This is a genomic window from Bacillus yapensis (assembly GCF_005280205.1).
Taxonomy (GTDB): domain Bacteria; phylum Bacillota; class Bacilli; order Bacillales; family Cytobacillaceae; genus Robertmurraya; species Robertmurraya yapensis.
Genome location: NZ_SUND01000005.1, coordinates 57,672 through 173,014, shown reverse-complemented (window position 1 = coordinate 173,014; position 115,343 = coordinate 57,672). Strand labels below are relative to the sequence as shown.

Annotated in this window: 113 protein-coding genes and 4 pseudogenes (1 of these 117 only partly in view); 97 read left to right on the top strand and 20 right to left on the bottom strand. The window is 40.9% G+C overall.

Annotation, left to right across the window (positions count from 1 at the left end):
- Together FAR12_RS08540 and FAR12_RS08535 are read right to left on the bottom strand one after the other, a co-directional pair.
- Positions 1 to 373, bottom strand: a pseudogene (locus FAR12_RS08540) (LytR/AlgR family response regulator transcription factor) (it extends 358 nt beyond the left edge of the window).
- On the bottom strand, positions 370 to 2,112 hold the full coding sequence (locus tag FAR12_RS08535; RefSeq protein ID WP_126408272.1) for a sensor histidine kinase: 1,743 nt from the start codon (positions 2,110 to 2,112) through the stop codon (positions 370 to 372). The pseudogene FAR12_RS08540 and the gene FAR12_RS08535 overlap by 4 nt, the downstream one beginning before the upstream one ends.
- A gap of 183 nt (positions 2,113 to 2,295) precedes the next feature.
- Here FAR12_RS08535 and FAR12_RS08530 point away from each other — a divergent pair, with 183 nt between their 5' ends.
- Positions 2,296 to 4,026: a methyl-accepting chemotaxis protein gene (locus FAR12_RS08530; protein WP_126408271.1), complete on the top strand. Its 1,731-nt coding sequence runs from the start codon at positions 2,296 to 2,298 to the stop codon at positions 4,024 to 4,026.
- A 94-nt stretch (positions 4,027 to 4,120) separates the two neighbouring features.
- On the opposite strand, the gene FAR12_RS08525 is transcribed toward FAR12_RS08530, so the two are convergent.
- Positions 4,121 to 5,041 (bottom strand): proline dehydrogenase family protein, encoded by a 921-nt coding sequence (locus FAR12_RS08525; RefSeq protein WP_126408270.1) that lies wholly within the window; start codon positions 5,039 to 5,041, stop codon positions 4,121 to 4,123.
- A 258-nt stretch (positions 5,042 to 5,299) separates the two neighbouring features.
- Here FAR12_RS08525 and FAR12_RS08520 point away from each other — a divergent pair, with 258 nt between their 5' ends.
- From FAR12_RS08520 to FAR12_RS08505, 4 genes are read left to right on the top strand one after another with little or no spacing between them, the layout of a single operon-like run.
- Positions 5,300 to 6,673, top strand: coding sequence for a sigma-54 interaction domain-containing protein (locus FAR12_RS08520; protein ID WP_126408269.1), 1,374 nt, complete (start codon positions 5,300 to 5,302; stop codon positions 6,671 to 6,673).
- A gap of 5 nt (positions 6,674 to 6,678) precedes the next feature.
- A complete protein-coding gene (locus FAR12_RS08515; RefSeq protein WP_126408268.1) occupies positions 6,679 to 7,581 on the top strand; it encodes an aminoglycoside phosphotransferase family protein in 903 nt (300 codons plus the stop codon).
- Complete coding sequence (gene msrA / locus FAR12_RS08510; RefSeq protein ID WP_126408267.1) at positions 7,578 to 8,525, top strand: peptide-methionine (S)-S-oxide reductase MsrA; 948 nt, start codon at positions 7,578 to 7,580, stop codon at positions 8,523 to 8,525. The genes FAR12_RS08515 and msrA overlap by 4 nt, the downstream gene beginning before the upstream one ends.
- A 14-nt stretch (positions 8,526 to 8,539) precedes the next feature.
- Positions 8,540 to 9,559: a DUF2804 domain-containing protein gene (locus FAR12_RS08505; RefSeq protein ID WP_126408266.1), complete on the top strand. Its 1,020-nt coding sequence runs from the start codon at positions 8,540 to 8,542 to the stop codon at positions 9,557 to 9,559.
- A 20-nt stretch (positions 9,560 to 9,579) separates the two neighbouring features.
- Here FAR12_RS08505 and FAR12_RS08500 read toward each other — a convergent pair whose 3' ends face one another.
- Entirely contained in the window at positions 9,580 to 10,749 is a 1,170-nt protein-coding gene (locus FAR12_RS08500; protein WP_126408265.1) for an MFS transporter, read from the bottom strand.
- Between the two features lie 323 nt (positions 10,750 to 11,072).
- On the opposite strand from FAR12_RS08500, the pseudogene FAR12_RS23790 reads away from it, so the two are divergent.
- A pseudogene (locus FAR12_RS23790) lies at positions 11,073 to 12,387 on the top strand (RNA-guided endonuclease InsQ/TnpB family protein); the annotation flags it as partial.
- 250 nt (positions 12,388 to 12,637) lie between these two features.
- Here FAR12_RS23790 and FAR12_RS23375 read toward each other — a convergent pair.
- Positions 12,638 to 12,787: a hypothetical protein gene (locus tag FAR12_RS23375; RefSeq protein ID WP_170972137.1), complete on the bottom strand. Its 150-nt coding sequence runs from the start codon at positions 12,785 to 12,787 to the stop codon at positions 12,638 to 12,640.
- Entirely contained in the window at positions 12,777 to 12,959 is a 183-nt protein-coding gene (fbpA, locus tag FAR12_RS08480; RefSeq protein ID WP_126408264.1) for a Fur-regulated basic protein FbpA, read from the bottom strand. Before fbpA ends, FAR12_RS23375 begins: the two co-directional genes overlap by 11 nt.
- 179 nt (positions 12,960 to 13,138) lie before the next feature.
- Between fbpA and FAR12_RS08475 the strand changes: the two genes are divergently transcribed.
- On the top strand, positions 13,139 to 13,471 hold the full coding sequence (locus FAR12_RS08475) for a MerR family transcriptional regulator (protein WP_126408263.1): 333 nt from the start codon (positions 13,139 to 13,141) through the stop codon (positions 13,469 to 13,471).
- A gap of 48 nt (positions 13,472 to 13,519) precedes the next feature.
- On the opposite strand, the gene FAR12_RS08470 is transcribed toward FAR12_RS08475, so the two are convergent.
- The gene (locus FAR12_RS08470) at positions 13,520 to 13,978 is read right to left on the bottom strand and encodes a GNAT family N-acetyltransferase (RefSeq protein WP_126408262.1); all 459 of its coding nucleotides are present in this window, start codon (positions 13,976 to 13,978) and stop codon (positions 13,520 to 13,522) included.
- Between the two features lie 175 nt (positions 13,979 to 14,153).
- On the opposite strand from FAR12_RS08470, the gene FAR12_RS08465 reads away from it, so the two are divergent.
- The 14 genes and pseudogenes from FAR12_RS08465 to FAR12_RS08400 all read left to right on the top strand — a co-directional run bounded on the left by FAR12_RS08465 (position 14,154) and on the right by FAR12_RS08400 (position 27,401).
- The gene (locus FAR12_RS08465; RefSeq protein WP_126408261.1) at positions 14,154 to 15,878 is read left to right on the top strand and encodes an ABC transporter ATP-binding protein; all 1,725 of its coding nucleotides are present in this window, start codon (positions 14,154 to 14,156) and stop codon (positions 15,876 to 15,878) included.
- Positions 15,832 to 17,625 (top strand): ABC transporter ATP-binding protein, encoded by a 1,794-nt coding sequence (locus tag FAR12_RS08460; protein ID WP_126408260.1) that lies wholly within the window; start codon positions 15,832 to 15,834, stop codon positions 17,623 to 17,625. The genes FAR12_RS08465 and FAR12_RS08460 overlap by 47 nt, the downstream gene beginning before the upstream one ends.
- Before the next feature lie 101 nt (positions 17,626 to 17,726).
- Positions 17,727 to 18,623 (top strand): NAD(P)/FAD-dependent oxidoreductase, encoded by an 897-nt coding sequence (locus FAR12_RS08455; protein ID WP_126408259.1) that lies wholly within the window; start codon positions 17,727 to 17,729, stop codon positions 18,621 to 18,623.
- A 59-nt stretch (positions 18,624 to 18,682) separates the two neighbouring features.
- Positions 18,683 to 19,159 carry a Cys-tRNA(Pro) deacylase gene (gene ybaK, locus FAR12_RS08450; protein ID WP_126408258.1) on the top strand — a complete coding sequence of 159 codons (477 nt, stop codon included), beginning with the start codon at positions 18,683 to 18,685 and terminating at the stop codon, positions 19,157 to 19,159.
- Positions 19,160 to 19,264: 105 nt separating this feature from the next.
- A pseudogene (locus FAR12_RS08445) lies at positions 19,265 to 20,354 on the top strand (PRK06851 family protein).
- A 211-nt stretch (positions 20,355 to 20,565) separates the two neighbouring features.
- Positions 20,566 to 21,258: an ABC transporter permease gene (locus tag FAR12_RS08440; RefSeq protein WP_246010347.1), complete on the top strand. Its 693-nt coding sequence runs from the start codon at positions 20,566 to 20,568 to the stop codon at positions 21,256 to 21,258.
- Positions 21,259 to 21,261: 3 nt separating this feature from the next.
- Positions 21,262 to 22,068, top strand: coding sequence for an ABC transporter permease (locus FAR12_RS08435; RefSeq protein ID WP_126408256.1), 807 nt, complete (start codon positions 21,262 to 21,264; stop codon positions 22,066 to 22,068).
- A 13-nt stretch (positions 22,069 to 22,081) separates the two neighbouring features.
- Positions 22,082 to 23,089: an ABC transporter ATP-binding protein gene (locus FAR12_RS08430; RefSeq protein ID WP_126408255.1), complete on the top strand. Its 1,008-nt coding sequence runs from the start codon at positions 22,082 to 22,084 to the stop codon at positions 23,087 to 23,089.
- Positions 23,090 to 23,111: 22 nt separating this feature from the next.
- Entirely contained in the window at positions 23,112 to 23,768 is a 657-nt protein-coding gene (locus FAR12_RS08425; RefSeq protein ID WP_126408254.1) for a DNA alkylation repair protein, read from the top strand.
- A gap of 19 nt (positions 23,769 to 23,787) precedes the next feature.
- On the top strand, positions 23,788 to 24,639 hold the full coding sequence (locus tag FAR12_RS08420; protein ID WP_126408253.1) for a Cof-type HAD-IIB family hydrolase: 852 nt from the start codon (positions 23,788 to 23,790) through the stop codon (positions 24,637 to 24,639).
- 11 nt (positions 24,640 to 24,650) lie between these two features.
- Entirely contained in the window at positions 24,651 to 25,718 is a 1,068-nt protein-coding gene (locus FAR12_RS08415; protein ID WP_126408252.1) for a PQQ-dependent sugar dehydrogenase, read from the top strand.
- 188 nt (positions 25,719 to 25,906) lie between these two features.
- The gene (locus FAR12_RS08410) at positions 25,907 to 26,170 is read left to right on the top strand and encodes a CD3324 family protein (protein WP_126408251.1); all 264 of its coding nucleotides are present in this window, start codon (positions 25,907 to 25,909) and stop codon (positions 26,168 to 26,170) included.
- Between the two features lie 133 nt (positions 26,171 to 26,303).
- The gene (locus tag FAR12_RS08405; protein ID WP_126408250.1) at positions 26,304 to 26,954 is read left to right on the top strand and encodes a FusB/FusC family EF-G-binding protein; all 651 of its coding nucleotides are present in this window, start codon (positions 26,304 to 26,306) and stop codon (positions 26,952 to 26,954) included.
- Between the two features lie 132 nt (positions 26,955 to 27,086).
- On the top strand, positions 27,087 to 27,401 hold the full coding sequence (locus FAR12_RS08400; RefSeq protein WP_126408249.1) for a hypothetical protein: 315 nt from the start codon (positions 27,087 to 27,089) through the stop codon (positions 27,399 to 27,401).
- A 71-nt stretch (positions 27,402 to 27,472) separates the two neighbouring features.
- On the opposite strand, the gene FAR12_RS08395 is transcribed toward FAR12_RS08400, so the two are convergent.
- The 3 genes from FAR12_RS08395 to FAR12_RS08385 are packed head-to-tail and all read right to left on the bottom strand — an operon-like array spanning position 27,473 to position 29,931.
- Positions 27,473 to 28,117: a TetR/AcrR family transcriptional regulator gene (locus FAR12_RS08395; protein WP_126408248.1), complete on the bottom strand. Its 645-nt coding sequence runs from the start codon at positions 28,115 to 28,117 to the stop codon at positions 27,473 to 27,475.
- A 57-nt stretch (positions 28,118 to 28,174) separates the two neighbouring features.
- Complete coding sequence (locus tag FAR12_RS08390; RefSeq protein WP_126408247.1) at positions 28,175 to 29,203, bottom strand: ABC transporter permease; 1,029 nt, start codon at positions 29,201 to 29,203, stop codon at positions 28,175 to 28,177.
- Positions 29,200 to 29,931 carry an ABC transporter ATP-binding protein gene (locus FAR12_RS08385; RefSeq protein ID WP_126408246.1) on the bottom strand — a complete coding sequence of 244 codons (732 nt, stop codon included), beginning with the start codon at positions 29,929 to 29,931 and terminating at the stop codon, positions 29,200 to 29,202. The genes FAR12_RS08390 and FAR12_RS08385 overlap by 4 nt, the downstream gene beginning before the upstream one ends.
- A gap of 162 nt (positions 29,932 to 30,093) precedes the next feature.
- Here FAR12_RS08385 and FAR12_RS08380 point away from each other — a divergent pair, with 162 nt between their 5' ends.
- On the top strand, positions 30,094 to 30,801 hold the full coding sequence (locus FAR12_RS08380) for a Crp/Fnr family transcriptional regulator (RefSeq protein WP_126408245.1): 708 nt from the start codon (positions 30,094 to 30,096) through the stop codon (positions 30,799 to 30,801).
- 84 nt (positions 30,802 to 30,885) lie between these two features.
- A complete protein-coding gene (locus FAR12_RS08375; protein ID WP_126408244.1) occupies positions 30,886 to 31,341 on the top strand; it encodes an SRPBCC family protein in 456 nt (151 codons plus the stop codon).
- A 71-nt stretch (positions 31,342 to 31,412) separates the two neighbouring features.
- Here the strand turns inward: FAR12_RS08375 and bshB2 are convergent, their stop codons facing one another.
- The 3 genes from bshB2 to pdxK all read right to left on the bottom strand — a co-directional run bounded on the left by bshB2 (position 31,413) and on the right by pdxK (position 33,393).
- A complete protein-coding gene (bshB2, locus tag FAR12_RS08370) occupies positions 31,413 to 32,084 on the bottom strand; it encodes a bacillithiol biosynthesis deacetylase BshB2 (RefSeq protein ID WP_126408243.1) in 672 nt (223 codons plus the stop codon).
- A gap of 21 nt (positions 32,085 to 32,105) precedes the next feature.
- The gene (locus tag FAR12_RS08365) at positions 32,106 to 32,453 is read right to left on the bottom strand and encodes a YojF family protein (RefSeq protein WP_126408242.1); all 348 of its coding nucleotides are present in this window, start codon (positions 32,451 to 32,453) and stop codon (positions 32,106 to 32,108) included.
- Positions 32,454 to 32,574: 121 nt separating this feature from the next.
- The gene (gene pdxK / locus FAR12_RS08360) at positions 32,575 to 33,393 is read right to left on the bottom strand and encodes a pyridoxine/pyridoxal/pyridoxamine kinase (protein WP_126408241.1); all 819 of its coding nucleotides are present in this window, start codon (positions 33,391 to 33,393) and stop codon (positions 32,575 to 32,577) included.
- 345 nt (positions 33,394 to 33,738) lie between these two features.
- Between pdxK and fdhD the strand changes: the two genes are divergently transcribed.
- The 16 genes and pseudogenes from fdhD (at position 33,739) to FAR12_RS08280 (ending at position 47,958) form a co-directional block, all read left to right on the top strand.
- Positions 33,739 to 34,503 carry a formate dehydrogenase accessory sulfurtransferase FdhD gene (fdhD, locus tag FAR12_RS08355; RefSeq protein WP_126408240.1) on the top strand — a complete coding sequence of 255 codons (765 nt, stop codon included), beginning with the start codon at positions 33,739 to 33,741 and terminating at the stop codon, positions 34,501 to 34,503.
- Positions 34,504 to 34,579: 76 nt separating this feature from the next.
- Positions 34,580 to 35,146 (top strand): twin-arginine translocation signal domain-containing protein, encoded by a 567-nt coding sequence (locus FAR12_RS24225; protein WP_246010354.1) that lies wholly within the window; start codon positions 34,580 to 34,582, stop codon positions 35,144 to 35,146.
- Between the two features lie 12 nt (positions 35,147 to 35,158).
- Positions 35,159 to 37,558, top strand: a pseudogene (fdnG, locus tag FAR12_RS08350) (formate dehydrogenase-N subunit alpha); the annotation flags it as partial.
- Between the two features lie 2 nt (positions 37,559 to 37,560).
- On the top strand, positions 37,561 to 38,379 hold the full coding sequence (locus FAR12_RS08345; protein ID WP_126408239.1) for a 4Fe-4S dicluster domain-containing protein: 819 nt from the start codon (positions 37,561 to 37,563) through the stop codon (positions 38,377 to 38,379).
- Complete coding sequence (locus FAR12_RS08340) at positions 38,372 to 39,049, top strand: formate dehydrogenase subunit gamma (protein ID WP_126408238.1); 678 nt, start codon at positions 38,372 to 38,374, stop codon at positions 39,047 to 39,049. The genes FAR12_RS08345 and FAR12_RS08340 overlap by 8 nt, the downstream gene beginning before the upstream one ends.
- A 106-nt stretch (positions 39,050 to 39,155) precedes the next feature.
- Positions 39,156 to 39,947, top strand: coding sequence for a formate dehydrogenase accessory protein FdhE (locus tag FAR12_RS08335; protein WP_212734383.1), 792 nt, complete (start codon positions 39,156 to 39,158; stop codon positions 39,945 to 39,947).
- 22 nt (positions 39,948 to 39,969) lie between these two features.
- Positions 39,970 to 40,572, top strand: coding sequence for a molybdenum cofactor guanylyltransferase (mobA, locus tag FAR12_RS08330; protein ID WP_126408236.1), 603 nt, complete (start codon positions 39,970 to 39,972; stop codon positions 40,570 to 40,572).
- A 1-nt stretch (position 40,573) separates the two neighbouring features.
- The gene (locus tag FAR12_RS08325) at positions 40,574 to 41,803 is read left to right on the top strand and encodes a molybdopterin molybdotransferase MoeA (protein ID WP_126408235.1); all 1,230 of its coding nucleotides are present in this window, start codon (positions 40,574 to 40,576) and stop codon (positions 41,801 to 41,803) included.
- A gap of 10 nt (positions 41,804 to 41,813) precedes the next feature.
- Positions 41,814 to 43,724 carry a molybdopterin biosynthesis protein gene (locus FAR12_RS08320; RefSeq protein WP_126408234.1) on the top strand — a complete coding sequence of 637 codons (1,911 nt, stop codon included), beginning with the start codon at positions 41,814 to 41,816 and terminating at the stop codon, positions 43,722 to 43,724.
- Positions 43,725 to 43,742: 18 nt separating this feature from the next.
- A complete protein-coding gene (locus tag FAR12_RS08315) occupies positions 43,743 to 44,210 on the top strand; it encodes a molybdenum cofactor biosynthesis protein MoaE (RefSeq protein WP_126408233.1) in 468 nt (155 codons plus the stop codon).
- Positions 44,203 to 44,436 carry a molybdopterin converting factor subunit 1 gene (moaD, locus tag FAR12_RS08310; RefSeq protein ID WP_126408232.1) on the top strand — a complete coding sequence of 78 codons (234 nt, stop codon included), beginning with the start codon at positions 44,203 to 44,205 and terminating at the stop codon, positions 44,434 to 44,436. Before FAR12_RS08315 ends, moaD begins: the two co-directional genes overlap by 8 nt.
- 56 nt (positions 44,437 to 44,492) lie before the next feature.
- Positions 44,493 to 45,512 carry a thiazole biosynthesis adenylyltransferase ThiF gene (locus FAR12_RS08305; protein ID WP_126408231.1) on the top strand — a complete coding sequence of 340 codons (1,020 nt, stop codon included), beginning with the start codon at positions 44,493 to 44,495 and terminating at the stop codon, positions 45,510 to 45,512.
- A 138-nt stretch (positions 45,513 to 45,650) separates the two neighbouring features.
- Positions 45,651 to 46,391, top strand: coding sequence for a DUF4230 domain-containing protein (locus tag FAR12_RS08300; protein WP_246010345.1), 741 nt, complete (start codon positions 45,651 to 45,653; stop codon positions 46,389 to 46,391).
- On the top strand, positions 46,381 to 47,055 hold the full coding sequence (locus FAR12_RS08295) for a uracil-DNA glycosylase (RefSeq protein ID WP_126408229.1): 675 nt from the start codon (positions 46,381 to 46,383) through the stop codon (positions 47,053 to 47,055). The genes FAR12_RS08300 and FAR12_RS08295 overlap by 11 nt, the downstream gene beginning before the upstream one ends.
- 222 nt (positions 47,056 to 47,277) lie before the next feature.
- The gene (locus FAR12_RS08285) at positions 47,278 to 47,538 is read left to right on the top strand and encodes a YwdI family protein (RefSeq protein WP_246010344.1); all 261 of its coding nucleotides are present in this window, start codon (positions 47,278 to 47,280) and stop codon (positions 47,536 to 47,538) included.
- Between the two features lie 48 nt (positions 47,539 to 47,586).
- Positions 47,587 to 47,958, top strand: coding sequence for a DUF423 domain-containing protein (locus FAR12_RS08280; RefSeq protein ID WP_126408226.1), 372 nt, complete (start codon positions 47,587 to 47,589; stop codon positions 47,956 to 47,958).
- Positions 47,959 to 48,001: 43 nt separating this feature from the next.
- Here the strand turns inward: FAR12_RS08280 and gerQ are convergent, their stop codons facing one another.
- Positions 48,002 to 48,436, bottom strand: coding sequence for a spore coat protein GerQ (gene gerQ / locus FAR12_RS08275; RefSeq protein WP_126408225.1), 435 nt, complete (start codon positions 48,434 to 48,436; stop codon positions 48,002 to 48,004).
- Positions 48,437 to 48,653: 217 nt separating this feature from the next.
- Positions 48,654 to 49,397: a hydrogen peroxide-dependent heme synthase gene (gene hemQ, locus FAR12_RS08270; protein WP_126408224.1), complete on the bottom strand. Its 744-nt coding sequence runs from the start codon at positions 49,395 to 49,397 to the stop codon at positions 48,654 to 48,656.
- A gap of 231 nt (positions 49,398 to 49,628) precedes the next feature.
- Here hemQ and pta point away from each other — a divergent pair, with 231 nt between their 5' ends.
- Positions 49,629 to 50,603 carry a phosphate acetyltransferase gene (pta, locus tag FAR12_RS08265; protein ID WP_126408223.1) on the top strand — a complete coding sequence of 325 codons (975 nt, stop codon included), beginning with the start codon at positions 49,629 to 49,631 and terminating at the stop codon, positions 50,601 to 50,603.
- An 89-nt stretch (positions 50,604 to 50,692) separates the two neighbouring features.
- On the top strand, positions 50,693 to 51,538 hold the full coding sequence (lipL, locus tag FAR12_RS08260) for an octanoyl-[GcvH]:protein N-octanoyltransferase (protein ID WP_126408222.1): 846 nt from the start codon (positions 50,693 to 50,695) through the stop codon (positions 51,536 to 51,538).
- Positions 51,539 to 51,842: 304 nt separating this feature from the next.
- Here lipL and FAR12_RS08255 read toward each other — a convergent pair whose 3' ends face one another.
- The gene (locus FAR12_RS08255; protein WP_126408221.1) at positions 51,843 to 52,565 is read right to left on the bottom strand and encodes an RsfA family transcriptional regulator; all 723 of its coding nucleotides are present in this window, start codon (positions 52,563 to 52,565) and stop codon (positions 51,843 to 51,845) included.
- Between the two features lie 381 nt (positions 52,566 to 52,946).
- Here FAR12_RS08255 and FAR12_RS08250 point away from each other — a divergent pair, with 381 nt between their 5' ends.
- From FAR12_RS08250 to FAR12_RS08235, 4 genes are all read left to right on the top strand, one after another.
- Complete coding sequence (locus FAR12_RS08250) at positions 52,947 to 53,174, top strand: YuzB family protein (RefSeq protein WP_126408220.1); 228 nt, start codon at positions 52,947 to 52,949, stop codon at positions 53,172 to 53,174.
- 288 nt (positions 53,175 to 53,462) lie between these two features.
- A complete protein-coding gene (locus tag FAR12_RS08245; protein ID WP_126408219.1) occupies positions 53,463 to 54,767 on the top strand; it encodes an HD domain-containing protein in 1,305 nt (434 codons plus the stop codon).
- A gap of 7 nt (positions 54,768 to 54,774) precedes the next feature.
- Positions 54,775 to 55,284, top strand: coding sequence for a YwgA family protein (locus FAR12_RS08240; protein WP_126408218.1), 510 nt, complete (start codon positions 54,775 to 54,777; stop codon positions 55,282 to 55,284).
- Between the two features lie 126 nt (positions 55,285 to 55,410).
- Positions 55,411 to 55,914 carry a DoxX family protein gene (locus tag FAR12_RS08235; RefSeq protein WP_126408217.1) on the top strand — a complete coding sequence of 168 codons (504 nt, stop codon included), beginning with the start codon at positions 55,411 to 55,413 and terminating at the stop codon, positions 55,912 to 55,914.
- 49 nt (positions 55,915 to 55,963) lie between these two features.
- Here the strand turns inward: FAR12_RS08235 and thmT are convergent, their stop codons facing one another.
- Positions 55,964 to 56,149, bottom strand: a complete 186-nt coding sequence (gene thmT, locus FAR12_RS08230) for a 2-hydroxymuconate tautomerase (RefSeq protein ID WP_126408216.1) — start codon at positions 56,147 to 56,149, stop codon at positions 55,964 to 55,966.
- A 189-nt stretch (positions 56,150 to 56,338) separates the two neighbouring features.
- On the opposite strand from thmT, the gene FAR12_RS08225 reads away from it, so the two are divergent.
- Complete coding sequence (locus tag FAR12_RS08225; RefSeq protein ID WP_126408215.1) at positions 56,339 to 57,004, top strand: site-2 protease family protein; 666 nt, start codon at positions 56,339 to 56,341, stop codon at positions 57,002 to 57,004.
- Positions 57,005 to 57,024: 20 nt separating this feature from the next.
- On the top strand, positions 57,025 to 57,531 hold the full coding sequence (locus FAR12_RS08220; RefSeq protein WP_126408214.1) for a YwhD family protein: 507 nt from the start codon (positions 57,025 to 57,027) through the stop codon (positions 57,529 to 57,531).
- A 151-nt stretch (positions 57,532 to 57,682) separates the two neighbouring features.
- Here FAR12_RS08220 and FAR12_RS08215 read toward each other — a convergent pair whose 3' ends face one another.
- The gene (locus FAR12_RS08215) at positions 57,683 to 59,755 is read right to left on the bottom strand and encodes a transglycosylase domain-containing protein (protein ID WP_126408213.1); all 2,073 of its coding nucleotides are present in this window, start codon (positions 59,753 to 59,755) and stop codon (positions 57,683 to 57,685) included.
- Positions 59,756 to 59,948: 193 nt separating this feature from the next.
- On the opposite strand from FAR12_RS08215, the gene speE reads away from it, so the two are divergent.
- From speE to FAR12_RS08185, 6 genes are all read left to right on the top strand, one after another.
- Positions 59,949 to 60,776 (top strand): spermidine synthase, encoded by an 828-nt coding sequence (speE, locus tag FAR12_RS08210; RefSeq protein WP_126408212.1) that lies wholly within the window; start codon positions 59,949 to 59,951, stop codon positions 60,774 to 60,776.
- A 70-nt stretch (positions 60,777 to 60,846) separates the two neighbouring features.
- The gene (gene speB / locus FAR12_RS08205; protein WP_126408211.1) at positions 60,847 to 61,719 is read left to right on the top strand and encodes an agmatinase; all 873 of its coding nucleotides are present in this window, start codon (positions 60,847 to 60,849) and stop codon (positions 61,717 to 61,719) included.
- A 304-nt stretch (positions 61,720 to 62,023) separates the two neighbouring features.
- On the top strand, positions 62,024 to 62,497 hold the full coding sequence (locus FAR12_RS08200; RefSeq protein WP_342772297.1) for a YwiB family protein: 474 nt from the start codon (positions 62,024 to 62,026) through the stop codon (positions 62,495 to 62,497).
- Positions 62,494 to 64,164 carry an arginine--tRNA ligase gene (gene argS, locus FAR12_RS08195; protein ID WP_126408210.1) on the top strand — a complete coding sequence of 557 codons (1,671 nt, stop codon included), beginning with the start codon at positions 62,494 to 62,496 and terminating at the stop codon, positions 64,162 to 64,164. The genes FAR12_RS08200 and argS overlap by 4 nt, the downstream gene beginning before the upstream one ends.
- Positions 64,165 to 64,317: 153 nt before the next feature.
- Entirely contained in the window at positions 64,318 to 65,382 is a 1,065-nt protein-coding gene (gene mnmH / locus FAR12_RS08190; protein ID WP_126408209.1) for a tRNA 2-selenouridine(34) synthase MnmH, read from the top strand.
- Positions 65,383 to 65,442: 60 nt separating this feature from the next.
- Positions 65,443 to 65,622 (top strand): XapX domain-containing protein, encoded by a 180-nt coding sequence (locus FAR12_RS08185; RefSeq protein ID WP_126408208.1) that lies wholly within the window; start codon positions 65,443 to 65,445, stop codon positions 65,620 to 65,622.
- 477 nt (positions 65,623 to 66,099) lie between these two features.
- Here the strand turns inward: FAR12_RS08185 and cls are convergent, their stop codons facing one another.
- A complete protein-coding gene (gene cls / locus FAR12_RS08180) occupies positions 66,100 to 67,281 on the bottom strand; it encodes a cardiolipin synthase (protein WP_246010343.1) in 1,182 nt (393 codons plus the stop codon).
- A 212-nt stretch (positions 67,282 to 67,493) separates the two neighbouring features.
- Between cls and FAR12_RS08175 the strand changes: the two genes are divergently transcribed.
- The 9 genes from FAR12_RS08175 (at position 67,494) to pyrG (ending at position 81,466) form a co-directional block, all read left to right on the top strand.
- Positions 67,494 to 69,605, top strand: a complete 2,112-nt coding sequence (locus tag FAR12_RS08175) for a (Fe-S)-binding protein (RefSeq protein WP_126408206.1) — start codon at positions 67,494 to 67,496, stop codon at positions 69,603 to 69,605.
- A gap of 322 nt (positions 69,606 to 69,927) precedes the next feature.
- Positions 69,928 to 71,115, top strand: coding sequence for an acetyl-CoA C-acetyltransferase (locus FAR12_RS08170; RefSeq protein ID WP_126408333.1), 1,188 nt, complete (start codon positions 69,928 to 69,930; stop codon positions 71,113 to 71,115).
- Positions 71,116 to 71,133: 18 nt separating this feature from the next.
- Positions 71,134 to 71,985: a 3-hydroxybutyryl-CoA dehydrogenase gene (locus tag FAR12_RS08165; protein ID WP_126408205.1), complete on the top strand. Its 852-nt coding sequence runs from the start codon at positions 71,134 to 71,136 to the stop codon at positions 71,983 to 71,985.
- 79 nt (positions 71,986 to 72,064) lie between these two features.
- Positions 72,065 to 73,195, top strand: coding sequence for an acyl-CoA dehydrogenase (locus FAR12_RS08160; RefSeq protein WP_126408204.1), 1,131 nt, complete (start codon positions 72,065 to 72,067; stop codon positions 73,193 to 73,195).
- A gap of 46 nt (positions 73,196 to 73,241) precedes the next feature.
- Positions 73,242 to 74,381 carry an acyl-CoA dehydrogenase gene (locus tag FAR12_RS08155; RefSeq protein ID WP_126408203.1) on the top strand — a complete coding sequence of 380 codons (1,140 nt, stop codon included), beginning with the start codon at positions 73,242 to 73,244 and terminating at the stop codon, positions 74,379 to 74,381.
- A gap of 68 nt (positions 74,382 to 74,449) precedes the next feature.
- Positions 74,450 to 75,088 carry a TetR/AcrR family transcriptional regulator gene (locus tag FAR12_RS08150; RefSeq protein ID WP_126408202.1) on the top strand — a complete coding sequence of 213 codons (639 nt, stop codon included), beginning with the start codon at positions 74,450 to 74,452 and terminating at the stop codon, positions 75,086 to 75,088.
- Between the two features lie 18 nt (positions 75,089 to 75,106).
- Entirely contained in the window at positions 75,107 to 78,355 is a 3,249-nt protein-coding gene (gene icmF / locus FAR12_RS08145; RefSeq protein ID WP_126408201.1) for a fused isobutyryl-CoA mutase/GTPase IcmF, read from the top strand.
- 515 nt (positions 78,356 to 78,870) lie between these two features.
- The gene (gene rpoE / locus FAR12_RS08135; RefSeq protein WP_126408199.1) at positions 78,871 to 79,422 is read left to right on the top strand and encodes a DNA-directed RNA polymerase subunit delta; all 552 of its coding nucleotides are present in this window, start codon (positions 78,871 to 78,873) and stop codon (positions 79,420 to 79,422) included.
- 442 nt (positions 79,423 to 79,864) lie between these two features.
- Entirely contained in the window at positions 79,865 to 81,466 is a 1,602-nt protein-coding gene (gene pyrG / locus FAR12_RS08130) for a CTP synthase (protein ID WP_126408198.1), read from the top strand.
- A gap of 167 nt (positions 81,467 to 81,633) precedes the next feature.
- On the opposite strand, the gene FAR12_RS08125 is transcribed toward pyrG, so the two are convergent.
- Positions 81,634 to 82,155 carry a DUF2529 domain-containing protein gene (locus FAR12_RS08125; protein WP_126408197.1) on the bottom strand — a complete coding sequence of 174 codons (522 nt, stop codon included), beginning with the start codon at positions 82,153 to 82,155 and terminating at the stop codon, positions 81,634 to 81,636.
- 255 nt (positions 82,156 to 82,410) lie between these two features.
- On the opposite strand from FAR12_RS08125, the gene FAR12_RS08120 reads away from it, so the two are divergent.
- The 35 genes from FAR12_RS08120 to FAR12_RS07955 all read left to right on the top strand — a co-directional run bounded on the left by FAR12_RS08120 (position 82,411) and on the right by FAR12_RS07955 (position 115,097).
- A complete protein-coding gene (locus FAR12_RS08120) occupies positions 82,411 to 82,785 on the top strand; it encodes a response regulator (protein ID WP_170972136.1) in 375 nt (124 codons plus the stop codon).
- Between the two features lie 225 nt (positions 82,786 to 83,010).
- Entirely contained in the window at positions 83,011 to 83,868 is an 858-nt protein-coding gene (locus FAR12_RS08115) for a class II fructose-bisphosphate aldolase (RefSeq protein WP_126408195.1), read from the top strand.
- Positions 83,869 to 84,019: 151 nt separating this feature from the next.
- Complete coding sequence (fsa, locus tag FAR12_RS08110) at positions 84,020 to 84,664, top strand: fructose-6-phosphate aldolase (protein WP_126408194.1); 645 nt, start codon at positions 84,020 to 84,022, stop codon at positions 84,662 to 84,664.
- A 199-nt stretch (positions 84,665 to 84,863) separates the two neighbouring features.
- Complete coding sequence (gene murA / locus FAR12_RS08105; protein ID WP_126408193.1) at positions 84,864 to 86,150, top strand: UDP-N-acetylglucosamine 1-carboxyvinyltransferase; 1,287 nt, start codon at positions 84,864 to 84,866, stop codon at positions 86,148 to 86,150.
- A 99-nt stretch (positions 86,151 to 86,249) separates the two neighbouring features.
- On the top strand, positions 86,250 to 87,212 hold the full coding sequence (gene glpX / locus FAR12_RS08100) for a class II fructose-bisphosphatase (RefSeq protein WP_126408192.1): 963 nt from the start codon (positions 86,250 to 86,252) through the stop codon (positions 87,210 to 87,212).
- 364 nt (positions 87,213 to 87,576) lie between these two features.
- Positions 87,577 to 88,845 carry a transcription termination factor Rho gene (rho, locus tag FAR12_RS08095; RefSeq protein ID WP_170972145.1) on the top strand — a complete coding sequence of 423 codons (1,269 nt, stop codon included), beginning with the start codon at positions 87,577 to 87,579 and terminating at the stop codon, positions 88,843 to 88,845.
- Positions 88,846 to 89,025: 180 nt separating this feature from the next.
- On the top strand, positions 89,026 to 89,238 hold the full coding sequence (rpmE, locus tag FAR12_RS08090; RefSeq protein ID WP_126408188.1) for a 50S ribosomal protein L31: 213 nt from the start codon (positions 89,026 to 89,028) through the stop codon (positions 89,236 to 89,238).
- Between the two features lie 213 nt (positions 89,239 to 89,451).
- Complete coding sequence (locus FAR12_RS08085; protein WP_126408186.1) at positions 89,452 to 90,069, top strand: thymidine kinase; 618 nt, start codon at positions 89,452 to 89,454, stop codon at positions 90,067 to 90,069.
- A gap of 80 nt (positions 90,070 to 90,149) precedes the next feature.
- Positions 90,150 to 90,554: a hypothetical protein gene (locus FAR12_RS08080; RefSeq protein ID WP_126408184.1), complete on the top strand. Its 405-nt coding sequence runs from the start codon at positions 90,150 to 90,152 to the stop codon at positions 90,552 to 90,554.
- A 444-nt stretch (positions 90,555 to 90,998) separates the two neighbouring features.
- Entirely contained in the window at positions 90,999 to 92,072 is a 1,074-nt protein-coding gene (gene prfA / locus FAR12_RS08075; RefSeq protein ID WP_126408182.1) for a peptide chain release factor 1, read from the top strand.
- Positions 92,065 to 92,925, top strand: a complete 861-nt coding sequence (prmC, locus tag FAR12_RS08070) for a peptide chain release factor N(5)-glutamine methyltransferase (protein WP_126408180.1) — start codon at positions 92,065 to 92,067, stop codon at positions 92,923 to 92,925. Before prfA ends, prmC begins: the two co-directional genes overlap by 8 nt.
- A 616-nt stretch (positions 92,926 to 93,541) precedes the next feature.
- A complete protein-coding gene (spoIIR, locus tag FAR12_RS08065; RefSeq protein ID WP_246010342.1) occupies positions 93,542 to 94,210 on the top strand; it encodes a stage II sporulation protein R in 669 nt (222 codons plus the stop codon).
- Between the two features lie 114 nt (positions 94,211 to 94,324).
- Complete coding sequence (locus tag FAR12_RS08060; protein WP_126408178.1) at positions 94,325 to 94,771, top strand: GNAT family N-acetyltransferase; 447 nt, start codon at positions 94,325 to 94,327, stop codon at positions 94,769 to 94,771.
- Between the two features lie 145 nt (positions 94,772 to 94,916).
- Positions 94,917 to 95,963, top strand: a complete 1,047-nt coding sequence (locus tag FAR12_RS08055; protein ID WP_126408176.1) for an L-threonylcarbamoyladenylate synthase — start codon at positions 94,917 to 94,919, stop codon at positions 95,961 to 95,963.
- Between the two features lie 77 nt (positions 95,964 to 96,040).
- On the top strand, positions 96,041 to 96,592 hold the full coding sequence (locus tag FAR12_RS08050) for a manganese efflux pump MntP (protein ID WP_126408174.1): 552 nt from the start codon (positions 96,041 to 96,043) through the stop codon (positions 96,590 to 96,592).
- Between the two features lie 218 nt (positions 96,593 to 96,810).
- Positions 96,811 to 97,251 (top strand): low molecular weight protein arginine phosphatase, encoded by a 441-nt coding sequence (locus tag FAR12_RS08045; protein WP_126408172.1) that lies wholly within the window; start codon positions 96,811 to 96,813, stop codon positions 97,249 to 97,251.
- A 23-nt stretch (positions 97,252 to 97,274) separates the two neighbouring features.
- Positions 97,275 to 98,570 (top strand): methyl-accepting chemotaxis protein, encoded by a 1,296-nt coding sequence (locus FAR12_RS08040; RefSeq protein WP_126408170.1) that lies wholly within the window; start codon positions 97,275 to 97,277, stop codon positions 98,568 to 98,570.
- A gap of 181 nt (positions 98,571 to 98,751) precedes the next feature.
- A complete protein-coding gene (gene rpiB / locus FAR12_RS08035; protein WP_126408168.1) occupies positions 98,752 to 99,195 on the top strand; it encodes a ribose 5-phosphate isomerase B in 444 nt (147 codons plus the stop codon).
- Positions 99,196 to 99,211: 16 nt separating this feature from the next.
- Complete coding sequence (locus tag FAR12_RS08030) at positions 99,212 to 99,784, top strand: TIGR01440 family protein (protein WP_126408166.1); 573 nt, start codon at positions 99,212 to 99,214, stop codon at positions 99,782 to 99,784.
- Positions 99,785 to 100,224: 440 nt separating this feature from the next.
- Positions 100,225 to 101,466, top strand: a complete 1,242-nt coding sequence (gene glyA, locus FAR12_RS08025; RefSeq protein ID WP_126408164.1) for a serine hydroxymethyltransferase — start codon at positions 100,225 to 100,227, stop codon at positions 101,464 to 101,466.
- 159 nt (positions 101,467 to 101,625) lie between these two features.
- Positions 101,626 to 102,255: a uracil phosphoribosyltransferase gene (upp, locus tag FAR12_RS08020; protein WP_126408162.1), complete on the top strand. Its 630-nt coding sequence runs from the start codon at positions 101,626 to 101,628 to the stop codon at positions 102,253 to 102,255.
- Positions 102,256 to 102,278: 23 nt separating this feature from the next.
- Positions 102,279 to 103,433 carry a non-hydrolyzing UDP-N-acetylglucosamine 2-epimerase gene (gene wecB, locus FAR12_RS08015; protein ID WP_126408160.1) on the top strand — a complete coding sequence of 385 codons (1,155 nt, stop codon included), beginning with the start codon at positions 102,279 to 102,281 and terminating at the stop codon, positions 103,431 to 103,433.
- A 361-nt stretch (positions 103,434 to 103,794) separates the two neighbouring features.
- A complete protein-coding gene (locus FAR12_RS23370) occupies positions 103,795 to 103,953 on the top strand; it encodes a hypothetical protein (RefSeq protein ID WP_170972135.1) in 159 nt (52 codons plus the stop codon).
- A gap of 26 nt (positions 103,954 to 103,979) precedes the next feature.
- Positions 103,980 to 104,741, top strand: coding sequence for a nuclease-related domain-containing protein (locus tag FAR12_RS08010; protein ID WP_342772301.1), 762 nt, complete (start codon positions 103,980 to 103,982; stop codon positions 104,739 to 104,741).
- 485 nt (positions 104,742 to 105,226) lie between these two features.
- Complete coding sequence (locus FAR12_RS08005; protein ID WP_126408156.1) at positions 105,227 to 107,476, top strand: S8 family serine peptidase; 2,250 nt, start codon at positions 105,227 to 105,229, stop codon at positions 107,474 to 107,476.
- Positions 107,477 to 107,702: 226 nt separating this feature from the next.
- Complete coding sequence (locus FAR12_RS08000) at positions 107,703 to 107,924, top strand: AtpZ/AtpI family protein (RefSeq protein ID WP_126408154.1); 222 nt, start codon at positions 107,703 to 107,705, stop codon at positions 107,922 to 107,924.
- 6 nt (positions 107,925 to 107,930) lie between these two features.
- Positions 107,931 to 108,305, top strand: a complete 375-nt coding sequence (locus FAR12_RS07995; RefSeq protein ID WP_126408152.1) for an ATP synthase subunit I — start codon at positions 107,931 to 107,933, stop codon at positions 108,303 to 108,305.
- Between the two features lie 21 nt (positions 108,306 to 108,326).
- Positions 108,327 to 109,052 carry a F0F1 ATP synthase subunit A gene (atpB, locus tag FAR12_RS07990; protein WP_126408331.1) on the top strand — a complete coding sequence of 242 codons (726 nt, stop codon included), beginning with the start codon at positions 108,327 to 108,329 and terminating at the stop codon, positions 109,050 to 109,052.
- Between the two features lie 64 nt (positions 109,053 to 109,116).
- Positions 109,117 to 109,329, top strand: a complete 213-nt coding sequence (atpE, locus tag FAR12_RS07985) for a F0F1 ATP synthase subunit C (RefSeq protein ID WP_126408150.1) — start codon at positions 109,117 to 109,119, stop codon at positions 109,327 to 109,329.
- Between the two features lie 118 nt (positions 109,330 to 109,447).
- The gene (atpF, locus tag FAR12_RS07980; protein WP_126408148.1) at positions 109,448 to 109,972 is read left to right on the top strand and encodes a F0F1 ATP synthase subunit B; all 525 of its coding nucleotides are present in this window, start codon (positions 109,448 to 109,450) and stop codon (positions 109,970 to 109,972) included.
- Between the two features lie 2 nt (positions 109,973 to 109,974).
- Positions 109,975 to 110,511: a F0F1 ATP synthase subunit delta gene (locus FAR12_RS07975; protein WP_126408146.1), complete on the top strand. Its 537-nt coding sequence runs from the start codon at positions 109,975 to 109,977 to the stop codon at positions 110,509 to 110,511.
- A 53-nt stretch (positions 110,512 to 110,564) separates the two neighbouring features.
- Positions 110,565 to 112,073, top strand: coding sequence for a F0F1 ATP synthase subunit alpha (gene atpA, locus FAR12_RS07970; protein ID WP_126408144.1), 1,509 nt, complete (start codon positions 110,565 to 110,567; stop codon positions 112,071 to 112,073).
- 76 nt (positions 112,074 to 112,149) lie between these two features.
- The gene (gene atpG, locus FAR12_RS07965) at positions 112,150 to 113,007 is read left to right on the top strand and encodes an ATP synthase F1 subunit gamma (protein WP_126408142.1); all 858 of its coding nucleotides are present in this window, start codon (positions 112,150 to 112,152) and stop codon (positions 113,005 to 113,007) included.
- A gap of 244 nt (positions 113,008 to 113,251) precedes the next feature.
- Complete coding sequence (atpD, locus tag FAR12_RS07960; RefSeq protein WP_126408140.1) at positions 113,252 to 114,673, top strand: F0F1 ATP synthase subunit beta; 1,422 nt, start codon at positions 113,252 to 113,254, stop codon at positions 114,671 to 114,673.
- A 22-nt stretch (positions 114,674 to 114,695) separates the two neighbouring features.
- Positions 114,696 to 115,097 carry a F0F1 ATP synthase subunit epsilon gene (locus tag FAR12_RS07955; protein ID WP_126408138.1) on the top strand — a complete coding sequence of 134 codons (402 nt, stop codon included), beginning with the start codon at positions 114,696 to 114,698 and terminating at the stop codon, positions 115,095 to 115,097.
- Positions 115,098 to 115,343: the final 246 nt, after the last annotated feature.

Here is a 115,343-nt window from a genome sequence, read left to right as displayed (position 1 = left end):
TCATGATAAAAGATTTTCTCGATACGCTCGATCGTTTCCTGCAGCTGTTCGTCGTCATAAGGCTTTAATAGATAATCCACTGCGTTCAAACGAAAAGCCTCTGCAGCAAATTGCGGATAGGCTGTTGCAAACACAATGAGAGGCACTTTTTTTAGCTCCAACAAAGCTTTTGCGGTTGCCATTCCTGAGGTCTTCGGCATTTCCACATCTAAAAAAACGACATCTGGTGCAAGTTCGATTGTCTTCATAATGGTAGCTTCCCCAGACTCAGCCTCTCCGACAATTTGGATAAAAGGATAGGAGCTTAATGCTTCAACTCCTCGCGACTATACAATTCATCATCAACGATAAGGGCCTTGATATTCCTTGTCATACTGGATTCACCTCCACAGTAGGAATAGAGAAACTTACTGCTGTTCCTACATTTACTTTACTTTTAATTTTTAAAGAAGAAGTCTGGCCAAACTTCATCGTCAGTCTTCGGTTCACATTGTAAAGGGCGAGTCCGTTCCCTGTTTCAGAATCAATTGGAGCAATACTGATCTGCTCAGCTCGCTCATTACTCATGCCGCAGCCATTGTCTTCGATTACAACTTGGACCAACTCGTTTTCCATCTTGATACAAATCTTCAGAATAAAATTGCTTTCTTTGTTCATCATTCCATGTTTTATTGCATTCTCCACAATCGGTTGCAATGTGAGTGGGGGGATTTCTTGATAAAGCGCAGCTTCATCAACTTCATATTGGATTTTTAATTTATTGACGAAACGAGCTTCTTCAATGGCAAGATAGGCCTCTACATGTTTGAGTTCCTGCTCAAGTGTTGTAACACTTTCGGTTGTGCTTTGTAAATTTTGGCGCAAAAATTTTGAGAGAAACACAAGTAGTTTCCTAGCTTTATTCGGATCGATGCGGATGAGAGACAGAATCGTATTTAGAGAATTAAAGAGAAAGTGCGGGCTAATTTGTGCCTGGAGTACCTTAATTTCCGCTTCCTTCGCCAGCTGATAAGCCTTGTCCACATCAGCCAATTCAAGCTGATTGCTGAGTAGAGAGCTGATTCCTGAAATGAGTTCCATCGCGACAGGAGTGATTTCTTTTTCCGAATTAAAGTAAAATTTCAGCGTACCAATCGTATTGCTGCGCTGTTTAAGAGGAGCAATAACGACGGTATCTAACGGGCAACCCTTTTTCCGACACTGAATTAATTCCCGATTGGCAATGATAATCTCACCTTTTTGAATCGCGTCTATCGTAATCTGTGTCTGAATAGGGCTATCCGCACGATGATGGTCCGCGCCTTTTCCGACATGAGCCAATATATCGGTTAAATTGGTAATCGCCACTGCGCTTGTGTGTATTTCTCTATGTAAAATCTGACAGACCTCGTTCGCTGTCTTCAAGGATAGTCCGTTTCTAAGATGAGAGAGGGTCTTGTCTGCAATCCTCAATGTTTTTTGAGCAATGAGGGAACCGGCCTTTTCTTCTTCATTAATGACATTTTTTATGATTAAGAGAAATAGTGCACAGCCTAAACCATTTGCCAATATCATCGGAATCCCAATGACTTCAACCAACGCGACCGCTTTTTCAAAGGGACGAGAGAGAAGGAGAATGATCAGCATTTGGATGGATTCGGATAAGAAACCAATTAAGAAGGCTGTTTTTAGTTTTACGTGCTTATTCTTTTTGTGAAACATGCCAGAAATGACACCGGAAACGATGGCTGCAAGTCCACAAGCAATAGCCGTAAATCCGCCTAAGGTAAAACGGTGAAGTCCGGCTATAATTCCTGCGCCAATGCCTACTTTATAACCCCCAAGCAACCCAGCAACGACCACACCGATGACACGGGAATTGGCAATCGCTTCATTTGAACTTAAGCCCGTTGTCCAAAGGTCAAACTGCAGGCTATCCGTACTAAGCGTGAGTCCAGAATAAGTACCGATGATCCCGAATGCTCCGAAAAAGATGATGGCAGTAAATTGCTGCTTTCGATTGAGTGCATCTTGATAAATCATATCTCGAAAAAAACGAAATCTCGTAAAAATAAAGGCGATCATGACTAAGATTCCGAGACGTTCGAGCATCGTAATTAATAGAACAAACATGAAAATACCCCTTTTTCATTCCCCTATTTACAATGATTATAACAGTATTCACTTAATTAATTACACAATTTAGAAGAATGATAGCTGGGTAATCTTTACATTCACTTAACGTAACATCCGCATTCTTTACATTATATTTACATAGCAACTGTATAATTTTTCATATAGTCTGATCGTAGGATGATGGAGGGTGGCAGCTTGAAGAAAACTAGGTCAAAATCATTAGCGAGATTAAAAGAATCTTTTCTACAGAAGCTTACATTAGGGAAAAGATTGTTCATTTTATTCGTATCATTACTTGTTATTTCCGTTGTGGGAGTGGGAGCTAGCGCCTATGTAATTGCCAAAGATACAACGATGGAAACGATCGAAAAAAGGTTGATTCGAGAAACGGAAATCATGAGCAGCACTGCTGAAAATTTAAAATTTGTTTATGTCAGTGACGAGGAATACTTTAAGCAACAGCTTGAGTCAAGTGTCCGCTCGCAACAGGAACTATTGAAAAAAGATGGAGTTTCCTCAGAGATGTTGTACATAACAGATGGGAAAGTCACTCCTTTTAAGGTGAGTCAAAAAACAATTCCTACTCTTTCAAAAGAATTGGTCTCGGAGCTTACGTCTTCTAAAAACGGATTAATTCATGAAAAGGTAGGGAATGTTGATTATACGATTACGTACCGTGAAATAAAAGAGCTTAGCGGGACGTATGTGATGCTGATTCCAACGAGTTCTTATATGGGACCAGTCAATCAGATGGTTTATTTTATTCTAGCGGGGATTGCCCTTAGTATCTTGATCGCAACGGTGATTGTTCTTCTTTTGGTCAGAACGGTTACGAAGCCTCTGAATGCCCTGCAAGATACGATGAGAGCAGTTCGTGATGGTAAGCTACAAGCAGCTAGTGAGATGAGGACAACCGTACCAGAAATCACATCCCTTCATAAAAGCTATCAATCGATGATTTCGCATATGAGTCAAATTTTACAGGAGCTGAAGGGGACGACGAAGGATCTAGAGGACACTGGGGAAGAGCTTATGCAGTCTTCTCAAAATACCCTCGATTTTAGTCATCATTTGGTTTCGGCAATTAATGTAGTGAAAATGGGTGCCGAACAAACGGCAAGTAGCTCGGGTGAAAATGCTGAGAGTTTTAAAGACATGAAGAGATTGATTGAAGAAATGATGCTGAAGATGGAGGATGTTTTTACAAGTTCTCAAAAAATGAATCTAACAGCGAAGCATGGAGAAACCCATATTCGTGAGTTAATTACGAGTAATTTTCAGTTTGAGGAAGACTTTGGCCAGTTAACTCGAACGATTAATGAAGTAAGAGAATTCTCTAGTTCGATTACCAAGCTAGTTGGCTTAGTAAGTGGAATTGCTGAACAAACGAAGCTACTCGCACTGAATGCATCGATCGAAGCCGTCCGGGCAGGGGAAGCTGGAAAAGGGTTTGCTGTTGTTGCGCAAGAAGTTCGAAAGCTAGCTGAGCAATCTGGTAAAGCAACGGTGGAAATGTCTTTAGCCATTGGGAACATGGAAAAAATCGCGGTCGGTGCGACTGAGGAATTTGCTAACATGCATGGGAAAATTAAGACGAATTTAACGATGGCGAATGAATCGAGATCATCCTTTGATGAATTAATGGCTGAAATAAAAGAAGAAAGCGGTCGTCTCAAAGGAATTCAAGAGGAGTTAGGGCAATTGGCGACGATTTTACCAACGCTAGAACAAGCGACCGTTAACTTTGCCTCGATCTCCCAGGAGACATTGGCAAGCTCTGAGGAAATGCTATCATTAAGCGAAAATCAAATCGAACAAATGGAAGGAACCAATCAGATTGGTGTGAAGCTACATCAATTGTCCCAATCCCTTTCAGAGCTATCTGAACGCTTTGAATTTGAAAATAAGTAAGGTTTTGTATTTTCCGTGTGTTGCAACTCTACTAAAACACCAAAAAAGTCACCTAAAAACAGCGAAGCTATCCCAAAGGATAGCTTCTTCATTATTATTTCGAGAAAAACCCTTTTACCGCAAATGAGACGTTTTGTGGTCTTTCCGCCAGGCGGCGCATGAAATAGCCGAACCAATCGTCACCGAATGGGACATAGACGCGCATTTTGTAGCCTTCTTTTACAAGACTCTGCTGTAATTCAGTACGAAAACCGTACAGCATTTGAAACTCAAATTGGTTATTCGGAATATTGTTCTTTTTAACAAAATCCTTAACTTTGGCAATGATATGGTGATCATGGGAAGCGATCGCTGTATAGCTTCCGCTCAATAAATGCTCTTCAATCAGCCTCATATAGTTTTTATCAATAACCGGCTTATCTTGATAGGCAACAGATGGGTCCTCTTTATAAGCTCCTTTTACTAATCGAAGAGGAATGCCTTTTAAGTCTTTCACATCATCAAGAGAACGATGTAAATAGGCTTGAATCACGGTACCGACATTATCAAAACCATACACCTCACGAAGCTCTCTCAAAATATCGAGCGTCACCTGGCAATGGGAATAATCCTCCATATCGATGCGTACGAAATTATTTGTTCGCTTGGCAGCATCGAGAATTTGGCACATATTTTTAATGCAAAAATCCTTATCAATATCGAGCCCAAGCTGCGTCATTTTCACGGATAAATTACTATTCACACCTGTTTTGCCGATGGCTTCTAAAGTTCGTACATTGTATTCGGTTGCTTGGATTGCTTCCTCTCTACTAGATACAAACTCTCCTAAATGGTCCAGTGTACATACGATTCCTTTTTCGTTCAGGTCCTTAACTGTTTGCATCGCATGTTCAATCGTGACTCCAGCGACAACCTGTGCAGCACCAAATTTCAGTCCCCATTTTTTAGCGGCCTGGTTTAAGCCTTTATTTTGAGAAAGATAGAGAAAAAAATTTTTGGATACAGTTGCGATCATCTTAATTCCCCCGTAACTCTTTATTTATTAATCAAGCAACCGCTTACTTTTAGAGTATGTCTAAGTGTAATCATTGGTTTTCTTGTTTCAATATATTTGCAAAAAACGTGCCAAAAGTTCAAAAAGAAAAAAATGTTAGGGAATTTGTAACTTTCTAATAAATAGTCTTTACTTCCCATATATAAAATTGTATGGTTTTATCAACAAAAGTGTTTAATGGTGTATAGTTTTTATACAATTTATAGGTTGGTGATATACATGGATCATGAATTTGCACTTCAAACCTTATATGCTGTTTTATCTTCCTCAGAAGAAGCTATTTCTGTTGTCAATACAAAAGGAGAGCTTGTCTATTGGAATGAAGCAGCGGAAAACACGTACCAAATCAAGAAAGAAGAGATATTAGGAAAAAATATTCGAGATTTTTTTGTGCAAGAGGATGTTATGCATCTGAAGGTATTGGAAACGGGAATCCCGGTGCGAGATGTTTATCATATTCCGCGGCCCGATAAGCATGTCCTCATTAGTACAAGTCTGATCCACAATGAACATAATGAGGTGATTGGGAGCCTTTCGTTGGAAAAGGATATTTCCTCTACAATACAGCTAAATGAGAGACTAACTTCAGCTTCAAAGGAATTGCAACAGCTTAGGCAGCATATCAAGCTTCAGCATGATGATCCTTTTTCAAAAATCAAAGGGATCAATACAACCATTCAACAAATCATCCATCAAGCGAAAAAAATGGCCAAAACCGATGCAACGATCCTAATTACGGGTGAAAGTGGGGTTGGGAAAGAATTATTTGCCCATGCCATTCATGAGAAAAGTCTGCGAAATGGCAAACCGTTTATCCCTATTAACTGTGGGGCGATCCCAAATGCCCTCTTTGAAAGTGAGCTCTTTGGATATGAAGGGGGAGCGTATACTGGTGCGACCAAAGGAGGAAAGCCAGGAAAGCTGGAGTTGGCGAGCGGCGGAACATTATTCTTAGATGAGGTCGGGGAGCTTCCACTCGAAATGCAGGTGAAGCTTTTAAGAGCGCTTCAAGACAAGGAAATGTACCGAATAGGTGGGTTAGTTCCGAAAAAAGTCGATGTTCGAATTGTGGCAGCGACTAATCGGCAATTAGACAAAATGGTTGCTGAAGGAACTTTTCGTTCAGATTTGTATTATCGCTTAAATGTTTTTTCAATCGATATTCCATCACTACGAGAAAGAAGAGACGATATTCCGTATCTTATTTATGATTTTTTAGAAGAATTCACGTACAAGTATCAAAAACAAGATTACGCGATTGAGCCACATGCATTAGCTTTGCTTTGTGAATACGATTGGCCAGGGAACATTCGCGAACTTCGCAATATGATCGAAAGGCTCGTTGTTTTAAGTGACAATGGACAGATTATGGAAGCAGATGTTTCATCGCTCTTTCATTTTGGAGCAAGGACAACGGAGGTGAAGTCATTTTCCCTCACTGCGGAAAAAGCGCAACTTGAAAAGGAACGAATTATCGAAGCGCTTCAAAGTACCTATGGAAATAAGAGCATCACTGCGAAAAAGCTCGGCATGTCTCGTGCCACGTTGTATGCAAAAATGAGGAAATATGGGATTACTTTTGAGAAGGAGTGAATCAAATGGAAATTCCGAGTACGTTTCGGGACAAAATAATAGGGGCTTTTCGTGAAGAAGGTTCTAGCTGGTTAGCTGGGCTTGAACAACTTGTTGCCACATATTTAGATAAATGGGGGCTGACTTCTCTAGGGCCTGTTTCAAACTTGTCCTATAATTATGTCCTGAAGGTGGTTGATGAGGACGGTAATCCTGGCATTTTAAAGTTTGGACTTGCTGGTCGAGATTTCTCGAATGAGGTTCGAGCGATTGAAGCGTATGGAGGGACCGGTTGTGCGAGAATATTGAAGACGGATATCGACAATGGTGTCATGCTTCTTGAACAATTGATTCCAGGGACGATGCTTTCTCAGCTAGAGGATGAGGAGCAGATTATTGAAAAATATATAAAAGTATGGAAGGCTATTCGCCGACCACGGCCAAGTGATGGTGAATTTCCTTCTTTGGGGCATTGGATGGAAGGTCTTTCGCGCTATCAAAATAGCAAGGCGCATCTAGACGGATTAATTTCAGAAGAGCTGGTTTTGAAAGCTCAGTCTTATTTTCGCGAAAGTTCTTCGGAGAATGAAGAGCTTTTACATGGGGATTTGCATCATGAAAATATTCTATACTCGGATGTCCATGGTTGGTTTGCGATTGATCCAAAGGGTGTAGTCGGTAATCCTTATTTTGATTTGGTCTCATTTTTAACAAATCAGCTTAAGGATAATCCTCAAGAAATTTTGGAACTACGCATCAACAGGCTCTGCGACGGATTAAGCTTAGAACGGTTGAAACTATTGAAAGCGGCTTTGGCTTTGTCGACACTGTACGCTTTCTGGGCGGTAGAAGACGGAGATCCAGACTGGTTACGTCCTTATCAATGTGCCGAATGGTTTTTAAAATGGATAGAGGAGGACAGGGAATGACTGTTCAATTTGAAAAAGCGACCTTTGCAGGTGGTTGCTTTTGGTGCATGGTGTCTCCATTTGATGAGCAACCTGGGATCAAGGAAGTGATCTCGGGTTACACAGGTGGTCATACGGAAAATCCAACCTATGAAGAGGTGTGTTCGGATACAACGGGTCATTATGAAGCGGTTCAGATTACCTTTGATCCTGCTGTATTTCCATATGAAAAGATGCTTGAATTGTATTGGCAGCAAGTTGATCCGACGGATGCAGGCGGTCAATTTAATGATCGGGGATCCTCATATCGAACAGCGATTTTTTATCATAACGAGGGACAGCGTCTAGCGGCGAAAGGTTCGAAGGAGGCAATTGGTAGTCATTTTCAAAAGCCAATTGTGACTGAAATTCTTCCTGCAGGCCCTTTTTACAAGGCAGAAGAAAAGCATCAGGATTATTATAAAAAGAATCCCTTTCACTACAATTTGTATAAGGAAGGATCAGGGAGAGCGAAGTTTATTCGGGAGAACTGGAGTAAAGTCAAAAGTGATGGAGAGCTTCGAGAAATATTGACTCCTCTTCAATATGAGGTGACGAGGAAGAATGCAACCGAACCTCCTTTTCAAAACGAGTATTGGGATGAGTTTGGTGATGGAATTTATGTAGATATTATCTCGGGGGAGCCATTGTTTAGCTCCTTGGATAAATACGATGCTGGCTGTGGTTGGCCGAGCTTTACAAAGCCAATTCGACGAACCGAATTAGAAGAGAAGTTTGATACATCCCATGGCATGAGAAGAATTGAAGTACGAGCAAAGACTTCAGATTCTCACCTTGGTCATGTCTTTGATGATGGTCCAGGACCAGATCGAGCACGTTATTGTATTAATTCAGCAGCGTTACGGTTTGTACCCAAAGACAAGCTTTTAGAAGAGGGATATGGGCAGTATTTGAAATTATTTTAAAAGGGGAAACAAATATGATTATGAAAGAAATAACAAGCCCGACTAATCTATGTGATAAGACGGGGCAACTATCACTTGCAAGTGTTGGATGGGGAAGACAACCGTACATAAGATCCAATCTTTCCGGGAGTTTCTTGAGAAAGAAAAAATGGAACTACTGGTGTGTCACGAGTCCTGACATGCTTTTTTCTGCGACAATCTCACACCTTGATTATGCAGCTGTCCTATTTGTGTATGTGCTCGACTTAAAGACACTGAAATTTCATGAGAAAACAACTTTGATTCCTTTAGGAATAGGTTGTCGGATGCCGGAAGAGGTGGCTGCAACTGTCCGAGTCGATACGAAGGAAATGAAGATTCACTTTGAAGAAGAGGGAGATGCGACACTCATCAAAGTCGACTGTCCAAATTTTAGCGGGGAAAATCAGCCTCTTTCAGCAGAAATAAAGGTTCACCGACCAAATGGACATGAGACATTGAATGTCGTTGTTCCGTGGAGCAAATCGCGTTTCCAATACACGTCTAAGCAAACGGCATTACCAGCTGAAGGTGTTGTGAAATGGGAGGGTGGCGAGTACACGTTGCAATCGCATGAAACCTTTGGGTGCTTAGATTATGGTCGTGGGATTTGGCCATATCAGTCGACTTGGAACTGGGCTGCTGCCTCTGGAGCAGTCAGTGGAAAAACGGTTGGTCTTAATTTTGGAGGACAATGGACGGATGGAACAGGTCAGACGGAAAATGGAATTGTTGTAGACGGAAAGCTAAGTAAAATCAACGAAAAAATTCAATGGGAATACGATTCAAACGATTATATGAAACCGTGGAAATTGACGACAGAGGAGTCGAATCAAGTTTCCTTAACTTTCATTCCGCTGTTTGAAAGAGTTGCGGCAACAAAAGCTGTCATCATTGAGTCCGAGGTGCATCAAATGATTGGAACCTTTAGTGGCACGATTCGAACGGATACGGGAGAAGAAATTAGGATCGAGAATCTTCTTGGTTGGGCAGAGGATCACGCGGCAAAATGGTAAAAAGGAGGCACTGTTGCCTCCTAGTTTTTTTCGAACGCCAATTTTCGTGCACGACTTGAATACGATTGGAATAAGATTATCGCAACAACGGATAAGACAATTCCTGAAAGATAAGGAAGGCCGAGCGAAACAGAAAAGAGCCAGCCACCTAATGGAGGGCCAATAATTCTCCCAAGTGAATCAAATGAGGACAACAATCCCGTTGTACTTCCGTGCCCTGCGGTTGATTTTTTTGTCAATAACGACGAGACGCCAGGTCGAATAAGTCCATTTCCGATACCGAAGATCGTTAAATAAATCGCAGCTGTGACAAAATTATCGGTTAGTAAAATTAGACCAAAGCCTACCGCTGAAATCACAATCCCAATTTGGATAACCGTTCCCTCTCCCCATTTCTTTGTGAGCTTCCCAATTAATCCACCTTGAACATACGCTTGCGCCAAGCCCATAATCATGAAGATATAGCCTAGCTTAACAGCATCTAAGTCCGCCTTTTCAGCAGCAAAGTAGGCAAAGGTTGCTTCTAAGCCAGCTAACGAAATGGAGACAAAGAATTGTAGAAAAAATAAGAACGAAGTAGGTCCGTTCAAAGCTTGTTTGAATGGATTTTTGCGTTCGGATCGCTTGCGATTTTCAGGTGCCAACGATTCTTTTAGCACAATCATGACGATAAAAAAGGTAACAAATGATGTTCCGCCAGCAATGTAAAAGGGTAATCCTAAAGCTGTTTCTGAAAAAACACCACCGATAGCTGGTCCGAAAATAAAGCCAAGACCAGTGGCGGCACCAATCACACCCATTCCTTTTCCTCTGTTTTCCTCAGATGTGATATCCGCAACATACGCCATTACAGTTGGCATGTTGGCAGAAGAAAGGAATCCGCCAAGGATCCGTGCGAGAAACAGCATCCACAGTTGGGTTGAAATGGCCATGAGGAAAAAGGATAAAGATAGTCCTAGGATTCCAATCATAATGACCGGCTTACGCCCAATGCGATCAGAAATTCGTCCCCATATCGGAGCAAAAATAAGTTGCATAAATGAGTAAACGGCCATCAGTAAGCCAAGTTCAGTAGGAGATGCCCCGATTTCCTCCGCATAAAAGGGTAGCACGGGAATAATGATGCCAAATCCAACCATCACAAGAAACATGATGGCGAACAAAATAGGCAAAGATTTTTTAGCTTCCAAATTGTCCACTCCAAGCGATTAATATCAAGGAAAATTATATCACTGTTCTGGTGGAAAATAGAAATTCACTTAAAAAAAGCGCCTCAATCAGAGACACTTCATTTTCTATCAAAATTGTCAAGAGTACCCCTTCTTCAAATTTAAGTTCCAAAAATTAAGGAGGGGGTGAATTGGCGTTTTTTAATAAATTTCATATTAAGGATGGATTTATAGAACGTGTGTTTGGTATAATGGTATTAAGGGAGGTGTTATAAGTGACCGAGGGGATTAGTGAGAGTAAAAATTACAGTACTCATCAGATTAGGGTAAAAAAAGGGCATAAAATGTATCCATATTTTCAACAGATGACCCAAAATGCTAAGAATTTATACAACACCACTAACTTTTATATCCGCCAAGTCTTTACTTCATTCACCCAAGAAAAGAAACTCCAACCTCTACAACAAGAAGTCGTTCGTACGATCCAACAAAACCTCCAACCTATGAATGACATTCAAATAGTAGCCTATCAAAAAAACTAAAAATCCAACAAAAGAAACCAATCGAAAAACAAAAAGAAGTGAAATTAAACGAATTTGTAATGCCGACAAAAGATAAGCCGTATGTAGACTACAATTTTCTGGACGCATTATTCAAACGTATTGGACAACCTGATTACCGTTCACTCCCCACCCAATCAAGCCAAGGAGTGATGAAAGTTGTATTCCAAAATTGGAAATCCTTTTATGCTAGTTTAGCAGACTACAAACTAAATCCAACAAAATATAAGGGAAGACCTAAAATCCCAAAATATTGTCGTTCAGAAGAAAAAGAGATACTCTTTACCAATCAGGATTGTGTCATTAAAAACAACAAACATCTAAAATTTCCTAAAACGAAAGAACGATTGAATATCGGGAAATTGGCTCTTTCAGAAGGAAAGTTAAAACAGGTTCGAGTGATTCCAAAACACCATGAATATATGGTGGAGTTAGTCATGGAAGTCCAATCGGAACAGGAAATATTAGTTGATAACGGAAGATACATGAGTATTGATCTTGGGATTGATAATTTGGCAACCATCGTGACAAATACAGGTAGAAATCCTGTATTAATCAAGGGCCAAAATATCAAATCGATCAATCAATACTATAATAAAAGAAAGGCCCACTATCTCGGGATATTAAGACACGGAAAACAACCTAGTGAAGGAATATTTACATCGAAACGATTAGAAAAATTGCATCAAACAAGGTCATTCAAAATAAAGGATATTTTTCATAAAGCAACTATCGAATTGTTCAGATTGCTTTAAATGAGAATATTAACACCATCATCATCGGTCAAAATAAAGAGTGGAAACAACAAATACACATCGGAAAACGAAGTAATCAATCTTTTGTCCATATTCCTCATTCTTTACTAATCAAGATGATTGAATATAAAGCAGCTCGTAATGGAATTAATGTCATTGTCACGGAAGAATCCTACACCTCTAAGGCGAGTTTTCTAGATGATGATGTACCGACATATGGCGAATGTAGTCAAAACATCCAGTTCTCAGGTAAACGGATTAAGCGTGGTTTATATCGCACTGAACGTGGTCTACTGATTAATGCGGACGTGAACGGTGCAGCCAATATATTAAAAAAGGTACTTGTAAAATTGAAAGACAAGCAGGAATTCAAGGTAGAAACGGTTCAAATATGGGAACCACAGAAAATGATCATATAAAAAGAAGTCCCAAAGGCATGACCGATGGGATAGAGGGTCTGGGTGTGAATACACCAATGTGACAGGTCCACTGCTTGTTAAACGTTCGGATTACTTAGAAGCTTGAAGTGAATTCGATCGATACAGCAGAAACCCCTTCCTCAAAAATGCGTAGACATTTTAGGTGGGGGAGTATTCATACGACTCTTTGGCTGTTTTGAACTCTTCTAAGAAGTTCATCCGCTCGCTCTCCTGCTGCCTCCGCGAAGCTTTCGTAAATTTGATCTCGCAATAGATCGAGCTCTACAATTTTTTTTGCTAAATCGATAACATCTTTATTTGCCATGATTGCGAACTCCCTTCTTACCTTTGTTGGTCTTTGCGACTTTTTTATATTCTACTTCAAGCTCGGAGAGTGTTAATGATTGAATATCTTCCCGCTTAAAAGTACCTGACTTGACTAAAAATGTGATGACCTGATCCCGCCTTTTCTCCACAGCATTTCTTAGATATGGCATGCGTTCTCACCCTTTGTTTTTGACTATACAGACATTGTATGGAGAAATGCCATTAAATTCACTTGTTTTGTGAGGAAATATTACCATCTTTTTATTTTTGTGTAAGATAATCTGACAAAATGCTAATGCTTTCATTCAATCCATTATATAATTGAAAAAACAACTCGAGGGGTGAAGTGATGAAAGAGGACCCTTTATATAAGAGTCGAAAGGTAATTACAATAGGTGTCGTTAGTGAATTAACGGGTCTTTCTGAGAGGCAAATCAGGTATTACGAAGAAAGAAAGCTTATTTTTCCAGAACGAACAGAAAGAGGAAATAGAAAGTACTCCTTTTCCGATGTAGAACGACTTATTGATATTGCGAATAAACGGGATGAAGGGGTCCGCACCTACGAGATTAGACAGGAAATGTTAAAGGACAAAAAGCGAGAGGATGATGCAAAAATTCGTAATCAAATGCTGCGTGGGCAACTGAACGCACGCTTTGGTATCCCAAAGGGAAAGAACTAAAGGTGATGAAAGAAACCAGATCCATAGTGATCTGGTTTTTTATCAATTTCACAATCTATGTCCGTCTCTTTTAGCTTGTATGTACCCATAATAGGAACAGGTTCCATGCTGTGTAATATTATCTACCTCGAAGCCGCACTTGAGATAGAATGGAAAATTATTTGAAGAGGTATGAGCGAACCAATCACCATGTGGAAGCTTCTGAACACAAAGCTCTACAAGTTTTTTCCCGACACCCTTTCCGTGATAATCGGAATGCACAATTAAGTCCATGATATTGGCAGCCATGATTTGATCAGAGATGACTCGGGCCATGCCGATCATTCGATTTTGATCCCAAACGGTAAAGGCCCACGTGGAATTCTTGAATATTAAAGAGAATTTTTCTTTCTGCCAATCCGGTGTATTTCTTGCCCAACCGGCATCTTCAAAAAGTGCTTCTACATACTTCGCAGGAATTCCTTCTGTTCCCTCTCGAATCACGAGCCCATTAAAGTATTGATACATGTTCGTTCCCTCCCTCGATTATATAAAAATATTATTCTTTATATAATTGGAAAAACCTTCAAAAAATCAAAAGGGTATCGAAAAGATTGAATTTTTGGTAAAATTTATGATTATCTACGAAATTATTTTGGGTTGCGAAATAACGGAACGTGGAGAACAGCATGGGGGAAAGATGATGAAACGATTACTAAAGTTTGCGAAACCATATAAGCTAGCCATGTGGATTGCTGTGTTTTTTACGATTTTAGAGCTAGCGGTGGAATTATATCAGCCCGTTATTATGTCGATTATTATTGACGAGGGGATTGTCAAAGGGAATCTTTCCGTCGTCTATACATGGGGAGGAATATTGTTAGGACTTTCATTTATCGCTTTCGCTGGTGGAATTATCAATTCCTTTTATGCGGCAAGAGCAGGTCAAGGAATGGGAGCTGATATTCGAAGTAGCTTGTTTCATAAGATTCAAGAATTTGCTATTTACCAGTTTCAAAAGTATCCTACCTCCTCTTTGATCACTAGATTGACCAATGATATTACGCAAATTCAAAACTTTATTTTTATGATTCTAAGGATTGCCCTAAGATCACCCTTATTTATCATTTTCGGGATTGTTATGGCCTATACAATCCATGTGAGACTTGCTCACATTCTTCTAATCTCTGTTCCTGTTCTTTTACTCATCACGATTTGGATTTTGAAAAAGGGTGTATTTCTATTTCAGCAAGTGCAAAGAAAGCTTGACGGGGTGAATCGTGTCATTCGCGAAAATTTATTAGGCATGCGTCTTGTTAAAGCCTATGCACGTGAACCATTTGAAGAGGAACGTTTTGTCAAAGTAAATACGACTTTAATGGATGATAACAAAAAGGCATTGAGATTAATGGAACTTTCCATGCCAATTTTAATGCTGGGCATGAATGTGGCGATCATTATTATCTTGTGGTTTGGTCATGTTGAGTTAAGCCTAGGAGGAGCACAGCCTGGAGAAGTTGTTGCGGTCCTCAACTATGCATCACGAATCATGTTTGCCTTTACGATCTTTTCATTCTTCATGATGAATTTCTCGAGAGCAAAGGCCTCTTCTGAGAGAATCTCTGAGGTTTTGGACGAGCAGATGGCTGAATTGCCACAAAAAGAAACAACTGAAAGAACGTTCAAGGGGAGTATTGATTTCTCCCATGTGTTCTTTCGTTATCTAGAAGATGAAGTGCTTGAAGACATCCATTTTTCGATCAAGGCTGGAGAAACCATTGGCATTCTTGGTGAAACAGGATCGGGAAAATCAACGCTATTCCAATTGATTCCGCGTTTGTACGAAATAAGTGAAGGTGAGATTTTTATCGATGGTGAAAATATCGCCTCGATGGATTTGAAAAACTTACGTAGTCAGATTGGATTGGTACCACAGGAGGCGCATCTTTTTTCTGGAACCATTAAAGAAAATCTGCGATGGGGTAAAGATGATGCGTCTTTAGAGGAGATCATGGAAGCAGCGAAGCAAGCGGAAATCCATGATTTCATCATGAAGTTACCAGACGGCTATGATACCCATATTGGGCAAAGAGGGGTCAATTTTTCCGGTGGGCAAAAACAGCGTCTGTCCATTGCCCGAGCCCTTGTCCGAAAGCCTAGCATTCTATTATTAGACGATAGCACGAGTGCTCTCGATGCACGCACAGAGGCGAATATTCTTGAAACACTGAAAGAACAAGCGTGTACAATTTTGTTAATTGCGCAAAAAATTAGTTCGGTGAAGGAAGCAGACCGGATTCTTTTGCTTCATAATGGCAAAATTGTCGCGTTTGGTAATCATGCCAAGCTTTTAAAAGAAAGCAGCTACTATCAAAGAATCTATGCTTCACAGGCTGAAGGAAGGGAGGCGGGCAACATTGTCTACTAAAAAAGCAAAGGATATGAAAGGAACAATGCGACGAATCTGGCAGTACATGGCCAAGGAAAAGGGGCTATTTTTCCTCGTGATGGTCATGATTCTGATCAGTTCAGCGCTCGCATTAATCGGGCCGTATTTATTGGGTGTGGCAGTAGACGGAGTGATTTCGGGTTGGGGTGGAGAACAGCTCTTCCCAATGCTCGCTTGGCTTGTGCTCATTTTTACCCTCCAGTCTGGGGCAATCTTTTTCCAAAACTATTGGATGATTGGCATTGCACAAAACGTCGTTTTTTTCATGAGAAATCATTTATTCTCACATCTACAAAGACTGCCAGTGGCCTTTTTTCAAAAACGTCAGCATGGCGAACTGATGAGCCGCTTAACAAATGATATGGAAAATGTCAGCCGAACGTTAAATGCAGCAGTTATTCAGGTGATTACGAGTACGCTGACGCTGATTGGGACCATAATCGTGATGCTGTTTCTCAGCCCATTGTTAACTTTTTTAACATTGCTCATCGTTCCGGTCTTGTTCGCGGGGATGAAATGGATTACGAATCGGACAGGAGCTTATTTTAAGGAACAGCAAAGAGAATTGGGAGACATGAATGGTTACATTGAAGAAACCATTTCTGGTCAAAAAATCATCAAAATGTATTCGCAAGAGAGTCGTGTGATCGAAGAGTTTGAGGAGAAAAATGAAGCACTAAGAGTATCGAGCTATTGGGCGCAAACGTATTCAGGTTTTATCCCGAAATTGATGAATATGCTAAACAATGTCAGCTTCACCATCATTGTTGGAGTCGGCGGAATTTTAGCCTTAAAAGGGGCCGTTTCGATCGGGGTAATTGTGACCTTCACGACGTATTCTCGTCAATTTACTCGTCCTTTGAACGACTTAGCAAACCAATTTAACATGATTTTATCCGCAATTGCAGGAGCAGAGCGTGTATTTCAAATCATGGATGAGGAAAAGGAAGCCGTGGATGAAACGGAGGCTGTTGATATTTCCTCATTGGATGGAGACATTGTCTTTGAGCACGTTTCTTTTTCCTATGAGGAAGACGTCGCGACTTTAAAAAATGTGAGCTTCCATGCTGCTCCAGGTCAAACCGTCGCACTTGTTGGGCCAACAGGCGCTGGAAAAACGACGGTCATTTCGTTATTGTCGCGTTTTTACGATTCGGATGAAGGAACGATCTTCGTGGACGGAGAGGATATCAAAAATATTACGCGACGGAGCTTACGAAAGCAGACTGCCTTTGTTTTGCAGGATTCGGTCCTTTTTCGAACATCGGTAAGAGAAAATATTCGCTACGGGAACTTGATTGCTACGGATGAAGAAGTCGTGGAAGCGGCGAAGAAAGCAAATGCGCATGATTTCATTATTAAGCTTCCAGACGGTTATGACACGGTCTTGAGCTCAGAAGGAAGCGACTTAAGCCATGGACAGCGCCAGCTTCTTTCGATTGCCCGTGCGCTGCTCGCGGACCCATCGCTCCTTATTTTAGATGAGGCGACGAGCAGTATTGATACGATTACGGAAATGAAGATAACAGATGCTTTGACCAAGTTGATGGAAGGCAGGACCTCGTTCGTCATTGCCCACCGCTTAAATACGATTCAAAATGCTGATTTGATTATCGTTTTGAAGGATGGGCAGGTAATTGAGCAAGGAACGGATCGGAGTTTGCTAGAAAAGAACGGATTTTATGCTGATCTGGTTCGATCCCAGCGGCAAAAAGGAATTAGTTGACCCTCTACTTTTTTTAGTGGAGGGTTTTTTATTCTGAAATGAGTAACAAAATTCTTCGTCGGGAAAATTAAGAGATAACCGTTTTGAAGGGAGTCTTTAAATTGATTTACGATTGCATCATTATTGGCGGTGGGATTGCTGGATTGCAGGCAGCAATTCAGCTAGGAAGATACATGCATAAGGTTCTCGTTATTGATGCAGGGGATGGGCGTTCAACGATATGCCAAAGTTACCACAACATCTTGGGCTATCCAGATGGGGTAAGTGGGGAGCATTTGCGAACTGTTGGGCAAAGCCAGGCAGAGAAATTAGGGGTACAATTTTTGCTCGCAAAAGTAGAGGGAATCGAGCGGGCAGAGGAGTTTATTGTGACCGTCCATAATGGTACCAGGTACCACGGGAAACGAATATTAATCGCTACAGGAGTGATGGATCGCTTGCCAGAACTTCCAGAACTATTCCCATGCTTAGGGCAGAGTGTATACGTCTGTCCAGATTGTGATGGTTATGAAATCAAAGATAAACCCACGATTGTGCTCGGTTCTGGGAATGTGGGAGCGAATATGGCCTTAACGCTTACTTATTGGACGGACAACCTGATTTACATAAATCATGAACTTCAAAAAATAGATGCTGATCTCCTACAACGTTTAAATGAAAAACAAATCACTTATTATGAGGTTGCAATTAAATCCGTACTCGCACAAGGACATCATTTTCAAGGAGTCATTCTCGAAAATAAGGAAAAGCTCGAAGCGGACCGGGGTTTTGTTGCTTTTGGCTCCAATGAAGTGAAATCGCAATTAGCTAAGCAACTAGGCGTTGAGCTGTTGGAAAACAAACATATCGTCGTGGATCCACGGACGAAAATGACGATTGTCAAAAATGTTTGGGCAGCAGGGGATATTGTGGCCCATTCCGAGCAAGTGACGATCGCTATGGGGGATGGTGCTCAGGCCGCAATTTGGATTCATAAGTCGTTATTGGAAAGTAAATGATTGGAAGCACCTTCCACTTCTTGATAAGATGGAGGAAAAAGAAAAAGAGGGTATGCGTCGTGAAGGTCAGTAAGACAAATGCCATGCGGATTTTGGATGCGAAAAAAATCGCCTACGAGCTTATTATATATGAGAGCAAGGATGGAAAAATTGATGGCGTTTCCGTCGCAGGAAAAATCAATAAAGATCCGAAAATCGTTTTTAAAACTTTGGTCGTCCAAGGGACAAGCAAAAATCTCTACGTGTTTATCGTCCCCGTAGAGGATGAGCTTGATTTGAAGAAGGCGGCAAAAGCTGCAAATGAGAAAAAGATCGAAATGATTCCCGTCAAGGATATTCAGAAATGGACGGGCTATATTAGGGGTGGTTGTTCGCCCATTGGGATGAAGAAGGCATATCCAACCTTTATCGATGAAAGTGCACAGAACTCGGAAACGATAATTGTCAGTGGTGGGAAAATTGGTCTTCAAATGGAACTGAAGGTGATGGACTTACAATCAGCCACCGATTCAAAGATAGTAGACCTCATCAAATAGAACATTTGTCATGATTTTTAACAAAATATTGTTAGGTCATTAACCCAGCCGCCCATTTTTGCATATGAATAAAAGGAAGAAAATCCTTTAAAGGATGTGTTAATTTTGGCTGGGAAGATTATAAATTACTATGCAGGTGGAAATACGGCTCGAGGATTTTACAGCTTATACGAAGAATGTCTCGAAGGACTTGACCGAATCTTTATTTTAAAAGGTGGTCCTGGAACAGGGAAATCTACTGTAATGAAAGACATCGGCATAAAAATGGGTGGAAAAAGGATTTGATATTGAGTTTTTACATTGCTCCTCTGATAATAATTCCATTGATGGAGTCATCATTCCAAGCATAAAAGTGGGAGTGGTAGATGGAACAGCGCCGCATGTGATTGAACCTAAAGCTCCAGGTGCTGTGGAGGAATATGTGAACTTAGGAGAAGCTTGGAATTCAGAAAAACTAGCTTTGCAGAAAGATAGAATCATCGACTTAACGAAACAAATCAGCACAGCGTTCAATACCGCTTATAGTACTTTTGCGGAAGCTTTAAAAATACATGATGACTGGGAAAAAATCTATATTGATAGCATGGACTTCAATGAAGCCAATAAACTAACCGAGAAATTGGTAGAGTCCTTTTTTGAAAGTATGTCTTTAAACAAAAAAGCTTCGATCAAGCACCGTTTTTTAGGAGCAGCGACCCCAAAAGGCGCAGTCGACTTTGTTCCAAACTTAACGGAGGATATTCCGAAACGCTTTTTTCTAAAAGGAAGGCCAGGTTCAGGTAAATCAACTATGCTGAAAAAAATCGCCAAAGAGGGAGAAGAACGAGGATTTGATGTAGAGATTTATCATTGTGGTTTCGACCCTCATAGTTTAGATATGTTGATTTTTAGAGAATTAGGAATTGCTATTTTTGATAGTACAGCTCCCCATGAATATTTCCCATCTCGACAAGGGGATGAAATTATCGATTTGTATGGAACTATTATTAAAGCCGGAACAGATGAAATCTTTGCTGACAAAATTGAAGTGTATTTTAAAAATTACAAACAAAAAATGAGTGAAGCCATTTCTTATCTTGCTGAAGCGAAAGGATTAAGAGATGAACTTGAAAGCATCTATATCGATGCCATGGATTTCTCAGTAGTTACTTCCTTAAAAGAGAAAATTATTGTAGAAATTGAAAAACTCTCCTAGGCTTTCAAAGGGCTATCCGGAACTGGATAGCCTTATCTCATGTCCTTATGTTAGAATATGGAATAGTCTTAATAATCTAAATTTGTACAAGGGGTGCAAGATGGGTCAATTGAATATGTATTGGACATTTACGAAAAAAGCATTTTTGCGCTCGTCAGTTTACCGCTTTGAGGTATGGTCAAGGACGGGGTCCAATTTAATTTTTTTGGTCATGTGGGGATCCATATGGACAGCGCTGTATGCCGGAAAGGAAGAGGCGGCAGGAGTATCTTTTACGGCCATGTTGACGTACATAGTAGTGAGTAAATTTCTAGATGGTGTGAATGAGGCAGGGACGCCTTTATGGGATATTCAGGAGAAGGTCCGGACAGGCGACATTTCTCTTGAATTGATGCGCCCTTTTGATGTCCCACTTAGATATCTATTTGCCGATTTCGGTAGTGTTGCTTTTTATATGCTGACAGCTTTACTGCCGATCTATTTTCTCCTTTTTTTATTTATGGACTTAACTCTACCTACAGATGGGTTCACGTGGATCTATTTCATTCTTTCTGCCTTTCTCGGATTTCTCATTCGTTACTGTGTTGAAATGACATTCGGATTACTTACCTTTTTCTTAGTTGAAACGGGCGGAATAGAGGATATTTTTTATTTTGCCATGTCCTTATTATCCGGTTCGGTCATCCCTCTCTGGTTTTTCCCAGGATGGTTAGAAACAATCGCGTTGTACCTACCGTTTCAAAGCATTTTCTTTCTACCGATTTCGATCTTTATCGGAGAAATAAACGGAAGCCAAATCTTTACGTCTTTAGGAATTCAGTTTTTTTGGCTCGTGGTTTGCTATTTGATTTTGCGACTTGTTTGGAACCGAGCGTCACATAAAGTGGTCGTTCAAGGGGGATAAAAAATGGCCGTTGTAAAATACATCAATTTATATTTCAAACTTATCGGTGCAGGCGTTAGAGCGCAGCTCCAATACCGTTTTGCTTTTATCATGCGGATTATTGGTATGCTTACGGCTTATACGGGCACAGCAGTGACGATGTGGGTGATGCTATATCAGTTTCAAACATTAGGAGATTGGAATTTTTACGAAATGCTCTTTCTCTTAGCTCTTGCAATTGTATCGTGGGGATTCTGCATCATTTTATTCTTCCATTTTCGCAGTCTAGATACATATATACTTAACGGGACATTTGACCGTTTTCTCGTTCGGCCGATCAATCCTTTCTTTCATTTTATGGCTATGAAATTTGAAGTGTCATCCCTCGGCCAGTTTATATTCAGTGTTGTAGTACTTGCGTGGGTTAGTGTTGAATTGCAGATCGACTGGACTTTCACTAAGGCTTTATTTTTAATTGGAGCAATCATTGGAGGCGTCTTGATTCAGGGGGGACTTCTCGTGATCATATCCGCTCTGGCCTTTTGGACAACGAAGTCCGAGCAATTTTACTGGGTAGCGATGTATCCTGCGAGAAATTTAACGTACTATCCACTGATGATTTACCCAAAATTGCTCCAATGGGTGACGGCATTTGTAATTCCCTTTGGGTTTGTGAACTATTTTCCCTCAACCGTGATTTTGGAAAAAGAAACGCCGTTCTTTCCAGATGCGATTGGCTATTTTTCACCTGTAGTGGGACTTCTGTTTTTCATACTTTCCTATTTTATTTGGATGCAAGGGTTAAAACGATATAAGAGTACAGGCTCATAAAGGATGTGTGGACATGTCAATCATTGAAGTGAATGGATTACATAAGGAGTTTTTGATCGCGAAGCGTGAGACTGGAGTGATGGGAGCGATAAAAAGTCTCTTCAAGCGGGAATTTACGAAAAAAGAAGCGGTGAAAGACATTAGTTTTTCGATCGAAAAAGGGGAGATGGTTGGCTATATCGGACCGAATGGAGCAGGGAAATCGACGACGATCAAGATGCTTACAGGAATTCTCGTCCCTTCTGCTGGGGAAGTCACGGTTAACGGAATTATTCCTTACGAAAATCGCCAAGCAAACGCGAAAAATATTGGCGTCGTATTCGGCCAACGAACTCAGCTATGGTGGGACCTGCCAACGATTGAATCGTTTGAGCTTTTAAAAGCCATCTACCGCGTTCCAGATAAGCGCTACAAAGAGAACATGGCGATTTTTCAAGAGATTCTTGGACTTGATGAATTTATCAATACGCCAGTTCGCCAGCTTTCCCTCGGACAACGGATGCGGGCCGATATTGCGGCATCCTTACTTCATGATCCTCCGATTCTATTTTTGGATGAACCAACGATCGGTTTAGATGTCGTCGCAAAAGAAAAAATGAGAACTTTTATCCAAGAGATAAATCGAGAGAAACAAGTGACGGTTATTTTAACGACTCATGACATGGAGGATATTGAAAAGCTATGTCAGCGCATGGTGCTAATCGATCATGGGCAGAAGGTGTATGATGGGGAGATACTTGCGGTAAAAGAACGCTTCGGTAAAATGAGAACGCTTGTCGTCGATTTAGAGGAAACGTCAAAGCAACTCTATGTTACAGGCGGCGCACTGGTGAAGCAGGAAGGATATCGGTACTGGATCCGGTTTAACCGTGACGAAATTTCCGCGTCTGACTTGATTACACAAATCTCGCAAACGCATAATATTAAAGACCTAACGGTAGAAGAGCCGGTCATTGAATCGATCATCAGTCGCATTTACCAAGAAGGTTTTACGGAACAACATGAGACCGTACATATTTGAGAACGTTTCGAAGGAGAGAAAAATGTTAAATGAAATAGTGTCATTATTTGAAGCAAACCGAAATGAGGCAAATGCTGGCCCAATGAAGAAATATTTAAGGGAACAATTTGCTTTTCTTGGGATCAAAATGCCAGAAAGAAAGGAATTGTTAAAACAATTTTATCAGGAAAGTGGGATTTTGAAAGCTCCATTTCAACCCGACTTTGTCCTTGCTCTTTGGGATAGAGAGGAAAGAGAGTATCAATATGCTGCTTTGGGCTATTTAGAGAAATTGGTGAAGAAGCTAAATAAAGATGATATGCCTCTTTTAGAACAGCTCATTACGACGAAATCCTGGTGGGATACGGTAGATACGATTGCGCCGAAGCTAGTTGGTCATCTCGCAGCCACATATCCAGATGTGATATCATCTAAGATAGATGGTTGGGCAGTGAGTGATAACATCTGGTTAAGAAGAGCAGCCATTTTGTTTCAGCTAAAATATAAGCAAAACACCGATGAAGCGCTTCTTTTTCGTTATATCAAAGAGAATGCGCATGAAAAGGAATTTTTCATCGAAAAAGCGATTGGCTGGGCCCTGAGGGAGTATTCGAAAACAAATCCTCAATCAGTCAAACAGTTTATCGAACAGCAACCATTAGCGAGCTTAAGTATTCGCGAAGGTAGTAAATACATATGAATGGAAGGTGTGTGCAACAATGGTTAAATGCATCGCAATCGATATGGATGGAACCTTGCTCACAAAGGAGCATGTTATTACTGAGGAAAATATCAACGCTATTAAAAAGGCGCAAGAACAAGGAGTTGAAGTCGTAATTGCGACAGGTCGCTCCTATCCTGAGGCGATTTACATCTTAAAAGAGGCTGGGATTACTTGTCCGATGATTTGTGTCAATGGAGCAGAAGTCAGAACGCCAAATGGCGAGATCACGGATTTTAGTCCACTTGATAAAGCAGTTGCCAAACAAATTGTACAAAAGCTTGAAGATAACGATGTATATGTCGAGTTTTTTACTAGCAAGGGCATTTTTACAATGGATATGGAAAAAGGAATTTCCATTTTGAAAAACTTTGTGGAGACAACGCATAGTGACGCAGATGCGGAGAAAGTGGAAGCGATTCTGCAGGAACGGGTGGAATTTATTACAGAGATTGAGAGCAGTGATTTTATCTTTGCGGATAAGGACCATCATATTTACAAGCTCTTAACTTTTTCCTTTGACAGTGACGTGTTAGGGAAGGTTCGCCAAGAATTAAATGAGGTAGATGGCATTGCGATTAGTTCTTCAGGAAAAGAAAATCTTGAAATTAATGGCATTCATGCGCAAAAAGGGCTAGCTCTTGAAGCGTTTACGGCAGAACGAGGAATCTCACTTATGGAGACAATGGCCATTGGCGATAATTATAATGATATTTCTATGTTTCAACGCGTAGGTCGCGCTGTTGCGATGGGAAATGCTGATGATGCCGTGAAATCACAATGCCACTTTGTCACTGCGACCAATGAAGAGAGCGGTGTAGGCAAAGCGATTTTGGAGGCGATTAAATAAGGAGGAATTAGATGAAAAAATGGGTGCTTGCTTCTCTTCTTCTTTTGACTGCTTGTACATCAAGTCCCGAAAGCGAAGACATGAATCAAGAAATACAGGAAGTGAATGTTCCAAATTTAACACCCACTGTGATTGCAGAAAATCTAAATATTCCTTGGTCCATTAACAAACTGGACAACACTTTTTATATAAGCGAGCGAAGCGGTAGTGTCATGAAAATTGAAGGGGACTCCCAGTTGCGTCAAAAAGTGGTACTAGAGAAGCCGCTAGCAACAGCAGCCGAGGCAGGATTACTCGGATTTGTGTTGAGCCCTGATTTTGATGAATCGGGCCAGGCCTTTGCCTATTACACGTACAAAGATGATTCTGGACAGTTTAACCGGATAGTGACGCTTAAGCTAGAGGATGACGTGTGGCAAGAAGTGGAATTATTGGTCGATCATATCCCGAGTGGACAGTATCACCACGGTGGTCGTTTGAAAATTGGTCCAGACGGTAAACTGTACGCAACAGCTGGAGATGGAGCAACAGATCCTGAAACTGCACAGGATGTGAAATCTCTCGGTGGGAAAATTTTACGAATGAATTTAGATGGATCCATTCCTAGTGACAATCCTTTTAGTGGCTCTTATGTGTATAGCTATGGGCATCGGAATCCTCAAGGGCTCGCCTGGACCGATGATGGAAAGTTGTATGAAAGTGAACACGGCCCATCTGCTCACGATGAAATCAACTTGATTAAGCCTGAAGCCAATTATGGCTGGCCTAATGTCGTCGGTGAAGAAACGAAGGTTGGGATGGAATCACCGCTCTTCCAATCAGGTACGGATACTTGGGCACCCTCTGGAATGGCGTATTATGAAGGAAAACTATATGTAGCGACATTAAGAGGCAATGCTGTACGAGAATTTGATTTAAAAACGAAGAAAACGAGAGAGCTCATTACCGGACTCGGCCGAATCCGTGACGTTTTGATTGAGGACGGAACCCTTTACTTTGTCTCAAACAATACCGATGGCCGCGGGACGCCTGATGAGAAGGATGACCGACTCTATAGAATCGATCTAAAAGGTTTGTAGAAAATTGAGGGAGGTGTATACCCGATGGAGAATCTCTTAAGATTATCTGGGACTTCAACCACTCATGCAAAGCCTATTATTGGAAAGGCGATACTTTGCATGGGGCAAAATCGTTAATTTTTATCGCTAACTAATATATTGGCTTTGCACCTTATTTGATAGAACTCAAAAATAAGGAGCGAGGGCAAATGAAGTATACGAATGCAACCCAAGTTTTACCCGAAAAATTAATCATGGAAATTCAAAAGTATGTTCAGGGGGAAACCCTTTATATTCCGAAGCAAGAGTACCAAAAATGGGGTACTTCAAGTGGTGGCAGACGGATGCTCGATCGTCGGAATGCGAGCATAAGAAATTCTTTCAGCAATGGTAGCAGCATTCAGCAGCTAGCAAAAGAATACCATCTATCGACTGAAACGATTAAGAAAATTGTTTATTCACATAATAGATAGATGAATGACACTGGTGAAAATCTCTCATCAGTGTTTCTTTATGTAAAAAACGTTTCTAACTTATTTTCTCCATTTTAAAATGGGGATTGATCTTCTAGAATATTGGTATAGAAAATGTTAGGAGAACTATGTGATGACTGAAAAATTCATTAAAAACGAACAGTTAAATTTTATAAAAAGGCAGATTGCGATCATAAAGGATAGTATTAAAAAGAATGTAAGTTCAAACGTGTTGACGGCTACGATTGACTTAGCCAATGCCAAAATCTTGGACCTTTTTCCAACAGCCTCTGTCGAGCAACAAGAGATGCTGGATCTTTCTAAACTGAAGAAGGATGATGAGTATGAGCAATATATTAAGCATCTTTCAACATTTGTGTTGCCTTTCCCTGAAATCACTGAGCAGCAACTGAAAAAAATGTTTCCGAAGAACAAAAAACTGAAGCTTCCTGACCTTTCGTTAATAGACCATAACCACTTAACTTATTTAAGCTGGAACGATTTAGGAACCAATAAAAAATTCGTTGTATATGAGTTGGATGGTGAAATCGTCGGTATCGAATGTCGACTTACTCCGATTAGTAAAAAGAATATGTGCTCTATCTGCAATAGTTTTGGAGAAGTAGCCTATTTTTCTACCGTCACCAAAGCCAAGAAATCGAAAAATCCGGACTACTATAAGTCGATTGGCAATCTTATTTGCGTTGATAGTGAAGAGTGCAATCAGAAAATCACCGATGTCGAATATTTAGAAGCGTTCTTAAACGAATCGCTTAGAAAATAGAATCTGTTTGGACAAAAGAACAGGCTCAGGGTTCATTTCATAAAGGGATTTACTAGATAAATAATGGAAAATATTTCAAGTAGTGATAAAATAAATCCAATGATGTTATTTTCACTTTGGGGGATTATGCTTATGTTTGCGTTGCTAAATCTTGCAAGTCTCGTTCTTGGATTAGCTGCTTGGATACTTCCAATTATTAATCTAACTCGTGAGAAAAAACAGGAAAATACCAGTTGGATTGTTCTAGCAATGATAAGTATCAGTGCATGTGCTATATCGTTATATTTTCAGATCGTCTATGGTAATTATTTGGTAAGAATTGAGGACTGGTCTGCTCTAATGGACACAAGAGGTGCCTTGGTACTTGTAGGAGCGGTTCTTCTTATCGTTACACTCCTATTAAATGTAATGACTGTAATCGTATATCGGGATAAAACAGCAAAATAGATATGAAGTAATGAAAAAGCATCGGTGCAAAAGACCGATGCTTCTTTAATGCTCAAATGGGATCATAGGCTCTACTTTTTAATCCCATGTAAAATAAAATGAATCGTACGTTCAATTTCCACTTCATCGTCCCAATCGAGCTCAGGTAAAAGCAAGTTTCTTGTGATAATATAGCCGAATATACTAGAAACGATCCCTCTGATGATGGTGGCAGGAGGGAGGTCGACAAGCTGCCCTTTCTCCTGATAGTGTTGAATGATGAGAGTCGCCTTTTCAACTACCTTCATGCCAATATGCCTTTTAAACAAATCCTTCAACTCTGGCTGAAAAGGAATCTCTTGAATAAGTATCTTAAATAGAAGCTTATTTTTGCTGACGAACGCAATTCGGTTCTTCAGCATCGCTCGCAAAAAATCATCGATCGATTCATGATCTTGATTTAACACTTTTTCCATATCTCGAATAACGAATGGCGCGATAAATTTCTGCACCATCGGTCCCACAATGGAAATGAGCAAATCCTTTTTCGTTTTATAATGGCGAAAAATGGTTCCCTCTGCTACACCAGCATTTTTAGCGATTTCGCTTGTAGAAGTAGAAGCATACCCTTTTTCAGCAAATGCTTCTATAGCGGCAATGATGATTTTCCGTTGCTTAGCCGTAAGCTCGTCATCATATTCATATAAATCTCCAATAAGATTATCTAGCTCGTTCATGTTAAAGCTCCTTTAAAACTATTATAATCCCATTGTAATCGAAATTGAGTCTAGTTGTTAAATCTTACGGTATTTTCTAAGTGCGAGTATATTTAGGATCACGAAGAAAACTGAAAATCCGATCAGAACGAGCAAGTTCAAGTAGATTTCATCCCAACCAGCCCCCCTCACCATCACATTGCGGAGTGCATCCGCTGCATAATAGAGAGGAGTAAATGGTCCGATCCAGTTTAGCCACTCAGAAATCGTCTCTAAATTAAAGAGTCCAGAGAAAAAGATTTGCGGGACAATAACGATCGGAATGAATTGGATCATCTGCAGCTCGTTATTGGCGAATGCTGAGAGTAAAGTCCCTAACGTTAGAGCCGTGAATGAGAGTGCGAGCGTGATTAAGAGAACGTAGATAAAAGCCCCTTCCATCAGCATTCCTAATACATAAATAGCATAGGAGACGATGATTGTCGATTGAATTACTGTGAAGATACCGAAGCCGACAATATAGCCGACAACGATTTCCCATTTTCGTAATGGACTCGATAATAGTCGTTCGAGCGTTCCGGTCGTTCTTTCTCTTAAAAAAGATACACCAGCAATCAAAAAGACAAAGAAGAATATGAAAAATCCTAGTAACACTGGTCCGAAATAATCAAACTGCCCCATATCATCTGAGCCATGAACATACTCAATCTCTAAATCGCTTGCTGTACCAGCTGGCTGCAGAGGTTTAAATGCTTCTTGAATCCATCTCATTGTTGCCCCATTCACATTTGGATCACTGCCCTCTAAGACGATGGAGGGAATATTTTTATCAAAAACAATATAGCCATCTAATATTTGTTCCTCGATAGCGGTCTTTGCAGTGCCCTCATCTGAGTATTTCGTGATTTCTGCGTCGTCTAAATTGAGTTGAGCTTCAAGTGCTTCAGGAATTTCGACTAACCCAACCTTCGGAACATAATCATCCCCATTAAAAACGAGATGAAGCATCGTCAATATTAAAATGGGGGCAAAAATAAGTAATGCCATTGTTCGTTTATCACGAATAATTTGCCTTAAAATCCGGATAAATAATGCTCTCACTCTCATGCGTTCACACCTCCATACACTAAGAAAGCTTCTTCGATCGAAGAGGAGTTGGTGTTCTCTTTAAGTTCATCTGGTGTGCCAACAGCAATTAATCCCCCATCCCGAAGGAGCGCTAGTCGGTGACATTTTTCCGCTTCTCCCATCACATGGGTTGTGACGATGATAGTCGTTCCCTTTGCATTCAATTCGTAGAAGGCATCCCAAATACTTTTTCGTAAAACAGGATCAATGCCAACAGTTGGTTCATCGAGAATTAATAGTTCGGGCTCATGGAGTAAAGCAATCGCGAGGGATAATCGGCGCTTCATTCCACCTGAATAATTGTGTACTGATTTATTTACATGGTCCGTGAGCTGCACAACGTCCATAACTTCACGGATTCTTCCTTGTAGCATTTTTCCTTTCAATCCAAAAAGGGAGCCGAAAAATTCAAGATTTTCTTTGGCAGATAGTTCGCCGTATAATGCATCGGATTGAGCCATGTAGCCAACGCGTTCAATCAGCTTTAAGGAAGGCATTTTTTCATGAAAAAGAAAATTTTCTCCCCTATTCGGAATCTCTAAACCTATAAGCATTTTTACTAGAGTTGTTTTTCCAGCACCAGAGGGACCGAGGAGGCCAAAGATTTCTCCTTTATTAATGTCTAAAGAAATGTCTGTTAAAACTTCCTGCTTCCCGAACGCTTTCGAAACGTTCTGAATGGATATGATCGATTCATTTGAACTCATGTTATCACTCCTTTTGTAAAAGTGAGTAATCACTCATTTTTATCATATACCCACATTTTGGATTTGTAAATATTTAAAAAAATGGACAATAGAAAACGTGATTTATCGCACATTGCTTTTAGAATGGCTCCGTTAAACTGGAATTAATAAGGAGGTGGATCAATGGAACGTATGAGTAATATTCATGAGTTTTTAAGCAAAATAGAGGTCTTTAAAGATTTGCCTGTACAGTCTTTGCAGCTGATTGACAAACGAATTAGAAAGATCCCTTTTAACAAGGGAGAAAAAATTATGTCTGAGTTTGAAATAGCTCGAGGCGTTTTCTTTGTTCATTCAGGAATTGTGAAGCTGACAAAACAAGATGACCATGGAAATGAGCTAATCGTTTGTATGAAAAATAAGGGAGATATCTTTGCTGAGGCCTGTTTGTTTAATTACGGAGAATCCACCTACCCTGCAACAGGAACGATGGTCAAAGAAGGAGAAGTGTATTTTCTCCAGACTGATGATTTGGAACAAGAGATTTCATTAAATCCCGAATTGGCTGTTCAAATGATCCGTTATATGAGTACGTCTCTTCGTGATATGACGACGATTATGAGGGATATTGCCCTTTTAGATGTATATACAAAAACGGTTAGAACGATTGAGAGATTAGCAGAGAAATTTGGTGCCAATCACTGCAATCAAATGTATATTGAAATTCCGTTAACCGTTCATGAGTTTTCTACCTTAATCGGCACAACGCGAGAAAGTGTTAGCCGTGTATTTTCCAAGCTTCGCAAGGATGGCCTAATCGATATTAAAGGAAAGCAGATTATTATTACAGACTGGTGCAAATTTTGCTCGGTCTACCAAAAGAAAATCTAGTGAAAATAATTTGTTTATGTCTTGACGTAGGTAGTGAATCTTTGAGACGATTTCCGTATATTCTAGCGGAGATGAGGTATTCGTATGGCAGACTTTCAATCCAGTACGATCATTCATAAGCCTGTAAAAGAGGTATTTGACTATCTATTAACCTTAGAAAATATCCCAGAGATTATGCCGAATGTGGTGAGATTAGAGAAATTGTCAGAAGAACCGATTGGCAAAGGAACGAAGCTACTTGAAACAAGGAGTATCCGTGGCAGAGAAGCGAAAGCGGAAATTGAAATTACGGAATTTGAGCCTTATCAATATTATACAACGCAAAGTGTTGCTGGAGGCATTACGATTACCTATAGGTATTTTTTGGATGAGATTGAAGAAGGAACGCAGGTGCGATTTGAAGCGAATGTGGGGATTAAAGGTTTGTTCAGTTTTTTCTCAAGACGTGCGCTCGTAAAAATTCTCAAGCAAGAAGACGGCTATTTGCTTCAATATTTGAAGGAAGAGCTTGAAAAGAAAGAGGCAGTTCCCCAAATTTGAGTTTTGGGAAACTGCCTCTTATTGTAAATTTGAACTAGAGTTTAGGGTATTCATACATCCCCTAGCCTCGTTTAATCCTTTATCTCATAACTCCAAAAACGTTCATTCTCTAACCAAGCGACCATATCTGGATCCTTTTGCTTGAGCTTTTCTTCTACATTAGCAACCATCAGTTGAGTCTGTGATTTGTGCGCTTTAATCGCAGCGATTTTTTGTGATACAGTCGCTTTGACATTATTCACTATATTCGGCTCCCCTAGTTCATCTATACAATTTTTTGCAAAAGCGACTAGGTTTAACTTCGGTCTTTCCTGCTTTGGCATACGCTTTACGGCTTCTACCACAGCAGCCCCTGTTGCATCATGGTCCGGATGGACTGAATAGCCAGGATAAAAACTGATAATGAGGGATGGTTTTACTTCCTCAATAATCGAGCCCATATGCTGAATTAATTTTTCCGGATCCTCAAACTCAACTGTTTTATCACGATACCCTAACATTCTTAAATCCTGTATCCCAATGGCATTTGCTGCATCTTGGAGCTCCTGTTTACGAATTTTAGGAAGACTTTCGCGGTTACAGAAAGGAGGATTTCCCATGTTTCGTCCCATTTCCCCTAATGTCAGACATGCATATGTAACAGGAGTCCCATTTTTGACATGGCTGGCAATCGTCCCAGATACACCAAATGCTTCATCATCAGGATGGGGAAAAACTACTAATAATTGACGTTCTTTTTCCATCTGTATCTTCTCCTTCCTTTCTTACTCAAACGGGGTTGTGCCAATTTCTAAGGCTACTGCGAGTTTTCCTTGAAAATCATGGCCTGCTAAAAGCAGTCTCCCCTTCTCATCAACTTCATAATGGGTAATTCCTTCTGCGTATACCCAGCCGATATCCATTTTTAATCCTACGCGAAAAGGACTCGGGCCAGTAATTTTCCCGTGTTCATATTGAATTTTGGCATTACGAATATAGGCACCCGATGAAAAAAACGATTCATCATTGTGCGTTGCATATGCTCCATTTGTTGTTTCGAGATGAATAAATACGTCTTGTTTAGCTAGTCGATCTAGCTCTTTTTGTACAGACTCAATCTTTGCGGGTTCCAATGTAGAATGCCTCCTTTAAAACGCTATTTAGTAGTTTCATTCTACTAAAGTTAAGCTGAAAAATGAAATAGTTGGCTTCATAAATAAAAAACAGAGCCTCAATGGACTCTGTCTCACTATATTACTTTACCTTCGCACCGAATCTACGATAAGCTCCGTGCATCGTTGGGCCTACATATTCATTTAGCTTGAAGCCATGGCGGATGGCTGCAGTGATAAAGTCTTTAGCGACATCGATAGCTTCCAAAACAGTCTTCCCTTTCGCAAGCTCTGCCGTAATCGCTGCAGAATAAGAGCAGCCTGCACCATGAATATAAGGAGTATCAATTTTTTCGCTTTCATAAAGCTTGTACTCTTGACCATCAAATAATAAATCAACAGCTTTTTCATAATCAAGCTTAGAACCGCCTTTAATAAGAACGTATTTTGCTCCAAGTGCATGAATTTTCGCAGCTGCTTCCTTCATATCATCGATCGTTTTGATCGGAGCTGTTCCAGCAAGCTGAGAAGCTTCAAATAAATTAGGTGTCACAATTAATGCTCTTGGGACCAACACATCACGTAAGGCATTGGCATTTTCAGGGTTGAGTACTTCATCTTCCCCTTTACATACCATAACCGGATCAATTACGACATTCTTAACCTGATACTCATCAATATATTTTGCAATTCTATCGATTACTTCAACAGTCGCAAGCATCCCTGTTTTCAATGCATCTATATTCACAGAAAAAACTGTTTCTAATTGTGCCTCAAAAGATTCAATGGAAAGTGGAAAAACGCTGTGACGCCAGTTGTTTTTCGGATCCATAGTAGCAATGACATTGATTGCTGACACCCCAAATACATCAAGCTCTTGAAAAGTTTTAAGATCAGCTTGAATTCCAGCGCCTCCGCTTGTATCGGAACCTGCAATCGTTAATGCTTTTTTCAATGACATAATCGTTGTCCCCTTATTGATGAATTTTCTTTCCATTTTAGCGCAAAAAAGCTTGATAGTAAAATAGCAGTTCTTAAAATGGAGCTCTTCACTCTTCCGTCAATTTCGAACAATTTGTGAAGACGCAGGTTTGTCACATCTGAATGGTTAAAAAGAACCAATCGTGGATTATGATTTGGATGAAGGGATGTTTCCACTATGTTTGTGTGACAAAAGTTACAGATACATAGAGAGATAACCTTTATGATTTTGAAGTAAAACCTCATAGAGATTTTTAAATGTGACATTTATCGCAGAATTTAGATCATCTGTTTTTTTAAAATAAAACAAGTGGGTGAACAACTTATGAATAAAAAAGGCTGCCCAGAAGAATATCCGATCACGCTTATCGTAAACGATTTTGAGGTAGCGGTTTTTCAATTAACAAAGCATGACTTAGAGGATTGGGTCTATGGTTACCTATTCTCAGAAGGATTGATTGAAAAAGCTACTGATATTGAAGCCGTTCGCATAAATGACGAGTCTGGAATCATCGATGTGACATTATCGAGCGAATTCGATACGGAATTAATGTTTTCCAAAAAGAAACATTATACAGCTGGCTGTGGTAGAGGGGTTACCTTTTTCTCAATGACAGACGTGAAAACGTTTAACAAGGTTGAAGCAGGGAAAACCTATCAGCTTAGTTATCTACTAAAAATGCGTAGTGAGTTTGCTAAAAACTCAGTGCTATACCTGGAAACAGGTGGAATGCATGGAGCGTGCATTGTGACAGAAGCCGGAGAAATTACCGTTCGAGAAGATATCGGGCGCCATAACGCGGTGGATAAGGTGATTGGTCATTGCGTTAGAAATGAGTTAGACCCTACAACACTTCTCCTACTAACAACAGGAAGAGTATCTTATGAAATGCTTTCAAAAGCCGCGAAGTTTGGCTTTGCTGTTATTGGATCGAGAACTGCGGCCACAAAACAAGCCATCCAACTTGCTAAATATTTAAATATTGAAGTAGTTGGTTATTTGAGAGGAAAAATGGCGATTCAATATACGTCGTTTGGCAGAGTCCATAATGACCTTGAAGAACGAGTTCTGGGGGTAAATCTTTCTTAAGCAGGGGGCTTAGGGAGGATTTTCTATAAATTATTTCTATTCATTAAAAAACAACGGAGGGGGAAGAGCTGTGGAAATGAATGTTACTAGAAGACAATTTCTGAAATTGTCTGGTGCAGTGGCTGCTACATTAGCGATTGTCGAACTTGGCTTCGATGATAAGACTGCAAAAGCAAAGTCAGGCGAATTCAAAATTGCTAAGCTTAAACCGACACCAACAATCTGTCCTTATTGTTCAGTAGGATGTGGAATCCTCGTATATGCAAACGAGAACGATGTTGTTTATACAGAGGGTGATCCAGATCATCCAATCAACGAAGGAACATTATGTAGTAAAGGAACAACAGTACGTCAGGTATATACATCAGAGAAACGTATAACAAAACCAATGTACCGTGCCCCAGGAAGCAGTAAGTGGGAAGAAGTCGATTGGGAATTCGCGTTTGATAAAGTTGTGAAAAACATTAAAGAAACACGCGACAAATCCTTCATTCATCAAGAAGGTGGAGTGACTGTCAATCGTACAGACGCTATCGCCTACTTAGGTGGAGCTGCACTTGATAATGAAGAATGTCACTTAAATCACAAGTTATTCCGTGCTGGACTAGGGTTATCCTATATCGAGCACCAGGCCCGAATATGACACAGTTCAACGGTTGCCGGTCTGGCACCTTCATTCGGTCGTGGAGCAATGACAAATCACTGGAACGATCTTCAGTATGCTGATGCTTTAATGGTTATTGGGGCAAACCCAGCTGAAAATCATCCAATCAGTTTTAGATGGATTTCAAAAGCAATTGAAAAGGGTGGAAAATTAATTTCCGTTGACCCTCGTTATACAAGAACATCACAAATGGCGAATATGTACGCTCAGCTTCGCTCTGGAACAGATATTGCTTTTATTGGTGGAATGATTAGTTACGCACTTGAAAATAATCTGTTTCACAAAGAGTATGTTGCAAATTATACAAATGCTTCATGGATTGTGGAAGATTCCTATTCCTTTGAAGATGGAATGTTCAGTGGTTACGATGAAAAAACAAGAACTTATGATAAGAAACAATGGGCATTCAAAGTAGATGCAGAAGGAAATACCCTTAAGGATCCTACTTTGCAGCATCCAAATTGTGTCTTCCAACTAATGAAGAAGCACTATTCTCGTTATGATGCTGATACTGTTTGCGGTGTTACAGGAACCGATAAGAAAATGTATATCGAAATCTGTAAAACATTTGGTGCAACCGGCCAAGTAGGCAAAGCAGGTACGATTCTTTATGCAATGGGTGGAACGCAGCATACAGTCGGTACGCAAAACATCCGTGCATATGCAATCTTACAGCTCATTCTTGGAAATATCGGAATCGCTGGTGGTGGGGTTAACGCCCTACGCGGAGAGTCCAATGTTCAAGGCTCAACTGACTTTGGTCTTCTTTATCACAACGTTCCAGGATACATGGACGTTCCAACAACGGCCGAAGGTGATCTAACTTATGAAGGTTTTCTAGCGCGAATTACACCGAAATCTGGATATAAGATCAATCATCCAAAGTTTTACACAAGCATGTTGAAATCCTTCTATGGCGATAATGCGACAAAGGATAATGAATTTGGCTATCATTACATGCCGAAAATTCAAGCAGGGAAAAACTACTCCTTCATGCGAATCTTTGATGCCATGTATCGCAAGGAAATTGAAGGTATGATCTTGTATGGTTCCAACCCAGTTGTCGGGGGACCAAACAGTTTTAAAGAGCAAGCAGCAATGGGCAATCTGAAGTGGATGGTTGCAATCGACTTATTTGAAACAGAAACTTCAACCTTCTGGCAAAAAGAAGCTGGTTCTGATCCAGCATCGATTCAAACAGAAGTCATTTTCTTACCAGCATGTAGCTCATTTGAGAAAGAAGGTTCTGTAACTAACTCTGGACGCTGGATGCAATATCGTTGGCAGGCCATTAAGTCTAAAGGTGAATCCCGTTCTGATTTAGAAATAACTCATATGCTAGCACGTCGCTTGAAAGAGCTTTATAAAAATGAGGCAACACCTGCTGCAAAGCAAATGCAGGCTCTATATTGGAATTACGGTGAACATGATCACCCAGATATTGATTTGGTTTGCCGTGATATTAACGGATATGATTGGAAAACGAAAAAGCAGATTAAATCTTTTGGTGACTTAAAAGATGATGGTTCTACAACAGCAGGATGCTGGATCTATACTGGATTCTATCCAGAGAATGATAATCTAGCAAAACGTCGTGACAATAAAGATACGGGTATGAGCAATTTCTTGAACTGGTCTTTTGCATGGCCTGCTAACCGTCGTGTCCTTTATAACCGTGCAAGTGCCGACTTAAATGGTAAGGCATGGAGCAAAGAGCGAGTAGGAATTGAGTGGGATGGCTTAAAAGGTCAATGGGTAGGAAATGACGTACCAGACTTTGTGAAGGATAAAGGTCCTCAGGATCCAACTTTTGCTGATCCATTCATTATGCAGGTTGGAGGAAAAGGATATTTATTCTCATCGGGATTAAACGAAGGACCATTCCCAGAGCATTATGAGCCTTATGAAAATCCAATGTCGAACTCTTTTTCTAGTGTGCAATTTAACCCAGCTGTTCAATTCGGAGAGAAAGAAATGAACGCGAAAGGTGAATCTGATAAGTATCCGATCGTGGCAACAACATATCGACTTTCTGAGCATTGGCAGTCTGGGGTCATGACGAGAAACGTTCCATGGCTTGCAGAGCTTGTTAATAACATGTTCATTGAAATCAGTGAGGAATTGGCAAAAGAAAAAGGCATTAAAGAAAAGGATAAAGTGGTCGTTTCAACTGCACGTGGAGAAATCGAAGCCTATGCTATGATAACGAAGCGCTTTAAGCCTTATAAGCTAAAAGACAAAACGGTTCATCATATCGGTATGCCTTGGCATTTCGGGTATAAAGGAATTGCCACTGGTGCAACAGCAAACCGCTTAACACCACATATTGGTGATGCCAACTCAACAATACCGGAATATAAAGCATTCCTATGCGACGTAAGGAGGGCGTAAAGATGGCAGATTATATTAAATTTGTAGACGTAACGAAATGTGATGGCTGTCGTGCCTGTATGGTCGCATGTAAAAACTGGAATGACCTTCCAACTGCAACGGAAGAATACTCTGGTTCCATTCAGTCTCATGCGAAGGTCAATGCACATACGTGGAATGTCATTACCTACAATGAGCATGAAACGACAAATGGAAATTTCGAGTGGTTATTTAGACATCAGTCTTGTTTACACTGTGTGGAGGCAGCTTGTGAAAAGGCTTGTCCAGAGGATGCAATCAGTCATACAAAGTTTGGCTCTGTAGTTATCGATGCTGACAAATGTGTGGGCTGTGGCTACTGTGCACAAAACTGTACATTTGATGTAGTAGAACTAGCAACTTACAAAGATAAGCACGGCAAGGAGTACCGCAAAGCACAAAAATGTACCCTTTGTACAGACCGCTTAGAAGAAGGCTTACAGCCTGCGTGTGTTACAGCTTGTCATACAGAGTGCTTAGTATACGACGAAAAGAATAAAGTTTTAGCAGAAGCGGAAGTACGTTTATCAAAAATTAAAGAACGCTTCCCGAATGCGAATATTTATAACCCACAAGGAATCAAGGGAACAACAACAGTTTACCTTCTTGCGGAAAAGCCATCTGTTTATGGACTTCCTGAAAATCCTAAGGTTCCATTATCACAAGTGGTGTGGAAGGATTATGCTCAACCACTTGGAAAAGCGATGTTTGGTGTTACGACTATGGCAGTCGTAGGTTCAGTTATCGCTCATGCAATCAAGAAGGATTCAGGGGACCATAAAGGAGGCCAGGATCATGAGTAATCATGGGAAACAAAAAATGGTTAAACGTTTTAATCTCGGTTTTATCATTTCCCACTGGGTAAATGCTGGTGCATTCTTTGTCCTATATATTTCTGCTTTACCAATGTACACGGAATTTTTTGATTGGCTCTATCCTATCTTTGGTGGACCAGCAGGTGCGCGCTTAGTGCATCGTGTAGCAGCCGTTTTCTTCATGCTACCTCTGCCAATCTTAGTCCTTTTTGATCGCCAAGGACTGAGAAGATGGACGAAAAATATTTTTTCTTGGAAAAAGCATGACATTCAATTCTTCCCGCAGTTTGCAAAGGAGTTTTTCGGTCTTAAAGCAAAGACACCAAAGCAGGATTTCTTTAATGCTGGTGAAAAAATTAACTCTTGGCTCATGATTGTCACAGCACTTATGTTGATTTGCTCGGGTGTTGTCATGTGGTTTCCACAATTTTTCCCACACGGCTTAATCATGTGGGCATATCCGATTCATAATATTGGACTTGGACTCTCTGCGGCTGTAGCGATTGCCCATATCTATATGTCTATCAAACTTGCAGCTCCATCCTTACATGGAATTTTCAAAGGAGATGTAACCGAAGAGTACGCAGAGGACCACCATGGTCTCTGGTACGATGAGTTAAAGGAAGAGGAAAAGAAACATCCTAAAAAGCACGCCTAACCCTTTTGAAAACTGAAACGATATTGAAAGTGCTACTCAAGCTTATTTGGGTAGCCTTTCCTCTAAGTCGGGTTACTCATAATCTACGAGGTGATAAAAAATGAACGTGACAAATAAAGAATACCAGCTTTTAGAAGAAAAGATTCAATCACTAAGTGAACAATGGACAAAGCTCATTGAACAGGAAACTGTGACGATTCCAGAACAAAGATCCACACTAAAAGCTTTTCCTGCTTATACACAATTACAGCTTCAAATTAATATCGAACAGTATCGAGGCTTTATTTTGGAATTGTTTTCTTTACTTAAGGAGTACCAATCTGGATTGGTTGAAGATTTAGAACGACTAGAGATGGAAATGACTGATGAAGTTTTGTTACAGTGGATAAAAGAAGCAATTGCGGTGAATGATGTTTATTTTGAAAGCTTTGCTGAAAAACATCGCGTGGCAGAATGGATTCCATTCTTTGTTGCTGAGCATCCGTTAAGACCGTTTTTACAAAAAGCTTCTACAGAAATGACAGAGGAGTTGCGCAAGGCGGAAGCACAAGGTTGCTGTCCAGCATGTGGAGAAGCTCCTAGAGTCGGGATTATCAACAAAAAAGGCAAGAAAGAAATCACTTGTCCACGTTGTCATTATGCTTGGGAAGTGAAGAAAATTTCTTGCGCTCATTGTGGTTCTGAGGAAGCTGGAAAAATCGAAATCCTGCGGGTTGAGAAGGATGACAGTTCGGAAATTCATGTTTGTCATGATTGCCAAGGCTATACGAAGGTTATCGATGTGCGTAAATTTATTCAAATCGAAGCAATTTCAATGCTCGACCTGAAAACGATTCATTTAGATATTATTGCTCAAGAGAATGGATTTGGGTTAGCAGAAGTCAAAGAAGTACACTAACACGTCATCTGGTGGTGAAGACATGGAAGCAACCGGCATTATTTTAGCAGGTGGAAAATCGAGTCGGATGGGCACAAACAAGGCCCTTCTGGAAATCAACGGGAAAACAGTGATTGAAACGATCTGTGAGGAACTTGATTCGATAGTTAACAACATAATTATTGTTACTAACTCATTTGAAGATTATCAATATCTGGGCCGTAAAATGGTGCAGGATGAGTGGAAAGAGATGGGGCCACTTGCTGGAATCCATGCTGGTTTAAGCGCATCTGAAACAGAGCAGAATTTAATTGTAGCTTGTGATATGCCATTTATTTCTGCTGAGCTAGGAACAATTTTGCTCGAGCAATTATCAGACTATGATGCCGTTGTTCCAGAAATTTCAGGTCAGCTTCATCCTCTTTTTGCCGCCTATCGAAAAGACGTGAAAAAAGAAGTCGAGAATGCGCTCAAACAAAACAAATTAAGGATCAGAGGGATATTCCAGAATATTCATGTGAAGATGCTGGATGAGACAGAACTTAGTAAATTAGATTACAGCATCGATGAGGCTGATATTTTTAATATGAATCATCCCGATGAATATGAGCAGGCAAAAGCAATAAAAAGTAAAGGTCGCGAATGATATGAAATTTTTTCAAGTTAAATCAGTAGAGGAAACATTTCAGTTGATTCAAGAAATGGTCACTCCGATTCGGGAGACCATGACATTGCCTTTATTTGATGCACTTCATTTCGTTTTAGCTGAAGATATTATTGTACGAGAAAATGTACCGAATTTTCGTCGTTCATCTGTAGATGGCTATGCTGTGAAAGCAAAGGATACATTCGGTTCCTCAGAAACGATGCCAGGATTCCTGACCGTAACTGGGGAAGTCAAAATGGGGCAGGAGCCACCAAAAGAAGTCGGAAGTGGAGAAGCGATGTACGTACCGACAGGTGGCATGCTACCAGCTGGCAGTGATGCGATGGTTATGATTGAGCACTGTGAGGATATTAGCGGACTCCTAAATGTCTATCGGCAAACGGCACCTGGGGAAAATGTTATCTCTATCGGGGAGGACATGCAGGCAGGAACAGTTTTGTTGACAAAGGGAACGAAGCTTCGTTCACAGGAAATCGGTGCCCTAGCTTCCCAAGGCATTCTTGAGGTACGGGTGTGGAAAAAGCCTGTCATTGGTTATTTATCCTCTGGTGATGAGATTGTCCCGATGGAATCGAAGGACCTACTGATTGGTGAGGTTCGCGATATTAATGCAGCTACGATCGGTAGTTTGGTGAAGCAATGGGGCCTCGGATTTATCTATGGTGGCATTGTGAAGGACAGTCGTGAGGAGCTTGAGCGCAGAACCAAGGAGATGCTCGAAAAGACGGATTGTTTAATCCTTTCTGGAGGCAGTTCAGTTGGGACAAAGGATTATTCCGTTGAAGTGATCGAATCTCTTGGAGAACCAGGGGTTTATGTTCACGGCGTTTCAATTAAACCAGGAAAGCCAACGATTTTAGCACAGGCGAAGGATAAACCGGTGATTGGCCTGCCAGGACATCCAGCGTCGGCGATGATTATTTTTCATTTGTTCGGCAAAGCGGTCGTTGATAAGCTACAAGGACTTAGCGAGACGCGCACCAAGCTAACTTTTGCCAAGGTAACGAAAAATATTCCTTCAGCGCCTGGACGAACTGACTATATTCGGGTACGACTTTTTGAAGAAAATCATGAATGGTATGCAGAGCCTATTTTAGGGAAATCGGGTCTGATCTCCACTCTTGTAAAAAGTGAAGGCATGATCGAAATTTCTTATGAAAGTGAAGGTGTTCATAAGGGAGAACAGGTGCCTGTTACATTATTTCTATGAGGTGTGAGCGATGAAAAAATATAAACGTAAAATATACCTACAGGATAAGCCTCGAAAAGTGGCCGTAGAGGAGATTCTTTCCCATTTTAACCCCAAAAGGGAAGTTGAATGGATGAACAGTCATGAGACGCTGGGCAGAATAACGGCAGAACCGATCTTCGCTATCAATTCCATGCCACACTATCATGCATCCGCTATGGACGGGATTGCCGTGAGAGCAGAGGATACCTACTCAGCTCACGAACAAAATCCCATTCAGCTAAAACGAAATGAAGATTTTATATACGTAGACACGGGGAATGCGATTCCTTCCCCTTTTAATGCCGTGATTATGATTGAAAATGTCGATGAGATTTCAGAGGACGTCGTTGAAATCATTGAACCGACTTCACCGTGGGCGCATATTCGTCCCATTGGAGAGGATATTGTTCAGGAGGAAATGCTTTTTCCACAAGGGCATCAAATTAGACCTGTGGATATTGGTGTGTTGCTTGCCTCTCAAACAACAAAGGTTAAGGTATGGAAAAAACCATTGGTAACGGTCATTCCTACAGGAAATGAATTGGTTTTACCGAATGAACCAGCAGCTGCAGGAAAGCTCATCGAATTTAACGGGACGGTCATTTCCAACTTCATTGCAGAATGGGGCGGAAATCCGCAGCTACATTCAATTGTGAGGGACAATCCAGAGGAAATAAAGGTGGCTTTGTTGGAAGCAGTAGCGACTTCTGATATAGTCGTGATAAACGCTGGTTCTTCTGCTGGTTCAAAGGATTACACGGTTCATCTCATTGGCGAGCTTGGTGAAGTCTTTACCCATGGTGTAGCGACAAGGCCAGGAAAACCTGTGATTTTAGGTAAAATACACGAAACGATTGTTGTTGGAATTCCTGGTTATCCAGTTTCGGCATATTTAGCGTTAGAATGGTTTGTCAGACCATTGGTATGCGCTTATTTAGGTATATCTGAACCGAAAAGACAGACATTAACGGTAAAACTTGGACGTCGAATCGTATCGACGATGGGGGCAGAGGACTATGTCCGCATGACGATTGGACGTGTCAATGGTGAATACGTGGCTAATCCCTTAACGAGGGCAGCTGGTGTAACGATGTCCTTAGTGAAGGCAGATGGAATGTTAATTGTTCCTCCTGACCAGCTGGGCTATGAACAGGGCGAAGAAGCGCAAGTAGAACTGCTAAGGCCAGTAGAAGAGATTGATACAGCCATTGTTTTCAATGGGAGTCACGATTTAACGATCGATATTCTATCGTCTCAGCTAAGAGCGCAGTCTAATAATGCTAAAATTATTTCTTCTCATGTTGGCAGTATGGCGGGCATTATGGCCATTAAAAAAGGCGAAGCGCATATAGCAGGAATTCACCTCTTGGATCCCGAAACTAAAGAGTATAACCGCTCCTACGTAAAACGATTTTTAGCCGATCAAGAAGTGGTTCTTTTCCCATTTTTAAAAAGAAAGCAAGGATGGCTATTGCCAAAAGGAAATCCGATGGACATTCACGGTGTCGTCGAAATCATGGAAAAAGGTGCATTGTACGTAAATCGTCAAAAAGGTGCAGGAACTAGAATTCTATTTGATTTATTATTAAAAGAGAACGGAATTGAATCTGAGCAAATCAATGGCTACGATCGTGAAATGTTTTCCCATTTAAGTGTCGCAGCTGAGGTAAAAGGAAGTTTGAAAGCTGTCGGCTTGGGCATTTTTCCAGCAGCAAGAGCGATGGGACTTGATTTTCTACCTGTTTCCGATGAGGAGTATGATTTGTTGATGACAAAGTCTTTCTATGACAGTGAGGCAGGACAGCAACTGATTCAAATAATCCGTTCAGATGCCTTCCGAGCACGGGTGGAAGCCATTGGTGGCTATGCTGTTGTGACGGGAGAACCAATCTTTTTTTAAAGAAAAGGTGGAAAGAAAATGAATTACTATGAAATTTCCAAAGAACCTATTGATATACAAGCAATAATTGACAAGGTCGTTCAGCGAGATGCTGGAGCAATTACGACGTTCATTGGAACCGTTCGTGAATTAACAAAAGGGAAAAAGACTCTCTTTTTAATATATGAAGCCTACGAATCGATGGCCGTGAAGAAGCTTGCGCAAATTGGTCAGGAGATTGAAGAAAAGTGGCCAAATTCGAAGGTGGCGATTACCCATCGGGTCGGTAAGCTAGATATTACGGATATTGCCGTTGTGATCGCTGTTTCGACGCCTCACCGTGCCGATGCGTATGAGGCAAACCGTTATGCGATTGAGCGCATCAAGGAAATCGTCCCAATTTGGAAGAAAGAGCATTGGGAAGATGGAGAAGAGTGGATTGGCGACCAGCTCGAAAAGGTTGCATATCCGACTGGAAAACCAGAGGGGGCAGATTTGCATGAATAAAATTTTATTTTTTGCCCATCTGAAGGATGCGGTTGGGGAAGAATCGATTCGTATTGATCTTGCCGGAAAAACTGTTGCTGAAGTCAAAGAATTTCTTGCAAAAGAATATCAGCTTCAGAAGCTTGATACAGCAATGACTGCTGTGAACGAAGAGTTTGCTGGGGATGATGAAGTCATCCATCCGGGTGATGAAATTGCATTTATTCCACCTGTTAGTGGTGGTTGAGAATAGGGGAACTGTCCATTTAGCTCTGGACAGTTTTTTGCTAGGAGGTTTGCATAATGGATGAACGTTATTCAAGACAAATGCTATTTGCGCCAATTGGGGAACAAGGTCAAGCAAAAATCCGTTCGAAGCATGTGTTAATGATCGGGGCTGGGGCACTTGGCTCGAGCAATGGCGAAATATTGACGCGTGCTGGAATTGGAAAATTGACGATTGTTGATCGTGATTATGTGGAAGCGAGCAACCTCCAAAGGCAACAGCTTTATACCGAAGAGGACGTCGAGCAGAAGCTACCAAAAGCCGTAGCAGCAGAACGAAGATTGAAGGCGATTAATTCGGATGTGGAGATTCGTGCTGTGGTAGGAGATGCAACGCCTGAAATTTTGGCGGAGCTTGTGCGAGATGTCGACCTAATCCTTGATGCCACCGATAATTTTGAAACACGCATGGCGATCAATGATATATCACAAAAGTTTGAGATTCCGTGGATTTACGGAGCTTGTGTAGGCAGCTTCGGAATGAGCTTTACGATTTTACCAGGGCAAACTCCTTGCTTGAACTGTCTGTTAAAAACACTCCCGGTTCAAGGGATGACGTGTGATACGGTGGGGATTATCGCCCCTACAGTGCAAATGGTCGTAGCCCATCAAACGGCGGAAGCTTTGAAAATTTTGGTGGAGGATTTTGATGCGATTCGGAGCTCTTTCGTAAGCTTTGACTTATGGAGAAATCAGTATAGCAGCATAAAAATGGCGAAGGCAAAAGACAAAGGCTGTTTATCCTGCGGAGAAGCTCCTACGTACCCGTATTTGGAGCAAGAGAATCTGATGAGGTCAGAAGTATTGTGTGGTCGTGATACGGTGCAAATACGCCCTTCTAAGCACGGAGATGTGGATTTGAATGAATTGTCTACGCATCTTAGTGCTCTTCGTTATGAAGTGAAAGGAAATCCGTATTTGCTTTCGGTTGAAATGGATGGAAATCGCATGGTTATTTTTAAGGATGGCCGAGCGCTCATTCATGGGACGAAGGATATTGCGCAAGCAAGGTCGATTTATCAAAGATTGCTAGGGTAAAATAGATTGGGCTCTTTTTGCATTTTTTGCGAAAGGAGCCTTTATTAATTTTTGGGAAATCCGCTAAAAGTCCCACTGGGTTTAAATTTTCCCTTATAATTAGGAGACAAGTTCTATCTATAGGGGAGGATACAGATTTTGACGAAAAAAGATGATGAAATCCTAGCGCAGCTTGATGCGATTAGAAATGAATTAAAAGAAGGCAAACAGCAAGCGGCTAGTGCGGTTGCGGTTGAGACATATAAAAATAAACCTTTTATCAATTTGAAATTTAAGCATTATAAACTCGTTCTACTTTTGATCGTATTTATATTTTTAGGGACTTTAGTTGGGATGGGTTCTTATAAACTTTTTGCTGGTGCGGAGCCGAAGGTTGAAAAAGGAAGTTTCATAGAACAAATGAAGGATCTTTCTTCGCTTGCTTCCTCTCAGGCCTTTGTCAAAGCTGTGATTGAAAAAGAGGACAACCAAATTTTCGGCAAGGAAATTACGACGAACATTCCTGGGACGAAAAGAAAGATTCTTCTTGTTGTACCTGGTACGGTCACGGCAGGTGTTGATTTACAAAGTCTTGATGCGGATCATGTGAAAATGAATGAAGAAGAGAAAACGATCGCGATTACGTTGCCTCATGCTAAAATCATTCAAGAGCCATCTTTAGAATTTGAGCAGGTTCAAACTTATTCCGTTGAAGGGATTTTTCGAGCGGAAGTAGATTGGGAGGAAGCCTATGAACTTGCTGCTGAAGCAAAAACGCTCGTGAAAGAAGAAGCGATTGCTCAAGGGCTACTGCAAATGGCTGAAACGAATGCAGAAAAAACCTTAAAGGGATTCTTTTCACAATTGGGTTATGAAGTGAGTGTTCAGTATGAAGATTAATGTACAAAATGATTGGCATGAACAAATTGGTACTGAGTTTGAAAAGTCGTATTTTCAGGAACTCATCAACTTTTTAGAAGAGGAATATAAACATGAGGTCATCTACCCAGAGCGGGATGACATTTTTAATGCCCTAACTTATACGGCATATAATGATGTAAAAGTTGTCATTCTTGGACAAGATCCATACCATGGGCCAAATCAGGCCCATGGCTTGAGTTTTTCAGTCAAGAAGGGGGTAACACATCCTCCGTCTTTGAAGAATATCTATAAAGAGCTCGAAGCAGATATTGGGTGCACGGTGCCAGCCCATGGAGATTTAACCCGATGGGCGAAGCAAGGTGTGTTGCTGTTAAATACCGTTCTCACTGTACGTCAGGGGGCTGCACATTCCCACAAAGGAAAAGGGTGGGAAATCTTTACGGATCATGTGATTTCACGCCTAAATGAAAGAGAAACCCCGGTAATTTTTGTTCTTTGGGGACTACCTGCGCAAAAAAAGAAAAAGCTGATTGATGAGAGTAAGCATTTTATTATTGAATCGGTTCATCCGAGTCCTCTTTCCGTTTATCGCGGCTTCTTTGGGAGCAAACCTTTTTCCAAAATCAATCAGTATTTACGTGATCTGAAGCAGGAAGAGATTGATTGGGAGCTTGAAAAATGAAAGAAGAAAGAATAAATTGTTTTACATGTCGCTATTTTTACGTGACGTGGGACCCGAATTTTCCGAAGGGCTGTAAAGCGTTTCAGTTTAAAACAAGTCGTCTTCCTTCACAGGAGGTCATGAAGGCTTCGGGGCAGCCATGTTTAAAATATGAAAAAAAGTGAATTTAGTATAGTATAGGGGTAGATAAATTACTTTGAGGTGGTCGGATTGAACATTTCCGTGCAGAAACTGCTTGGGAAAATTGAAGAAGAGCTTAGACAAGCGAAATTAAGTGATTCTGAGGCGCGAATGAGAGAAAAAATATATGCAGTGAAGGCATTGTGCGAGTTAGTCCTTGAGGAACAATCTAGTACTACTAATGCACCGCAGTCTTTTTCTACACCTGCTCCGATTCAAACACCTGTGATGAATCCTTATGGGCAAGTGCAAAAAATGAAAATCGATGAAGAATCGAACGGGGACTCTTTGTTTGATTTTTAAAGAGTTTCCTTACATAGGAATTTTTCAAGAACAGAAGGGGGAAACAAAATGAAGACATTCATTATTTTAGGAGCGATTAATGCCTTTTTAGCGGTTGCTTTGGGAGCTTTTGGAGCTCATGGTTTAGAAGGGAAGCTCGAGCCAAAGTATCTTGATATATGGGAGAAAGCCGTGAAATATCAAATGTTTCATGCAACAGGCTTGTTTATTGTAGCAATTCTCCTTGGTAAGTATCCTGCAAGTGCCCTATTATCTTGGTCTGGCTGGCTCTTGTTTATCGGAATCATTTTATTTGCGGGAAGCCTTTATATCTTAGCTGTCACGCAAATCTCCATTTTAGGAGCGATTACGCCATTAGGGGGCGTGTCATTTTTAGTAGCATGGATATTGATCATTATTGCTGCAGTAAAATTAATGTAATTAAAGAACGGGAATCCTCATTAGTCGAGGTTCCCGTTTTTCGTTATCTTGGTGGATAAGCAGTCGCTGGAGCAGCTGCGTACGGATATTCATATTCCAGCTCTTCATCAAAAGTAGCGTAGCCAAAGTAAACCATCGGGATCAGGTAACGTCTGCCAGACTCAGGGTCACTTAAAATCAAGTGATCGCGCCCTGCTGCTTCAATAATACCTCTGAAAACTTGGGTAGAAGGCCCTTCCGCTGAAACCGTATCAAACATCGCATAAACGGTGGCGAGCTTTCCTCTGTTTAACCTTAAGATATTTTCAATATAGGACTGCTCTAATGGGAGCTGCCCTGGTACCTGTTGTGCAGCACCAGCTGTCGGAAATGTTCCTGTTGCCACAGGTGGAGTTACCGGTTGTGTCTGACCAGCCCCATAACTTGGCTGATACCCGTAGGCCCCCTGACGAGCGTAATAATATGGATTATACGTCAAATTGATTCCCCTCCTAAATTAGAAAGAATTGATAAATCACGTGGACAAAATCGTATTATCATTAATATTCACTATTGCATTGTTATGATTTTTTGAATTCTTTTATGACAAAAAAGGAGGAGGTAGGATGGAAAAAATGCTCAGACTGTTGGCAAACGCTCGCCTACTCAAAAAAATAAATGCCCTCAGCAAAAACTGAGAGCATTTTTTTAATTAATTATACGTTTAAAAAGGATTGTACACGGTTTTCTTCTAGGATGTTTCCAACAAAGAATGAACCGAATTCGCCGTAGCGAGCACTTACTTCATCAAAACGCATTTCATATACAAGTTTCTTGAATTGAAGAACATCATCTGAGAATAATGTTACGCCCCATTCATAATCATCAAAACCAACAGAACCAGTAATGATCTGTTTTACTTTACCAGCATAGCCGCGTCCGATCATACCGTGGCTGCGCATTAAGCTACGTCTATCTTCCATCGGAAGCATGTACCAGTTATCTTCGCCTTGGCGACGCTTGTCCATTGGATAGAAGCAAACATATTTAGATTTTGGTAGAGTTGGATACAAACGTGCCAACACGGCTGGATTTTGATATGGATCTTCGTCAGAAGGTAAATAATTGCTTAGCTCAACAACTGACACATAAGAATGCATTGGAAGTGTGTACTCAGCTAATTTTGATTTGTTGAATTCCGTTTCAATCTCATTTAGCTCTTCCATTGTTGGACGCAAAATCATCATCATGAAATCTGCTTTTTGACCAACAATTGTATATAATGCATGGCTACCTTTTTTATCTGCTTCTGTTGTATTCCATTTATCAACAAGCCCTAAAAATTCATCTATAGCGGCTTGTCTTTCTTCACTAGAAATCATTTTCCAAGTAGTCCAATCAATGGCACGGAAATCATGAAGACAATACCAGCCATCGAGTGTTTTTGCTGCTTCACTCATTACCAATCACTCCTACTTATGTACTGAATTTACCAAGATTACTATAACATAGTTTGCACAGTAAACATATGAATAAACCTTGAACTTTCCATGAATTCCCTTGATCAAATAAGAGAATTTTAGGAAAATATAAACTTTTATTAAGAAAGCGATCTCATTCGTAAGAATTCTTGAATTTTTATCTAGGAGGGGTATGCTAATTGAAGACAAGGATAAAAGGAGGATGTTCACATGAGTGATTTATTCCTAGGTTTAAAAGAAAAAGTTAGCAGTCAAAATGTTAAAATCGTTTTTCCAGAAGGATTAGACGAAAGAATTATTGTAGCTGCAGCAAGATTAGCAGAAGAAAAGGTACTAACACCAATCTTAGTTGGAAACGTTCAAGAAATCGAAGCAAAAGCGAAAGACTTGAATGTATCTGTTGCAGGAATGGAAATATACGATCCGAAAAGCTATGCTCAATTTGATGAGCTTGTTGCTTCATTTGTAGAAAGAAGAAAAGGCAAAGCGACAGAAGAGGACGCACGCAAAATCCTTTTAGACGAAAACTATTTCGGTACTATGCTTGTACATACGAACAAAGCGGATGGACTTGTAAGTGGAGCGGCACATTCTACTGCAGATACAGTACGTCCGGCCCTACAAATTATTAAAACAAAGCAAGGTGTGAAAAAGACATCTGGCGTATTCATCATGGTTCGTGGCGATGAAAAGTACGTCTTCGCTGACTGTGCGATTAATATTGCTCCAGACAGCCAAGATTTAGCGGAAATTGCGATTGAAAGTGCAAGAACAGCAGATATGTTCGACATTAGCCCTCGCGTAGCAATGTTAAGCTTCTCTACAAAAGGTTCTGCGAAATCACCAGAAACTGAAAAAGTGGCAGATGCTGTGAAAATTGCAAAAGAAATGAGCCCAGAGCTTGTTTTAGATGGAGAATTCCAATTTGACGCTGCTTTCGTACCGTCTGTAGCTGAAAAGAAAGCTCCGGATTCACCAATTAAAGGGGATGCCAATGTATTTGTATTCCCAAGTCTAGAAGCTGGAAATATCGGCTACAAGATTGCTCAACGTCTTGGAAACTTTGAAGCAGTTGGACCAATCCTTCAAGGGTTAAACCGCCCAGTAAACGATTTATCAAGAGGCTGTAACGAAGAGGATGTATACAAGCTTTCTCTAATCACAGCTGCTCAAGCGATTAACTAAAGCTTTGCTCAAAGAAGTCAGCCTACTATGGGCTGGCTTCTTTTCATGCTAAAATAGATGAAGATTTAGAGAAGAAGGAGTACCACATTATGAACGTCGGCCAAAACCTATTAGTTCAAAAAGTATGGAGAGTCATCGATCAATCGGTTGTTGGCTTACACGTGAGTGCACTACAATCATTTGGAACGGATGATAGTTTATGTGCATCGGTTGGGGCAGGTCTGTCTCCTGCTACAGCTCGCTCGTGGGTCCATCAGAAAACAATTGTACTTGGGATTCAAGATACGAGATTACCTCATTTACAGGACGGTTTGAACTATTTAAAAGAACAAGGCTATCAATATATTGTACGTAATTCCGGTGGACTTGCTGTTGTCTTGGACGAAGGTGTGCTTAATATTTCGCTCATTTTTCCGGATACAGAAAAAGGCATAGATATCAATCGCGGCTATGATGCGATGCTAGCTTTGATTGAAGAGATGTTTGTGGATACGAATGGAAAAATAGAAGCAATGGAGATTGTTGGCTCCTATTGTCCGGGAAGCTATGACTTAAGCATCAACGGGAAAAAGTTTGCTGGTATATCACAGCGAAGATTGCGCAATGGCGTAGCAGTGCAAATCTATTTATGTGTTAATGGAAGCGGGAGTGAACGAGCGGAGTTAATTAAAAACTTCTATACTCTTGGAAAAAAGAATACAGAAACGAAATTTGCTTATCCTGAAATTGAACCTAATGTGATGGCGTCACTTTCTGAATTGCTGCAAAAGGAGCTTACCGTGCAGGATGTGATGCTTCGCTTTTTACAGGTACTTCACAGTAAAAGTGAGCAACTGTTTTCGGGAACACTAACAGAAGAAGAATTTGCCCTTTTTGAAGGCTATAACCAGCGTGTTATCGAGCGCAATGAAAAGGTCTTTTCTGATATAAAATGATACGTTGTGTTCCTATTGATTGTTATTTTTCTCGTAAATGTCCTAATTTTTTTCTTCGAAAAAAATCTAAAGCCGACATTTACACCTCCTACAAGGTTTAGTGCTACAAATTATTTTTGCATGGCACTTTTCGCTGCTCATTTACTTTTTTTAAGAAATATTGTTATGTATATAAATCAATTTATATCAAAAAGCAACAATCTTTGCGAAAAGAGCCAAATGATAAAAAGCCGTAAACAATTTTTCTTGTTTACGGCTTTTTCATGAGACGTTGTTGCCAATCTTCTCCATCTCTTTAAAAACTTTATTCTGCTACTTTTTCTAGGTTTCCATTGCGGTCCATTTTAAAAGTCGAGGCAGGACGCTCTTCCTCTTCAAACAGCACAAGCTTTCTTGCTCTATTCATAATCTTCATCAATGTCTCGTAATCTTCTTGAATGGTGACAGCATTTTGTTCTAACTGCTCAATTTTCTTTTCGAGTTCTTGATTACTTCTACGGATATCCGTATTTTCACGCTTTAATCTTTCATTCTCACTTTTTAAAATATCAACCTGAAAATTAGAACTACCTAGATTCTGTAAATACGAGATCACTGTATCGAGATTCATGCCACCACCAGTAGCTACAGACGTAGTAGACAATACCGGTGTTGGTGGTGCTTCCATTGCCACTTCCATTTCATGGACTAGACCCATATCGTTTTCGATTGGCTGAGATACATAGCTAATCTCATCTAAGGATGGGACAGGCGGTGAGTATAATAGCTTTTTCTTTCCACCTTGCTCTTTTCCTAGCATTCTTTGCCTTTGCTTTCGTTGTTTCTTCGCAAGCTGCAACGCCTTTTCATAACGGTGGCGGACAACTGCGTTCCAGCGAAAGCCACATGCAGCAGAAGTTCGATTTAACTTATCTCCCACTTCTTCAAAGGCATTCAGCTGTGTGCTGCCTTCCCGTACATGTCGTAGAACGGTTTCGGCTAGCAATAAATCATTTTCATCTGTCCATGCATCTTGACGTACTTTCATATTTTCAACCCCTTAAACTAAAAATAAACATGTTTGATTTCACTTGCTTACTCACAGGATGACCAGAATTTCGAAGGTTTATACCAAATTGTTTAAAAGGATAGTAGATTTTTTGCAATTTTTGTTAATTAAGTCTTTTAAAAATGTACTAAAAATGCCATATTTAAGCAGATAAATTGGCAGAATATCAAAAGTCTACTATTCAGCGCGTAAATAACATAGATTCACTTAAAATATCGAATTGATGGATTACTTCATCAACTTGCATTACCTGACCATACGCGGTAAAATGTCCAATAGACTAAATAGGTACCTGGTACCGTTTGTGGACATGTTCCACCTGAGACGGACAGATGATAGATAGAAAGGGTTGTAATTGAGATGGCAAACGAATTTCGGGTTTGCGATGATTGTCAGGCTGTGAATTTAAAAACATTGATTCCAAAATTAAAGGACATCGACCCAGATGCAAAGATTGAAATTGGCTGTCAATCTTATTGTGGCCCAGGACGTAAAAAAACATTTGCATTCGTAAACAATCGACCATTAGCAGCGTTAACCGAAGAAGAATTAATGGACAAAGTGAACGCTAAATTAAATAAAGCTTAAGCTTAGGCTAGAAAAATCACCTTCATTTTTAGAGGAAAATGGTAGGTGATTTTTTCTTCGCGAAAATCTTGAAAAATGATCTAGGGATAGAGACCTATACCTGATTATTTTTGTCGAAATTGAAAAGATTTTTTCTAATTTTGTAATGATTTGTAAATGAAACAGGGATATAATGAATAACAAGTTGAGATTTACATAGTCGATTACAAAATAATTCTTTTGATGTTAGAGATGCTTATCGAGGCTGACCAAAGCGCTTGCGCTTTTCTGCCAGGAAAGGGGTAAAAAATGCATTACTCTGAACAAAAACTAACAGAAGAAAAAGTGTTCAAAGATCCTGTTCATCGCTATGTACATGTTCGTGATCAAGTTATTTGGGACTTAATTGGCACGAAAGAGTTTCAAAGACTAAGAAGAATCAAGCAGCTCGGTACGACGTTTTTGACCTTTCATGGGGCAGAGCATAGTCGGTTTAACCATTCATTAGGCGTATATGAAATCATCCGTAGAATCGTAGACGATGTTTTTCATGACCGCCCGAAGTGGAACAAAGAGGACAGGCTTCTATCTCTTTGTGCAGGATTGCTCCATGACCTAGGGCATGGCCCTTTTTCCCATTCCTTTGAAAAAGTATTTGACCTCGACCATGAGCATTTTACACAAGAAATTATTTTGGGAAACACAGAAGTGAATGCCGTTTTAACGAAGGTTCATCCTGATTTTCCAAAAAGGGTCGCGGAAGTGATCGGAAAGACTTCTGCGAACAAAATCGTTATTAGCTTAATCTCCAGTCAAATTGATGCGGATCGGATGGATTACCTGCAAAGGGACGCCTATTTTACTGGGGTTAGCTATGGCCAATTTGATATGGAAAGAATCTTGCGTGTCATGCGTCCGCACGAGGATCAAGTTATGATCAAGCAGACGGGGATGCATGCGGTTGAAGACTACATCATGAGCCGCTATCAAATGTATTGGCAAGTGTATTTTCACCCGGTCACACGCAGTGCAGAAGTGATTTTGACGAAGATTCTCCATAGAGTGAAGGAATTGTATCAAAAGGGTTACCGTTTTAAGCAAGAACCAGCCCATTTTACGGCGTTTTTTGAAAATACTCTTACTTTAGAAGACTACTTAAAGCTCGATGAGTCGATTCTCTTTTATTATTTTCAAGTATGGCAGGATGAAGCGGACGAGATTTTAAGTGATTTATGTCTTCGATTTGTTAATCGTAATCTTTTTAAATATGTAGAATTTGACCCGGCAAAAGAGTATAAGAAGCTAGCGGAGCTTTCCGCTCTTTTTGAAAAAGCGGGAATTAATCCTGACTATTATTTAGTAGTCGATTCATCTTCTGATTTACCATATGATTTTTACCGACCAGGGGAAGAGGAAGAAAGACTGCCGATTCATTTATTGATGAAGAGTGGCGAAATTCGTGAATTATCCCGAGAATCGGAAATTGTTGATGCTATTTCAGGGAAACGAAGAACGGACCACAAGCTCTATTTTCCAGAGGACATTTTGAAGGACGATAAGACAAAGAAGAATATAAAGAAACAGATTCGAACGCTGTTAGATATGAGGAGTTGAGCTTTTCGTGTTAAAGGATCATGCTAAGTTGATGCAGGCGATTGCTGCTTCAGGGGAAATTATTGGTCGTAAAAAGCTGCAGAAAATGATTTATATTGCTAAAAAAGTTACCTTCCCGTTCCAGGAGAGATTTCAATTCCATTTTTACGGACCGTACTCAGAGGAGCTTACTTTACGTGTTGAAGAGCTTTGTAATATGGGCTTTCTTGATGAGCTCAAGGAAAAAAAGGGTGGCTATTATCAATATCGCTATACGTTAACTGAATCAGGGAAAGAATTCTTGAGTTTAAATGAAGTGGAGATGCCGTATTTAGAAGAGTGTCTTAACAGTATGAACGGACAAAATGCTAGATTTCTTGAACTGGTTTCGACGGTTTTGTATTTTGATAACTTAGAGAAGGACGAGGTTATCGAGAAAGTATTTACGCTGAAAAAGAAACAAAATTATACGATGGATGAAATCATTCAAGCGTACCAGTATATTGAAGAGCTACAGGCGAAAATTAGGCAGAATTAATGATTAATGGCGTGTGCGTTTGCACTCGTCATTTTTTATGTGCAACGACTTTTTGTATAGTTTTAGGTTTTTCAAGGAAACTAAACTTAGAGATATACAAAAACCCAAAAAAGGAGATGGCCAAATTTGATTGTACGATTTCTAAGAGAAAGTACAGTAGCATCTTGGTTGTTATTAATTCTGAGATTGTATTGGGGATATAGTTGGCTAATCAGTGGATGGGGGAAAATAGCAGATGGATTTGATGCCAGTGGTTTCTTAAAAGGTGCTGTTGCGAATCCTGTACAAGGAACAAATGGTGTTGTGTATGGTTGGTGGACTTCATTTCTAGAAAGATTTGCCCTACCTAATGCAGGTTTATTTAATGTAATGATCCCTTGGGGAGAATTTTTGGTTGGATTAGGTTTAATTCTCGGCTGCTTAACAACAGCAGCTGCATTCTTCGGTATTCTCATGAATTTTAGTTTTTTATTATCTGGAACCATATCTCACAATCCAACAGATATTTTGATGGGAATGTTCATCTTGGTGGCTGGCTACAATGCTGGCCGAATCGGATTAGATTACTTTATCGGGCGATATTTTAAAAGAGATACAGCCTTGGAACGAAGACCAATTGGTGAGCACTAAATATAAATGGCGTGTTGAAACCGAATTGGTTTACACGCCATTTTCTATCTTATTGATCGCTTAAACGTTTTCCGCCTACCGCATAATGATTTTTGGACATTTCTTCGATAAAGACTACGATCGCTTCTTCCTTCGCACCTGTTGTTTCTTTAACAGCTTCAGTAACTTTTTCTACGAGTGCCTTCTTTTGCTCTTCAGTACGACCTTCTAGCATTTTAACAGTAACGTATGGCATGAATGAAACCTCCTAATATGTCATATAAGTGATCGTTCCATATTTTTAAAATAGATGCAAGTACAAGCTAACCTCCTTTTTCACTTTGAGGAAAGAATCATGTATACTTTAGACAGATACGGCTTTCTCGATGGAGTTTTACTTGAAGAGTAAGTAAATACATATAAATAAAGAAGAGGAGTTTTGTGGTTGGAGAATCTTGCGAATTTTTTAGCATTCCCTTTGGAACAGCTTCCTTATGTAATCATAACTTTGATCATTGCTTTTACTGTGCATGAATTTGCCCATGCCTATGTGGCTTATCGATTTGGTGATTCGACTGCGAAAAAGCAAGGAAGATTAACGTTAAATCCGATTCAGCATTTGGATCCGATCGGAACAATCCTACTATTTATTGCTGGGTTTGGATGGGCAAGACCGGTACCTGTTAATCGCTTTTTCTTTAAAAATCCTCGTTTAGCAGGAATTTTAGTATCCGTAGCTGGTCCACTTAGTAATCTAATCATGGCATGCTTAGGTTTTATTATCTGGTACGGATTAGTCGGAACAGGACTTGCGGAAGGAATGTCAGAATTTGTCCCTAATTTTCTAGATACTTTCATTTACTTGAACATGCTCTTGTTTGTGTTCAATTTATTGCCTTTCCCTCCGTTAGATGGATACCGCATCATTGAAGACTTAGTTCCTGGGAATATACGTCCAAAGATGACGCAATTTGAACAGTATGGTTCATTAATTTTTCTTATACTCGTTATAACTCCATTGGATCAATATACGATTCAACCTATCTTAAGTACGCTCATTCCATTTTTTATGGATGGGCTGAATAGTTTCTTCTACAATTTGTTAACTTAGCGTAAAGGAGTGAATTTCCAATGACTGAGAAGAAAAAAAGCATTGGTTTCAATATTATTAAAAGTGATCCAACGGATGGACATAAAGGCTACGGAATAGGAGCATTAAGCTTAGACAATGTTTCACCCGTGATTATTGACGTAGAAGAAGGGGAAGCTGTTGTTGACATTGGCGCAATGCATGCAAGAAGTGCAGTTGAAAAAGGCATCAAATTTTTAAAAACGAAAGAAGAAGTTCCGAATGGAAAGCCATATTGGCTCGTTTGGGTGACGATTGACCGAAAAGAAGAAGGACCTTACTATGCTGGTGTGACGGCTTGTGAGATGACAGTCGATCGCTCGATTCGTCGAGGCTATAAATCTCTTCCTGAGCACGTAAACCGTATGGATAAGTCATTGAAAAGACATATTATCGTCGAGCATATGGACGATAAATCAAAAGGCATTTTAACAGAATTTCTGAAAAAGCATGATCCGGGAATGTGGGAAAGATCCTCGCAACAATTGAAGGATGATCTAGCTATCTAAAATGTGTCTAAATTGTGACAGATTTTCGAATTTCATTTTGGCCACTTGCCGTTTGCAGTAAAAAAAAGGTAAACTATGGTCAGCGAAACACGCTTGTAATACTAGGACACGAAAAGCCTCAAGGACAGAATCCCTTGAGGCTTTTCGATTTTTAGCTCCAGTCTAATAATTTTTTGTACCACGGAACCTTTTCTTGTTTCTTCTTCGTTGGTTCCTCTTTGCTCGGTGCTTCATCATCTGTAATATGTTCGGTACAATATTCAGTTGGCTCAGTTCCTGCAACATAATAGGTGAGCCTTTGAATTGGACAATCTTCCGTGGCAAGCTTACCGCTTTCCGGATTAATATAGACCCCGACCGTTTCTTTTGGCGCTTTGAACGATTTTATCGGTTCTCCTTCTAACGCATCCTCCATAAAATGAGCCCAGATTTTTTTCGCATAGGTTTTTTCGGCAACTGTCTCAATTGGCTTACCTTGGTCATACCCTGTCCAAACAGCTGTAACGAGCTGAGGGGTAAAGCCGATCATCCAGTTATCTGTATTGGTAGACCCTGATTTTCCTGCGTAAATACGGGTAATATCATTAATGACCGTATTTCCAGTAACACTTGTATAGCCGTTTAATTTCCGATCAAACATGCCTGTCATCATATGGGTCGTGACAAAAGCGGCTTCTGGACGTAACACTTGTTCACTTTCTGACTTGTATTCGTAAATGACGTCTCCACGATGGTCCTCAACCCGGGTAATCAACACTGGTGTGACCTTCTTGCCTCCGTTGGCAAAATGACTGTAGGCGTTGGCCATTTCTAGTACACGGACACCAGATGTCCCTAAAGCAAGGGAAGGAACCTTTTGTAGATCTGTTGAAATGCCCAATTTTTTCGCTGTTTCAACGAGTGTTTCTTCACCAAGGAACAAATGCGTTTTGACAGCAAAAACGTTATCAGATAAGGCAATTGCTTGTGCCATCGTAATCTCTTCATTCGCATATAAATTATTGTAATTATGTGGCGTGTATTCCGGCTGATTGTTATCAAATCGGAACGTTGTCAGTTCGCTCCGCATCGTGGTCGATGGAGTGAAGCCTTGCTCAATCGCTGCATAATATAAGAACGGCTTCATCGTCGAGCCAGGTTGGCGAACCGCTTGTGTTGCTCGATTAAAGGGGCTCTCCTGATAATTTCTTCCGCCGACCATTGCTTTGACATAGCCATTTTTCGGATTCATCGCAACAAAGCCTATTTGAATGACAGAATCTTTGTCGACCAATTGCTCAATATTCTTTTCGGCAGCCTCCTGCTGTTTCGTATCTAACGTCGTATAGACACGTAAACCTCCAAGCTCGATAGTTTTCTCGTCCAAATGTAAAACATTTTTTAAAGCACCTTTGACTGCGTCCTGAAAATATGGGGCAATTTTCGTAACGGAATGGGTGTGCTCGCCTGTAATCTCGAGTTTCTGAGTAGAAGCGGCCGTTGCTTCCTCTTCAGAAATCCACTTTTCTTTTTTCATCGTTTGTAAAATTAACTGCTGACGATTTGTCGCTTTTTCCATGGAAGTAAGTGGTGAATAGTAAGTTGGTCCTTTTGGAATTCCTGCAAGCATAGCAGCTTCCGCCAAACTGAGATCAGAAGCATGTTTTCCAAAATAAAATTGGCTAGCTGCCTCGGCACCGTACGCACCTTCACCGTAATAAATTGTATTTAAATAACCTTCTAAAATTTCGTTTTTTGAATAGTTCATTTCGATCCGTAGCGTATAAAAGGCCTCGAGTAGCTTTCTTTTCCATGTTTTTTCGTGCTCTAGAAAAAGATTTCGGGCATATTGTTGACTGATGGTACTTGCTCCCTGTACCTTATCCAATGCTTTCAGATCGGCAAGAGCTGCACCGGCAATTCTTTTTAAATCAAAGCCATGGTGATTATAGAAGCTACGATCCTCAATCGCTAACGTGGCGTCGACAAGCTCAGGTGCGATTTCATCAAGAGCGACCCAATATCGTTTCTGTCCATTATGACTTTCACCTATTAACGTCCCATCATCTGAGTAATAAAGGGAGGATTGAGGCACAGATAGCGGTGGAGGGCCAAGAATTTTTGCATAGATAAGAATGCCTGCATATAAAATCAAAACGAGCGCTACCCCAATTGACCCGACAATGAGCAACGCTCGTAAATATTTAATTGTTCTTCTAAACCGCTGATCCGTCATCAGTTCCATCGTGCCACCCCCATTTCTCTCCATAATCTTTTATTACTCAGTATGAAAAAATTGGTAGAGTTTTAAACGTGGCGAGTGAAATTAAATTTCTTTCTTTTAAAATTCGCTAGATTCACTTATACTTTTCTCATGTTTGCAAAAATGTTGGGGAATACTAGCCCGGAATAATCCTTTTAGGAAAGGGCTGAAGAAAATGAGTATTTGGTTTACGGAGAAACAGACAGAGAACTTTGGCATCACGATGAAAGTGAAGCAAACCTTACATACGGAACAAACGGAATTTCAAAAATTAGATATGATCGAGACAGAGGAGTGGGGCAATATGCTTCTCCTTGATGATATGGTCATGACATCAATCAGGGACGAATTTGTCTACCATGAAATGGTTGCGCATATTCCTTTGTTTACCCATCCAAATCCGGAGCAGGTGTTGGTTGTTGGTGGGGGAGACGGAGGCGTCATCCGTGAAGTGCTGAAGCACCCGAGTGTGAAAAAAGCGACCCTCGTTGATATCGATGGCAAGGTCATCGAATACTCGAAAAAGTTTTTACCGGAAATAGCTGGAAAGCTCGATGATCCTCGAGTCGAAGTAAAGGTCGATGATGGCTTTATGCACATTGCAAAAAGCGAGAACGAATACGACGTGATCATGGTCGATTCGACTGAGCCAGTGGGGCCAGCAGTCAATCTTTTTACAAAAGGCTTCTATGCGGGGATTTCGAAAGCTTTGAAGGAAGACGGGATATTTGTCGCTCAATCGGACAATCCGTGGTTTAAAGCAGATCTTATTCGCAGTGTACAGAAGGACGTAAAGGAGATTTTTCCGATTACTCGACTCTACATCGCGAATATTCCGACCTACCCAAGTGGGATGTGGGCTTTTACCATCGGTTCGAAAAAGTATGATCCCCTTGAGGTAAGCGACGATCGCTTCCACGAGATTGAAACGAAGTATTATACGAAGGAATTACATAAGGCTGCCTTTGTTCTTCCAAAGTTCGTAAAAGATTTAGTAGAATAGTCGATTTCACAATAGATGAGTGAAATGGCTCTATATAAAAAGAATTTTTGCATGTATGGAGGAAATTTTGATGCGTTTTGATGAAGCTTATTCTGGAAATGTGTTTATTAAGAGTCACCCAAACTATGAAGAGAGCCAAGCCGTTCTTTACGGAATGCCAATGGACTGGACAGTTAGCTATCGTCCTGGATCTCGTTTTGGTCCGACTCGTATTCGCGAAGTATCAATTGGACTTGAGGAGTACAGTGCATATCTAGATCGCGAGTTAGAAGATGTGAAATATTTTGATGCTGGAGATATTCCACTTCCTTTTGGGAATCCTCAAAAGAGCCTTGATTTAATCGAAGAATACATTGATCAATTATTGGCAGAAGGGAAATTCCCTCTTGGAATGGGAGGAGAACACCTCGTTTCCTGGCCAGTCATTAAAGCAATGTATAAAAAGTATCCTGATTTAGCGATTATTCATATGGATGCTCATACAGACTTGCGAACTGATTATGAAGGGGAGCCACTTTCTCATTCAACACCAATCCGCAAAGCAGCTGAGCTTATTGGTCCTAGCAATGTGTATTCTTTCGGGATTCGTTCAGGGATGAAAGAAGAATTTGAGTGGGCAAAAGAAGTGGGTATGCATATTTACAAATTTGATGTGCACCAGCCTCTTATGGAAGTTTTACCGAAGCTTGCAGGACGTCCAGTTTATGTAACGATTGATATCGATGTACTGGATCCGGCTCATGCACCTGGAACAGGAACAGTAGATGCTGGCGGTATCACTTCAAGAGAGCTACTTGCATCTATTCATGAAATTGCTCGTTCAAACGTGAACGTAGTTGGAGCGGATTTAGTAGAAGTTGCACCAATTTACGACCCATCTGAACAAACAGCAAACACAGCAAGCAAGCTTATCCGTGAAATGATTTTAGGCTTTGTAAAATAAATGGTACAATGATACAATCGGCTCTTTTGGTGCCGGTTGTATTTTTTCGTAAAAGTGTCCATTCCACAAGAGCTGTGGAAGGTACCACATCAAATGGAATAATGATATAGTAATGGATAGAGTATTTTTATAGATAGAGGATGCATTTATAACACAATCGTTAAAATCCTAAAACCGATTTTAACGTAGTAAAAGCTATTTGGTACTTAATAATAAGTTTACAAACTCTTTTCTCATTCATTTTAGGCTTGAATTTTTGAGATTATATTTTAACGCATAATCTAATTTCAAAAGTAATTATAGTTTGAGAAAAGAGCTAGAGGAAGAAGGTTGTTTGCTGTTGTCAGGAACTCCTGTTGAACATACGCCCGTAAAAATTAAAGTGACAACAACGATTTGGGATGGTGGCGAGAAGGAAACTTTTGAATTAACGACATTTGGTCGATACTATGAAAAAAGTAACTCGTCTTACCTTCAATATGAGGAAATTATGGAGGAAGGAACCGTCAAATCGATCGTCAAAGTCTCCAAAGATGAAACCTTGATTTTAAGAAGCGGTGCCATTACCATGAGAATGGTGTTTGAAATGAATAAAAAGCACCTTGGTCGCTATGAAACGCCATTTGGTACAATGGGGATTAGTACACGAACGAAAAGGCTCGCGCATAATTTTGAAGCGCATAGTGGAGCCATTGATATATTATATGAATTACATATGCAAGGAGCCCTTGCAGGTACATATCATCTGGAAATTAGTTTTGAGGAGGAGAAGAAATGAACATCGTTCAGGAAGTACAAAGCAAATTAAAGGACGAAATCAAAGCGGCTGTTGTGAAAGCAGGACTAGCAGCTGAAGCTGAGATTCCAAGCGTTATATTAGAAGTGCCAAAGGATAAAACGAACGGGGATTATTCTACGAATATGGCGATGCAGCTGGCAAGAGTCGCGAAAAAAGCACCGCGTATGATCGCCGAAGAACTCATTCAGAACTTTGATAATACAAAAGCATCGATTGAAAAAATTGAAATTGCTGGACCTGGATTTATCAATTTTTATATGGATAATAGCTATTTAACAAACTTAATTCCAACGATTTTAACTGCTGGCGACAAGTACGGAGAGACGACGGTTGGCAACAATCAAAAGGTTCAAGTTGAGTTTGTTTCAGCGAACCCAACTGGTGATCTACATTTAGGACATGCTCGTGGAGCTGCGGTTGGGGATACCCTTTGCAATATCCTTGATAAAGCGGGCTACGATGTGTCTCGTGAGTATTATATTAACGATGCTGGTAACCAAATTAACAATCTTGCATTATCAGTTGAGGCTCGTTATTTCCAAGCCCTTGGTATGGATAAGCCAATGCCTGAAGATGGCTATCATGGCGAAGACATTATCGGAATCGGGAAGAAACTAGCAGAAGAGTTTGACGACAAATATGTTCATATAGATGAAAAAGAACGCTTCGACCTGTTCCGTGAGTACGGATTGAAATACGAAATGGCGAAGCTGAAGCAGGACTTAGAGGATTTCCGTGTATCCTTTGATGTTTGGTATTCAGAGACTTCACTTTATAACAATGGAAAAATCGATACTGCTTTACAAGCATTGAGAGATAACGGTCATATTTATGAAGAAGATGGAGCAACTTGGTTCAGATCCACTGAATTAGGGGATGATAAGGACAGAGTTTTAATCAAACAAGATGGTTCTTATACGTACCTAACTCCAGACATTGCTTACCATAAGGACAAGCTTGAGAGAGGCTTTGAAAAGCTGATCAATATTTGGGGTGCCGACCACCATGGTTATATTCCTCGTATGAAAGCAGCGATTCAAGCGCTTGGTTATGATAAGGACGCTCTGGAAGTGGAAATCATTCAGCTTGTTCATTTATATAAAAATGGCGAGAAAATGAAAATGAGTAAGCGTACAGGAAAAGCTGTTACGATGCGTGACCTTGTGGAAGAGGTAGGATTAGACGGAGTACGTTATTTCTTCGCAATGAGAAGTGCCGATACGCATATGGACTTCGATTTGGATTTAGCGGTATCTCAGTCCAATGAAAACCCAGTTTATTATGCGCAATACGCACATGCACGTATTTCAAGTATTCTTCGTCAAGGTGTAGAGCAAAACATTTCCTTTGACGCTAACATCGATTTAACGCAAATCTCTGCTGAAAAAGAATTTGAGGTACTGAAAAAGTTAGGTGAGTTCCCACTTGCAGTAGCTGAAGCAGCTCAAAAGCGTATGCCACACCGCATTACGAACTATATTTTTGAATTAGCATCAGCCTTCCATAGTTTCTATAACGCTGAGAAGGTATTAGATCCCGAAAATATCGAACGGACTAAAGCTCGTCTTGCATTAATTAAAGCAGTACAAGTCACATTGAAAAATGCTTTATCATTAATCGGAGTATCAGCACCAGAGAAAATGTAACAGGAATGCTCTTTTCGCAAAAATAATTTGTGGCACTACACGAAGTAGGACATTTACGAAAAAAACCACGAGTTATACGAAAACAATGTACAGGAAAAAAGGGTCTCTTTGTGGGCCCTTTTTCATGTAAAGCTAGTTGGAGGCAAGAAAGAAATGAACTATGATCGATCTGTCGAAGAATATGTCAATCATCAAGAAATATATACCCCAGTAGATGTCCGGTCCCCAGGTGAATTCCGGGAAAATCGCATTCCGAATGCAGTGAATATCCCTCTTTTTACCGATGAAGAACGAGCAGAAATTGGAACATTGTACAAGCATGAAGGCCAAAAGGCAGCCAAGTGGCGAGCGATGGAGATCGTTTCTCCAAAGTTACCTAACTTGTTAGCGGAGATTCGCAAAGTGGAAGAAACGCATAAAAAGCCTCTTCTCTATTGCTGGCGCGGAGGAATGCGCAGTCAGTCGATTGCTCATTTTGCGATGATGTCTGGCTTGCATATTCAACGATTAGATGGCGGTTATCGGGCTTACCGCGAATATGTAGTTCAGCATATTGCCGAACTACTCCCGGAACAGGCAGTCGTGATCTATGGACTAACAGGAACAGGGAAGACGGATATTTTACATGAATTAACGAAATTGGGCTATCCTGTCCTTGATTTAGAAGGCTACGCGAATCATAAAGGCTCCGTTTTTGGTGCGTTAAGTGGTCAAGCACCGCATAATCAAAAAATGTTTGATGCTTTATTGTATGAGGACTTACAGAAGATCGCGGGAAGTAGCTATTTCTTCATGGAAGGGGAGAGCAAGCGGATCGGCCATGCGGTTCAGCCTCCAGAGCTTTATGAGAAAAAAGAAAACGGCATTCATATTCGAGTGAATTCTAGTCTTGAAAAAAGAGTGGAAAGAATTTATGAGCAGTACGTGGAAGAAACGGATGCTTTTCACGAACGGGTAGAATTTGCTTTGGGCAGAATTATGAAAAGGGTGAAGCCGCAGGAGATTCAACTTGAGCTTCAGCGTTGTCTCGAGGAAAGAGATTATAAGGAAATGATTCGCCTCCTCATCGTTTATTATTATGATCCAAGGTATGATAACAAAATCAGTGAAACGATTCATACCGAGCTTGAAGTGAATAGTGACTCGATAGAAGAGGCAACGAAAAAAATCGCCGCTTTTATCGACGAAAAAATGCATACAAAGCAAATCCAGTCATGATTTCCGTCAATACGGACAAAATAACTTAAAGTCGTTTTCAAAGATTTTAAGGAGGACATCATGAAACTTGTATTGCTAGCGCTCGCCTCAGGCTTTATAGTCGGTTTTATTTTTGCACTGATAAAGCTCCCAATTCCAGCTCCCCCAGCACTGTCAGGTGTAGCAGGAGTTGTCGGAGTTTACCTAGGCTTCAAAGTATTTCAACAAGTCTCCCCGTGGATACAGAGTATTTTTAAGTGATAGATAAAATCGAGTATCGAACCATGACGGTTCAATACTCGATTTTTTTGTTGAAGGAGATGCTTTTTTCCATAACTCACTATTTTTAGTTTCCTCGAGTGGTCTATGAAGACACTAAATTCGAGTTGGCCCGTAAATAGAGTCCGCATGAACGGCTCATGAAGACACAAATTCGAGTTGGCCCGTAAATAGAGTCTGCATGAAAGGGTCATGGAGACACTAATACGAGCTGGGCAGGAAATAGAGTCTGCATGAAAGGCTCATGAAGACACAAATTCGAATTGGCCCGTAAATAGAGTCCGCATGAAAGGCTCATGGAGACACTAAATCGAGTTGGCCCGTAAGTAGAGTCCGCATGAAAGGTTCATGAAGACACAAATTCGAGTTGGCCCGTAAGTAGAGTCCGCATGAGAGACTCATGAAGACACAAATTCGAGTTGGCCCGCAAACCACGGAACACCCGGGAAGGGGATAATGTTATAGAAAGTACGCAATCCTCTTTGCCAGCCATTCCTTCACACCCGACATAAACCCCATTGACTGTAACTGACTTAACGATAGCTTACTCGAATCCTTCAAATCCTCCTCAAGAATTCGTTTCGCCTCTTCAATTTTGATCGAGTCATAAATATAACAATTAATTTCATGATTCAAGAAAAAACTCCGATTATCAAAATTGGCTGTCCCTAAATCACATACTTCATCATCAATGAGCAGCACCTTCGCATGATAAAACCCATTTTTAAATTGATAGACGTTACCGCCCTTTGCTAAAATCGGTCGCAAATAGCGATAGGAAGCTTCCTTGACCAATGGATGATCAGCAGTATAAGGTACAATAATGGTCAGCGTGACTCCTCTGTCTATAGCATTTAGCAAATCCTTGAAGATCGTTTTACTCGGAATAAAATAAGGTGAGCCAATCGTAATCGATTTTTTCGCGCCTCTAATTAAAGTAGAAAAAGCTTTTTCAAGCAAGAATCCCTCTGTTGAAATCACTTTATGGCGAACAGAACCCTTGCTTAGTGGTGGAAAATAAACCTCATTTTGCAGTAGATTCGTTTTCGATGCTTCCTGCCAGTCGAGGAGAAATTGTAGCTGCAAGTCTTGAACACCTTCTCCTGTTATTTTAAGATGATAATCGCGCCAAGGACTTAGTTTCGGATCCTTATCAATATACTCCTTCCCCACATTGTACCCACCTAAGTACCCGACCTTCCCGTCGATGACGGTAATTTTTCGATGATTACGAGCTTGTGAGGTAAAAAAGAAAAACGGAGCACGAGGCATATTTGAAAAGAAAAAAAGAATTCCTGCACTTTTTAACTCTTTAATTTGTTTCTTCTTAATCTTCATTCCCCCAGCCCAATCGACTAAGAGTCGAACTTCAATGCCTTCCTCAGCTTTCTTCTTTAAAATCGTTAAAAATTCCTGACTAAATTGATCATTTTTACAAATATAAAAAAGAATGTGGATATGCTTTTGGGCATTTTTTAATTCTTCGAACATATCCTTAAATAAGTCCGTCCCATGAGTGAAAATTTTAATATCGCTATCACGGAACGGAAACACATTGCTTTTTATCTGAGAGAGAAAGTTTTTTCTCCCCAATTTAAAATCAACAGTTAAATAAGCAACTATGATGAAGATAGCAATCAAAATGAAGCTGATTATTCTCAGTGCTATCCGCTCCTTTGTGAATGGTTGATTTCTATTGTGCCCTTTTCAGTTTTTCCTTACCCCTGAAAAAGTTTAAAAAAATATTGACTGAATGCTCATTCATTATATAATGGAGGTAGATAAATTCAGAAAATTTTATTGTTTTTAAAATTTTCTTTGAAAAATAATGGAGGAAGGAGTGTTACATTCATATGAACGGTTTACTATGGATTAACCTCATTGCAACCATTCTTGTAATCGCTTACGCGGTTAGTTTGTTCGTGTACGTCGTGAAAACAAGAATAACATTTATTAAGCTCGGCAAAAAAGAAGAGTTTGATAACAACGTAAAAGAGCGAATGAAAAAAATCTGGGTGATGGTCTTCGGGCAGAAGAAACTCATGAAGGATAAGAAGAGCGGTGCCATTCACGTCATGTTCTTCTATGGCTTTATTTTGGTCCAATTTGGTGCGATTGATTTTATCATCAAAGGGATCAAACCTGGAGCGCATTTGCCGCTAGGGCCATTATACGCAGGCTTCACATTCTTCCAGGAGATTGTCACGTTAGTGATTTTGGTGGCGGTCGTTTGGGCTTTTTATCGTCGTTATATTGAGAAGCTTGTCCGTCTAAAAAGAGGTTTCAAATCAGGGCTCGTGTTAATTTTTATCGGCGGATTGATGCTTTCCGTCTTAGTTGGAAACGGAATGAGTATGATTTGGCACGGACATGAAGCAGCCTGGACTGAACCAGTGGCTTCCTTAATCGGAACGGCATTATCAGGAATCGGTGAAACCGCTTCGATTGTCGTGTTCTATATCGCTTGGTGGATTCATCTTATTTTCTTATTATCATTCCTTGTTTACGTACCACAAGGAAAGCATGCCCACTTAATTGCTGGACCTGCAAACGTCTACTTAAATCGCCTTGAAAAACCGGGCAAATTAACAAAAATCAACTTTGAAGATGAGACACAAGAATCCTTTGGTGTTGGTAAAATTAAAGACTTTACACAGCTACAATTAGTCGACCTGTATGCTTGTGTGGAATGTGGCCGCTGTACCAATATGTGTCCGGCGACAGGCACTGGAAAGATGCTTTCCCCAATGGATTTAATCTTAAAGCTTCGCGACCACTTAACCAATCATGGGGCTGCGATTACATCGAAGCAGCCATGGGTACCGACCTTTGCATTTGCTAATACGCAAGGAAATCAACTCGCGTTAGCGTCAGCTGGAAAAGGTGTAGAAGAAAGTGCGGCTGCGCTTGCTTATAGCCCAAGCTTGATTGGAGAAGTGATTACCGAAGAAGAAATCTGGGCATGTACGACTTGCCGTAACTGTGAGGACCAATGTCCAGTTATGAACGAGCACGTTGAAAAAATCATCGACCTTCGACGTTATCTTGTTTTAACAGAAGGAAAAATGGATGCAGATGCACAGCGTGCGATGCAAAACATTGAGCGTCAAGGAAATCCTTGGGGATTAAATCGTAAAGAGCGTGAAAACTGGCGCGAAGCACGTGAAGATGTGGAAGTAAAAACAGTGAAAGAAATGAAAAAAGCAGGCGAAGAGTTCGAATATTTATTCTGGGTTGGATCTATGGGATCCTACGATAATCGTAGTCAAAAGATCGCTTTATCCTTCGCGAAATTATTGAATGAAGCAGGCGTGAAGTTTGCGATTCTTGGAAATAAAGAAAAGAATTCTGGAGATACGGCTCGTCGCCTTGGAAACGAGTTCGTCTTCCAAGAGCTGGCTACAAACAATATTGATGAATTTGAAAAAAATGATGTGAAGAAGATTGTTACAATCGACCCACATGCATATAACATTTTCAAAAATGAATATCCTGATTTTGGCCTAACAGCTGAAGTGTACCACCATACAGAAGTTCTGTATGAGCTTGTTAAAGAAGAAAGATTAAAGCCGAAATATGAGGTCAATGAAACGATTACGTTCCATGATTCTTGTTATTTAGGCCGATACAATGAAGTGTACGATCCGCCACGTGAAATCTTAAAATCCATTGCTGGAGTGAAGCTTGTAGAAATGGAGCGAAACCGTGACACAGGTATGTGCTGTGGAGCTGGTGGAGGTCTCATGTGGATGGAAGAAGAAACAGGACATCGTATTAACGTTGCCCGTACTGAGCAGGCTCTAGAGGTTAACCCTACAGTCATCAGCTCAGGTTGTCCATACTGTTTAACAATGTTAACAGATGGTACAAAAGCAAAAGAAGTGGAAGACAAAGTGTCCACTTACGATGTAGCAGAACTTCTTGAAAAAGCAGTTTGCGGAGAAGTACAAGAATTAGCGTCTTAATGTGTTTAGTGAAAATTTGAACCAGCGGGGAGACTCGCTGGTTCATTTTTAAGTAAGTTTTTTCGACATAAAATGAGAACAAGTTATTTTTAAATTTCTGTTAAAAATTTTGAAAAATCATTTAATTTTTACCTCTTATGCATTAAAATAGAAATGTAATTAAAGCGCTTTCAAAAATAACGCATCCACTTAATTTTAGGAACAATCCTGTTCCTTTTTCTTCAGAACTAACTTCGAGCGAGCGTTCAGTCAATTTGTCTACTCCACCTCAGATCAGTCACAAATCACTTAAGAGAATTATAGAAAAGGAGAGAAATAGATGATGGGGAAAACTGTCATTCTTAGCGGAGCTAGAACTCCTTTTGGAAAATCAGGCGGGGCATTAAGCAGCCTCACTGCTTCAGATTTAGGAGCAATTGCGATTAAAGGGGCTCTTCAACGTGCAGGTATTAATGGGGAAGAGGTGCAAGAAGTCATTTTAGGCAATGTTCTTCAAGGCGGACAAGGGCAAATTCCATCCCGTCAAGCAGCTCAAAAAGCTGGACTTCCTTGGCAAGTGAAAACAGAAACAATCAACAAGGTATGTGCTTCTGGCATGCGCAGTGTAACGTTGGCCGATCAAATTATTCGGGCGGGCGATGAAGAAGTCATTGTCGCTGGTGGAATGGAATCGATGAGCAAGGCTCCATACTTTTTACCGAATGTGCGATTTGGCCTTAGAATGGGTGATTCTGCTGTAAAAGATTTGATGGTTCATGATGGACTCACTTGTAGTTTTACAGGTGTTCATATGGGCACATACGGGAATGAAGTAGCAGAAGAATTGAATATTAGCCGTGAAGAGCAGGACGAATGGGCGCTCCGAAGTCATAAGCTGGCGGTTACGGCGATAGATTCTGGAAAGCTGGCAGAAGAGATTGTTCCAGTGGAAGTTCCTCAGCGAAAAGGTGAGCCCCTTCTTGTTATGGAAGACGAGGCACCAAGAAGGGATACGTCTTTCGAACAGCTGGCGAAGCTTCGCCCTGCCTTTGGAGCAAACGGAACCATTACTGCTGGAAATGCACCTGGTGTGAATGATGGTGCGGCCGCCCTCGTGCTAATGAGCGAGGAAAGAGCGTTGAAAGAAGGAAGAACTCCTGAAGCGTACATCATTGGTCAGGCAGCGATTGCGGTCGAGGCAAAAGATTTTCCGAAAACACCGGGTCTCGTCATTAATGAAATTTTAAAGAAAACAGGGAAAAGCCTTGAGGAAATTGATTTGTTTGAAATTAATGAGGCATTCGCCGCTGTTGCCCTCACGAGTGGAAAATTAGCTAATTTAGCTGTGGAAAAAGTCAATGTGAATGGCGGTGCGGTCGCTCTTGGTCATCCGATTGGCGCGAGTGGGGCAAGAATCATTTTAACCTTAATCCATGAATTGAAGCGACGTGGCGGTGGCATCGGAATTGCTGCAATTTGTTCAGGTGGCGGTCAAGGCGATGCGGTTATGATCGAGTTTCCGAAACAATAACGACTGGGGGTAATGGGTATGAATGTAGAAAAAATCATGGTTATTGGTGCAGGGCAAATGGGCTCAGGAATTGCCCAGGTATGTGCGCAAGCAGGTTTTACTGTCTTGCTAAATGATTTGAAGCCGGAATTTGTCGAGCGGGGGCTGGCGGGAATTGAAAAGAATCTAGCAAGACAAGTGTTGAAGGAACGGATAACTGAGGATGAAAAAGTGGCCATTTTAGCCAATATTACGGCTTCAACGAACCTTGTTGATGCAGGGACAGTGGACCTTGTGATTGAAGCAGCCGTTGAAAATATGGCCATCAAAGCAAGTATCTTCAAGGAATTGGATGAGATTGCTCCAGCCCACGCGATTTTAGCAAGTAATACTTCATCCTTGCCGATTACCGAAATAGCAGCCGCCACAACAAGACCGGAAAAAGTTATCGGGATGCATTTCATGAATCCAGTTCCAGTCATGAAGCTTGTCGAGATTATTCGCGGGTTAGCAACAGCTGATGAAGTGTATAAAACGATTGAGGACATTACGAAAAAATTAAACAAGGTACCGGTTGAGGTCAATGACTTTCCAGGGTTTGTGGCCAATCGCATTCTGATGCCAATGATTAATGAAGCCATTTACACCCTTTATGAAGGTGTGGCCACGAAGGAAGCAATTGATGATGTGATGAAGCTTGGGATGAATCATCCCATGGGACCGCTGACGCTAGCAGATTTTATCGGACTCGATACATGCCTTTATATTATGGAGACCCTCCATGAAGGCTTTGGTGATGACAAATATCGTCCATGTCCATTACTTCGCAAATACGTGAAGGCCGGATGGCTTGGGAAAAAGTCTGGTCGTGGGTTTTATGAGTATGCATAATGTTGGATTTCTGGAAATAACACCAGTTTCGGAATCCCCGTTTTCACATAAACGAACAGCAACGAGAGGGGACATTCGCATGGATTTACGCTTTACGGAAGAGCAAGAAATGATGCGGAAAATGGTCCAGGACTTTGCACAGAAAGAGATTGCCCCGAATATCGAAAAAATGGAGCAAGGGGAGTTTCCAAGAGAAATCCTGAAGAAAATGGGAGAGCTCGGTTTAATGGGAATTCCGATCCCGGCACAATATGGTGGAGCAAACATGGACTTCGCCTCATATATCATTGCCATCCACCAGCTTTCAAAGGTCAGTGCAACGATTGGGGTCATACTTTCCGTTCACACATCTGTCGGTACCAATCCAATCCTTTATTTTGGTACAGAGGAACAAAAACAGAAGTACGTGCAAAAGCTGGCAACAGGTGAATATCTAGGAGCTTTTTGCTTAACAGAGCCAAGTTCAGGTTCAGATGCAGCTAGTTTGAAATCAAAAGCCGTTTTGGATGGAGACCATTATGTCATCAATGGGGCGAAAGTGTTCATTACAAATGGTGGAGAAGCAGATGTGTATATTGTCTTTGCCAAGACAAATCCTGTTGCAGGAGCCAATGGGATTACCGCTTTTATTGTGGAAAAAGGGACACCAGGCCTTGTGATTGGCAAGGATGAACATAAAATGGGGCTTCACGGTTCAAGGACCGTACAACTCACCTTTGAGGACATGAGAGTCCCAAAGGAAAATCGCCTAGGTGAAGAGGGAGAAGGTTTTAAAATTGCGATGGCTAACTTGGATGTCGGCAGGATTGGGATCGCTGCACAAGCACTTGGGATTGCTGAGGCAGCATTCGAGTCTTCTGTCCAATATGCAAAATCGCGTCATCAATTCGGTCGTCCGATCGCCACTCACCAAGGAGTGGGCTTTAAGCTGGCGGATATGGCAACGAACATTGAAGCTGCAAAACTACTAATCTATCATGCAGCTGATTTGCGGGCCAATGGATTGAATTGTGGAAAAGAAGCAGCGATGGCAAAGCTTTTTGCCTCAAAAACAGCGGTAGAAGTGACGACGGAAGCGATTCAAGTATTCGGTGGCTACGGCTATACGAAGGACTATCCGGTTGAGCGCTATTTCCGCGATGCAAAAGTAACCGAAATTTATGAAGGAACAAGCGAAATTCAGCGAATTGTCATTAGTAAAAGATTGTAGCAGTAGTTCACATAAAAAAACATACCAATGAAAGAGGGAATAAAAAATGAGATTCCAATTGTCTGAAGAGCATGAAATGATTCGAAAAATGGTTCGTGACTTTGCTAAAAATGAAGTAGCACCAACAGCAGCAGAGCGTGATGAAGAAGAGCGTTTTGACCGAGAGATTTTTGACAAAATGGCTGAGCTCGGTTTAACCGGTATTCCTTGGCCAGAAGAATATGGCGGCATTGGCAGCGATTATCTCGCATACTGTATTGCTGTTGAAGAATTATCTCGAGTAGACGCATCCATTGGGGTGACCCTCTCCGCCCATACGTCCTTAGCGGGATGGCCAATTTACAAATTTGGGAACGAAGAACAAAAACAGAAATACTTACGTCCAATGGCTCAAGGGGAAAAGATTGGTGCCTATGGTTTAACAGAACCAGGTAGTGGCTCTGATGCAGGTGGAATGCGGACAACAGCTCGTCTTGAAGGTGACCATTTTGTCCTTAACGGCAGCAAAATTTTTATTACAAACGGTGGAGAAGCGGATATTTACGTTGTCTTTGCTTTAACCGATCCAGAACAAAAAACACGTGGAACAACGGCGTTTATCGTCGAAAGTGACTTCCCAGGTTTCTCTGTTGGGAAAAAAGAGAAGAAACTAGGTATTCGTTCGTCTCCAACGACAGAAATCATTTTTGAAGATTGTAAGGTTCCTGTTGAGAATGTGTTAGGTAAGGTTGGTGAAGGCTTCAAGGTTGCGATGATGACCCTTGATGGTGGCCGAAACGGAATTGCGGCTCAAGCGGTTGGAATCGCACAAGGCGCATTAGATGCAGCAACTGAATATGCGAAGGAACGTCATCAATTCGGAAAACCAATAGCAGCGAATCAAGGGATTGGCTTTAAACTAGCGGATATGGCAACAAGTATTGAAGCTGCAAGACTCTTAACCTATCAAGCAGCATGGCTTGAATCAGAAGGACTTCCATATGGAAAAGAGTCGGCGATGTCGAAGTTATTTGCCGGAGATACAGCCATGAAGGTCACAACGGAAGCAGTTCAAGTATTCGGTGGCTATGGTTATACAAAGGATTATCCAGTTGAAAGGTTTATGCGTGATGCGAAAATCACACAAATCTACGAAGGCACACAAGAAATTCAAAAACTCGTTATTTCTAGAATGATTACGAAATAAAAATCGCAAGGCAGAACATGACCATTCTGCCTTGTTCACTATGATTTTGCAAAGGAGGGTGGCATTACATGAAAAAGCGTGAGGTTCATGCTTCTGTTAAGGATGAGCGTCTGGTTATCAAACGGCGCAACCAAATGATCAAAGGGGCAGTCACACTTTTTAAGGAAAAAGGGTTTCATCGTACAACAACACGAGAGATTGCCAAAGCGGCAGGCTTTAGTATAGGCACCTTATATGAGTACATTCGCACGAAGGAAGATGTTCTCTACTTAGTTTGTGACAGTATATACGACGAAGTGCATAACCGTCTTCAAAGAGACATCGATACGAAGCGTGGAACACTCGAAGGTTTAAAGGCTGGCATTGGGAACTATTTTCGCGTGATGGATGAACTTCAGGATGAGGTTCTCGTTATGTACCAGGAGGCCAAATCCCTTTCCAAGGATGCCCTCCCATATGTACTTCAAAAAGAAATTGCGATGGCGCTCTTGATTGAAGATATCATTCAAGGCTGTGTAGATAATGGAGAGCTTTCTTTATCCACAGATCAGATTAAGATCCTCTCTCATAACATCGTCGTTCAAGGACAAATGTGGGGATTTCGCCGTTGGGCGATTCAAAAAATGTATACATTGGATGAGTATATTGCGATTCAGGTGGGATTAATTTTTGACGGGATACATCAAAAGGCTAGCTTAGTAGACTAGCGAACGAGGGGGAGAAGAATGAGTACACAAATCGTTTATAAGCCAAAAAACCATATTCGTTTTGTTACTGCTTCAAGTTTGTTTGATGGTCATGATGCTTCTATCAATATTATGCGCCGTATTCTCCAGTCGAGTGGAGCAGAGGTCATTCATTTAGGCCATAACCGCTCCGTTGAGGAGATTGTCAATGCGGCGATCCAAGAGGATGTCCAAGGCATTGCCATTTCTTCCTACCAAGGGGGACATGTTGAGTTTTTTAAGTATATGTATGATTTGTTAAAAGAAAGAGGAGCCCAGCATATTCGTATTTATGGAGGCGGTGGCGGGGTTATCATCCCAAGAGAAATTAAAGAGTTGCATGATTATGGGATCGCTCGCATTTTTTCACCAGAGGACGGAAGGAAAAATGGGCTTCAGGGCATGATTAATATGATGCTTGAGGAATGTGATCTACCGACGATTCATGCCGATCTTGAGGAGTATACAAGCAAGCTAGTTGAAGGGGATACTATTGCCACTGCAAAGCTTATTACTTTAGCTGAGCATCAAACCAATGAGGCGGCAACCGCTGTGGAATCGGTCATCGAAAAAATCAAATCTGCAGAAAAGCAAGCACCTGTTTTAGGAATCACGGGAACAGGAGGCGCTGGTAAAAGCTCCTTAACGGATGAGCTGGTGCGCCGTTTTATTAACGAAATTCCTGAAAAAAGGGTGGCCATTTTATCGGTCGACCCAACAAAACAAAAGACCGGTGGCGCTCTCCTTGGGGACAGGATTCGCATGAATGCGATTTTTTCACCACGTGTGTATATGCGAAGCCTTGCTACGCGAAATTCTAAATCAGAACTATCCCTTGCCATTCGTGATTCCATTGCAGTTGTGAAGGCAGCGGGTTATGACTTAATCATCGTCGAGACAAGTGGAATTGGGCAAGGGGATGCAGGTATAACGGAGATTTGTGATGTCTCCATGTATGTGATGACGAGTGAGTTCGGGGCGCCTTCCCAGCTTGAAAAAATCGATATGATTGATTATGCCGATTTGATTGTGATCAATAAGTTTGAGCGTAAAGGTTCAGAGGATGCGTTGCGTCAGGTGCAGAAGCAATACCAACGGAGCCATATGTTTTTTGAAAAAGAATTAGATGATATGCCGATTTATGGCACGATTGCGAGCCAATTTAATGACCCAGGCACAAACGCTCTGTTTGCTGCCTTACTTGAGGTAATCAATGAAAAAGCAGGGACGAATTGGACGACATCTTTTTCGAAAAATGCTCAAGTGGAGAAGCAAAACATCATTATTCCGAATGATCGTCGTTATTACCTAAGAGAAATATCGGATACGGTGCGGAAATATCATAAAACTGCGGAAGAGCAGGCAGATTTAGCAAGAAAACTGTTCCAAATTGAAGGAACCTTGGAGCTAGTTCAAGGAAATGAAGAGGTGCTGGCTTCATTAAGAGCATTAAAAGAAGAAGTCGAAGAGAAATTGACTCCAGAATCAAAGAAAATTTTAGCGACTTGGGAAGAAACGAAGGAGAAATACGCAGGTTCCCAATTTGTGACGCGCATTCGTGATAAGGAAATTATCACCCTTTTAACAACAAAAAGCCTTTCAGGTCTAGATATTCCAAAGGTTTCCCTGCCGAAATATAAGGATTACGGCGAAATCATTCGTTGGGTGTACAAAGAAAATGTTCCTGGTAGTTTTCCCTATACAGCAGGGGTATTCCCATTCAAACGTGAAGGGGAGGATCCGAAGCGCCAGTTTGCAGGCGAAGGAACACCGGAACGGACGAATCGCCGTTTCCACTATTTATCGAAGGATGACCCAGCGAAGCGCCTAAGTACAGCATTCGATTCGGTCACACTATACGGCGAGGACCCAGATTATCGCCCGGACATTTACGGGAAAGTGGGCGAGAGTGGCGTTAGTGTTTGTACGCTCGACGACATGAAAAAGCTCTACAAAGGCTTTGATTTATGTCATCCTTCTACATCTGTGTCGATGACGATTAATGGGCCAGCGCCGATTATTTTAGCGATGTTTATGAATACAGCGATTGAGCAGCAGTTGGAAAAGAAAGAAGAGGAACTTGGACGCGTTTTAAATCCTGTTGAATGGGAAGAAGTAAGAGAGAGAACCTTGCGAACCGTACGCGGTACGGTGCAGGCTGATATTTTAAAAGAAGACCAAGGGCAAAATACATGTATTTTTTCAACCGAGTTTGCCCTGCGCATGATGGGAGATATTCAGCAATACTTTATTGACCACAAGGTGCGAAACTACTACTCTGTTTCGATATCGGGCTATCATATTGCGGAGGCGGGAGCGAATCCGATTTCCCAGCTTGCATTTACATTGGCGAATGGTTTGACGTATGTGGAGTACTATTTGAGTAGAGGTATGCATATAGATGACTTTGCGCCGAATTTATCGTTCTTTTTCTCGAATGGCTTGGACCCAGAGTATACAGTGATTGGCAGAGTGGCCCGCCGTATTTGGGCCACGGTCATGAGAAATAAGTATGGAGCAAACGAGCGCAGCCAAAAGCTGAAGTACCATATTCAAACGTCAGGCCGTTCCTTGCATGCCCAGGAAATCGATTTTAACGATATTCGTACGACCTTACAGGCATTAATGGCGCTTCATGATAACTGTAATTCCCTGCATACGAATGCGTATGATGAGGCAATTACGACGCCAACGGAGGAGTCGGTGCGCAGAGCGATGGCGATCCAGATGATTATTACGAAAGAACATGGCTTAACGAAAAACGAAAATCCATTACAGGGATCTTTTATTATTGAAGAGCTTACGGATTTAGTTGAAGAAGCGGTTCTGCAGGAGTTTGAGCGGATCAATGACCGCGGTGGCGTATTAGGAGCAATGGAAACGCAATACCAACGTGGTAAAATTCAAGAAGAGTCTATGTACTATGAGATGAAGAAGCATTCGGGCGAGTTGCCGATTATTGGGGTCAATACGTACTTGAATCCAAATCCACCTTTAGAGGAAGATGTGGACAATATGGAGCTAGCGCGTGCTTCGAAAGAGGAAAAAGAACTGCAAATTAACAATTTACGAGATTTCCAACAACGAAATGAAGATAAAGTAGAAGCAGCGTTGTTGAAATTAAAAGAAACAGCCATGAATGGGGAAAATATTTTTGCCGAATTGATGGAAACTGTCAAGGTTGCCAGCCTCGGTCAAATTACCCGAGCGTTATACGATGTTGGTGGGCAGTATCGGAGAAATATGTAAATGTGAGAAACCGAAAATATTGTAGCTACTAGTCTCAGATGAAAAATAACTATATTTTTACAAAATATTATTGTAACATTTCTCACATGACGAAAGATTTATTTTATAATTAATTTAGAATAGCATTTCGGGATGTGAGACTTTGAAGCGGCGAGTGATACTCTTTTTGATTTTGGTAGGCATTTTAATCACCTTGTATTTCCTTTATAAACGGCAGCTTGGGGCAATTTCCTTCTATTTGTTGGCGATCTTCTTTTTTACGTTAGCAGCGAATCAATTATCGGATCCAACTAGGAAAAAAAGAAAGAAAAAGCAAAGCGATCGATAATTTCACTATTTTTTCGCATAATGACTAGCTAGATCTAGCATAAAGGCTTTAAATTTGTTTATAATGAAGAATATGTGTCCACATAAGGGCTTGTTACTAGATAGATGATACATATTCTTCTTATGAGTTCCAACGACTCTATGAAACAAAGCCACAAGTGTTGAGATGGTGAAAGGAAGTGCGAATATTGAGTCTTAAACAATTCACACAAGAACAGTTGCAAGAAATGTCATTGATCGAAATGGCTTACGAAATGCTGAAAAATCAAAAGCAGCCTGCTTCATTCAAGGAAATTATGGATGAAATTACAGCTACGATTGGCTTATCAGAGGAAGAAGTTCGTGCCAAGATCGCTCAGTTTTATACAGATTTAAATATTGATGGCCGTTTTCTTTCTTTAGGAGAAAACCGCTGGGGATTAAGAGTTTGGTACCCAGTTGAACAATCAGAGGAAGAAGTCATCACGCCAACTAAGCCGAAGAAGAAGAAGGCGAAGAAGGTTGTCGATGAGGACGATGATCTTGATCTTGACTATGATGATGAAGATGATATCGATTATGATGATATTCTTGATGATGAAGACGAAGATGAAGATCTTCTCGATCTTGACGATGATGAAGATTTTGATGATGAAGATGAAGATTTTGAAGAGGACGAGGAAGAAGATCTTCTGGAAGATGACGAGGAGTTCGAGGAATTGGACGAAGATTTAGATTCCGATGACGAGGAAGATTTGTAATCGAATTGAACTTCCATTGTTGACTTTTTGAATAGGGGCTTGTAGAATACTTTTTGGGCTCCTTAAAAAAGGAACGAGTTGAAATTATATTATTAGCGCTCCCCTTACATTTATTGTAAGTGGGGCGTTTTTTATTTTTGTCAGGGCCAAAAAAGCGTTCTCCGTATTCAAAGTTTGAAGATTTTTATCAGAAATGCGATAAGAATTTCGCTGATTGCGAAAGCTAATTTGGTAGGCTTCGAAAAAAAGCTTTGAACATATGAGAATGTCTCTGGTAGAAACACGTTTCACCCCTAACACATCTTTTTCTTTTATTAACTCTTCACAATAGGTTTTCTTTTTGAAAAAACGGGCATTACATAAAAAATATTGGTCGTTGAGAAAGGATACTCCAAATTGTGAATCTATCTAGTAAAAACATAATTTAGAGGGGGAAATAGTTATGACAAAATACATTTTTGTTACCGGTGGAGTAGTTTCTTCACTTGGAAAAGGAATTACTGCTGCATCATTAGGAAGACTTTTAAAGAACAGAGGCTTGAGTGTAACGATCCAAAAATTCGATCCATACATCAATGTTGACCCAGGAACGATGAGTCCGTATCAGCACGGGGAAGTATTCGTGACAGATGATGGTGCTGAGACAGACCTTGACTTAGGACACTATGAGCGCTTTGTTGATATTAATGTAACAAAATTCAGCAACGTGACAACTGGTAAAATCTATTCCACTGTCCTACAAAAAGAGCGTCGTGGTGATTATTTAGGTGGTACGGTGCAGGTTATTCCTCACATTACCAATGAAATTAAGGAAAAAGTATTCCGCGCTGGACAAGAAACAAATGTTGATGTGGTTATTACTGAGATCGGTGGAACAGTTGGGGACATCGAATCATTGCCATTCTTAGAGGCGATCCGCCAAATTAAGAGCGATGTTGGCCGTGACAATGTCATGTACATTCACTGTACGCTAGTTCCTTACATCAAAGCTGCTGGTGAAATGAAAACAAAGCCAACACAGCACAGTGTAAAAGAATTACGTAGCTTAGGAATTCAGCCAAACATTATCGTGGTCCGTACGGAAATGCCAATGGCAGATGATATGAAGGATAAAATTGCGTTATTCTGTGACATCGACCCGAAAGCGGTTATTGAATGTCCAGATGCCGATACTTTATATTCGATTCCACTTACTCTTCAAGAGCAAAACATGGATCAAATCGTTCTAGATCACTTAAAGATTCAAGCACCTGATGCGGAAATGACTGAGTGGAAAGAACTTGTAAACCGCGTTCAAAATCTAGCAAAAACAACGAAAATTGCACTTGTTGGGAAGTATGTAGAACTTCAAGATGCGTATATTTCTGTTGTGGAAGCATTAAAGCACGCTGGTTATCAATTTGATTCAGATATCGATATTAAATGGATTAACGCTGAGCATGTAACTCCAGAAAATGTGAAGGAACTTCTTTCAGGTGTGGACGGCGTTCTTGTACCAGGTGGATTCGGAGACCGTGGCATCGAAGGAAAAATTCTTGCGACTCAATTTGCGAGAGAGAACAAGGTACCATTCCTAGGAATTTGCTTAGGCATGCAGCTTGCATCGATCGAATATGCTCGTAATGTATTAGGATACAAAGAAGCTCATACTGCGGAAATCAATCCAAATACAGTACATCCGATCATCGACTTGCTTCCAGAGCAAAAGGATGTCGAAGATTTAGGCGGTACATTGCGCCTAGGCTTATATCCATGTAAGTTGAATGAAGGTACAAAAGCGTATGAAGCTTATCAAGATGAGGTTATTTATGAACGTCACCGTCATCGTTATGAGTTCAACAATCAGTATCGTCAAGAAATGGAGAAGGCTGGATTTATTTTCTCTGGAACAAGCCCAGATGGCCGTCTAGTAGAAATCATCGAACTAGGAGATCATCCTTGGTTCGTTGCGTGTCAATTCCATCCAGAATTCACATCTAGACCAACTAGACCACAGCCATTATTCAGAAACTTCGTTGAAGCATCTTTGAAGAATAGTAAATAAAAGATAGATGAAAAGGTTGATTTCCTGTTTTCAAGAACGGGAAATCAACCTTTTTTTGTTTTGGAACTTGTGTTGGAGTAAGTATCGTTTTTGGGGTAATTTGTCGGCCAGTATCTTTTCTGTATAGAGAAACCTGACCGACAAACTCACCCAAACTCAAAACGGCTCTACAAATCCTCTAAAATTTCCTGCACGGTAAACTTCAGTCCGTAATATACATACAAGGCTGCCATTGAAGCAGGATAACCGAAGCGATTTCCAAACTCATCAGGGAGCAAGGCCTTTTTTAACTGCAGGTCGATATGCACGTCCGCGAGTTGCACTAAATTTTCCTTCTCATCCGACACATGAGTCGCAACAGACACGAAAGGAATATAATTATCCCGCAACCATTTTCCTGCTTGAACGGCTGCTTCATCATCCGAATAGCGTGAGAAAATCACAACTCGATCCGCTAACGTAATCGATTCGTCTTTTCCATCCCAACGCTTCACATTTTTCATTGGCTCTTCACTATCAAACGCTTCAGCTAAAACAGCTTCCATTTCTTTTTCGCCAAAAATATAAATGCTTCCGTCTCCGACAGCAGCTTGTGCTAAAAGTCGTGCTCCGTCCTCGAAAACAAATTCGTCTTTTTCGTGAATACGTTTAAAAAGTCCCGTTAATTGGGTAGTAAACATTTTTAGCATGGTTAAACCCCCTCGGTGCTATTATAATCAAGCTCATCTGAAAGGTAAAATGACAGCATTCGTCTTGATTTTCATGCGAAAAAGTCATAATCAAGAAATAAAGTAAAAAAATAGTTCTTTCTTCGAAAAAATGGCAGGAATATTTGTTGACAAAATCGAATTAAATCAAGTGGAAATAAATATCAAGAACTTATACATAAAGCCTTTTTAAAAAAACTTGCATCAAGGTTAGATCTAAATTGAGAAAGAGGTGGTTTGATGAAGGGAAAAGTATTAATCGTAGATGATCAGTTTGGCATCCGGATCCTGCTAAACGAAGTGTTGCAAAAAGAAGGTTACGAGACACATCAAGCTGCGAATGGCATACAGGCTTTAGACATCGTGGAAAAAAATTGCCCTGACTTAGTACTACTTGATATGAAAATTCCAGGAATGGACGGCATTGAGATTTTGAAGCGGATGAAGCTCATGAAGGATGATATTCGCGTCATTATTATGACTGCGTATGGGGAATTGGACATGATCCAGGAAGCGAAAAATCTAGGCGCACTAGCGCACTTTGCTAAGCCGTTTGACATTGACGACATTCGCGAGGCCGTCAAGAAATATATTGCTGTTAAAACAAGCTGAGAAGTTTGAAATCGATTACAATATATGTAAAAATCTGAATTGAAAGACTTAAAATTCATAGGGCAACCCTATTAGCAATTCTTTTTCTAATTTGGTAGAATGTCCTTAGAGATCAAAATCACGGAAAGCCCATTGATTTTCAGTACATATTCACTTTTTTAAAAGGGAACACTTTATGAGAAATCGAGCTTACGATGATGAGATCATGTCAAAGGAGGAAAAAGAATGCCTTTAGTTTCAATGAAAGAAATGCTAATTAAAGCAAAAGACGGCGGCTATGCAGTTGGTCAATTCAACATCAATAACCTTGAATTTACCCAAGCGATTTTACTAGCAGCTGAAGAAGAAAAATCACCAGTTATTCTTGGTGTTTCTGAAGGTGCAGGCCGTTATATGGGTGGCTTCAAAACAATTGTAAAAATGGTTGAGGGCCTTCTAGAAGATTATAAGATTACAGTTCCTGTAGCGATCCATTTAGATCATGGATCAAGCTTTGATAAATGTAAAGAAGCAATCGATGCTGGCTTTACTTCTGTTATGATTGACGCTTCTCACCATCCTTTTGAAGAGAACGTTGAAACAACTAAGAAAGTTGTTGAATATGCTCATTCTAAAGGAGTTTCTGTTGAAGCTGAATTAGGTACTGTTGGTGGACAAGAAGACGATGTTGTTGCTGAGGGCGTTATCTACGCAGATCCAGCAGAATGTGTTGAGCTTGTTAACCGTACAGGTATCGACTGCCTTGCTCCTGCATTAGGATCTGTTCATGGTCCTTACAAAGGTGAACCAAACCTTGGTTTCGCTGAAATGGAGGAAATCGGTAAAGCAACTGGACTTCCACTAGTTCTTCACGGAGGAACTGGAATTCCTACAAAAGATATTCAAAAATCAGTATCTTTAGGAACTGCAAAAATCAACGTTAACACTGAAAACCAAATTGCTTCTGCTAAAGTAGTACGTGAAACATTAGCTGCATTGCCAAACGAATACGATCCACGTAAATACTTAGGACCAGCTCGCGAAGCGATTAAAGAAACAGTTATCGGCAAAATGCGTGAATTCGGTTCTTCAAACAAAGCTTAAGTAAAAACATATAGTAGGTTTAGCATCTTAAGAAGCTAGCTACTACTCAGATAGAAAAACCGCCTTCAAATAAGAGGCGGTTTTTCGTTCATTTGGGTTGTAATTATAGAGAGAGCACGCTAAAATTTGGTAAAAGAGGAGGATGAGATGCATGAAATTTTTTATTGATACGGCTAATATGGAAGAAATCAGAGAAGCGTATTCTTTAGGAATTATTGCTGGTGTAACGACGAATCCAACATTAGTGGCAAAAGAAAAAAATGTATCGTTTGAAGACCGTCTTCGTGAAATTACCGAACTAGTCCCAGGTTCTGTCAGCGCCGAAGTTATTGCCCTTGATGCAGAAGGAATGATTCGAGAAGGCAGAGAACTAGCAAAAATTGCTCCAAATATCACCATTAAAGTACCAATGACTCCAGATGGGTTAAAAGCTGTTTCAGTTTTTTCAAAAGAGGGTATTAAGACAAATGTCACCTTGATTTTCAGTGCCAATCAGGCACTATTAGCAGCACGCGCAGGTGCCTCTTATGTTTCGCCATTTTTGGGTAGACTAGATGATATCGGTCACAACGGTCTAGAGTTAATTTCCACTATAGCAGACATCTTCAGAGTACATAACATCGAAAGTGAGATTATTGCTGCATCTATCAGACATCCTCAACATGTTACCGAGGCTGCTTTAAGAGGAGCCCATATCGGAACAATGCCTTACAAAGTAATCCTGCAATTATTTAATCATCCATTAACAGACAAAGGAATAGAAGCGTTTTTAGCAGATTGGAATAACCGAGGGTAGTCGGTATTCTACTAAGACTTTTGACTTAAATCTAACTTTTTTTAAAACGCATACATGGAATTTGTTTTTTCGTGTAAACTAGATAATAGAGAAACTATGTCGAAAAATTGTATGGAAGTTTTTTTGCGAGGGTTTTTCTCCAATAGAACAGCAATTGCTACAGATGCAGTTGACATCAAGGTAGAGAAGGGAGTCAGAGATGGAAAAGCTTAAAATCGCAGGGGGTTACCCTTTGAAGGGCACGGTTCGCATCAGTGGAGCGAAGAATAGTGCTGTTGCGCTTATTCCCGCGACCATTTTGGCTGATTCACCAGTCACGATTGAAGGTTTACCGGAAATTTCTGATGTCGAAATCTTAAAGGATCTTCTTGAGGAAATCGGAGGCACAGTCCAATTTTCCAATAATGAAATGACCGTTGATCCATCGTCGATGATTTCGATGCCGTTGCCAAACGGAAAGGTTAAGAAGCTTCGTGCTTCCTATTATCTAATGGGAGCAATGCTTGGTCGCTTTAAAAAAGCGGTGATCGGCTTACCTGGTGGATGTCATTTAGGGCCAAGACCGATTGACCAGCATATTAAAGGTTTTGAAGCCTTAGGTGCAAGTGTGACGAACGAGCAAGGTGCGATTTATTTGCGTGCAGATGAGCTTGTTGGTGCAAGAATTTATTTAGACGTTGTTAGTGTGGGCGCAACGATTAATATTATGCTTGCTGCCGTTCGAGCAAAAGGTCGTACAATTATAGAAAATGCCGCGAAAGAGCCAGAAATCATTGACGTGGCAACACTTTTAACCAATATGGGTGCGAAAATAAAAGGTGCCGGAACCGATGTCATTCGGATTGATGGGGTGGACGAGCTTCATGGCTGTAGACATACCATTATTCCTGACCGAATCGAGGCAGGTACATATTTAATTTTAGGAGCAGCTGCCGGAGAGGGAATCCTTATCGACAATATCATTCCACAGCATCTGGAATCCTTAATTGCGAAGCTTCGTGAAATGGGCGTTCCGATTGATGCTAAGGATGACCAAGTGTTTGTTGGCAAAGCAGAGGCATTTAAACCTGTGGATATTAAAACCCTTGTGTATCCTGGTTTCCCAACGGACCTGCAACAACCTTTTACCTCCTTATTAACGAGGGCAAAAGGGACGAGCGTTGTGACAGATACGATTTATAGCGCACGCTTTAAGCATATTGATGAGTTAAGACGGATGAACGCCAATATTAAGGTAGAAGGTCGCTCAGCGATCATAAGCGGTCCAGTTCAGCTACAAGGAGCAAAGGTGAAAGCGAGCGATCTCCGTGCAGGAGCAGCACTTGTCATCGCAGGATTGATGGCTGAAGGAATTACCGAAATAACAGGCGTGGAACACATTTATCGGGGATATAGTCATATCGTAGAGAAATTAGAAGGCCTTGGCGCAACTATCTGGAAAGAAGACCTTTCCAATGAGGAAATAGAGCAAATGAATCAAGCATAATTTTCTCGTTTCCTATGTTTCATACACCTAAGAATCTTACACAAAAGTTTGGATAGAGAAAAAACCGGAAATAGGGTTTTCTTATGGGGAGGAACACCGATGGAAAGAAGTTTATCAATGGAGCTAGTCCGCGTCACAGAAGGTGCGGCATTAGCTTCTGCGCGTTGGATGGGAAGAGGGAAAAAGGATGAAGCAGATGATGCTGCGACATCGGCTATGCGAGATGTGTTTGACACGGTTCCGATGAAAGGGACAGTGGTTATTGGTGAAGGCGAAATGGACGAAGCACCAATGCTGTATATTGGAGAAAAACTTGGTACAGGCTATGGCCCTCGCGTGGATGTCGCGGTAGACCCACTCGAAGGAACAAATATTGTGGCATCTGGCGGTTGGAATGCGCTTGCTGTTATTGCTGTTGCCGATCACGGAAATTTACTTCATGCACCAGATATGTATATGGACAAAATTGCGGTTGGCCCAGAAGCTGTAGGGAAAATTGATATCAATGCTTCTATTACAGATAATTTAATGGCGGTTGCTAAAGCGAAAAATAAGGACATTGAAGATGTCGTGGCAACTGTTTTAAACCGAGAACGTCATGAACACATTATTGCCGAGCTTCGCGAAGCCGGTGCTCGCATTAAGCTTATTAATGATGGCGATGTAGCCGGTGCGATTAATACAGCGTTTGATCATACAGGCGTGGATATTCTTTTTGGTTCAGGTGGAGCACCTGAAGGAGTGCTGGCTGCGGTTGCTTTAAAATGTCTCGGTGGGGAAATCCAAGGAAAGCTTATTCCACAAAGCGAAGAAGAGCTCGAACGTTGTATCCGCATGGGCTTAGACGTAAATAAAATTTTACGCATGGAGGACCTTGTTAAAGGGGATGACGCCATTTTTGCAGCAACCGGTGTTACCGACGGAGAATTGTTAAGAGGCGTCCAATTTAAAGGATCCTATGGTTCTACTCATTCTTTAGTTATGCGAGCAAAATCAGGCACGGTCCGCTTTGTCGAAGGCCGTCATAGCTTGAAAAAGAAACCTCACTTAGTCATAAAATAAATATCGATGTTGAGGTCTTATCCAACAGGCCTCAACATTCCTTCCTTCTAAAAAGATCCCAGAAAAAATTATATTGATTAATTTTCAGCAAAAGGGGTAAAATAGAGGTTGTTTTTTATCTATTCATAGAATAAACTCTAGTTACTTGAAACGATTTCATAATGCTTAAAAAACGGGTTCGTTTTTCAACAAGAAAACGGATTGCTTAATCATTCATTTTTTCTCTTCCTATGCTTCCATCAGCCTCAAAAAGTATTCTTTCCTTTATCCTGTCACTATTGATAAACCCTATCAAAAGAATGAATCTCGCGAGGTAGCTTAAAGAATAGAATGAAATGAAACCTATTATATAAAGAGTGGTGTAATCATGGATTTAACAATATCTGGATTAGAAAATATGAAACTAAAGGAACTTTATGAGCTTGCAAAAACTTATCGAGTTTCTTATTACAGCAAACTAACGAAAAAAGAGTTAATTTTTGCGATTTTAAAAGCAAGAGCAGAACAAGAAGGGTATTTCTTCATGGAAGGTGTACTCGAAATTATTCAATCAGAAGGTTTTGGTTTCCTTCGACCGATTAACTATTCACCAAGTTCGGAAGACATTTATATTTCCGCATCGCAAATTAGAAGATTTGATTTGCGAAATGGTGACAAAGTTTCTGGTAAGGTTCGACCGCCAAAAGAAAATGAGCGCTATTTTGGTCTTTTACATGTAGAAGCAGTGAACGGAGACGACCCAGAATCTGCGAAAGAGCGGGTTCACTTCCCTGCCTTAACTCCCCTATATCCTGACCGTCAAATGAAACTTGAAACAACTCCAAAGCATATGTCTACAAGAATTATGGACTTAATTGCACCCGTTGGATTTGGTCAACGTGGCTTAATCGTAGCCCCACCTAAAGCTGGTAAAACGGTTCTATTAAAACAAATTGCGAATAGCATCACGACAAATCATCCTGAAGCGGAATTAATCGTCCTTCTCATCGATGAACGTCCAGAAGAGGTAACGGACATTGAACGTTCTGTTGCTGGTGATGTTGTCAGCTCGACATTTGATGAAGTTCCAGAAAACCATATCAAAGTGGCTGAACTTGTGCTAGAAAGAGCGATGAGACTTGTTGAGCATAAGCGCGATGTTATCATTTTAATGGACAGCATTACGCGCCTTGCACGTGCGTATAACCTTGTGATTCCTCCAAGTGGACGTACACTTTCTGGTGGTATTGACCCTGCGGCATTCCATAGACCGAAGCGTTTCTTCGGGGCTGCTCGTAACATTGAAGAGGGAGGAAGCTTAACGATTTTGGCTACTGCACTTGTTGATACGGGTTCACGTATGGATGATGTCATCTATGAAGAGTTTAAAGGTACTGGTAACCTTGAGCTTCACTTAGATCGTGCCCTTGCTGAAAGAAGAATTTTCCCTGCGATCGATATTCGTCGTTCTGGAACACGTAAAGAAGAGCTTATTATTCCGAAGGATCATCTGGATAAGCTTTGGGCAATTCGTAAGTCAATGACTGATAGTCCTGACTTTGTTGAAAAGTTTTTACGTAAGCTGAAAACTACTAAATCAAATGAAGAATTTTTTGCGAAGCTAGATGAGGAAATAAAAGCGAAGAGATCTTAAAAATTGGCTCTTTTCTTGAAAAAAAACGAAAACAGCTTAAAAATTTTCCCATATTGCAAAACAAATATCACGCTGTTATAATAGATTTTGTGCGTTTATGATTTTTTACAGCATGGGAATACTATGCTGCATATATAACTCTGTTTCGAAAGATTCAGGGCGAAAAGGAGCTGAAAAGGAATGAAAGCAGGAATTCATCCAAATTATAAAAAAGCAATGGTGAAATGTGCTTGCGGTAACGAGTTCGAAACTGGTTCTGTTCAAGAAGAAATCCGTGTAGAAACTTGTTCTGAGTGCCATCCATTCTATACTGGTCGTCAAAAATTCGCTGAAGCTGGCGGACGTGTTGATCGATTCAATAAGAAATACGGCCTTAAGTCACAAGAACAATAATAATCAACTAAAACAGGCAGAACCTTTGCCTGTTTTTTCTTTCTAATATTCGAATCAATTTTATTTTTTATGTGAAAATTAATTATCTGTGATTCCGTATTTATAAGGTAAAAAGAACGTTGTTTTTTTGTTTGAAATTAGCCATTATAAAATTAACTTATTCAACAAGTGTTTACATAGATCGTATGTATCCATGGAAGGAGAGACCTGTACATGTATGTAGTTAACCATCACGGCTGGGTAGAAGTAGTTTGCGGAAGCATGTTTTCTGGTAAATCGGAGGAGTTAATTCGTCGCGTTCGAAGAGCTCAATATGCTAAACAGAAAATTGCTGTGTTTAAGCCGAAAATTGATAATCGCTATAGTGATGAAGCTGTTGTCTCTCATAATGGTACATCCGTTAACGCAATTCCAATTGCTCAATCAACTGATATCTTCAAGTACATTGAGTCCGATGAAGATGTCATTGCCATCGATGAAGTGCAATTTTTCGATGACGAAATCATCAAAGTTATTCAGCATTTAGCTGATAGTGGCCATCGCGTGATTGCAGCTGGTCTTGACCAGGATTTCCGTGGCGAGCCGTTTGGCCAAATGCCAGCCATTATGGCAATTGCTGAATCTGTAACGAAGCTTCAGGCTGTATGTACAGTTTGTGGGAATCCAGCAAGCAGAACGCAACGCTTGATTAATGGGAGTCCGGCTTCTTATGATGACCCAATCATTTTAGTAGGAGCTTCAGAGTCGTATGAAGCACGTTGCCGTCATCACCATGAAGTCCCAAAGTCTCCAAACGTAATTGAAAGACCTGTTATATCTGAATCCATCTAGCCTGCTGTATAGTAGGCTATTTTTTTGTGAATTTCGTTCGAAACCGCGGGACATCCTATAAGAAAAAGGATGTGTCATGCGTGAAAAAGTTATTGTTATTCCTCACTCTTTTTATCATCACGGGCTGTGATGGAAATCTTCAGGATGAGCTAACGAAAAATAATGATACAAAGGGAACGAATGTGATTCACACAGGTGATGAGCTTCCTGGCCGTACGATGTCCGATCAAAATCCGAATTTGCTCAATACGGGTTCAGAACGGAATAATCGTAGGGACACTGAGCATGCGCGAAAAGTGATTGAAGATACAGGTGAATTCACACCAGACTCGATTTGGATTAATGGAGATGATTTATGGGTCACGGCCCATACGGACGAAGATTTGACATCAAAAGAGAAAATGGATGCTCAAGCTCGGCTCCATAAAATCTTGATGAAGGCTCTTCCGGATTATGATATTGAGGTTAAGGTCAACGAAGAATAACTTCTTGTTGGCAAACGCTCCCTTTCTTCGTTGCTTTGCCTTGTCCGGTGCTCATTACCTACTAGGTAACTCCGCTCCTCCCAAGGCTTCGCGCCTTTAAAGACAAACGTTTTCAATCAGCCTGAAGGATACACCTTTTTATTCTAAACAATTTCAACATGCTCGATTTGGGCATGTTTTTTTACGGATTGGTTTTGACGCGGTATATCACCTATACTATAATTAGACTGTTATAGACTTTTTTAATATGAAGATTAAATTGTTAGTGTTAAATTTGAGAATTGTCTAGCTCCAGCGCCTAGCCCCTCGAGGTCGCTTCAGGTCAGTGGTTGAAGTCCAAAGAACAGACTTCAACCCCTGCCCTTCCAGCGCTTGTCGGGGCTAAGCAAGGCGCTTGCGCTTTTCATTGAACGGAAACCTTTTTAATAAACCTGAGGTGAAAATATGTTTGATCGATTACAGGCGGTAGAAGATCGCTATGAAAAATTGAACGAGCTTTTGAGTGATCCGGATATTGTGAATGATCCGAAAAAGCTACGTGAATATTCTAAGGAACAATCAGATATTCAACAAACGGTAGAAACCTACCGTGAATATAAAGAAGTAAAAGAGCAACTCCAGGATGCAAAGGCAATGCTCGAGGAAAAACTCGATGCTGATATGCGCGAAATGGTGAAAGAGGAATTAGGTGAGCTTGAGGAGCAAATCGAAGATCTTCAAGCCAAGCTTAAGATTTTATTAATACCAAAAGACCCGAATGATGATAAGAACGTAATCATGGAGATTCGTGGTGCTGCTGGTGGAGATGAAGCAGCTTTATTTGCGGGAGACTTATACCGTATGTACAGCCGTTTTGCTGAATCTCAAGGCTGGAAAACAGAGGTTATCGAATCTAGTTCAACAGGTGTTGGTGGATTCAAAGAAATCATTTTTATGATTACTGGGAATGGCGCTTATTCCAAGCTGAAGTTTGAAAATGGAGCACACCGTGTACAACGTGTTCCAGAAACTGAGTCTGGCGGTCGTATCCATACGTCTACGGCAACGGTTGTTGTTTTACCAGAGGCGGAAGAAGTGGAAGTAGAAATTCATGATAAAGATATTCGTTTTGACACGTACGCTTCTTCTGGAGCAGGTGGGCAAAGTGTTAACACGACGATGTCGGCTGTTCGTTTAACGCATATTCCTACAGGCATCGTTGTTACATGTCAGGATGAAAAATCTCAGCATAAAAACAGAGACAAGGCCATGAAGGTATTGCGTGCTCGTGTATACGATAAATTCCAGCAAGAAGCGCAAGCCGAGTATGACCAAAATCGTAAATCGGCTGTCGGTACAGGTGACCGCTCTGAGCGTATCCGTACTTACAACTTCCCGCAAAACCGTGTTACGGACCACCGCATTGGCTTAACGATTCAAAAGCTTGATCAAATCCTTCAAGGAAAAATGGATGAGATCATCGATGCGTTAATTCTAGAAGACCAATCTGCGAGATTGGAAAGAGCTTCTAATGAGTAAAAAAGTGTTTGAAGCCCTCAAGTGGGCTTCTTCTTTTTTAACGGAGAAGGGGCGCGACGAAAATGCTGGGGAGCTATTACTATGCCACTTTTTAGGGATGAATCGTGCTATGTTGTTGGCGAATTTTCGTGAGGAGCTTTCGGCGGATGTTTGGGCGGAGTTTGAGCGTGCAGTCCTTCTGCATGGTGAGGGCGAACCGATTCAATATATGATGGGCTATGAGGAGTTTTACGGTCGTCGATTTACGGTGAACAAAGAAGTGTTAATTCCTCGACCGGAGACAGAAGAGCTTGTTTATGGAGCGTTGGAGCGGATTAAGCGGCTGTTTGGGGCTGATGAGGGCTTGAGGTTTCTTGATATTGGGACCGGAAGTGGTGCGATTGCGGTGACGATGAAGCTAGAGAGACCGAGCTTGAAGGTTGTGGCGACGGACATTGCGAGGGAGTCACTTGAGGTCGCGGAGATGAATGCTCGTGCGTTAGGCGCTGAGGTTCAGTTTGTTGAGGGCGATTTACTAGCTCCGTTTTTGAGTACTGGGGAAAAGTTTGATGTAGTTTTGTCGAATCCACCCTACATCCCGGTTGGTGATATTGAGACGATGTCTGTTGTGGTGACCGAGCATGAGCCTCATCGAGCACTATTTGCAGGCGAGGATGGACTTGATATTTATCGTCGTTTGATGGAACAGCTACCTCGTGTGCTGGGCGAGCGGGCACTGATTGGTTTTGAAGTGGGTGCTGGTCAAAGTGAAGCTGTATCGACGTTATTGGCGGAGACTTTTGCAGGTGCTAAAGTGGACGTCGTTTATGATATTAATGGCAAGGACCGAATGGTGTTTGCGGAGATAGGATAGATATTTGGGTGGGACCTTCCTCGAGGATGAGGGAGGTTTTTTTGCGATCGCCGATATATCGTGATTTTCGCCGATAAAAATGAAAAATCGCCGATATCTAGGGTTTTTCGCTGATATCAATGTAAAACAATCTCGACTAGTTATGGGCTTGACCGAAAAAATGTAAATTAGAAAGTAAAAATGCATGTTTGGAACGATATCCGCATATCCCAATTACCATTTTTGGAGGTTTATGCGCGTGATTCAAGAGGAATCGCGCGGGATTTGGAGTGGATTGCGTCTTTTAGACGAGTAATTGCGTATTTCAGGGTGGTGATTGCGTATAATCACACGCTCATTGCACATTTTGCCAAAACAGTACAAAATCAATAGCTGAGCTTAGGTAGAATGATGTTCCAACTCTAATTACCATTTTTGGAGGGTTACGCGCGAAAATTAAGAGTGAACACGCAGAAATCGGAGTCGATCGTGCATATTCAAGGGGTGATCGCGCATAAATCAGCCCCCAACGCGCATTTCACCGAACTCCTCTTAAACATCTATCAAGAAAATTTCATTTTAATAGTTTAAGATTCTTAACTCCTGTCCACAATGAGTGGTGAAGGGGTGGAGGAACTTGAAAACAAACAAAATGGCACTTATTTATATATTAATCTTATCGATTGGCACACTTTGTAGCTTATACATACCAAAGAATGAAGTGACAGCAAACGAACTGCAGGTCATTCCAAGCGAAGCAATTCGACTTCGAATTTTAGCAAATAGTGATAACGAAGAAGACCAGGCTATCAAACGTAAAGTGCGTGATGCGATTAATCTAGAAATAACAAAATGGGTGGAAGATTTAACATCCGTGGAAGAAGCAAGACGGATTATCCAAGAAGGAATGCCTGAAATTCAAAAAATCGCTGAAAAAGTTTTACTAGAGAATAACGTGAAGCAAGATGTTCATGCTGAATTCAAATACAATGTTGATTTCCCTACAAAGCTATATGGGGAGTTTCTATATCCAGCCGGGGAGTATGAAGCCATTTTGGTAACGCTCGGAGAAGGAGCAGGGGCAAATTGGTGGTGTGTCCTCTTTCCTCCACTATGTTTCTTGGACTTTTCTAATGGGGTCGCGGTAAGTGAACAGGAAGATAAAGAGACGAAAATAGAAGAGAAAGAAGTAGAAAAAGAAGTAGCTGAAAAAGAAAAAGAGGAACCTCTTGTTGTGGAAGACGAAGAGGAACCTGTTAAAGTGAAGTACTTTCTAGTAGAAATCTTTGAAAAGATTTTTGGATAAGTCTTGCGCTAGCAAGGCTTTTTTCATGTAAAAAAAAATAATCTAGTAAAAGTTCTATCTCCAAATCTACTTCATATTAATAGTAATAGAAAATTGATGAAGGGATGTTTGAGGATGGCGATGTTGGTACGTTATGCACAGGATGGAGATGCAAAGAAGCTAATTTCATTTTTACAGGGAGCTAATCTAGGAACCGACGGGATCGAGAACCTAGTCGACTATTTCTTAATCATGGAAGACGAAAAAGGGTGGATTCAAGCGACATTAGGGATTGAACCTTTAGGGAAAATCGGACTGCTGCGCTCTTTTGCGACTACCGCTCAAATTGGTGAAAACGAGCTCCTCTTTATTTTTGAACAAATGCTAAAACTAGCAAAAGAAAAAGGAATCGAAAAACTGTATCTCGCAACAAATCGGTCATCTAGTTTATCTTTTTTCACATTACTAGGGTTTGAAAAAGAAGAAAAAGAGAATCTTCCACAAGAATTAGCAGAGTCAGACCATGTCAATCACATCCAAACTGTGGATAACTCCGTATTTATGGTGTTAAACCTGCAATAATGTGGATATATTCAAAAAGTTATCCACTTTTTGAACGTTTTTATACACAATTTGTGGATAAAGCATATGTTCCCTTCGACTTTTTTTCTCCTTTCAAACGTGATAGAGTAGGGTAGTAGCAAAGAGAAGACGAAGGTGGAAAATCATGAAGACAGAGTTACTAATAGTGGATAAAAATGTGGATAATCTCGATATCTATCCACAAATTACACAAGCCGCTACTTTTTTAAAGGAAAATGAGGTTGTCGCTTTTCCAACAGAAACCGTGTATGGACTCGGTGGGAACGCGAAATCCGATGAGGCGGTACTGAAAATTTTTGAAGCAAAAGGCAGACCGAGCGATAATCCGCTCATTATTCATATAAGCAAAAAAGAACAACTAAACGAATTTGTGAAGGAAATCCCGGCAACGGCCTCTATTTTAATGGAAAAATTTTGGCCAGGTCCACTGACGATTATTTTTCAAAAAAAAGATGGCGTCTTATCTGATGTGGCAACCGCTGGTCTCGAGACAGTGGCAGTGCGTATGCCTGAGCATCCACTTGCCTTGGCACTGATTGATGCTGCAGGACTACCAATTGCTGCGCCAAGTGCAAATCGCTCCGGAAGACCAAGTCCGACAACAGCGATGCACGTATGGGAGGATTTGAACGGACGTGTGTCAGCTGTTGTCGACGGTGGCCCAACAGGGATTGGCGTAGAATCAACGGTATTAGACTGCACGGCTGAAATTCCACAAATTCTAAGACCAGGTGGCGTCACGAAAGAACAAATTGAAGCTGTTATTGGCGAAGTCAAAGTCGATCCGGCACTCACGAATGTACAAGCGGCGCCTAAGTCACCGGGCATGAAGTATACCCACTATGCGCCAGACGCCCCGCTCTTTTTAGTAAAAGGTTCGCGGGACTTCATCCAGCAACTGATTGCAGAAAAAAGGCACGAGGGATTGAAGGTAGGCGTGCTGACAACGGAAGAAAACAGCGATTATTATGAGGCGGATGTCGTGCAAGTCTGTGGGCAACGGGCGCAGCTCGAAACGGTCGCGACCGCTTTATATGATAGTTTAAGAAGCTTTAACAAAACCGATGTGGATATTATTTATGGTGAAATGTTCCGGAACGATGGCGTGGGTCATGCGATTATGAATCGTCTCCTTAAGGCTGCCGGACATAAAATTGTAGAAGAGCTTTAAAAATTTTTTCATTTTTGTACTTGTCCCCCTATGTATTTGCATATGCTAAGACTAGCAGGTCCAAGGGAGGCACAAGAATGTCTGAATTTATCGGAGAAATGATTACACTAAACATAATGGCATTTGCTCTTGGGATGGATGCCTTTTCTGTCGGTCTGGGCATAGGGATGGTACGTATACGACTGAGGCAAATTTTTAAAATCGGCATTATGATCGGTTTGTTCCATGTGCTCATGCCGATGATTGGGATGCTAGCTGGTCGCTTTCTTTCTGATCGTTTTGGCGACATCGCGGCCTTTCTTGGCGGAGGCTTATTGTTGCTCTTAGGTATGCAAATGATTTGGTCAAGCTTCAAGGATGATGAACGAAAATTAATGGCGCCAGTTGGATTTGGTCTTTTGCTCTTCTCCATTAGCGTCAGTCTCGATAGCTTTTCAGTCGGCTTGTCTCTTGGAATTTATGGAGCAAAAACGGCGTTGGTACTTATTTGTTTTGGGGTATGTGCTTGTGTTCTAACATGGCTTGGCTTACTACTAGGCCGAAAAGTGCAAGGTTGGATTGGAACATATAGTGAAGCGCTAGGTGGAGGTATTCTCATGGCGTTTGGGATAAAATTGCTGCTCCTGTAACGGGGGCTTGTTTAATTTGAAAGGTCTCATTTGTAAATATTGCTTAAGGCTAGATTTCATTGAAAACATTGTATAATTTTGGTTTCAAAAGAAACAAAGTTTGAGAAAATAGACTTCGATAAAGTCGAAAAATTTTCACAAAAGTCGACATTTTTTACTATATTTACTGTTTGCGCTGGTAAAAATGTCATATAATGTAGAAAGAAGGAGGACCCAAAGTGAATAACATACTTTTTGTTTGCACGGGTAATACGTGTCGGAGTCCAATAGCAGAAGCAATTTTAAAAAGTAAAAATATTCCTGGGGTCGAGGTGCGATCTGCTGGAGTGTATGCGGCGGAAGGATATCCAGCCTCCCAACATGCGCAACAAGTGCTACAGGAGGAGAAAATTGACCATGAGCATCACTCTTCGATGCTGACGAAGGAACTGATTAATTGGGCAACATATATTTTTACAATGACGGAAAGTCACAAAGAATCGGTTACCCACATGTTTCCAGAGGCAAATGAAAAAACATTTACGCTGAAGGAATTTGCTGGTCATGAATTCGACTGGGATATTATCGATCCGTTTGGTGGTTCGTTAGAAATGTATCGAAAGACCTACAAAGATATTCGTGAAAATATCGATAAAATAGTAGAGAGATTAGAGGATTAAGGATCGGAATTAGGAGGAGCAGCATGGAGGCAAAAAAGAAATACAAGTTTAGTTTAAGAAAGAAACTTGCTTTATTCATTACCATTTTGGCCATCATTACTTATACGACGAGTGGACTTTTTATCTACTTTTTATACCCGATGGTAAAAGATTTTCTACCGTTTAGTGAATTTACATTTACGATACTAACCTTGGTCCTTGGAATCGTTTGGTCGGGGATTTTAGCAGCTGTAGCAGCCGGTTTCATTATTAAGCCACTACAAAAGCTAGAAAAAGTTGCGTTAAAAGCAGCGCATGGAGATATTTCCACAGAGGCAGAGCTTTCTAAGTCAGACGATGAAATCCGTTCACTTGGAATTGCTTTTAACCACATGCTCCTTAATTTGAAGGACATGGTACAAAAAATAGATGAGAATTTCCGTGAAACCAATCAAAAAGTGATTGCGATTTCTAGTGAATCGTCTATGGCGGCAGAACAAGCTGAAGCAATTGCTAGAACAATCGGGGAAATTTCTATGGGAGCAGATAACTCAGCGGTTTCCATTCAAACAACTGCAGAATCTGTTGAAGATGTCATTCGTATTGCGGAAGAGGTTCAAGAAACAGCGAATGAATCTGGAAGAGTATCAAAAGAATTGGTGACAGATCTTCAGGAATCAAAGGCGGTTATCAATTCGTTAGTTTCAGGTATTCAAAGACTTGCGCAGGAAAATGAAGGTTCTTTGCAAACGGTTAAGAGATTGGAAGAAAATGCTTCAAAGGTTGAGCAAATCATCCAGCTTGTTGGAGATATTGCTGCACAAACAAACTTACTTGCCCTGAATGCTTCCATTGAAGCAGCTCGTGCCGGTGAGCACGGAAAAGGTTTTGCTGTTGTAGCAGAAGAAGTCCGCACCCTTGCTGACGAAAGTGCGACAGCTGTTCAAGGAATCTCTGAATTAATTAAAAATATTCAAGAAGAGGTTCAAAATGTTGTGAAGCAAATCACGGATCAGGTGGAAGTAGCGAACCAAGAAGCGCAAAAAGGTAGCAAGACTAATGAAGTCATTGAAGCGATGACGCAAACGGTTAATGAAATGGCTGATTCTGTTTCAAAAATCACAACTTTAGTAGATAAACAAATGGAAAGCATTCAACATACATCCACTCAATCACAAGAGGTTGCGGCAATTGCAGAAGAAACGTCTGCAGGAGCACAGGAAGTAACAACGGCAACGAACAATCAGGCACAAGTGATTGAAAACGTGGAAAAACACGCATTCGAATTAAAAGCACAAGCTGAGGAATTGAAGAAAACAATTTCAAGATTCAAGCTATAAAATGTGGACAGGGGGACAGGTTCCTTGTCCCCAGCAGGAAACGGGCTCTCTAAAGAGGGAGCCTGTTTTTAATGTTTTCAGCTTTATCTTTAAGGTGCGATATGTCAAAATGAAATCGTGAACAAGTTTGTAAATAATATCGAATTATGCGGGAAACGTATCATTAGAGGAGGCAAAACAAATGAAAGTTGCAATTGCGTCAGATCATGGTGGTATTAATATTCGTGAAGAAATCAAATCGTTAATGGACGAGTTAGGTATTCAATATGAGGATTTTGGTTGTGAGTGCGAGACATCTGTTGATTACCCTGATTATGCCTTACCAGTGGCGGAAAAAGTTGCGGCTGGAGAATTCGATCGCGGCATTCTGATTTGTGGAACTGGAATCGGCATGAGTATTGCGGCTAACAAGGTTAAAGGCATCCGTTGTGCCCTTGTGCATGATGTATTCAGCGCAAAGGCCACACGTCAACATAATGACACGAATATGCTGGCAATGGGAGAGCGCGTGATTGGACCAGGTCTAGCACGTGAGATAGCTTCAGTTTGGCTCTCAACAGAGTATGAAGGTGGACGTCACGCAAATCGTGTTGGCAAAATCACAGACTACGAAAGCAAGCACTAACATCGGAGGGATTGGCATGTCTGCTGATTTGCAAGATTTAGAACAGCAACTCGGAAAGATTTTAAATGAATTTCAGCAACAAGTCACCTTGAGAAAGAATCAGGTTTTTGTCGTCGGATGTAGCACAAGTGAAGTGATTGGCCAAAAAATCGGAACAGCAGGATCGCTAGACGTAGCTGCAATGATTTTTAACCAATTACAGGCCCTACAAAAGAAAACAGGCATTCAGCTTGCTTTTCAATGCTGCGAACATTTGAATCGAGCGATCGTTGTTGAAAGAGATACAGCTGAAGGGCGTGGACTAGATGAAGTTACCGTTGTCCCGGTTCGTCAGGCAGGTGGGGCGATGGCGACTTACGCTTATCAGCATCTGCACGATCCAGTCGTGGTGGAGCATATTCGAGCGGAAGCGGGCATCGATATCGGCGATACTTTAATTGGCATGCATTTAAAGCATGTTGCTGTTCCCGTACGGGTTTCGCTGAAATCCCTTGGGAATGCGCATATTACTTTAGCGACGACTCGACCAAAATTAATTGGCGGTGCGCGTGCCGTATACGAAAACAAGCCTGAAAATGAATCTTGTTAATTGGAGCTTCTGTCTTGTGATAGGGGCTCCGTTTTTCTATTAGAGAGTACGCACATTTTAGCACCGAAGATAGAAGGAAAAATTCCGCTTATTAAGTAATTTTTATTAAGAAAGGCGTGAATAGCCGGAAAAATTCTCCCTATGGACCCGAAAAACACGAGAATGATCTATTTTGCTTTGAATAGACGGAAAACCTCCGCTTATTAACCTCAAAACGAGCTCGTCTTTACATTTAACCGGAAAAATTCCGCTTATCTTGCAGGTTAGCTGATTCAGGAAAAAGCCAAGCGAAGGCAACTTCCTAAAACACCGAACAATTATTTCAAAATAGCGTCCTATTATTCGGAATTTATTCATTTTGCTCCTTGCGATTTTCGAACATACCGATTAAAATTGAAAACATGTTAATACATATTACGGAATACGAGGGGGATTATACGATGAAGCATTTAGCACAGCAGGATGAACAAGTTTTTCAAGCGATCCAAAAAGAATTGGGACGTCAGCGTGGAAAAATTGAGTTAATTGCGTCCGAAAACTTCGTAAGTGAAGCAGTAATGGAAGCCCAGGGTTCTGTTTTAACGAATAAATACGCAGAAGGCTACCCAGGTAGACGATACTATGGTGGCTGTGAATATGTTGATGTGGTAGAAGACTTAGCGCGCGACCGTGCGAAGGAAATCTTCGGTGCCGAGCATGTCAATGTTCAGCCTCATTCTGGTGCTCAGGCGAACATGGCTGTATACTTCACGATTCTTGAGCATGGTGATACGGTTCTAGGGATGAATCTTTCTCATGGTGGACACTTAACACATGGAAGTCCGGTTAACTTCTCGGGTGTTCAATACAATTTTGTTGAGTACGGAGTGGACGAGGTATCTCATACAATCAATTATGACGATGTCTTGGAAAAAGCTCGTGCTCATAAGCCAAAGCTAATTGTTGCCGGTGCTAGTGCGTACCCTCGTGTAATTGATTTCAAACGTTTCAGAGAAATCGCTGATGAAGTAGGCGCCTATTTGATGGTGGATATGGCTCATATCGCTGGTCTTGTCGCTGCTGGCCTTCATCCAAACCCAGTACCATATGCAGATTTTGTGACAACTACTACGCATAAAACCCTTCGTGGCCCACGTGGCGGAATGATTTTATGCAAAGAAGAATTCGCGAAGAAAATTGATAAATCGATTTTCCCTGGAATTCAAGGTGGTCCATTAATGCACGTAATCGCGGCAAAGGCCGTTTCCTTTGGCGAAGCTTTACAAGATAGCTTTAAGGACTATGCTGCTGCCATTATTACGAATGCCAAGCATTTAGCTGAAGAGCTACAAAAAGAAGGCCTAACGCTTGTGTCTGGCGGAACTGACAACCATCTTTTATTAGTAGATGTTCGTTCTCTTGGGATTACAGGAAAAGTAGCGGAGCATGTCCTTGACGAAGTAGGCATTACCGTGAACAAAAACACGATCCCTTACGATCCAGAAAGTCCATTTGTAACAAGCGGAGTTCGTATCGGAACTGCTGCTGTAACGTCTCGTGGTTTCGGAAAAGCTGAGATGGAAGAGATCGCTTCTATCATTAGCTTCACATTGAAAAATCATGACGATGAAGCAAAGCTTGAAGAAGCGAAGCAACGTGTTGAAGCTCTAACAAACAGATTCCCACTCTACCAAGATAGATAATGCGTCGAAAAGGTGAGATTCCATTGCGGAGTTTCACCTTTTTTCGTGTCATTTCTTTAACATTTTTAAGTATGAGTTGCTCTTAAAAAACTTTTTCTGTAAAATTAGACGAAGTGTGTATTGAACAATAGTTAATCGATATTAAAAGGAGAGAAAGCAATGGCAAAAGTATACGTTTTTGATCACCCATTAATCCAACACAAACTTACATACATTCGTGAAAAAGGGACTGGAACGAAGGAATTCCGCGAGCTTGTGGACGAAGTTGCAACTTTAATGGCTTTTGAAATTACACGTGATATGCCGCTTGAGGAAATCGAAATTGAAACTCCAGTAAGTAAGACAACGTCTAAAGTGCTTTCTGGTAAAAAACTTGGGATCATTCCTATTCTTCGTGCAGGGATCGGAATGGTAGATGGAATCCTAAAGCTAATTCCAGCTGCAAAGGTTGGTCATATTGGTCTTTATCGCGATCCAAAAACGTTAAAGCCTGTTGAATACTATGTAAAATTACCAAGCGATGTTGAGGAAAGAGATTTCATCGTCGTTGACCCAATGCTTGCAACAGGTGGCTCTGCTATTGAAGCGATTCACTCCTTGAAAAATCGTGGTGCAAAACATATCAAGTTTATGTGCTTAATTGCTGCTCCAGAAGGTGTTGAAGCAGTAAAAGAAGCTCACCCAGATGTTGATATTTATATTGCAGCATTAGATGAAAAATTAAATGAAAAAGGCTATATCGTTCCTGGTCTAGGAGACGCAGGCGACCGCCTATTTGGTACGAAGTAATAGTAAAGAAAGTTGGTGTTCATATGAACAAGCCGATTAAAGTCATGACAATTTTTGGGACAAGACCTGAAGCGATCAAAATGGCACCACTCGTTCTTGAGCTTCAAAAGTACCCAGACAGATTCGAATCGATTGTAACGGTAACGGCTCAGCACCGCCAAATGCTGGACCAGGTGCTAAATATTTTTGGCATCACACCTGATTATGATTTAAATATTATGAAGGACCGCCAAACCCTTGTTGATGTAACAACTCGTGGTCTAGAAGGTCTAGATAAAGTAATGAAAGAAGTTAAGCCAGATATTGTCCTTGTCCATGGCGACACGACAACTACTTTTATTGCGAGCTTAGCTGCTTTTTATAATCAAATTGTTGTGGGACACGTGGAAGCGGGTCTACGTACTTGGAATAAGTACTCTCCATTCCCTGAGGAAATGAACCGCCAGCTAACAGGAGTTATGGCTGACTTGCATTTTTCACCAACTACGATGTCTGCGGAAAATTTACGCCGTGAGAACAAGAAAGATGAAAGTATCTTCGTTACGGGGAATACGGCAATTGACGCGTTAACAACAACGGTAAAAGAAGAGTATCATCATGAGGTTTTAGATAGCCTTGGTGATGACCGCTTGATCCTTTTAACAGCTCACCGTCGTGAAAACCTTGGAGAGCCAATGCGTAATATGTTCCGTGCGGTTAAGCGTATTGTGGACGAGCAAAAGGATGTACAGGTTATTTACCCTGTTCATTTAAACCCGGTTGTGCGTGAAATTGCGGACGAAATTTTAGGGAATGACCCACGGATTCGATTAATTGAGCCACTTGATGTGATCGATTTCCATAACTTTGCATCAAGAGCCCATCTGATTTTAACAGACTCAGGCGGCGTGCAAGAGGAAGCACCTTCACTAGGTGTACCGGTTCTTGTGTTACGTGATACGACTGAGCGTCCAGAGGGAATTGAAGCTGGAACATTGAAATTGGCTGGAGTAGATGAGGATACAATCTATAGCCTTGCTACTGAACTTTTAACAGATGATGCCGCTTATGAAAAAATGGCGAAAGCAGTTAATCCGTACGGTGATGGCGAAGCGTCCCGACGTATTTGCGATGCAATTAGCTACTACTTCAAGCAATCATCCGAAAGACCAGAATCCTATAATCCATTGAAAAACTGACCTCTTGGGGTCAGTTTTTTTTGTTGGGGTTGGTGGAAATGCGCAATTCCACTCGGAAAGCGTGCAATGACTAGTTAAATCCACGCGATCGGTCGTAAATCCCGGTTGATTTGAGAATGAACTTGCGCGCGACTGCTAAAATATGGTAGCTTATTTTGGGAATACGCAATAACATCCGAGAAGTACGCAATCAGCAGCAAAACCTACGCAATTAGTAACTCGACTCACGCGATTAACCCTGTGAACTGTGCAATTCCACTCAAATCCTGCGCAATTCCATAAATGTTCACATGTAAAAGGCAGGATTTACATGTCATTTAGAGAAATTCTTATACAATTTAATACTAGGAGTGTGAATGAGATGGTTTTAAAAGAATTACAGTATCCATTTAGAATGAAACAGAATGAAGTTCTCCTTCGAAGATTGCTTAAGGACCATATAAAAAGAAAAGAAATCGAAGAGGACCAGGCTAAACGGAAAGCTGGTTATAAGGTGAACAAAATCTATCCTATTATCTAAATTTTTTACCTGAAGAATATGATGTAATTCGAGATATCCGTCTAGTAAATGAGCACGGCCATGGTTTTCAAATGGATACTCTTCTCCTTTGCCCTCGTTATATCCTAATTTCAGATGTAAAAAATATTCTCGGAACCTTATACTTTGATAAAGAATCAGAACAATTCATCAGAACAATTAATGAAAAAGAAGAAGGTTTTTCCAATCCAATTAATCAAGTAGAAAGGCATCATATTCAATTGAAAAATTGGCTCCAGAAAAACAAACTTCCTCTTCTCCCAATAGAACATAGAGTTATCATTAGCTATCCCTCCTCTATCATTCGCAGTAACAATCCTCAAATCTATCAAAAAGTCTTTCACGCGGAGCATCTGCCAAACAAAATTATCACCATCGAAAAATTGTACAATGATCCAATTGATCAAAAGGAATATCGAAAATTAACTCGAACATTGTTAAAGCATGATACCCCTCTAAAACTGGATATTCTACAACACTATGGTATTGATCCGAAAGAAATTATTACTGGCGTTCAGTGTCCAGCTTGTGAATTTATCCACATGAACTATCGTCACGGAATTTGGAAATGTCCATCGTGTCAAGAAACTTTAAATAATGCTCATCACAAAGCTATTGAAGATTATTTTACAATTATGGGCCAGACGATAACGAACGAGCAATGTCGCGAGTTTCTCCGTATCGAATCAAGAAACGTGGCACGAAGTTTGTTATTAGGGATGAAGCTCAAGCAATCGGGTACAACGAAAAATAAGACTTATCATTTGTAATGTTGTCATTGGAGTAATACGCAATCACCCCAGAGAAATACGCAAAAAACTGTCAAACCCACGCAATCGACCTCGAAAACCGTGCGTATCTATTTCAATTTCACGCAATCAGCTTAATAATGACCTATTTTTGGTTGGGTTTTCCCTGAAATAGGTAATAGACAGTCAAAGTCACACGCTCGGCCGTAAATCCAACTTGTTCTGAGGCTGAACTCGTGCGTAACAACTGAAAAATTGTACCTTTTTTTGGAAATACGCAATTACTTCTGCAAACTACGCAATCAGCTGCGAATTCTACGCAAATGGTAGCTAAACCCAAGCGATTAACCACCAAATCTACGCGATTCTGCCTAATGTACGTGCAATTCTAACAAATCGACCTATTTTGGTTGGGTTTGACTATCAAAATGGAGTAAATTCAAACAATCTAGACGCATACTCTCCTCAAAACAAGAACATTCTATGGAAAAAGAGGATGTTTGACCATGAAGAAATTACTCATCACAGTCATTCTACTAACCATCACACAAACCGCATACGCTCGCCCGCTTGAGCATCCTCCAATCCCAGAGGAGTCGCCACAAACTGAAAAAATTGCCATCGTCACCGCTCCAAACCCACTCACCGAAACAGCAATCAAATACATTCTCAACGACTATCCTGATCTCCAATTAAGATACACTTTTCAGCATGCCCTCAATGGTTTTTCTGTAAAAGGTAGCCTAGCATCGCTCACTAAACTTGAAGAATCAAACAAAGTGGAGCTCGTTTCACCAGTGCAAACCTACAAAACCCAAATGGAAGACAATATTGAAATTATCGGAAGCGATCAGGCGAGAGGACTGTTTGACCAAGGGGACCATCGCCTAACCGGAAAGGGAATCAAGGTTGGGATTATTGATACCGGCATCGACTACAATCATCCTGACTTGAGAAGAAGCTACAAAGGTGGGCATGATTTGGTCGACGGAGACAAGGACCCAATGGAATCAGAGGCACTTCAAACCCCAATTACCCTTCATGGGACACATGTTGCTGGCGTCATTGCAGCCAACGGACGGATTAATGGAGTCGCTCCTGAAGCAGAAGTCATTGCTTATCGTGCACTCGGGCCAGGGGGATCGGGAACGACAGAACAAGTGCTTGCAGCGATTGAACAAGCAATCAAGGACAAGGTCGATGTCCTCAATTTGTCCCTTGGGAACAACGTTAATGGGCCAGACCTCCCAATTAGTCTAGCGCTCAATAAGGCTGCTGAAAAAGGAATCGTTCCAGTTACCTCTTCTGGTAACTCTGGACCAAATATGTGGACAGTGGGATCTCCAGGTACGGCAACGAAAGCAATATCTGTCGGTGCGTCAACTCCAACACTAAAAGTTCCTTATCTAACTATCGATGGTCTAACCGAACCAGTTCGACTCGAACCGATGCAAGGAGCGCAAAATTGGAAGCTTGATCGATCCTATCCAATTGTGTTTGGCGGATTAGGGAAGCCGAATGAATTAACGAATGCGCGAGGAAAAATTGTTCTCCTAGAACGTGGCGAACTTACTTTTACCGAAAAAGCAAATAACGCCAATCGCGCGGGTGCAGTAGCGGTCGTGATCTACAACAATGTAAATGGTAGCTTCATTGGTAATCTGGAGGCAGAGATAGACATTCCGGTTACGACCATTTCAAAAAAAGATGGCAAACGACTCAAGGCCCGAATTACAGACAACGCCTATGCCCGGACAAATATAATAGAAGAAAAGGACCTTCTTGCCGACTTTAGCTCTAGAGGACCAGTCACATCTACTTGGGAGGTCAAGCCAGACGTGGTTGCCCCTGGGGTTGCGATCACGAGCACGGTTCCAGGCGGTTACCTGGCTCTGCAAGGAACCAGTATGGCAGCGCCCCATGTGGCAGGTGCGAGTGCCCTCATTAAGCAGGCACATCCAGATTGGTCGCCAGACGAAATCAAAGCCGCGCTTATGAATACGGCTAAACCACTCACCGATCAGAAGGGTCACAGCTATCGCACTTATGAACAAGGGGCAGGTCGAATTCAAGTGGAAGATGCGATTAAAACAAATTCACTTGTGCTTCCGTCTTCTCTTCAATTTGGAAAATTTAAACTAGCAGAAGAACCTCATACTCATAGACAATATATCACGATTGAAAATGTGAGCGACGAGCAGCAATCTTATGCGTTTACGATTCCGAAATATGAGCAGGGGATCAGCTGGGATATGCCAATTTTTTTTACCCTTATACCAAAGGAAAAAAAGAAGGTCGCCATCAAGATGAACGTCAATCCAAAAGAATTAAAGAAAAAAATTCATGATGGTTATATAGAGATGCAGGCTGGTTCACAAAAAATACGCTTGCCTTACCTGTATGTGCTAGAAGAGCCGAATTATCCACGTGTGATGGGATTTGATTTTGGATTAGGTGATAAACAGGGAACCTATCGATATGAAGTGTATTTGCCTGGCGGAGCAGATGAATTTGGGATTGCTCTCTTTAATCCAGATACCTTTCAATTTGTTGGTTTCTTAGATGCAAAAAGAAAAGTCGGGAAAGGACAATTAAAGGAAGAAATTTCATTCGAGGATTTACCAGCAGATGGATTATATTTGGCAAAAGTTTTTGCGAAAAAACACGGGAGGGAGGATATGATCGAAACGACGATTTTTATTGTAAAAGAGATCGTGGAACAAGAAAAAAATATTATGCAATATGTCAATGAGTGAAAATTTGAATATTTTGTGAACATGTATAAAATTGGCTGTTATTCGTGTGATCTTTTTCACTATAAACGCATTGACATTGATTTGTCCCTATTGTATGCTTACAAAGGGTATAAATGGTAAGGTTTTCATCATCTATATATAAGAAAGCGTTTATACTTTTTTGAAATAATTTGAAGTCATCAATAACAGCCTTCTTACCATTCTCTTAAAGAGAGGATGCGTTACTATGAAACAGAATAATCGCCACCCATTCCAAGCGATGGCGTTAATGTCCGCGATTCTTTCTCAATTAGTCGGATCCGTGCTGATTGGCATCTTCCTTGGGAGATGGCTCGATCGTGAAATTGGAACCGAACCACTTTTCTTAATAATTGGACTATTAATCGGTTTAGTGGCGGGTGTATACGCAATGCTACGATTAATCCAACATTTCTTTTCAGGAGAATAATCAACGATGCCGGATGTACAAACAATTTACCGACAACAACAGAGATACATACTATTTTTGTTATCCATCTATGTCCTGGGCTGGGGCTTCACTTCATATCAAACTATCTTTTTAGGTTTAATTCTTGGAACTGCTTTTGGCCTCTTTAATATGTGGCTATTAGCAAAACGGATGGACAAGTTCGGTGATGCGGTTGTAAGGGGAGAGAAAGTTCGCTCTCTTGGGATGATTTCTAGAATGGCCACAGCTATTTTAGCAGTCATGCTCGCGGTTAAGTATCCTGATTCAATTCATTTGTATAGCGTGATTTTGGGTTTAATGACACCATATTTTGTCATTATGATAAAATTTTTCAAGCAAGCGATTCATCCACATAATTAGCGGAGAAGAGAGGTGAATACTGTGCATCATGGAGCTCCATTGTATCATTTAGATTTTTTTGGTATCACAACGATTACCTTTAATTTAGCAAATGTGCTCATGATTACGATTGCCAGTGCCATTGTATTTTTAATCGCTGTAATTTCGACCAGAAGGCTGGCCATGAAACCAACGGGAATGCAAAACTTTTTCGAATGGGTCATGGATTTTGTGAAAAACATCATCAACAGCACGATGGATTGGAAAGACGGTGGACGGTTCCACATATTAGGAATCACAATCATTATGTATGTCTTTGTATCTAATATGTTAGGGCTACCGTTTTCAATTACCTACAAAGGTGATTTATGGTGGAAATCACCAACAGCTGACCCAGTTGTAACATTAACGTTAGCAACGTTGGTTGTGGCACTTTCCCATTACTATGGGGTTAAGCTCAAAGGATTCTCATCATACGGGAAGGAATTCTTCAAACCATTTTGGTTTATGTTCCCGATTAAGATCATTGAGGAATTTGCTAACACTTTAACTCTTGGTCTTCGTCTTTACGGAAACATCTATGCTGGGGAAATTCTCTTAACATTACTTTCTGGAACCCTTGCATCAACAGTTGGTGGCGCATTCGCTGCAATTGTTCCTATGTTAGCTTGGCAAGGATTCTCAGTCTTTGTCGGCGCAATCCAAGCATTTATTTTCTGTATGTTAACAATGGTTTACCTCTCACACAAAGTGAGTTCAGACCATTAATATAAACCTTGTTCAATCATTGGACAAATAATCTATTTTTATACATTTAAGGAGGAAATTTATAATGGGTGTTATAGCAGCAGCAATCGCAATCGGTTTAGCAGCACTAGGTGCTGGTATTGGTAACGGTCTTATCGTATCTCGTACAGTTGAGGGTATCGCTCGTCAACCAGAAGCACGTGGTATGCTTCAAACTACTATGTTCATCGGGGTTGCATTAGTTGAGGCGATTCCTATCATCGCGGTAGTTATCGCATTCATGGTAATCGGTGGCTAATCATTAATTAATATGTTAAAAATGGCGAAGATCTTTTATGAGTAGCTTCGCCATTCCTTTATGTCAATAATCATTCTTCTATTGAAGTGAACGACTCTTGAAGGGAGTGAACCTGAGGGTGTTAACAAATAGTCTAGTTTTAGGTGCTGCAGAAGCACATGGTAGCAATTTTAACGGTGGGGATATTGCATTCCAACTTATCATGTTCTTAATTTTGATGGCTTTACTTAAAAAGTTTGCATGGGGTCCATTAATGGGTATCATGAAACAACGTGAAGACCACATTGCGAATGAAATAAATTCTGCTGAGCAAAGTCGTACTGAAGCTCACCAATTAGTAGAAGAACAGCGCAATCTTTTAAAGGAAGCGCGTACAGAAGCACAAGGCTTAATTGAAAACGCGAAAAAGCAAGGTGACCTCCAACGTGAGGAAATCATCGCATTGGCGCGTACAGAAGCTGAACGCTTAAAAGAATCTGCTAAACTTGAGATTGATCAGCAAAAGGAAAAGGCTGTCGCGGCTATTCGCGAGCAAGTCGCTTCTCTATCTGTTCTAATCGCTTCTAAAGTTATTGAAAAAGAGCTTTCTGTAGAAGATCAAGAAAAGCTAATTAACGAATACATTCAAGAAGGCGGGAGATAACGATGAGTAGCTCAGGTGTAGCAAAACGCTATGCATCGGCTCTTTTCCAGCTCTCGAAAGAACATAACCTTCTTGACCAGATGGAAGCAGAGCTTCGTGTAGTAAAAGAGGTATTGGTAGATAATGCTGAATTAAATGCTGTCTTAAAATCTCCAAAGCTTCCGATTGAAAAGAAGAAAGAGATTTTGAAGAATGCATTTTTACATGTAAATACATATGTGTTAAATACACTTATGTTATTAATCGACCGCCATCGTGTGAATGAAATCACAGCTGTCGCTGATGAATTTATCCAATTGGCAAATGAAGATAGAGGAATTGCAGAAGCACTAGTATACACGATTCGTCCTTTAACAGACGAAGAACGTGAAGCTTTATCTTCAACTTTTGCGAAAAAGGTTGGCAAAACTTCTCTTCGTATCAATAATATCGTGGATTCTAACTTGCTCGGCGGCGTAAAGGTACGCATCGGAAATCGTATTTTCGACGGGTCTTTAAGCGGAAAGCTAGAGCGTTTAGAAAGAACACTTTTAAGTTAAGAACAGGTATTGCGTCAACGGACGCATTCTATTCGTAGATAGGGGTGAAACTCATGAGCATCAATTCTGAAGAAATTAGTGCGCTGATAAAAAAGCAGATTGAAAACTATCAGTCGGAAATTCAAGTGAGTGATGTAGGTACGGTTATCACAGTCGGTGACGGTATCGCTCGTGCTCATGGCCTCGACAATGTCATGGCTGGAGAGCTTCTTGAATTTTCAAATGGCGTTATGGGTATGGCACAAAACCTTGAAGAAAATAACGTCGGTATCATCATTTTAGGACCTTTCACAGACATCCGTGAAGGTGACGAAGTTCGTCGTACAGGCCGTATCATGGAGGTTCCTGTAGGGGAAGAACTAATCGGTCGTGTAGTGAACCCACTAGGACAACCAGTGGATGGCATGGGACCAATCAATACAACAAAAACTCGCCCAATTGAAAGTCCGGCTTTCGGTGTTATGGATCGTAAATCCGTACACGAGCCACTTCAAACGGGAATTAAAGCGATTGACGCTCTTGTGCCAATCGGACGCGGACAACGTGAGTTGATCATCGGTGACCGTCAAACTGGTAAAACATCTGTTGCGATCGATACAATCTTGAACCAAAAGGGTCAAGACATGATTTGTATCTATGTGGCAATCGGACAAAAAGAATCAACAGTTCGTGGACTCGTTGAAACTTTACGTAAAAACGGTGCAATGGAGTATTCAATCGTTGTTACTGCATCTGCATCTCAACCAGCTCCATTACTATACCTAGCTCCTTATGCTGGTGTATCAATGGCTGAAGAGTTCATGTTACAAGGAAAACACGTGTTAGTTGTATATGATGACTTGACAAAACAAGCATCTGCTTACCGTGAACTTTCCCTATTATTACGTCGTCCTCCAGGTCGTGAAGCATATCCAGGGGATGTATTCTACTTACACAGCCGTTTATTAGAGCGCGCTGCGAAGTTAAGTGATGCAAAGGGTGCTGGTTCAATCACAGCTCTTCCATTCATCGAAACTCAAGCAGGTGACGTTTCTGCTTATATCCCAACAAACGTTATCTCCATTACTGATGGACAAATTTTCTTACAATCTGACCTATTCTTCTCTGGTGTACGTCCAGCGATTAATGCCGGTCTTTCCGTATCTCGTGTAGGAGGATCTGCGCAAATTAAAGCGATGAAGCAGGTAGCTGGTACATTACGTCTTGACCTTGCTTCATACCGTGAGCTTGAGGCATTTGCTCAATTCGGTTCTGACCTTGATAAAGCAACTAAAGCGAAATTAGAGCGTGGTGCTCGTACAGTAGAGGTATTAAAACAAGATCTGAACAAGCCATTAAAAGTAGAAAAGCAAGTTGCGATTCTATATGCGTTAACACGTGGCTTCTTAGATGATATTCCGTTAGAGGATATTCGTCGTTTCGAATCTGAATTCCTTTCATGGTTAGACCACAATCACAAGAATGTGTTAGACCATATTGCTACTACGAAAGTGCTTCCAACTGATGATGAGATGGCAGCAGCAATTAACGAATTCAAAAAATCTTTCGCAGTATCTGAGTAATACGGGTCTATATTAGAACGCAAGGGTGTTTGATTCTCACCCTTGCTCGACAATCTTGATAAGGTGGTGAGAACTTGTGGGATCATTACGCGATATAAAAAATAAAATCACTTCTACTAAGAAGATGAGCCAAATTACAAAAGCAATGGAAATGGTTGCAGCATCCAACTTTACCCGAGCTGAACAGAACGCGAAGGCATTTGTACCCTATATGGAGAAAATCCAAGAGGTGACAGCATCCGTTGCGCTTGGTAGCAGTGATGCAGCCCATCCAATGTTAGTGAAGCGTCCAGTGAAGAAAACGGCTTATTTGGTTATTACTGCTGAACGTGGACTTAAGGGATCGTTTAATAGCAATGTGTTGCGTGCAGCGATGCAAGGTATTAACGCACGTCATCAATCAAAGGATGAGTATGTCATCATTTCGCTTGGAAAAGTAGGACGTGAATTTTTCAAAAAGCGCGATATGAATATTGCCCTTGATTTAACAGGAATCGCCAATCAGCCAACATTTGCTGAGGTGAAAGACACTGTAAATAAGACGATTGGTATGTTTATTGACGGAGCGTTTGATGAACTGTATATGTTCTATAATCATTTTGTCAATCCAATTCAAAATGACGTTATAGAGAAAAAAATTCTACCTCTCACCGATATTGAAACTTCTAAAAAGCCTATGAGCTATGAATTTGAGCCTTCAGCAGAAGAGATTTTAGAAGTATTACTTCCTCAATATGCAGAAAGCTTAATTTTCGGAGCCCTTTTAGATAGTAAAGCGGGAGAGCATGCAGCGGGAATGTTAGCGATGAAAAATGCAACCGATAATGCAAAAGAGCTAATCAATTCATACAGCCTCTTGTTCAACCGTGCAAGACAGGCTGCCATCACGCAAGAAATCACCGAAATCGTCGGTGGAGCTGCAGCGTTGGAATAAAGAAAAGCGGAGGCGGCTTGCTCAGCCCCGACAAGCGCTGGAAGGCCAGAGGTTGAAGTTGGTACTTTAACTTCAGCATCTGGGCTGAAGCGACCTCGAGGGGCTAGCCGCTGGAGCTAGACAGTATGAAAAGCGGAGGCGGCTTGATTTGTCGCTTGTGCTAAGAACTATAAATTTTATTGGAGGTTAGGAAGTCCGACTTCCTACCCCATTTGCTATGAGAACGTGATTAGGAGGGAATAAGATGAATAAAGGACGCGTTGTTCAAGTTATGGGTCCGGTTGTTGACGTGAAATTCGAAAGCGGCCAACTACCTGCAATCTATAACGCATTAACAATCGTTAACGAAGCGCGTAACGAATCTGAAGTTGCTATCAACTTAACTCTTGAAGTTGCCCTTCATTTAGGTGATGATACGGTTCGTACTATTGCAATGGCTTCAACTGACGGCTTAACTCGTGGAGCTGAAGCTGTTGACACTGGTGGACCAATCTCTGTTCCTGTAGGGGACGTTACATTAGGACGTGTATTCAACGTACTTGGTGACAATATCGACCTTGACGCACCACTTCCTACTGATATTCGTCGTGACTCTATCCACAGAGAAGCACCTAAATACGAACAACTTTCAACTGAAGTTGAAATTCTTGAAACTGGAATTAAAGTAGTAGACCTACTTGCTCCATATATCAAAGGTGGAAAAATTGGTCTATTCGGTGGTGCCGGTGTAGGTAAAACCGTTTTAATCCAGGAATTAATCAACAACATCGCACAAGAACACGGTGGTATCTCTGTATTCGCTGGTGTTGGTGAGCGTACTCGTGAAGGGAACGACCTTTACCACGAAATGACGGATTCAGGCGTAATCAAGAAAACTGCCATGGTATTCGGACAAATGAACGAGCCACCTGGAGCACGTATGCGTGTTGCTCTTACAGGATTAACAATGGCTGAATATTTCCGTGATGAGCAAGGACAAGACGTTCTATTCTTCATGGATAACATCTTCCGTTTCACGCAAGCAGGTTCGGAAGTTTCAGCTCTTTTAGGACGTATGCCGTCTGCCGTTGGTTACCAACCAACTCTTGCAACTGAAATGGGTAAATTACAAGAACGTATCACATCTACTAACGTAGGTTCTGTTACATCTATCCAAGCGATCTATGTACCTGCCGATGACTATACGGATCCGGCTCCAGCAACAACATTCGCTCACTTAGATGCAACAACAAACCTTGAGCGTAAGCTTTCTGAGATGGGTATCTACCCTGCGGTGGATCCACTTGCTTCAACTTCTCGTGCATTGTCACCAGATATCGTTGGAGAAGAGCACTACGCGGTAGCTCGTGAAGTTCAGTCAACTCTACAAAAATACAAAGAATTACAAGATATTATCGCAATGCTAGGTATGGATGAGCTTTCTGACGAAGATAAGCTTGTTGTACAACGTGCACGCCGTATTCAAGTATTCTTATCTCAGAACTTCCACGTTGCTGAACAGTTTACTGGACAGCCAGGTTCATACGTACCTGTTAAAGAAACTGTTAAAGGTTTCAAGGAAATTCTTGAAGGCAAATGGGACCACCTTCCAGAAGATGCATTCCGTCTTGTTGGACGTATCGAAGACGTCATCGAGAATGCAAAGAAAATGGGCGTAGAGGTCTAATCTAGGACCAGGAGGGTAAAAAATGAAGACGATTAAAGTCAGTGTTGTTACTCCCGATGGCCCGGTGTATGAATCAGATGTGGAAATGGTCAGCACAAAAGCTCTAAGCGGTGAGCTTGGGATTTTACCTGGGCACATTCCGATGGTTGCACCGTTACAAATAGGAGCCGTTCGCTTAATTTCGGGCGGAAATACAGAATATGTTGCAGTGAGTGGTGGCTTACTTGAGGTTCGACCTGAACAAGTAACGATCTTAGCTCAAGCTGCTGAAGTATCAGATAACATCGATGTCGATCGTGCATTGAGAGCAAAGGAACGCGCAGAGAATCTTTTACACCAGCAAAAGCAGGAAAATATTGATTTCAAACGTGCAGAACTTGCTCTAAAAAGAGCGATCAACCGCTTAGATGTTGCGGGCAAATAATCGATGAACCAACACCTTCCAGTGTATTGCTGGGAGGTGTTTTTTTTCAATTGGGAAAGTTTTCTGTTTCAGTGGTTTCAGTCTCTTCGTGAGAATATACCCATTCAGAACTTCATCTTGAAGGGCAATTTAAACATTCGCGCCAACCACAAAAAAAGGTAATTTCATCCACATTTTCAGAAATTGTAAGACATCCTCATATTCTCCAAACCAATCCAATAATTATATAAGACGAGGTCATTTTTT

Bases quoted from the DNA above. Each gene is read 5' to 3' on its own strand.
- FAR12_RS07995 (WP_126408152.1), top strand. From the start codon at position 107,931: ATGCCGGATGTACAAACAATTTACCGACAACAACAGAGATACATACTA.
- FAR12_RS08250 (WP_126408220.1), top strand. From the start codon at position 52,947: ATGGCAAACGAATTTCGGGTTTGCGATGATTGTCAGGCTGTGAATTTA.
- FAR12_RS23370 (WP_170972135.1), top strand. From the start codon at position 103,795: ATGGTTTTAAAAGAATTACAGTATCCATTTAGAATGAAACAGAATGAA.
- thmT (WP_126408216.1), bottom strand. From the start codon at position 56,149: ATGCCATACGTTACTGTTAAAATGCTAGAAGGTCGTACTGAAGAGCAA.
- FAR12_RS08520 (WP_126408269.1), top strand. From the start codon at position 5,300: ATGGATCATGAATTTGCACTTCAAACCTTATATGCTGTTTTATCTTCC.
- FAR12_RS08160 (WP_126408204.1), top strand. From the start codon at position 72,065: ATGGATTTACGCTTTACGGAAGAGCAAGAAATGATGCGGAAAATGGTC.
- FAR12_RS08320 (WP_126408234.1), top strand. From the start codon at position 41,814: ATGAAAAAATATAAACGTAAAATATACCTACAGGATAAGCCTCGAAAA.
- FAR12_RS08465 (WP_126408261.1), top strand. From the start codon at position 14,154: ATGAAACGATTACTAAAGTTTGCGAAACCATATAAGCTAGCCATGTGG.
- lipL (WP_126408222.1), top strand. From the start codon at position 50,693: ATGAACGTCGGCCAAAACCTATTAGTTCAAAAAGTATGGAGAGTCATC.
- FAR12_RS08280 (WP_126408226.1), top strand. From the start codon at position 47,587: ATGAAGACATTCATTATTTTAGGAGCGATTAATGCCTTTTTAGCGGTT.
- FAR12_RS08505 (WP_126408266.1), top strand. From the start codon at position 8,540: ATGATTATGAAAGAAATAACAAGCCCGACTAATCTATGTGATAAGACG.
- FAR12_RS08050 (WP_126408174.1), top strand. From the start codon at position 96,041: ATGTCTGAATTTATCGGAGAAATGATTACACTAAACATAATGGCATTT.
- wecB (WP_126408160.1), top strand. From the start codon at position 102,279: ATGAACAAGCCGATTAAAGTCATGACAATTTTTGGGACAAGACCTGAA.
- fdhD (WP_126408240.1), top strand. From the start codon at position 33,739: ATGAATAAAAAAGGCTGCCCAGAAGAATATCCGATCACGCTTATCGTA.
- FAR12_RS08155 (WP_126408203.1), top strand. From the start codon at position 73,242: ATGAGATTCCAATTGTCTGAAGAGCATGAAATGATTCGAAAAATGGTT.
- FAR12_RS08460 (WP_126408260.1), top strand. From the start codon at position 15,832: ATGCTTCACAGGCTGAAGGAAGGGAGGCGGGCAACATTGTCTACTAAA.
- atpE (WP_126408150.1), top strand. From the start codon at position 109,117: ATGGGTGTTATAGCAGCAGCAATCGCAATCGGTTTAGCAGCACTAGGT.
- pyrG (WP_126408198.1), top strand. From the start codon at position 79,865: ATGACAAAATACATTTTTGTTACCGGTGGAGTAGTTTCTTCACTTGGA.
- glyA (WP_126408164.1), top strand. From the start codon at position 100,225: ATGAAGCATTTAGCACAGCAGGATGAACAAGTTTTTCAAGCGATCCAA.
- FAR12_RS08420 (WP_126408253.1), top strand. From the start codon at position 23,788: ATGGTTAAATGCATCGCAATCGATATGGATGGAACCTTGCTCACAAAG.
- FAR12_RS08215 (WP_126408213.1), bottom strand. From the start codon at position 59,755: ATGGAACTGATGACGGATCAGCGGTTTAGAAGAACAATTAAATATTTA.
- FAR12_RS08170 (WP_126408333.1), top strand. From the start codon at position 69,928: ATGGGGAAAACTGTCATTCTTAGCGGAGCTAGAACTCCTTTTGGAAAA.
- FAR12_RS08150 (WP_126408202.1), top strand. From the start codon at position 74,450: ATGAAAAAGCGTGAGGTTCATGCTTCTGTTAAGGATGAGCGTCTGGTT.
- FAR12_RS08435 (WP_126408256.1), top strand. From the start codon at position 21,262: ATGGCCGTTGTAAAATACATCAATTTATATTTCAAACTTATCGGTGCA.
- atpA (WP_126408144.1), top strand. From the start codon at position 110,565: ATGAGCATCAATTCTGAAGAAATTAGTGCGCTGATAAAAAAGCAGATT.
- FAR12_RS08060 (WP_126408178.1), top strand. From the start codon at position 94,325: ATGGCGATGTTGGTACGTTATGCACAGGATGGAGATGCAAAGAAGCTA.
- moaD (WP_126408232.1), top strand. From the start codon at position 44,203: ATGAATAAAATTTTATTTTTTGCCCATCTGAAGGATGCGGTTGGGGAA.
- FAR12_RS08400 (WP_126408249.1), top strand. From the start codon at position 27,087: ATGTTTGCGTTGCTAAATCTTGCAAGTCTCGTTCTTGGATTAGCTGCT.
- FAR12_RS08475 (WP_126408263.1), top strand. From the start codon at position 13,139: ATGAAAGAGGACCCTTTATATAAGAGTCGAAAGGTAATTACAATAGGT.
- FAR12_RS08345 (WP_126408239.1), top strand. From the start codon at position 37,561: ATGGCAGATTATATTAAATTTGTAGACGTAACGAAATGTGATGGCTGT.
- FAR12_RS08525 (WP_126408270.1), bottom strand. From the start codon at position 5,041: ATGATCGCAACTGTATCCAAAAATTTTTTTCTCTATCTTTCTCAAAAT.
- atpD (WP_126408140.1), top strand. From the start codon at position 113,252: ATGAATAAAGGACGCGTTGTTCAAGTTATGGGTCCGGTTGTTGACGTG.
- FAR12_RS08040 (WP_126408170.1), top strand. From the start codon at position 97,275: ATGGAGGCAAAAAAGAAATACAAGTTTAGTTTAAGAAAGAAACTTGCT.
- pdxK (WP_126408241.1), bottom strand. From the start codon at position 33,393: ATGTCATTGAAAAAAGCATTAACGATTGCAGGTTCCGATACAAGCGGA.
- FAR12_RS07955 (WP_126408138.1), top strand. From the start codon at position 114,696: ATGAAGACGATTAAAGTCAGTGTTGTTACTCCCGATGGCCCGGTGTAT.
- prfA (WP_126408182.1), top strand. From the start codon at position 90,999: ATGTTTGATCGATTACAGGCGGTAGAAGATCGCTATGAAAAATTGAAC.
- FAR12_RS08380 (WP_126408245.1), top strand. From the start codon at position 30,094: ATGGAACGTATGAGTAATATTCATGAGTTTTTAAGCAAAATAGAGGTC.
- FAR12_RS23375 (WP_170972137.1), bottom strand. From the start codon at position 12,787: ATGGCAAATAAAGATGTTATCGATTTAGCAAAAAAAATTGTAGAGCTC.
- FAR12_RS08395 (WP_126408248.1), bottom strand. From the start codon at position 28,117: ATGAACGAGCTAGATAATCTTATTGGAGATTTATATGAATATGATGAC.
- bshB2 (WP_126408243.1), bottom strand. From the start codon at position 32,084: ATGGAAAAAGAACGTCAATTATTAGTAGTTTTTCCCCATCCTGATGAT.
- FAR12_RS08175 (WP_126408206.1), top strand. From the start codon at position 67,494: ATGAACGGTTTACTATGGATTAACCTCATTGCAACCATTCTTGTAATC.
- FAR12_RS08530 (WP_126408271.1), top strand. From the start codon at position 2,296: ATGGAGGGTGGCAGCTTGAAGAAAACTAGGTCAAAATCATTAGCGAGA.
- pta (WP_126408223.1), top strand. From the start codon at position 49,629: ATGAGTGATTTATTCCTAGGTTTAAAAGAAAAAGTTAGCAGTCAAAAT.
- FAR12_RS08185 (WP_126408208.1), top strand. From the start codon at position 65,443: ATGAAACTTGTATTGCTAGCGCTCGCCTCAGGCTTTATAGTCGGTTTT.
- FAR12_RS08385 (WP_126408246.1), bottom strand. From the start codon at position 29,931: ATGAGTTCAAATGAATCGATCATATCCATTCAGAACGTTTCGAAAGCG.
- rpiB (WP_126408168.1), top strand. From the start codon at position 98,752: ATGAAAGTTGCAATTGCGTCAGATCATGGTGGTATTAATATTCGTGAA.
- FAR12_RS08325 (WP_126408235.1), top strand. From the start codon at position 40,574: ATGAAATTTTTTCAAGTTAAATCAGTAGAGGAAACATTTCAGTTGATT.
- FAR12_RS08425 (WP_126408254.1), top strand. From the start codon at position 23,112: ATGTTAAATGAAATAGTGTCATTATTTGAAGCAAACCGAAATGAGGCA.
- speB (WP_126408211.1), top strand. From the start codon at position 60,847: ATGCGTTTTGATGAAGCTTATTCTGGAAATGTGTTTATTAAGAGTCAC.
- FAR12_RS08000 (WP_126408154.1), top strand. From the start codon at position 107,703: ATGAAACAGAATAATCGCCACCCATTCCAAGCGATGGCGTTAATGTCC.
- FAR12_RS08535 (WP_126408272.1), bottom strand. From the start codon at position 2,112: ATGTTTGTTCTATTAATTACGATGCTCGAACGTCTCGGAATCTTAGTC.
- FAR12_RS08405 (WP_126408250.1), top strand. From the start codon at position 26,304: ATGACTGAAAAATTCATTAAAAACGAACAGTTAAATTTTATAAAAAGG.
- FAR12_RS08440 (WP_246010347.1), top strand. From the start codon at position 20,566: ATGTGGGGATCCATATGGACAGCGCTGTATGCCGGAAAGGAAGAGGCG.
- FAR12_RS08115 (WP_126408195.1), top strand. From the start codon at position 83,011: ATGCCTTTAGTTTCAATGAAAGAAATGCTAATTAAAGCAAAAGACGGC.
- FAR12_RS08470 (WP_126408262.1), bottom strand. From the start codon at position 13,978: ATGTATCAATACTTTAATGGGCTCGTGATTCGAGAGGGAACAGAAGGA.
- upp (WP_126408162.1), top strand. From the start codon at position 101,626: ATGGCAAAAGTATACGTTTTTGATCACCCATTAATCCAACACAAACTT.
- speE (WP_126408212.1), top strand. From the start codon at position 59,949: ATGAGTATTTGGTTTACGGAGAAACAGACAGAGAACTTTGGCATCACG.
- FAR12_RS08030 (WP_126408166.1), top strand. From the start codon at position 99,212: ATGTCTGCTGATTTGCAAGATTTAGAACAGCAACTCGGAAAGATTTTA.
- FAR12_RS08295 (WP_126408229.1), top strand. From the start codon at position 46,381: ATGAAGATTAATGTACAAAATGATTGGCATGAACAAATTGGTACTGAG.
- FAR12_RS08415 (WP_126408252.1), top strand. From the start codon at position 24,651: ATGAAAAAATGGGTGCTTGCTTCTCTTCTTCTTTTGACTGCTTGTACA.
- prmC (WP_126408180.1), top strand. From the start codon at position 92,065: ATGAGTAAAAAAGTGTTTGAAGCCCTCAAGTGGGCTTCTTCTTTTTTA.
- FAR12_RS08340 (WP_126408238.1), top strand. From the start codon at position 38,372: ATGAGTAATCATGGGAAACAAAAAATGGTTAAACGTTTTAATCTCGGT.
- FAR12_RS08005 (WP_126408156.1), top strand. From the start codon at position 105,227: ATGAAGAAATTACTCATCACAGTCATTCTACTAACCATCACACAAACC.
- FAR12_RS08085 (WP_126408186.1), top strand. From the start codon at position 89,452: ATGTATGTAGTTAACCATCACGGCTGGGTAGAAGTAGTTTGCGGAAGC.
- msrA (WP_126408267.1), top strand. From the start codon at position 7,578: ATGACTGTTCAATTTGAAAAAGCGACCTTTGCAGGTGGTTGCTTTTGG.
- FAR12_RS08410 (WP_126408251.1), top strand. From the start codon at position 25,907: ATGAAGTATACGAATGCAACCCAAGTTTTACCCGAAAAATTAATCATG.
- FAR12_RS08125 (WP_126408197.1), bottom strand. From the start codon at position 82,155: ATGCTAAAAATGTTTACTACCCAATTAACGGGACTTTTTAAACGTATT.
- argS (WP_126408210.1), top strand. From the start codon at position 62,494: ATGAACATCGTTCAGGAAGTACAAAGCAAATTAAAGGACGAAATCAAA.
- FAR12_RS24225 (WP_246010354.1), top strand. From the start codon at position 34,580: ATGAATGTTACTAGAAGACAATTTCTGAAATTGTCTGGTGCAGTGGCT.
- FAR12_RS08430 (WP_126408255.1), top strand. From the start codon at position 22,082: ATGTCAATCATTGAAGTGAATGGATTACATAAGGAGTTTTTGATCGCG.
- FAR12_RS08245 (WP_126408219.1), top strand. From the start codon at position 53,463: ATGCATTACTCTGAACAAAAACTAACAGAAGAAAAAGTGTTCAAAGAT.
- icmF (WP_126408201.1), top strand. From the start codon at position 75,107: ATGAGTACACAAATCGTTTATAAGCCAAAAAACCATATTCGTTTTGTT.
- mnmH (WP_126408209.1), top strand. From the start codon at position 64,318: ATGAACTATGATCGATCTGTCGAAGAATATGTCAATCATCAAGAAATA.
- FAR12_RS07975 (WP_126408146.1), top strand. From the start codon at position 109,975: ATGAGTAGCTCAGGTGTAGCAAAACGCTATGCATCGGCTCTTTTCCAG.
- glpX (WP_126408192.1), top strand. From the start codon at position 86,250: ATGGAAAGAAGTTTATCAATGGAGCTAGTCCGCGTCACAGAAGGTGCG.
- fsa (WP_126408194.1), top strand. From the start codon at position 84,020: ATGAAATTTTTTATTGATACGGCTAATATGGAAGAAATCAGAGAAGCG.
- mobA (WP_126408236.1), top strand. From the start codon at position 39,970: ATGGAAGCAACCGGCATTATTTTAGCAGGTGGAAAATCGAGTCGGATG.
- FAR12_RS08515 (WP_126408268.1), top strand. From the start codon at position 6,679: ATGGAAATTCCGAGTACGTTTCGGGACAAAATAATAGGGGCTTTTCGT.
- FAR12_RS08055 (WP_126408176.1), top strand. From the start codon at position 94,917: ATGAAGACAGAGTTACTAATAGTGGATAAAAATGTGGATAATCTCGAT.
- FAR12_RS08165 (WP_126408205.1), top strand. From the start codon at position 71,134: ATGAATGTAGAAAAAATCATGGTTATTGGTGCAGGGCAAATGGGCTCA.
- FAR12_RS08255 (WP_126408221.1), bottom strand. From the start codon at position 52,565: ATGAAAGTACGTCAAGATGCATGGACAGATGAAAATGATTTATTGCTA.
- FAR12_RS08315 (WP_126408233.1), top strand. From the start codon at position 43,743: ATGAATTACTATGAAATTTCCAAAGAACCTATTGATATACAAGCAATA.
- FAR12_RS08390 (WP_126408247.1), bottom strand. From the start codon at position 29,203: ATGAGAGTGAGAGCATTATTTATCCGGATTTTAAGGCAAATTATTCGT.
- fbpA (WP_126408264.1), bottom strand. From the start codon at position 12,959: ATGCCATATCTAAGAAATGCTGTGGAGAAAAGGCGGGATCAGGTCATC.
- hemQ (WP_126408224.1), bottom strand. From the start codon at position 49,397: ATGAGTGAAGCAGCAAAAACACTCGATGGCTGGTATTGTCTTCATGAT.
- FAR12_RS08305 (WP_126408231.1), top strand. From the start codon at position 44,493: ATGGATGAACGTTATTCAAGACAAATGCTATTTGCGCCAATTGGGGAA.
- murA (WP_126408193.1), top strand. From the start codon at position 84,864: ATGGAAAAGCTTAAAATCGCAGGGGGTTACCCTTTGAAGGGCACGGTT.
- FAR12_RS08220 (WP_126408214.1), top strand. From the start codon at position 57,025: ATGACTGAGAAGAAAAAAAGCATTGGTTTCAATATTATTAAAAGTGAT.
- FAR12_RS08375 (WP_126408244.1), top strand. From the start codon at position 30,886: ATGGCAGACTTTCAATCCAGTACGATCATTCATAAGCCTGTAAAAGAG.
- rpmE (WP_126408188.1), top strand. From the start codon at position 89,026: ATGAAAGCAGGAATTCATCCAAATTATAAAAAAGCAATGGTGAAATGT.